The sequence below is a fragment of the Streptomyces sp. NPDC088261 genome (assembly GCF_044740805.1).
In the GTDB taxonomy this organism is placed as follows: Bacteria; Actinomycetota; Actinomycetes; order Streptomycetales; family Streptomycetaceae; genus Streptomyces.
In genome coordinates this window covers 1-115343 of sequence record NZ_JBIURL010000015.1, presented here as the reverse complement: position 1 = coordinate 115343, position 115343 = coordinate 1, and the positions used below count along the sequence as shown (strand labels likewise).

Here is a 115343-nt window from a genome sequence, read left to right as displayed (position 1 = left end):
CGCTCCCTACGCCGAACAGGGAGTTTACCCAGCGTTAACCGGATCCGCCTGTTGGCCACCGCGCCGACCGCCCAGCCGGGCGCGGCGCGGGCCCCCGCCGGGCACGGCCGGGGCACGCCCGCGATGATCGTCATCACCCCAGGTGGGAGCGGCCCGGCGCGCAGACCCGCGCGGCACGACACGCCGGGGCGCCCCGCCCGCCCGGCGGATCCGTGCCTGTGGCTGGACTCACAGCCGGGGAAGCCGTCCGGGCGGCCGGGGAGCTGTCGGGGGCCCGATGTCAGTGGCGGCTGGAATGCTTGCCGGCATGGACGAACTGATACGGCGCAGGGTGTACGGCGCCGACCACGACGACCCGGACCCGGGCCCGCGGCCCGGCCACGTCTACCGCGAGCTGGTCGCGGGCCCGCTCGACGGGCTCCTCCTGGACGTCACCGGCTGGCCGGCCGACCGGCTGCGCGACGGCGCGTCGCTGACGACGGAGATCGGCTCGTACGGAGCGGGCGGCCACGCGCTCTACGGCCCCCGCCCCGCCGACCCGGACCGCTGGGACTGGCAGGGCGACACGCCGTAGCGCGCGCGGCCATCGGCTCCGTGCGAGTGTCGCGCCGGCCCGAGGAATCGCCGTGTCGATCATTGTGTTGACCACACGGAGTGCTGACCACACGGACAGGCCCACCTCCCGCCCCGACACCCTGGGGAGCCGATGACCACCCTGGAAGAAGCGACCGCCCTGGCACGGGAGGAGAACGGCCTGGCGGTGATCTCGACGCTGCGCGCGGACCTCACGATCCAGTCCTCGCTCGTCAACGCCGGTGCGCTGGACCACCCTTCGACCGGGGGGCGCGTCCTCGCCTTCGTCACGTACGGCAAGGTGAAGCTCGGCAACCTCCGGGCCAGGCCGCAGGTGACGGCGACCTTCCGCAAGGGCGGCCAGTGGGCGACGGTGGAGGGCGAGGCCCTGCTCGCCGGCCCCCAGGACCCCCAGCCCTGGCTGGACGCCGAGAGGCTGAGGCTCCTGCTGCGCGAGGTGTTCGTGGCGGCCGGCGGCGAGCACGACGACTGGGAGGCGTACGACCGCGTGATGGCCGAGCAGGGACGTACCGCGGTCCTCATCACTCCGCGCCGGGTGTACAGCAACTGACGCGGGGTGCGTGGCGCGGGGCCGCCGGATCGTGCCGGCCCCGCGGCCGTCAGATGGTGACGCAGACCTCTTCGATCTGACGGCCGTTGCGCACCAGCGCCCCGCACACGAGCGGCGCGCTCTTCTCCGTTCCCACCGGCCACCGGTGGCTCGCGGCGTTGATCCGGGAGCTGCGGAAATCGCCCCAGTAGGAACGCAGTTGCCCGCTCAGGCCGTCCCTGGTCTGCACCGTGATGTCCTGCACGAACTTGTTGTGGTGCGCCGTGTACGTGCAGATGTACGTGCCGCACCTGCCGTCGACCTGCGAGGGCAGCGCGCTCGCGGGGGCCGTCACGGCCATCCCCACCAGCACCGCGCCCGCCACCGTAGTGGCCACCCGCCGTACCGCGTGCCGGGCGACACCATTTCCCGGTTCCCGCAGATTCCGCATATTTCCTCCATGTCGGAGAGAGGACGATTGCGGAACGAGAATGTCATCGAAGCAGGTCGGGACAGAGCGGTCACCGCGAAAAGCACTCGTTCGAGTGCGAGTCCGCGTCCGCGTCCGCGTCCGGGATCGGACTGTCACACTGCCGCGCCGGTACGGCTCTTGGGACGGGACAGCACACCCGACCCGTCCCAGGAAGCAGCCCCCATGACCCTCGCCTTTGTGGTGCTCGCGCTCGTCACCGTCTCCGCCAACGTGTTCTCCGCCGTCTGCGACTTCGTCCGTTACGAGAAGGTCGCCGTCGGCATGGACGCGGCGGGCGTGCCCCGTTCGTGGATGCCGGCGCTCGGTGTCCCCAAGGCGGCGGCCGCGCTCGGACTCCTCGCCGCCTTCTGGATCCCGCCGCTCGGCACGGCGGCGGCGGCCGGACTGGTCGTGTTCTACCTGTGTGCCATCGCGACCCATCTGCGGGTACGGGACTACTCGTTCGGGTTCCAGTACCCGTTCCTGGTCCTGGCCGCCGCGACCCTGGTGCTCAGCCTGAACCGCTGACCGGCGCCAAGGGCGCACCACCCCTCAGCGGCGCGGCGAAGGCGGCGTGAGCCAGTCGAGCAGGATCCGGTTGACCTCGTCGGCCCGTTCGCGCTGGATCCAGTGCCCGCACCCCGGGAGGATGTGCGACGCCGTCAGCCCCGGCAGCGTCGCCGGGAACGCGTCGATGGCCCCGCTCATCCACGTCGTGGACGCGTCCCGTTCCGCCCCGATGAACAGCGACCGCTGCGTGAGCGGCGCGCCGTCCCAGGCGGCGAGATCCTCCCAGTCCCGGTCGGCGTTGCGATAGCGGTTGAGCGCGCCGGTGAGTCCCGTACGTTCGAACTCACCGGCGTACGTGTCGAGTTCGGCGTCCGTGAGCCACGCGGGCAGGACGTCGCGCACAAAGCGGTCGGACATCCGCCGCCCGGCGGGGACGAAGAACGGGCTCTCGCCGCCCGCGTCCGCCATCGTGTCGGCGGACAGACTGGCGTAGAAGCCCGCCAGCCAGCCGCGGACGTCCGGCTCGATCTCCGCCTCGGCCCGCCCCGGCTCCTGGAAGTAGCCGACGTAGAACTCCTCGTCCCCGCCGATCGCCGCGAAGGCGTCCGTCGGCCGGGGACCCCCGGGCGGGGCGTAGGGGACGCTGAGCAGCCCCACGGCCGTGAACACGTCGGGCCGCAGCAGCGCGGTGGCGGCGGCGATGGTGGAGCCCCAGTCGTGGCCGATGACGGTCGCGGTCTCCTCGCCGAGCGCCCGGACGACCCCGGCGTTGTCGGCGACATGGCACAGCATCCGGTACGACGCCACGTCGGCGGGCTTCGAGGAACGCCCGTACCCCCGCAGGTCGACGGCGACGGCCCGGAAGCCCGCGGCGGCCAGGACCGGGAGCTGCCGGCTCCAGGAGTGCCACGTCTCGGGGAAACCGTGCAGCAGGAGCACCAGCGGGCCCGTGCCCTGTTCCACCAGGTGGATGCGGCCGCCGGGGACCTCGACCAGGCGGTGCCGGGCGGCGGGTGCCGTCGCGTGCGGGGTGTCGGCGGCGGTCGGGGGCGGTACGGGGGTGGGCTGCGCCATGGTGCTCTCCTCGTCGGTGGCGGCGATGTCCGCTGTGATCACGAGCATCTGTCACGGGGGCGCGGGCGGGACAGAAAACTTGCCGGTCCGGCAAATGACGTGGTGGGGCGCACAACAGCGACGCCGGACGTTCCTGTCGCAAACCTGCCAGCCCCGGCCGGTGCCGGCTGGTCCAATGGTCGTCATGACCACACAGCACGACGGCACCCAGCACGACCGCACACAGCACGACCGCGCCCGCGCCTTCCGTACCCTGCACCGCCCCTCGTCCCCCCTCGCCCTCGCGAACGCCTGGGACGTGGCGAGCGCCCGCCTGATCGAGGCGGCCGGATCTGCGGCGGTCGCCACCACCAGCGCCGGGGTCGCCTGGAGCCTCGGCGCGGCCGACGGCAACGAGATCGACCGCGAACGGGCCGTCGACCTGGTCGCCCGGATCGCCGCCGCCGTGGACGTGCCGGTGAGCGCCGACATCGAGTCCGGGTTCGGCGCCACCGCCGCCGAGGTCGGTGAGACCGTCGCCCAGGTGATCGCCGCGGGCGCGGTCGGCGTCAACATCGAGGACGCCCACACGGACCCGGCGGTCCCGCTCCGCCCGGCCGCCGAACAGGCCGCCCGCATCGCCGCCGCACGGGCGGCCGCCGAGGCCACCGGCGTACCCCTGTTCATCAACGCCCGTACGGACACCTACCTGTCGGGCGCGCTGGACGAATCCGTACGCCTCCGCGAAACACTGGACCGGGCGCGTACGTACCTGGCGGCCGGAGCCGACGGCATCTTCGTCCCCGGCGTCACCGACCTGGCCGAGGTCGCCGCCCTGACCGACGGAATCGACGCCCCCGTCAACATCCTCGTCGGGTCCGGCGCGCCCTCCGTCGCCGACCTCGCGCGGTGCGGCGTCGCCCGGATCAGCCTGGGGTCGTCGGTCGTCCTGTCCGCGTACGCCGTCGTCCGCCGCGCCATCGAGGAACTGCTGGGCACCGGCACCTACGGCGGCCTCGCCAACGGCCTGGAGTACGGGGAGCTCAACGCCCTGATGCGGCGGGCCGACTGAGGGGCCGGCCCGCCGCGTCGCACCCAGGGTCAGAGTCAGACCATGGCCGTCGTGTGGAACGCCAGCCGCTCCCCCTCGACGGTCACCCGCACCTGTGCCCCGGGGGCGAGCGCGCCGTCCAGCAGCAGCCGGGACAGGGCGTTGTCGACCTCACGCTGGATGGTGCGGCGCAGCGGACGCGCCCCGTACTCGGGCTGATGGCCGCGCCGCGTGATCCAGTCGACGGCCTCCGGGTCGAACTCGATGGTGATGTCCTGCGCGCGCAGCCGCCGGCGGGTGGCCTCCAGGAGCAGTCCCGTCACCTCCCTGAGCTGCTCGTCGGTGAGGCGGCGGAAGATGATGACCTCGTCCAGGCGGTTGAGGAACTCCGGCCGGAAGTGCTCCCGCAGCGCACTGAGCGCTCGTTCCTCCGCCGCCGACCGGGTCCGCGAACCGCCCGCGCCCTCCGGCTGCCCCGTGTCGGAGGCGTCCGGGGAGGCGAAGCCCAGCGCCCCGCGGCTTCCGCTGAGGGCGTCGGAGCCCAGGTTGCTCGTCATGACGACGACCGTGTTCTTGAAGTCGACCCGGCGGCCCTGGGAATCCGTCAGATGCCCTTCGTCGAAGACCTGGAGCAGCAGGTTGAACACATCGGGGTGCGCCTTCTCCACCTCGTCGAGCAGCAGCAGCGAGTACGGATGCCGCCGCACGGCCTCCGTCAGCTGGCCCGCGTCCTCGTGGCCCACGTATCCGGGCGGGGCACCGACCAGCCGGCTGACCGTGTGCCGTTCCTGGTACTCGCTCATGTCGACGCGCACCATCCGCTCCTCGCTGCCGAACAGCGCCTCCGCCAGCGCCCGCGCCAGCTCGGTCTTGCCCACCCCGGTCGGCCCGAGGAAGAGGAAGCTGCCGATCGGGCGGTTGGGGTCGGCCAGGCCCGCCCGGGAGCGCAGGATGGCGTCCGACACCGCCGTGACCGCCGCGTCCTGCCCCACCACGCGGGTGTGCAGGTGGTCCTCGATGCCGAGGAGCCGGGTCTTCTCCTCCTCGGTCAGACTGCTCACCGGGATACCGGTCTGCCGGGACACGATCTCCGCGATGTCCTCCGCGGACACCTCCACGATGTGGCCGTCGCCCTCGCTGCGGCCGTCCTCCGCCCCGATCCGGTCGATCAGTTCGTTGATACGGTCCCGCAGTTCGGTGGCCCGTTCGTACTGCTCCGAGGCGACCGCCTGGTCCTTGTCCCTGGTCAGCTGCTCCGCCTCCCGTTCCAGGTCCCGTACGTCCGTGGCCTTGGTGCGCGAACGCAGCCGCACCCGGGCCCCGGCCTGGTCGATCAGGTCGATCGCCTTGTCCGGCAGGAAACGCTCGGTGAGGTAGCGGTCGGAGAGCTCCACGGCCGCGAGCAGCGCCTCGTTCGTGTAGCGGACCTGGTGGTGCGCCTCGTACCGGTCCTGGAGACCGCGCAGGATCTCCACCGTGTCCTCCGCGGACGGCTCCGGCACCAGGATCGCCTGGAAGCGCCGGGCGAGCGCGGCGTCCTTCTCGATGTAACGGCGGTACTCCTCCAGGGTGGTGGCGCCGATGACGTGCAGCTCACCCCGCGCGAGGGCGGGCTTGAGCATCTGGCTCGCGTCGCTGCCGGACCCCTCGGAGCCGCCGCCGCCCGCGCCGACGACCGTGTGCAGCTCGTCGATGAAGACGATCAGCTCGTCGGAATGGGAGCGGATCTCGTCGATGATGGCGTTGAGCCGCTCCTCGAAATCACCCCGGAAACGGGTCCCGGCGACCACCCCCGACAGGTCGAGCGCGACGACCCGCCGGTCGTGCAGCGTGCCGGGCACCTCCCCGTCGCCGATGCGCTGCGCGAGGCCCTCCACGATGGCCGTCTTGCCGACCCCGGCGTCACCGATGAGGACGGGATTGTTCTTGCCGCGCCGGGAGAGCACCTCGACGGTCTGCTCGATCTGCTCCTCACGGCCGATGACCGGGTCGATCCGGCCCGACCGGGCGAGATCGGTGAGATCGCGGCTGTACTTGTCGAGGGTCGGCGTGCCGTGCTGCGGCACCGCGCCCTGCTCCATGCCGGGCTGCGGCCCGACACCGCCGTACGGGGCGGCGGGCGGCGTGAAGCGGACCACGTTCAGGATGCGTCCCGCCGCCGAGTCGGGATTGGCCGCGAGCGCCCCGAGGACATGCTCGGGACCGATGTACGAGGAGCCGGTCGCCCGCGCCAGCTCGTGCGCGCCCAGCAGCGCCCGCTTGACCGCCGGGGTGACGGAGACGGACTTCTGCTGCGGTCCCGAGCCCACGCTCCGGTCGATCTCGGCGACCAGGGCGTCGGGATTCGCGCCTGCCTGCTCCAGCAGGGCGCGCGTCGGCTCGGCCGTGAGCGCCGCGTGCAGCAGGTGTTCCGTGCCCAGTTCCGGGCTGCCGTGCTCCGCCGCGTAACTCGCCGCCGACGCGACCAGCTCCCGGGCCGGTTCACTCATCAGCCGGGCGATGTCCGCCTGCCTTGGCGGGGGCCGCCCCGGGCCGCCGGCGTTGGCGCCGGTACCGAGGATGCGGGAGAGGAAGTCACTGAACGGGTCGGGGCCGTAGCCCTCCGGACCCATGAATCCACTGCTCATGTGTGTCCGATCCGCTGTCACGGCTCCACCGCGACCAGCTGCGCCGTGGGGGCCGCCTGTATGCCCCTGTACCTGTACGTATCCGTACCTGCGCGCGCGTTTACCCCATGTGCGACTTTCATCCTAGTCGCACATGGCGGGAAGCACCGCTGCGGGCGGCGGCCGTGAGGATCGAGCAGGTGGGGGCGGGGGAGTGCGGTCAGTCCGGGTGGGGCCAGACTCCTCCGCCGTACGAGAGCTCGCTCGCGAGCAGCGCCGCGCCGACGACCCCGGCCCGCGGCCCCAGCTCCGACATCACGATCGGCAGGTTGCCGGTGGCGAGCGGGAGCGAGCGTTTGTACACCACGCTGCGGATCTCCGACAGCAGGACGTAACCGAGCCCCGACAGCCCGCCGCCGATCACGATCATGGACGGGTTCATGAAGCTGACCAGGGTGGCGAGGACCTGCCCCACCCGGTGGCCGCCGTCCCGGATGAGGTTCACACACGTACTGTCACCGCCCGCGGCGCACTCGCCGACGTCGACGGCGGTCAGCGTGCCCCGCTCCGCGAGCCGGTCGGCGAGGGCAGGCGACCGGCCGTCCTTGGCGGCCGCCAGGGCGTCCCTGGCGAGGGCGGTCCCGCCGAAGTACGCCTCCAGGCAGCCGGAGTTGCCGCACGAACAGACGGGGCCGTCCGCCTCGACCTGGATGTGGCCGATGTCCCCGGCCGCCCCCGCCGCCCCCCGGTAGATGTGGCCGTGGTGCTGCACCCCGGAGCCGATCCCGCTGCCGATCTTCACGAAGAGCAGGTGCTCGACGGTCCTGGCCACCCCGCTGTGCTGCTCGCCGAGCGCCATCACGTTCACGTCGTTGTCCACGACCACCGGGCAGTCGTGCGCCCGGGCGAGGGTGTCCCGTACGGGATGGCGGTTCCACCCCGCCATGATCGGCGGCGAGACGGGGACGCCCTCCCGGAAGCTCACAGGACCCGGCAGACCGATGCCGATCGCGTCGAGCCGGGTGTAGTGGCCCCGCTCGCGCATCCCGACGAGGAGTTCGCTGACCCGGTCCAGCACCGCGACCGGGCCCGAGCGGATGTCCGCCTCCTCGGAGCAGGACGCCACCGGTTCAAGACCGCCGTCGGTGATCTCGATGTCGATGGAGCTGGCTCCCAGGTCGACGGCGGCGAACCGCAGGCCGGGCGCCAGCTGGACGAGCGTGGAGCGGCGGCCGCCGCGCGAGGCGGCGGGGCCGGCCTCCAGGACCCGGCCGGCGGTGACCATGCGGTCGAGTTCCGCGAGGAGCCGGGGGCGCGGTACCTCCACCCGGTCCGCCAGTTGGGCACGGGACAGCGGCCCGTTGTCGCGCAGCAGGCTCATGACGCGGTACGGAATGTTCACGGGCTCCCTTCCTCGGAACACCTTAGGTCGGAACACCTCACGGATGGAGCCGGACGGAACACCTCACGGAGGGGGCCGGACGGAACAGCCGGCGGGACACGACGGCCGGGGAGCGCCGTGAAGGGCAGGGGCCGGTACGGACCGGCCCCTGCCCTTCACGCGAACCGCCCCGCCCCACCGGGGGACGGAGCGGTGTCCGGCGCGTCAGTCGCCCAGGCCCCCCTTCACCGCGGCCGCGTCCCGGGCCAGCGCGGCGCGGGCCGCCGCGTCGGACACCAGGGACGTGTCACGGGCGGACGCGGCGAAGGCGTCCAGGACCGCCGCGGCCTGGGTGGTCCGCCCGGCCTGCGCGTGGGCGCGGGCCTGGTCGAGCCGGACCGTGAGCCGCTGCTCGCCCTGCGCGGTGACGAGCCCCTCGGCCCGCAGCCGCGGGATGAGCGTGCCCAGGTCACCGAAGGACGTGCGGGTCGTGAAGCGCACCGTCTTCACCGTGGTGTTGCCCGCGGCGTCCCGGGCCGTGACCGTCAGGTCGTGGCCGCCGAGCGGCAGCCGCCAGAGGGTCAGCGGCTGTCCCGAGGTGACCGCGGAGCCGTCGAGCGTGGTGGTGGCGGTGGCCCCGCCGGACACCGGGTCGGTCGCGGCGATCACCGGGGCCGGGCGGGTGGAGTCGCCGTACGTGCCGTCCGCGTCGAGCCCGGTGACGGTCACCGCGGGCCCGGTGCGGTCGATCCGTACGGTGAGGCTGCCGACCTCCGAGACGTTCCCGCCGCTGTCGGTCGCCCGGTAGCGGACCGAGGTGACGCCCTCGGTGGACAGCGTGACGGCCGCGTTGGCGGTCAGCCAGGTCGTCCCGCCGTTGACCGAGTACTGGCGGCTGCTGACCGTCCCGTTGTCGGTGGCGGCGACGTTCAGGGTCACGTTGCCGGTGTACCACCCGTTGCTCCCGGTGGGCTGCGCCGGATTGAGCGTGGCGGTCACCTTCGGCGGGGTCCTGTCGGCGACACCGGCGCCCTGGAAGGTCAGGGAGTCCAGCTCCACACCGCCGGAGGAGGTGACGTACAGCCGCCCGCTGCCCGACGGGGCGCCGGCGAGCGGGGTGGTCACGGTCCGCCACCCCTCACCGGCCGGTACGGACACGGTGGCGAACGGCTCCGCGTCGGCCGCGTTCCACCGCAGGGCCAGCGTTCCCGCGCCGGACGCGCGGGTCTGCACGCCGGTGATGCCGGCGAACGAGACCGGGTCGTACGCAATCCAGTCCCCCTCGTCGAAGGAGGTCACCTTGCGCTGTCCCGACGCGGTGGTGTCGTCGGTGACCGTGATCCCCTGCGAGGTGTCGTAGTGCTCGCCCTGCATCAGCGCCGGGTTGAGGACGACCTGGGCGTCGCCGGCGGCCGGCGGGACGCCGCCCGCGCCCTTGTCGGTGTATACGATCCCGAGGACGCCGAAGACGTTCTCGGTGTCCCCGTGCCCGGCGTCCGCCGGGGAGACGACCGCGCCGGTGCAGCCCGTTCCGCTGTTGACGGGGTGACCGTGCTGGTTGTGCCCGAGACCGAAGGTCCAGGCGACCTTCGCGCAGTCGATCGCCGTGCCGTCCTCCGGGTCGTTGATGTCGACGCCGTACGGAATGGCGTCGCCCCAGGTGAAGAAGCCGCCGTCCGGGGGTGAGGTGATCCGTACGGTCGGCGCCGTGTTGCCCACCGATATCTGACGGCTCGTCAGTCCGATTTTGCCCTGCGGGTCGGTGACCTTCAGGCGGGCCTGGAACTGTCCGTTCTCCGCGTACGTGCGGGTCGCCCGGGGACCGCTGGCGTCGAAGGTGCCGTCACCGTTCAGGTCCCACTGGTAGGTGAGCGCGCCGCCCTCGGGATCGGTCGAGGCGCCCGCGTCGAAGGAGACGGTCAGCGGGGCCTGACCCGACGAGGGAGTCGCCTTGACCACCGCGGTCGGGGCCTTGTTGCCCTCGGCGTAGTCGATCCGGTAGAGACCCGCGTCGGGGTTCTGCCGGAAGAATCCGTCGCCGTAGTCGAGCACGTACAGCGCGCCGTCGGGACCGAACTCCATGTCCATCGGGTTGTCCCACGGCGGGATGCCGTTCTCCGAACGCTCGCTGTTCGGGAGGACGTTCTCCAGCTCGCTCACCGGCCCGTCGGGGCCCTCGAGCGTCAGGGCGGCCACGTAGTCCTGCGAGAACTCGCCGAAGAACGCCTTGCCGTCCCAGTACTCGGGGAACTTCCCCGGTGCCGGGTTGTCCGCGTCGTAGTGGTAGACGGGCCCGGCCATCGGGGCCTGGCCGCCGGGGCCGCCGGGGCCCCGGAAAGCGGTCAGTTCCGGCCACGGCTGGTCGGTGTCCCGGTCGCCGTACCAGAGGGTGGCGGGGGCGGCGGGCGGCAGCTGGGTCAGCCCGGTGTTCCACCGGGAGTCGTTCACCGGCGCCGCGCAGTCGAAGGCCGGCCCCGGGGTCAGCGTGGCGAAGTCGAAGTCCCGGTACGGGCGGGTGTTGTCACCCGTGCAGAACGGCCAACCGCTGTTCATGGCCTTGGTGGTGGTCTGCCACTCGACGTAACCCATCGGCCCGCGGTCGGGATTGGCGGTCCCGGCGTCGGGTCCGTAGTCGCCCCACATCACGGCGCCCGTCGCCTTGTCGACCGTCATCCGGTACGGGTTGCGCAGCCCCATCACGAAGATCTCGGGCCGGGTCTTCGCGGTCCCCACGGGGAACAGGTTCCCGTCCGGGATCGTGTAACTCCCGTCCTCCTGGACGGAGATGCGGAGGATCTTGCCCCGGAGGTCGTTGGTGTTGCCGGAGCCGCGCCGCTCGTCGAGGCCGGGGTTGTACGTGGCCGCGTCGTTGATCGGCGTGTATCCGCTGACGTTCGGCCCGGACGCCGGGGTGTTGCCCCCGGTGGCCAGGTAGAGGTTGCCGTCGGCGTCGAAGTCCACGTCTCCCGCGACGTGGCAGCACTGGCCGCGGTTGTGGCCGACCCGGATGATCTCCTGCGCGGAGGCCGGATCCAGCTTGTCACCGGTCCACTTGTAGCGGACGAGGCTGTCGTACCCCTTCCACCGGTCCCAGTACGAGTCGTCCTGGCCGGCCGGGAGCCGTTCGGGCGCCGAACCCGTCGGTGTGTCGAGCGGCGGCGAATAGTAGAGGTAGACCCACTTGTTGGTGGCGAAGCCGGGGTCCAGGGTCACCGTCTGGAGACCCATCTCCGAGTTCTGGTACACGTCGATGTGATTGACGACCTTGGTCACACCGCTGCCGGGGTCGGTCAGCCGCAGGTCTCCGTTGCGGGCGGTGTGCAGGACCCTGCTGTCGGGCAGAACGGCGAGGTCGATCGGCTCGCCGGTGTCCTTGGTGAGGGTCACCTTCTCGTAGTTCGCCCAGTCCAGGGCGTGTTCGTGGTCGGGGTGTGCCTGCGCCGCGGGGGCCAGCCCCACCGCGCCCAGTGCGGGCAGCGCGGTGAGGAGGACCCCTGCGATCAGGCGTCTCAGGGTGCGGTGCACGGCGATCGCGTCTCCTAAGGTCGCTGGGCGGGTACGTGGTCGGGGTGTGCGGGGACGCGCCCTAGCGGTTGAGGAGTGTCTTGATCGCGGTGAAGCTGCGCTCGGCCGCGCCGAGTGAACCGGGGGGATTGGGCAGGGTGTTGGGGGCCGTGTCCTGCTCCCAGATCCCGACGTGGCTGGCCCGCGGGCCGATGTCCCGGATGAACTTCTCGTACGGCAGGTCTCCCGCGCCGAACTCGACGATGTCGTAGCCGTCCGCCTTCGACGGGTTGGCGTCGCCGTCCTTCAGGTGGAACAGCGGGTAGCGGTACGGCTGGTCGCGCACGTACGCCGCCGGGTTGAAGCCCGGCCAGCGGTGCTGCCCGACGTACGCCCAGAAGATGTCCATCTCCAGGTACACGTGACGCGGGTCGGTGTTCCTGAGGAAGACGTCGTACAGCCGGACCGACGGCTGGTCGGTGGCGAAGGCGAACTCGCCCGCGTGGTTGTGCTGGTAGAGCTTGAGGCCGCGCGCGGTGGCCGCCGCGCCCCAGGTGTTGAACTCCTCGGCCGCCGCGAGGTAGCCCGCGACGGTGTTGTTCCCCGAGGGGGCGTTGGCGGTGCCGATGTGCGGCATGCCGAGGATCTGCGCCGAGTCCAGCTCGCCCTGGAGGTTGGTGCGCAGGTTGCCGATGCCGACGTGACTGCCCACCGCCCGCAGCCCGTTGTCGTCCAGCAGGCGGCGGATCTCCTGGAGGGTGATCTGCCGGCCCAGGATGGAGGTGTTCTGGGTGTACCCGGCGAACTCGATCTCGCGGTAGCCGATACGGGCCAACTCGGCCAGCACGACGGCGAAGCCGAGCGAGGTGACCTTGTCACGGATGCTGTAGAGCTGGATGGCGATGCGGTCCTTGGGGATGGACAGGCCGCTCGCCGCGGCGGCGGAAGTCGCCCCCACGCCGGTGACGGACGTGGCGGCGAGCGCCACGGTGGTGCCTGCGGTGGCCCGCAGGAAGGCTCTGCGGTCGAAGGACTTGCGTATGTGGCCCACGGTCACTCCTGAGGTATGCGGCCGAGAAGATCTGGGGGTGCGCCGGTGTGACGGCGCCGGACTGCTCCGGTGGCGCGGGGAGGCGCTGGTACGGGGTGTGCGCCGCGGACTACAGGTCGGAGTCGCCCGCCGCACTGGCGTCCGCCCGGGCGTCGGCGGCCCGCTGCTCGACCTTCTTCGCGAGGGCGTCCCCGCGGTCCTGCGGCGCCGCCTTGCGGGCCGCGAGGGAGGGCGCCGCGGTGGCGGCCGCGGTCTCACCGGTGATCGCGCCCCGGACCCTGGCCAGCGGGCCGAGTCCCAGCACCGGGCTGTTGCCGGTCGCGGTGAGCCCGCCCCGGACGATTGTGTTGTCCAGCACGGTCGCCGCCGTGTTGTCGGTGACGGTCAGGTTCCCGCCGAGGTAGGTGGCGCCGGCGCAGGAGCCGAGCGTCCCCTCGCCGCCGAGCTGGAGTGTGTCGGCGTTGTTCCGGTACGTGGTGTTGCCCTCGACCTCGCTGGCGCACAGGACCCCGCCGAGCGTGTTCCCGCCGACGGTGAGGGCGCCCTTGACCGTGCTGTCGTAGACGTCGGTGTACAGGTTCCCCTCCCCGGTCAGCGCGCCGGAGAGGGTGCTCCCGGAGACGTACAGTTCGCCCGCCGAGGATCTGACCGTGCCGCCGAGCGTCGCGTCGACGGCGTACACGAACCCCTTGTCGGCGGTGATCCCCGTCTTGACGCTGCTGTCCTGGACGTGCGTGCCGAAGGCCGACTGCGCGGTCACGGAGCCCTTGACCGTGGTGTCGGTGAGGTCCAGGTAACCGTTCTGACGGACCGTCACGTTCTGGTTGAACGTCGCGCCGGACGCGACGAGGTCGGCTCCCGCCTCCACCGTCACGGAGCCCTTGACCTTGGTGCCGGTCAGCGTGCACGACTGCCCGGCCGGTACGACCAGGTCCCCGCCGACCGTCACGGCGCCGCCGTCACCGACGCAGGTGGTGTAGAGCGCTGCCTGGGCGGATCCGGCGAGTCCCACGAGCCCGGCGGAGGCGGCCAGCGAGGCGGTGGCCACAAAAATGCGGATCTTCATGTCGCTTCCCTTTTCTGCTGCGGTCACGGCCACGACGGTCGCGCGGCCGGGTGCCCCGCCCGGGACGTCCGGGGGCGCCGGGCGGTCCGGTGACGGGGGTGCTGGGGGTGCGTGTGTGCGGGTGGCGCAGAGCCTCGGTGCGGGGGAGTGGTCCGACCGTGGGAGGGAGGCGTGGTGAGAGAGGTGCTGTCCGGTACGTGAAGGAGCGTGGGGGACGCGTCGTTGTTACGGGGACGAAACACTTGCCTGGTGGGCCGAGACACTAAGGCGCACCCAAGAGGCTGTCCAGAGGTTCGGAACGAATCGCTGAAACTTTCTCATGATCCGTCAAAAGCCTGTCCGGAAAGTGTCCTGGGCGCGGCGGTCGGCCACGGGCCGCGCAAGGAATTTCCGCTTCCGACGTTTGGAGACGGCGCGCAGGGTCACACGGCAGGCCGTAAGCAACGGACGAGCCCGGCTCGTTCACGGACCAAAGGGAAGGTTGCGCGTCATGGGCATCATCGCCTGGATCATCATCGGACTGCTCGCTGGCCTCATCGCCAAGGCCCTCGTGCCCGGCAAGGACCCGGGCGGCCTGATCGTCACCATGCTGGTCGGTGTGGTCGGCGGTCTGCTCGGCGGCTGGCTCGGCAAGGTGATATTCGGCGTCGACTCCATCGACGGGTTCTTCGACCTGTCGACGTGGATCGCCGCGATCGTCGGCTCCATCATCGTGCTGCTGATCTACCGCGCTGTCACGGGCCGCAGCCGCGCCCACGCCTGACCGCCCACCCGGCACCGCGCACGACCGTCCGCCACGGACGGCCGGGCCGCAGCCGGAGCGCGGAGCCGATGACGCCGCGGTCGCTCGTCCCTCCCGGGACGAGCGGGCCGCGGCGCGGCTGTGCCGCCACGCGACACGCCGGGGATCCCGCCTCCTCCACCCCGCGACACGCCGTGGCTCCCGGCACCCCCACCCCGTGACACGCCCGGCGGAGTCAGGCCGGAGGCTCGTCCTCCCCCTGGGGAGCGATCACCGTCATACCCGCCCCGGACCCCTCGCCCAGAGCGGCGAGCGCCGCCGGGGCCGCGTCGAGCCCGATGACCTCGCCGACCAGCAGATCCGGGCGCAGCCGGCCGGACCTCACCTGAGCCATCATCAGCGGATACGCGTGCGCGGCCATGCCATGGCTGCCCAGAAGGTCCAGCTCGAACGCGATGACACGGTTCATCGACACGCCGAGGCCGCCCGCCGGAGCCAGTCCGACCTGCACATGCCGCCCCCGGCGCCGCAGGCACTCCACGGACGCGCGGCAGGTCGCCTCCGCGCCGAGGGCGTCGAGCGACACCTGCGCCCCGCCGCCCGTCACCTCCCGGACCGCCGCCGCCGTGGCCTCGACACCCCCCGAGGCGTCCACACAGGCCTCCGCGCCGAAACGCCCGGCCAGCCGCAGCGCGTCCGGCGACACGTCGACCGCCACGACCCGCGCACCGGCCGCCACCGCGATCATCACCGCCGACAGCCCCACCCCGCCGCAGCCGTGCACGGCCACCCACGCCCCGGGACCCGCGCGCCCGCGCGTGACGACGGCCCGGTAGGCGGTGGCGAAACGGCAGCCCAGGCTCGCCGCCGTGACGTACGACATCTCCTCGGGCAGGGCGACCAGATTGACGTCGGCCTCGTGCACGGGAACGTACTCGGCGAACGATCCCCAGTGCGTGAACCCGGGCTGCTCCTGGCGCTCGCAGATCTGCTGGTCCCCGGCCGCGCACGCGGCACACCGCCCGCAGGCGCAGACGAAGGGCACCGTGACCCGGTCGCCGACCTTCCAGATCCCGACCGCCGCGTCCAACGCCACGATCCGGCCTGCCAGTTCGTGCCCCGGCACATGCGGCAGGGAGATCCCGTCGTCGTGCCCCCGCCACCCGTGCCAGTCGCTCCGGCACAGCCCGGTCGCCCCCACCCGGACCACCGCCCCGGAGGGCGGCGGAACCGGGTCGGGAACGTCCCGTACGACCGGCAACCGCCCGAACTCCTCGAACACCACAGCGCGCACGCCACACCCTCCCCTTGGGCCCGTCAGGAAACGATCCCCACGGACCGGACCGTACGGAAAGGGTGCCGTACGGAAAAGGTGCCGTCCGGAAAAGGTCCTCAGCCGTCCATGACGTCGACGTAGTGCTCGACGACCAGGGGCTCCGCCTCCGACACGTGCTCCATGAGGAGGCCCCGGTACTTCGCGTACCGCTCCGTGTCCCCCCGGAAGTTCTCCAGGTGTGCCTCCTTGGACTCCCACTCGTTCACCCCGATGAACCGCGACGGCGACTCGACGCCCCACAGCATCTTCGCGCTCAGGCAGCCGGGCGTCGTGATGAGCAGTTCACGCGCCTGCCGGTACCCGGCGGCGAAGGCCTCGCTGTGGCCGTCCTTGACCTGGATGATGACGATTTCAGTGATCATGTCCGCACATTACCCGGCCCCGGGGACAGTGCCCGGGGGAGCCGGTCGGGTCAGTCCCGAAGTCGCTCCGCCCGGCGGATCGCCTCCGCCAGCCGGTCGACCGACGGGTCCTCCGTCGACTCCGCCAGCGCGCCGGCCCGCTCGGCCAGCGTGTCCAGCCCGGGCGCGCCCGGGACCGTACCGCCGCGCAGCTCCTCCGCGAAGTAGGCCGCGACCGCGGAGACCTGGAGGCGCGGCTTCGCCTCGCTCCACAGCGCCGAGCCGACCGCGCCGGTCCGCACGGAACCCGACCGTTCGCGCGGCGCGCGCGTCGCGGGGTCGAGCCAGCGCACGGTCGCCTTCGCGATCTCCCCCTCGGCGCCGGGACGCAGCTGTACGGCGTAGAGCGCCGTGACCGTGTGGCCGGGACCGATCTCCCCGCCGTCCACCCGGTCGTTCCGGAAGTCCTCGTCCGCGACCGCGCGGTTCTCGTACCCGATCAGCCGGAACCGCTCGACCGTCCGCCGGTCGAAGGCCACCTGCGCCTTCGCGTCCCTGGCCCGCAACTCGACCTGGGCGGGCAGCTGGTCGACGAAGACCTTCCTGGCCTCCTCCTTGTCCGAGATGTACGTGGTGGAGCCGTCGCCCCTGTCGGCCAGCCGCTCCATCAGCGCGTCGCCGTACTCGCTGCCGACCCCCACGCCGAACAGGGTGATGCCGTGGCGCTTCCGCGCCGTCGCGATGCGTTCGAGGATGGCGTCCGCCTGCGTCTCGCCGGTGTTGGCCAGCGCGTCGGAGAGCAGGACGACCCGGTTGGTGGCGCCCTTCCTGCGGCCCTCGACGGCCTTCTCGTACCCGGTCCTGACGCCCGCCTCCAGGTTGGTGGAGTCGGAGGGCTCCAGGTCCGCGACCGCCCGCCGGATCCGCTCACGGCTGTCCCCGACCCGCGTCATGGTCAGCCGGGTCTCCGCCTCGCCGCTGAAGGTCACCAAGGCGATCGAGTCGTCGTCGCGCAGCTCGTCGGTGAGCAGGGCGAGCGAGTCCTTGACCAGGTCGAGCCGGCCGGGCTCGGCCATCGACCCGGAGACGTCGACCACGAACGTCAGGGCGGCGGGCGGGCGTTCCCCGCTGTCGTCGGCGAGCCGGGTGGCCAGCCCGACCCGGACGAGGGACCACCGTCCGTCCCCGTCCTGACCGTCGTCCCCGCCCACCCGGGCCCCGTCCAGCGTGACCGAGAAGCCGTTGCCCTCGGGGCGGTCGTACTCCTGGCGGAAACTGTTGACGAACTCCTCGGGCCGTACGGTGGACGGCTCGGGACGCCGTCCCTCCTCCAAGGAGCGCACCGCGTAGCCGTACGACGCGGTGTCGACGTCCAGCGCGAACGTCGACAGGTAGTCCGGCGGCGCGAACCTCTGCTCGCCCTCGTCCGTCCCCTCCTCGACACCGGTCGCCGGCCCCGCCGTTCCGCCGCCGCCCGATCCCCCGGCCCATGCCCGCGGGCCGCTGTGCGACGCCTTGTCGGCCCCGCTCTCCGTTCCCCCGGAGCAACCGGTGAGCACCAGGGCCCCCGCGACCGCCCCCGCCACAGCTGATCGACGGATTCCCGTACCTAGTCTCATCTGATCCCCCCTGAATCGTCGGGCACTTGTGAATGTGACGTGCGACGCGGGTCTGACGAGCCGTCGAAAGCGTTTCGGATCCGTCTCGATGCGGCAACGGCGCTGGCCCGTGGTTCCCTCGTGCGGCCCTCTACGGCGCGCACACACCGTCAAAAGCCGGGCGATCCGGAACAATCACGTCGCGAAGCGCCGGAAAGCCGCGCCGTGTCGCGGAACCGGCACAGGAGATCGGCGCACGACCACGGATCGAGGAGAGCGGATTGACGGGCGAACCTTCCCGGGAGGCCGTGCCACAGCCGGTTCTCGGCCCCCTGACCACCGCCGCGACCTTCCTGGTCCTGACGGTCGACCCCGGGGGCGAGGCCGTCACCCGCGACCTGCTGGCCGACCTGTCGGGACTGACCCGGGCGGTCGGCTTCGGTGCTCCCGACGGCGTGCTGACCTGTGTGACCGCCTTCGGCTCCCAGGTGTGGGACCGCCTCTTCGACGGCCCCCGCCCCGCCGAGCTGCACCCCTTCACCGACCTGGCGGGCCCCCGCCACCACGCGGTCTCCACGCCGGGAGACCTCCTCTTCCACATCCGCGCCACGCGAACCGACCTGTGCTTCGGCCTGGCCGCGGAGATCATGGACCGGCTGCGGGGCTCCGTCACCGTCCAGGACGAGGTCCAGGGCTTCAAGTACCTGGACGTACGGGACCTGCTCGGCTTTGTGGACGGTACGGAGAACCCGACCGGACCCGACGCGCGGACCGCCGTCCTCGTCGGCGGCGAGGACCTCGGCTTCGCCGGCGGCAGCTACGTCATCGTGCAGAAGTACCTGCACGACCTCGACGCCTGGAACGCGCTGCCGGTCGAGCAGCAGGAGAAGATCATGGGGCGCAAGAAGCTGACCAACGTCGAGCTGGACGAGGAAGCGTCGCACGTCGCGCTGACCACGGTCACCGACGCGGACGGCGAGGAGCAGGAGATCCTCCGCGACAACATGCCGTTCGGCAGCCCGGGGCGCGGCGAGTTCGGCACGTACTTCATCGGCTACTCCCGCACGCCCGGCGTCACCGAGGAGATGCTGCGGAACATGTTCCTCGGCCGCCCGCCGGCGACCCACGACCGCATCCTGGACTTCTCGACGGCCGTCACCGGCACGCTCTTCTTCGCGCCGACGGCCGACTTCCTGGACGACCCCCCGCCTCCGCCCGCCCCCGCCGGGATCCGCATCGCCCGGCCGCGCGGCGACGGCACTGCGGGCGGCGGCACGCCGGGCCCCGACACCACCCCGACCCCCGACGGCTCACTCGGCATCGGCGATCTCAAGGCAACGAAGAGGAGCAGCACCCCGTGAACAACCTGCACCGCGAACTCGCACCGATCTCCGCCGTCGCCTGGGCCGACCTGGAGGAGGAGGCGCGACGTACGTTCACACGCCACGTCGCGGGACGCCGGATCGTCGACCTGCCCGAGCCCGGCGGCCTCGAACTGTCCGCCGTCCCCACCGGACACGTGGACCCCATCGACCCGCCCGCGCCCGGCGTCCAGGCCCTGTCCCGCCGCTCGCAGCCCGTCGTGGAACTGCGGGTCCCGTTCACCGTCGCCCGCCGCGAGGTGGACAACGTCGCGCGCGGCGCCAGGGACGCCGACTGGGGGCCCGTCAAGGACGCCGCCCGCCAACTCGCCTTCGCCGAGGACCGCGCCATCTTCGAGGGCTACCCGGCCGCGGGCATCACCGGGGTCCGCGCCGGCTCCTCGAACCCGGCACTCACCCTGCCCGCGGACGTGCGCGCCTATCCGGACACCGTCAGCCAGGCCATCACCGCGCTGCGGCTGGCGGGCATCGACGGCGCCTACCACCTGGCCCTGAGCGCCGAGGCGTACACGGCCGTGAACGAGACCTCCGACCACGGCTACCCGATCCACGAACACCTGGCGCGGCTCCTGGACGGCGACATCATCTGGGCGCCCGCCATCGACGGCGCGTTCCTGCTCTCCAGCCGGGGCGGCGACTTCACCCTCCACCTCGGCCAGGACGTGTCCATCGGCTACCTGTCGCACGACGGCGACGACATCCGGCTGTACTTCCAGGAGACGCTGACCTTCCTGGTCCACACGAGCGAGGCGATCGTCGCCCTGGCGGCGCAGCCGCCCACCGTCACCTGAGCGGGAGGGGGCCGGACTCCGTCACCTCCCCGGAACCTTCAGCGCGTCCCAGGTCTCCTTCCCCGGGGGCCAGGTGAGCGCGGAACCCGTCCACCCCTTCCCGTGATCGGACGAATACTTCCGCTGCCACGCCTCGTACGACGCGACGTCACCAGACCCGAGGGTGTCCTTGCCCGCCGACGAGCGGTACCGGTCGCATCCGACCGCCACCAGACGGTCGTGCATCCGGGCCACGACCGGGCTCCTGCGGCCCGCGGTGAACCACGCGGATCCGGGGAACGGTTCGTACGCCTTCCCCGGCCCGCCCTGCGCGCCGCCCCCGTGGTCCTGGGGGAAGCGCGGCCAACTGCCAGGGTCCTGGTGGGTGTTCTCCGGGACCTGGGCGTGCGCGTACCACCCGGCCTCGGACCGCCAGACCTCTTCGTCCCGGTGCGAGCTGAAATCCGTGGGCCGTCCCAGGGGCCAGACGTCCGGCACACCCCAGGACTTCACCCAGGCGTGCAGGGCCTCCCACCCCTCGCACGGGGTGTCCTGGAGCGATTCGTACGCCTTCCCGCCCACGACACACCAGGGGAAGAAGAGTGCCTCGATCTGGAGGACGACCGAGCCCGCGCGGTTGGTCCGGGTCCCGCCGGGCTCGTCCACGAGCGATTTGGAGCGTGAGGTCGCGGGCACGAACTGGCAGATCTTTCCCTCGAACGGGTCCCACAGCACGTGCGGGGCGACGCCCTTGCCTCCCTCGGTGAAGTAGGTTCTCAGCCGGTCGTACGGCACGAGCGCCTGCGGCTTCGCCTCGGTGGCGTTCTTGTCCCAGGTGATGTGCGCGACGGCCTTCGCCGGCCCACCGTCCGTGGGGGCGTGGTCCCTGATGTCTGATCTCTCGGCGCCGGGCATCCAGAGGTCGGCCATGACGACTCCTCGGGTACGGGATCGGAGGACGGGCCTGCGCTCCCATTGAAGCCGAAGAGGCGCCCGAGTTGGGCTGATTTCACCCGATCGAGTGGGGTCGTCGTACTGGTCGTACAGCCGCCGGAGGAGGGCCTGCGGGGGAGCCCCGGCCCGGGTGGGGACTCCTGGCCGGGGCGGGATCCCTGGCCGATACGGGGGAATGCCGGCCAGGGTGGTCTCACGGCAGGGGGCGGAGGGGGTGGTCACCGGGGGCGCGGGACCACGTCCCCTCCGTACCCACATACCGATGAACGAGTGGCCAAGTCCCCGTGTTCCGCTTGACGTTCCGGACCATCTGTGAGCTGTGCCACCCGGCCCGAGGGGTGCCCCCCTCAGGGGCGCCGGGGCACACGCCTACGACGCCGGCGGCGCTTCCGCGCGGGCGGGGCGGCCGAAACGCACCGGGACCCCCGGTGAGTACAGCACGCTCGCCGGAGCCCCGGCCGGTGCGGGCAGCCCGCCGGCCGCCAGCAGGTCCTCCCGGCACGCGAGCAGCTCGGCGCGGTGCAGCGGCCAGCGCGGGTGGGTGTTCGGCAGGAACAGCGGACGGCCGAGGACGGTGCTGTGCATGCCCCACCGCGCGGTCAGGAAGTGCTCCAGGGCGCTGGGCTCCGCGATCGGTTCCCCGACGCGCAGACCGATCCCGCTGTACGCGCCCCGGGGCCCCGGCCAGCGCCGCCTGCTCGTGTACGTGAGCGTGTCGCCGTCCCGGGCGACGCTCATCCGGGCCCACACGTACGGCAGGTTGAACGCGGCCCGCCCCACCAGCACGGGGAGGAGCCGGGACGCGTCCAGGGAACGGAACACCACCCCGCGCCTGCCCCGCCCGTCCACCGAGTAGAGGCGGACGTTGGTCTCGGGGAAGGTCCCCAGATACGGAAGCCCGGGCAGCCGGAACCACCCGATGCGGTGCATCCGGAAGGCCACCAGCCCCGCGTAGGCCCGGCCCTCGAAGAGGTCGGGCACGGTCCCGGACGGCAACAGCGGCGCCACGTCGGCCGGGTCGACCTCCCAGTGGAGGAAGGCGAGATCGAGCCACGACTGGGTGAGCAGGGGGTGCGGCTCGGCCCGCGGCGGGTCGGGCGTCACCGGCTCCGGAGGTACGGCGGGGGTCGTCACCCGGCCAGCATCGCAGAGGACACGGTCCGCTCACGCGCGGAGGGCGTGGTCCGACCGCGCGAAGACGTCACGGTCCGCTCAGAACACGCTCAGGCCGTAGGCGGCGAGCGGTTCGAGGACCGGCTGGTAGAACGTCACCCCGCCCGACGAGCAGTTGCCGCTGCCGCCCGAGATCAGGCCGATGGCCGTGCTGCCCTGGAAGACCGAGCCGCCGCTGTCGCCGGGCGCGGCGCAGACGTTGGTCTGGCCCAGGCCGGAGACGACCCCGCCGGACCCGTAGTTGACGGTCGCGTTGAGCCCGGTGACCGTACCGCAGTGCACGCCGGAGGTGGCGCCGCTGAAGCAGATGGGCTGTCCGACCACCGCACTGCCGGCGGTGGTGATGTCCTGGTAGGTGCCGTTGTGCAGATAGACCCTGCCGTCCGCGGCGGCCGGGTTGGAGTGCCGGATCAGGCCGTAGTCGTTGCCCGGGAAGCTGGATCCGGCGCGGGTGCCGATGCTCCACGCGGAGACGGAGTTCGTGCAGTGACCGGCGGTCAGCCCGTACTTCACCCCCGTACTGCTCTGCACGTTGAAGCCGAGCGAGCAGCGCACGCCGCCGCCGGTGATGGCCTCGCCGCCCGCGATGAGCGGGGTGAACCGGCCGGGCGTACGGGTGATCTCCAGCGCGCCCGCCGGGACCTCGACGGCCCTCCTGAGCTTCGCGACCCCCGCCGCGCCCACCGTGCTGTCCACCGTGACGACGACCTTCCCGGCCCCGGGGTCGGCGTGCCACGCGGAACCCGCGACGTCGGCCGCCCGCAGGGAGGCGTCGGCCACCGCGAACTCGGAGGCGGTCAGGGTCCCGTGGGCCGCGGGCGTTCCGTCCGCCGCCGCCGGAGCGGCGAGCGCGGTGGCGGCCAGCAGACCGGACGCGACAGCGATCACGCGGATGCGCCGGGCGATTTTGCTGCTCACAACGTCCTCCGATGAAGGGGGGCCGGGGACACGATGGTCCCGGCTGCACATTGTCCCGGCAAGACACGGAATCAGCCGCGTGGGCGGATCACGCCGTCGGCCCGGGCGCCGGCGCGCTGTTCGACGGGCAGGACGCTACCGCATCGGAGGACCGGCCCCGGTGTCCCCACGACGCGTTGGCGCGCCTCGGGGGCCCGGTTCCTCCCGAGCCCGTACCCGGCACCAGGAGGGGCGCCGGGACGGGCGCCGGGAGTGGCGTCAGGCCCGCGGCCGGGTGCCGTTGATGGCGACGCGCCGGCCGAAGCGTGAGTGCGGGAAGTAGTCCCATGTCGCGTGGTGCTGGACACACCGGTTGTCCCAGAACACCAGTGTGTCGGGCTCCCACCGCACCCGGACGTGCAGCATGGGAGTGGTCGCGACGTGCGCGTACAGCATCTCCAGGACCGCCTTGCTCTCGGCGCGCGAGAGCTGCGGGATGTGCGAGGTGTAGGCGCCGTTGACGAACAGCAGCTTGCGTCCGGTCTCGGGATGGCGGGGGATCACCGGGTGCTCCGACTTGGCGACGACGTATCCGGGCGGCGGGGTGTGCCCCTGCCACGCGATCAGCCCGTCGTGCACGGCGGTCAGGTCGTCCAGGAGCGTCCGTATCGCCGGGGACAGGCTCTCGTAGGCCAGGTGCATGTTGGCGAAGAGGGTGTCGCCGCCACTGCCGAGTTCCGGGGTGCGGGTGACGTGGAGCATCGAGCCGAGCGACGGTTCGGCGTCGGCGGTGCCGTCGGCGTGCCAGCCGGCCCCGGCGACGGCCTTCGAGTCCTTGGTCGCCACGACCTCCAGGATGTACGGGTCACCCTCCTCGGGCGGGGGTTCCACGGGGTGCAGTTCGCCGAAGTGCCCGGCGAAGCGCTTGTGGTCCGCACTCGACAGCGTCTGGTCGCGGAACACCAGCACGTGATGGGTGAGGAACGCCCGCTTCACCTCGGCGATCTGATCGTCCGTCAGCTCCTTGGAGAGATCGAGGCCGGACACCTCGGCACCGGTCAGCGGTGTCAGCGGGGAGACGGTGATGGTGTCGTACACCTCCGGCGGCCTGGTGGTGATGCGCGCGATCGCGTCCAGCGCGAACTGGTCCATGACGTCCTCCTGAGGGATGCGTGGGTGAAGGTGCGGTGAGGGCTGCCGGCCGGATACGAAGCGGCGGCCGCGCGATCGGACCGGCGGGGGGGAATCACCGGGCGGGAGGAACCGGGCTCCGGTGGTAGTAGTCGAGTACGGCGTCGTCGCACCGGAACTCCTCCCGCGTGGCGGACCGGACGGGGACGGGTGGGGAGGGGACGAGGGTGGTACGGGGCTCCGGCCGCAGCCCGGCCGGCAGGCCGAGCCCGGCAAGGAAGTGGCGCGTCATCAGGGCCATCCCGCCAGGGGTGACGGAGCGCAGGTCCGGTTCGAAGAACGTCCCGCCGAAGGGAAAGCCGGTGATGATCTCGTACGACGGGAAGTAGTCGACGTGGTCGAGTTCCTGGGCGAGCTGCCCCGCGACGGCGCGCAGCACGGACTTGGAGCAGGTGTTCGCGGCGAGGACGTGACCACCCGTCGCGGTGGCGGTGAGCGGGACCGGCGAGACGGTGAGGAGCACGCGCAGTCCCGGGTTGACGCGCCGGGCGAGCGCGACGGTGGCGGAGAGGTCGCGGTGCACCTCGGTGAGGGTGGCGTTGTGGAACACGTGCCGGCCGGCGTCGAACGTGCCGCGCACGGTGCCGGGACACACCGGGTACGTGAAGCCGGTGGCCCGGTCCCGCCACGCCTCGGTCGTTCCCAGGGTGAGGATCAGGCAGCTCGCCCGGGTGACTCCGTCACGTATCGCCGCCAGGGTCGTGCGGCGCGCGTCCCGTACCGCGTCCGGGGTGGCGTACCCACCGGGCTCGACGGCGGGCCGGAACGGATCGTAGTGGCGGCCGCCCTCGCTCCAGACCTCGGCGGGTTCCGTGTGCTCCTCCGGGGACATCTCGTCGGCGAAGGCCCAGGTCAGCCACTGCCGCAGGACGCCGGCGGTGGAGATGTCGCCCGTACGGAACGAGAACCGGCCGTAGTGCCGGGCGTGGCCTTCCTCCTCCGTGAGACCCGGCGGCGCGGGCTCCGCGTCGTACCAGCGCAGGCCCTCCGCCCGCAGGGCGGGCCCGAGGTGTCCGGAGAAACAGGAGCCGGCGGTGACGATCGTGTCGTCCTGCCCGAGGGAGAACGCCGGCGTCCACAGCCCGGCGACGCGCGTCGGATCGGCCTCGGCGACGGCGGAGCGCCAGAAGGAGCGCGCCGGTAGTGAGTCGTAGGGGTCCACGGGGGTCTCTTCCTCGGGGCGAGGTCAGGGCGGCCAGGGCGGGGTGGGCTGCTGCCGGGCGGGGGTCAGGGATGGTCGGGAACGGCGGGCAGGGACGCCGAGTTGACGGCCTCCGCCACGTGCTTCACGTGGGGCGGTTTGACGAGGTCGTAGTGCGTGCTCTCCACGCACTCCCAGCGCGAGGGGTCCGGCAGGTACACCCGCCACGCGCGGGCCTGGCTCTCCGGGGATTCCGGCGACGGCAGCCCGGGCACCGATTCGCTCGCCAGCCACAGGACGCTCGGCGTGCGGGTCAGCCGGGGCGGTTCGTGGTCCCGCATGGTGGCCAGGTTGGCCCGGCAGCGGTGCGCGAGCCGCTCGGCGTAGGCCGTCGCCTCCCTGCTCGCCGTACTCCGCCCGCGGTCCTCGCCCGTACCGGCGCTGTCCCCGCCGCCGTCCCCGCCCGCCGGGCCCCGGCCGTCGGCCTGGGCCAGTTCGTGGGCGAACACGGCGCGGATCTCCTCCTCGTCGTAGGCGGCGAGGGCCGGTCCCGCTCCTGGAGACGGCGGGTCGAGGAGGTACAGCTCGGCCGCGGGACGGCCCGCGGCCTCCGCCTCGGCCGCCATGGACAGTGCCACCCACGCGCCGAACGACCAGCCCGCCAGCCGCCACCGCCACTCCCCGTGGGGGAAGCGCGCTTCCAGCGCGGCGTGGTAACGGGCGGCCCGTTCGGTGACGGTCCAGGCGGGCAGCTCGGGGTGGAGCAGGGCGGGGTCGGCGATGAGACAGACGGTCAGCCCCGGTTCGAGGGCCGAGACCAGCGCGCGGTACGCCTGGATGTCACCGCCGACCGGGTGGACCAGGCAGAGCAGGTCGCGTCCCGTCCCCGCCTGCCAGACTTCGACGCTCACCGGACCGCCCGGGGAGGGGTCGCCGGGGGAGGGTTCGGTGTCCGGGGAGCGGTCCAGCAGCGCGAGCAGGTCGTCCAGGGTGACCTGGTGGCTGAGGTGGAACAGCTCCAGCTCCACGTCATATAGGCGCTTGATCTCGGAGATCAGGTCCAGCAGGGTGAGGGAGTCCGCGCCCAGGTCGTAGAGGGACACGGTGGGGTCGAGCGAGTCGAGACCCAGCAGGCGGCAGACGACTTCGGTCAGGCGCTCGACGGGGGGTGCGGTGTCCCGCGCGGGGCCGGCCCCGCGCGGGACAGCGGCTTCCGCCGACGCCCCGGACGCGCCCGGCTCGTAGAAGGTGTGGGCCTGGTCGACTGCCGTCGTGGACACCATGAGCTGCGGCAACTGGAGTTCCAGCGCGTGCCCGAAGACCCGCCGGCCCTCCTCCACCGTCAGCCCGACCGCGACGTGCGCCTGGTGGCGGGCGTCCGCGTGCAGGGTGTCCCGGGCCATCCCCACCTCCCGCCACACGTCCCAGCCGATGCCGATACGCAGTGTGGTCTCCGTATCGTCGGCCCGGTACCGGGCGAAGCCGTCCAGCACCCCGTTGGCCGCCGCGTAGTCCAACTGGCCGACGCCACCGAACAGCGTCGCCATCGAGGAGCAGTAGGCCGCGTAGGCGGGCCGGTGGTCGGCGATCAGCCGCTCCATGAGCAGCGCGCCGCGCAGCTTGGCCGCCATGGCGTGCCGCATCGCCCGCGCGTCACGGCGGACGATCAGGCCGCCGGCCGCCGTGCCCGCCGCGTGGACGATCCCCCGCAACCGGGGTAGACGGGGCGCGAGCCGGGCCAGGAGTACGTCGGCCGGCTCCTCGGCCAGGTCTCCCTCGACCAGGTCGACCCGGTCGCCCCAGCGGGCCAGTGTCTCCGGGAGCCGGGGCCGGCGCGCCAGCAGGACCACCCGGCAGTCGGTCCGCTCCAGCAGCCAGGACGCGACACTGGCCCCGATCCCGCCGGTGCCGCCCAGGATCAGTTGGACACCGGGCGCTTCGGCGGCACCGGGTCCGCCCGCCGGCAGACCCAGGGCGGAGTCGTACGCGGCCGGGGTTCCGACGGGCTGTACGGTCTGATGCCACCAGTACCCGTCCCGGAGGGCCAGCCGCCGGGGCAGGACGCCCGGCACGTCGGCCTCCGCCAGGATCATCGGCAGCGCCGCCGCCCACCCCGCCGGATCGGACGCGGGCAGGTCGAGCCAGTGGCCGGTCACGCCGGTCTCCTGGCGCACCACCTCCCCCGCACCCGCCAGCAGCCCCAACTCCGGCCGTCGGACGGGTCCTTCGACCGGCTGGGCACCGTACGAGACCCACCAGACGCGCACGTCCGGGGACGCGGGCGCCCCGGCCAGGGCGCGCAGCAGCGCGGCGGAGGTGTCCAGGCACGCCCAGCGGGCACGGGCGAGCGTGCGCTCGTCCACCGCTCCCTCGACGGCCAGCGGCAGCGTGTGCAACCAGTCGACGCCACCCCGGGCCACCGGTTCCAGCGCGTCGAGCAACTGCCGCAGCGAGTCGGGATCGGCGGGGTCGACCTCGTAACGGTCCTCCGCGAGCCGCGCGAAGCGGTCGGCGGCGCTGACCCGGATCACGCCCGTGTGGCTCGGCTCGAAGGCGCGCCACGTCTCCGGCCCCGACGGCGTGGCGGTCAGGACCACCAGCAGCCGCCCGGACGGGGTACGGGCTCCGGTCCCGGCGCGGCGCAGCCGCACCCAGCCCGGCTGGTGCAGCCAGTCGCTCTCGGGGAGCCGACGGGGCGGGGCGTCGGCGGACGGCGACCCGGTGGCGGTGGACGCCGTGCCGGTGTCGGTAAACCGAGTCCCGGCGTCGGCGGGCGTGGCGCGGGCGAAGGTGTGGTCGGACAGGTCGAAGGCGGGCGGCGGGAAGTCCCACGGCGCCTGGGCCGGCCCATCCGGCCACCGCACCGACCGGCCCGCCGTCCAGGCGGCGGCCAGCGTCTCGGCGGGATGCTCCCCGGCGGCCAGCACCCCGCCCTCGGGGCCGGTATCCGCGACACCCGGCAGGTCCGACGCGGCGGACGGCGTCGTTTCCCCGAGCGCGGACAACTCGTCGTCACCGGCGGCGACTTCACGCAACCACGTCACCGCCGCGCCCGCGTCCGCGCAGGCCGACGCCGCACGCCGACGCAGCGCGGGACGGCCCGCCTGGAGGTGGCGCAGCACCTGCTCGTACGTCTCGGGCCGGGCGGCCAGATGGTCCGCGATCCGGGCGGCGTCGGCGCGCAGGGCGGCCGTACTGCCGCCGGACAGCACCAGACACGGTACGGTCGCCGGCCACCCCCGAGGCTCCGCCGACTGCCGCCGCTCCAGGACCAGATGGGCGTTGGTGCCACCGATGCCGAAGCTGCTCACCGCGGCCACGCGCGGCCGCCCCTCGGGCCAGGCCAGCGCCTTCGTCGGGATGTGGAACGGTGTGAGGTCGTCACCGATCCGCGGATTGATCCGGTGGAAGTCGACGTTGGGCGGGATCACACCGTGATGCACCGCCAACGTGGCCCGTACGAGCCCGACCACCCCGGCGGCCGCGCCCAGGTGCCCGATCTGGCTCTTGACCGAGGCGAGGGCGCAGCGGTCAGGCTCGGCCAGGTCGAACGCCTGGCGCAGCGCGCCGACCTCGACCGGATCGCCGAGCGGGGTGCCGGTGCCGTGTGCCTCCACGTACCCCAGTTCGGCGCTGGTGCGGCCGCTGCGCCGCAGCGCGGTACGGATCACCTCGCGCTGGCCGGCGAGCGACGGCGCGGCGTAACCGAGCTTGCCCGCGCCGTCGTTGTTGAGGGCCGAGCCGGTGATGACCGCGTACACGGTGTCGCCGTCGCGCTCCGCCAGCCGGAGCGGTTTGAGGACCACCACCCCGACCCCGCTCGCGCCGACCGTGCCGCTCGCGTCGTCGCTGAACGGGCGGCAGTGCCCGTCCCGGGAGAAGATGTGCTGCGGCCGATAGCGGTAGCCGCCGCTCAGCTGGGTGTCGACCAGGACCCCGCCGGCCAGCATCACCTCCGCGTCACCCTGGCGCAGCAGTCCCGCCGCGACGTGGACGCCGACCAGCGAACTGGCGCAGGCCGCCTGCACGGTGAAGGCGGGGCCGGTGAGTCCGAGGTGGTAGGCCGCCTTGGTGGCGAGGAAGTCCTTCTCGTGGTGGAGCGCCAGTTGGAAGCCGTCCGGCAGGTGCGCCGGGTCGCCTTCGCGCAGCATCGCCTGGAAGTACGTGTCCTCGCCGCAACTGGCGATCAGCCCGACACGCCGCGCCGCCGGATCGGTGATGCCCGCGTGCGCCAGCGCCTCCACACAGCTCATCAGCAGATGCCGCTGCTGCGGATCCATCAGCCTGGCCTCCTGCCGGCTGATCCCGAAGCGCCCCGGGTCGAAGGCCAGCGGCCCGTTCAGCAGGCTGCGCGCGCCGACCAGTCCGTCCGCCGCGTCGAAGTGCTCGATGCCCCGGCCCCCGCTCTCGACCATGGCCCAGAAGGCCGCGAGATCGTCGGCGCCGGGGAGCCGTACCGCCATCCCCACCACGGCGACCGGCTCGTCGGACGCGACAGCCGCCGCTTCCTGGGCCGCCGCGTCCGCCGGGGACGGGCCGCCGTCCACAAAACGGGCCAGGGCCCGGATCGTGACGTGCTCGAACAGGTCGGGGATGGTGAACCGCAGCCCTTCCCCGGCCGTGCAGCGCAGATGGAAGCGCATCAGGTCGAGGCTGGTGGCACCGGCGTCGAAGAAGCGCTGCCCGGGCGCGACCCGTCTCCCCGTCACCGCCTCGAAGAGTGCGGTCAACCGGGCTTCGCGCGGGGAGAGTTCGGCAACCCCGGAGCGGGGCGCCCGCAGGTCTTCGCCGTCGGTGGTGAGTGCCGCCCGGCGGTCGAGCTTGCCGCTGGGGGTACGGGGAAGGATCCGCACGCGTCGGAAGCGCGCGATCCGTACATAGGCGGGCAGCAGGGACGCCAGATGGCCGGCGAGTTCGTCGGGGGAGGGCGTCGGCGTCGTGTCGCGGCACTGCAAGCACGCGACGAGGTCGTCGCCGTCCCGCACGACCACCGCGTTGACGATCGCCGGGTGCTGGAGCAGGGCGGCCTCGACCTGCCCCAACTCCAGCCGGTGGCCGCTGAGTTTGATCTGCTGGTCGTCCCGGCCCAGATAGTTCAGGACTCCGTCCCGGTCAAAGCGGGCCTGGTCGCCGGTGCGGTAGAAGAGGCCGAGGCCGGGGAGTTCGGTGAAGCGCGTACGGTTGAGCTCTTCGTCGCCCAGGTAGCAGGGCGCGGCCATCGGGCCGCCGATCAGCAGGTCGCCGGGGCAGCCGGGCGGTACGGCCTCACCGGCGTCGTCGACCACCCGCAGCCACGCGTCCGCCACCGGACGGCCGATGGCCGGGCGGGCGGGCCAGCCGGCCGGATCGCCCTCCAGGCAGAACCCGCTGACCACATGGGTCTCGGTCGGGCCGTAGTGGTTGAACAGCCGGGCACCGGGCAGCCCCGCGAACCAGCGGCGGATGGCGTCGGTGCACACCAACTGCTCGCCTGCGGTGATCACCTCACGCAGCCGGGAGGGGAAGCGGCCGAGGTGGGCGCCGTGTTCGGCGAGGAGCTGGAGGGCCACGTACGGCAGGAAGAGGCGCTCGACGCCGCCGGATTCGAGTTCATCCAGCAGCGCCGGGGCGTCGTGCCGCCACTCCGGCCGCACGAGACGCAGGTGTCCGCCGCCGCACAGGGTGGTGAAGATCTCCTGGAACGACACGTCGAAGGACAGCATGGAGAACTGCTGTGTGACCGCGGGTGCCCCCAGGCCGCCGCTGTCGCTCTGCCATTGCAGGAGGTTGCACAGAGTGCGGTCGGGTACCCGCACCCCCTTCGGCGTGCCGGTGGAGCCGGACGTGAACAGGGTGTAGAGCGGCCGTCGCCCGTCGTGGGGTGTCCAGGGCGCGGCGGGCGCGGGCTCGGTGGCCAGGGTGACCGGGTGGCGGGGGAGACCGGCGGGGGCGACGGCATCCAGCTCCGCCTCGCCGCCGGGAGGAAGCAGGACACACAACGGGTCCACCTGGTCGAGGATCTGCCGCAGTAGCGCCGGTGGGTAGGCCGGGTCCAGCGGCACGATGGTGACGTTGAGCCGTGCCAACGCCAGCACAGCCACGACGTGTTCGGCCGAGGGCCCGAGATGCAGCGCGACACAGCACGGCCCCATGTCGTCCGGCGACAGCGCGTACCGGTCCCGTACCTCTGTGGCCAACGCCGAGGCGTGGGCGTCGAGTTCGGCGTAACTCAGCGTGCGGCCACCGGTGGTCACCGCCGGGGCGGTGGGTGTCCGGCGGACCTGGCGGGCGAAGCCCTCGGCCACGGTGGTGAAGGCGAGCGGCGCCGACGGGCCCCGGCCCGCGTCGGCCAGACCGCGCCGGTACGGGGCCACCAGGGTGCCCAGGGTGTCCGTACCTCCTTCGTCGAGCCGGTCGAGTCCGTCACGGAACAGGCGGGCCACGGCGTCGACTTCGGCGGAGTCGAAGTGGTCGTCGGCGTACTCCCACAGGCAGTCGAAGCCCCCCTCGTGCTCGACGACGGACAGCGTGAGCGGGCACTTGGCCTCTATAGGCCGCGGCCATACGGGACGGATCTCGCGCCCCGGCAGAACGAGCGCGCCGAACTCGGTGTTCTCCAGCACGAACATGAAGTCGAACGGCGGGCCCTCGGCGTGGAACGGATGATCGGCCAGGGCGTCGGCGAGCACCACGTCCTGCCGGTCCAGCACCGCCTGCGCGGCGGCGCCCTGTCGGAGCAGTTGGGCCCGCAGCCCGTCGCGCGGCGCCAGGGTGAGCGGGAGCAGCACGGTGTTGGCGAACATGCCGACCCCGGCCTCGAACTCCCGCACCGGCCGGTTGGCCACCGGGCTGGCGATCAATGGGTGGGCGCGGCCGGTCACCCCGTACAGACTCCAGGCGAACACCCCCAGCAGGAGCTGGAATCGCGTCAGGCCCAGCTCCGCGCCCAGCCGGTCGAGCGAGGAGCGGCGGACCAGGTCGAGCGTGGTGTGCAGCAGCCGCCCGGCCGGACGCTCGCCCTCGCGGACCGCCGGCGGCGGCGCCGCCACGTCCGCCACGGTCTCGTAGTGCGCGCGCAGGGCGGCGCGCTGGTCGCGGTAGGGCTGCCGCGTGAACCACTCCGCCTGCCAGGCGGCGAAGTCCAGGGGCGTCGGCACGGCGGCGTGGTCACGCGGTGTGCCGTTCACCTCGGCATCCGCGCCGGCCAGTACGGCGGCGTAGTCGGCCGACACCTCGCGGAAGAGGACGCTCAACGACCAGCCGTCGACCGCGATGTGGTGCAGATGCAGCAGCAGTACGTTGCTGTCCGGCAGCCACCGGACCCGCAGCATGCGCGGCTCGGCCAGATCGAAGGGCTCGGCGAAGAACCGCTGCGCGGGACCGCGCCACCCGTCCGTGTCAGGCTCCGCGCTCGCGTCCGCCCCCACCCAGGGGTCGTACGCCTCCGCCACCTCCTGGTACAGCCCCTCGGGCGTGGCGCGGAAGCCCGTACGCAGCGCCGGATGCCGGGTCACCGACCGTCGTAGCGCCTCGCGCAGCGCCCCCAGGTCGGGTGCGCCGTCGAGCTGGAAGGCCAGCGGAACGCTGTACGCGCGGGACTCCGGGTCGCGCTGCTGGAGCAGCCACAGCCGCTGCTGCTCCGACGTCGCCGGGGCGGAGCGCGCGCCGGCCGGCGGGGGCACCGGCGGATACGGCACCGCGTCGTCCGCCGGGCCCGGCGCGATCGCCGCCGCCAGTTCCGCGAACGTCGACCTCAGCACCACGGACGCCGCCAGCTCCCGGCCCCAGAGGCGCCGGACCTCGAAGCGCAGCCGCAGGGCCTTGAGCGAGTCGCCCCCGTGGGGTATCCACCGGTCGTCCGGGCGCAGGTCCGGTACGCCGAGGATCCCGCCCGCGAGGTCCAGGACCTCCCGCTCCCACGCGGTCGCCGAAGGCCCGGCGGCGGTGACGGCGGGCCGCCACGGTTCGCGGTCGTCCGTCAGCAACGCCCCTTGATCCACCTTGCCGTTGGCGTTCAGCGGCAGCGCGTCGACCCGGAAGATCCGGTGGGGCCGCATGTACGGCGGCAGCCCCGCCGACAGGTGCCGGTCGATTTCCTCGTACGACAGCTCTGCCCCGAGAACCACATACGCCAGCAGCTCGTTCGTCCCCAGTTCCGTGTCGCGCCGGGTGCAGACGTACGCCTGCCGTACCGCCGGATGGGCCACGAGGTGCCGTTCCAGCTCGCCCGGCTCGATCCGGAAGCCCCGCACCTTCACCTGCCGGTCGGCGCGGCCGACGTACACCACCGGCCCCGAGCCGTCCTGCCGTACGAGGTCCCCGGTGCGGTAGTGGCGCACCTGCCCGCCGTCGAGCCAGGGCAGGTGGACGAAGCGGCTTTCCGTCTCGTCCGGCAGGTTGCGGTATCCCGCCGCCAGGCCGTCCCCGGACAGGTACAGCTCCGCCACCTCACCCGGCGCGGCGGCCCGCGACCCCTCGGCCGACCCGTCGGCCACCAGCACCGCGCCGGTGTCCGGCAGGGGCCGCCCGATCGGCACGACGTCCCCGTCGAAGTCGCGCGGGACCGGATGGCAGAAGGCGAACGTAGTGGTCTCGGTGGGCCCGTAGACGTTGTGGAGCCGCGCCGGGGAGGACTCGTTGTGCCGGTACCAGCGCGCGATCAGCCGGGCGTTGAGCTGCTCACCGCCCACCAGCACCTGCCGGGCCCCGGCGAAGCACGCGGGTTCCTCGCCGACCACGGCGTTGAACAGGGCCACCGTCACCCACACGGTGTCGACGCGCTCGCGCAACAGCGCCTCCGCCAGGAGATGAGGCGTCTGTACGGTCTCGTCGTCGAGGATCACGCAGCAGCCGCCGGTCAGCAGCGGCACCCACACCTCGAAACTCAGCGCGTCGAAGGCGGGGTTGGACAGGCAGGAGTAGCGCGCCCCCTCGTCCAGGGCGAGGTAGCCGGGGCGCGCGAGACGCAGGATGCCGGCGTCCCGCACCTCGACGCCCTTGGGCCGGCCGGTCGTTCCCGACGTGTAGAAGAGGAACGAGACCGGCGCGTCGGCCGGGACGGCGGGTTCGTCTCCGGTGGCCGGACCTTCCCGCAGCAGCTCGCTCGCCGCCAACGGCGCGACCCCCGGCGGCAGTTCGGCGGGAGCGCTCCCGCCGTGCACCAGCACGGTGCTCGCCGAGTCCGCCAGGATGTGCCGCCGCCGTCCGGGCGGGCTCTGGACGTCGAGCGGCACGACCACCGCGCCCACCCGCAGGACGCCGAGCATCACGCACACCAGCTGCCAGGAGCGCGGCAGGCACACCGCCACCGCCTGCCGGGGCCGTACACCCCGGTCACGCAGGGCCGCGGCGACGGCCGCGCTCGCCGCGTCGAGGGCCGCGTAGTCGAGCACCTGGTCGCCGTCCACGACGGCGGTCGCCGCCGGGGTACGGCGCGCCCGCGCGAGGACGGACCGGGCGAGGCCCCGGGGCTCGGTGGCGGCCGAAAGCTGTTCGCCGGAGGGGATGTTGTGCTCCATCACGCCTCCCGCGCCGGACGGACCGGGGACGTCTCACCCTGCCGCCCCGCAGGCGGTGGCGGCGCCGGGAACCGCGCCAGCTCATCCTCGATCACGGCCGCCACCCGCAGCACCCCGGCGCTCTCCAGCATCTCCCAGTGGTCACAGTCGACCGGCTCGACACGGAAGCCGCCGAGCCCCCGGCGCTCCCAGAACGCGCGCACGGCGTCCGTGAGCGGCGTGTCGGTCCCGCCCTCGACGGCCTGCACCAGGACGAGCCGGGCCCCGGACGGCGCCGGAACGTGTGAGCGGGCGGTCATCCGGTTGTGGTTGTAGACATGGAAGTACTGCTCGATCTGCTCGTCCTCGATCCCCGGGTACATCCCGTTGAACTTGACGAGCTTGTCGCGGAATTCATCGATCTCCACCGGCCCCAGCGCGGCCCGGTCGGCGGGATCGTCGGTGGCCTGGGTGTCGAGCAGGACGACACTCACGTCCGTCCTGCCCGCGGCGGCCAGGCGGCGCGCCATCTCATGGGCGACCAGACCGCCGTACGACAGTCCGCCGAGCACGAGCGGACCGTCGAGCAGCGGCTCGACCAGCGCCAGATACGCCTCGGCCATGGCCTCGACCGTCGGGAGGAACGTCTCCCCGGGGTTCACCCCGGGCGACTGGATGCCGTAGACGCCGTAGCTGTCCGGCAGGGCCTTGGCGAGCGACAGATAGCAGAAGGCGGTGCCGCCGGCCGGATGGACACACACCACCCGGCGCTGCCCGTCCCCCTCCCGGAACTCGATCAGATTGCCCGGCGTGCCCGGCGTGCCCGGCGGCCGGCCCGGCGCCCCCTGCCGCAGCCGCCCGCCCAGCGCCTCGATGGTCGGGTGGAGCATGATGTCGCGGATCGGCAGCATCTCGCCGAAGGCCTCACGGACGGCGTGCGCCAGCTTGATCGCCGACAGGGAGGTGCCGCCGATGTCGAAGAAGCTGTCCTGGACGCCGATGTCGGCGTGCAGCAGGATGTCCTGCCATATCCGATAGAGCGTCAGCTCGATGTGGTCGCGGGGACTGGCCTGGTTGACCTGTACGGGGGCGTCGGTCCGCGCCACCCGCAGCAGCGCCTCCCGGTCGAGCTTGCCGTTGCGGCTCAGCGGCAGGGAGGGGAGTTCGGCGAAGAGCGCGGGGATCATGTAGTCGGGCAGCCGCTCCGACAGGGCGGCGCGCCACTCGTGCGGCTGCCGGGGCGCGGCGTCCCCCCGGCCGATGCCCGCCACCAGCCGCGGCTCGCCACCGGCGTCCCGGTCGGCGAGCACCGCGGCCTCCCGGACCCCGGGCAGCGCCAGCAACGCCGCCTCGATCTCGCCCGGTTCGATCCGGAAGCCCCGCAGCTTGAGCTGGTCGTCGCCGCGCCCCACGTATTCCGCGTTGCCGTCGGGCAGCCTGCGGGCGAGGTCGCCGGTACGGTACATGCGCGCGCCGGGCACGAACGGATCGGCCACGAACCGCTCCGCCGTCAGGTCGGGACGGTTCAGATACCCCCGCGCCAGACTCGCGCCGCCCAGGTACACCTCGCCGGTCACCCCGGCGGGCACCGGCCCGAGCCGCTCGTCCAGCAGGTAGAGGCGGGTGTTGCCCACCGGCCGGCCGATCGGGCACTGCCGCCCCGACGGCCCCGGGTCGAGGTACGCGGTGCTGTACAGGGTCGTCTCGGTCGGCCCGTACCCGTAACAGATCCGCAGCCCGGGCAGCGCCTCCCGCATGCGGTGCAGCGCCACCTCGGGAAGGGACTCCACGCCCGTGAGCAACTGCCGCAGGCGCAGGCCCTCCAGGCGGGTGCCGGGGGACTCGTCGATCCATTTCACGTACGACGGCGGGAGGAACCCCTGGACGATGCGGTGCTCCCGCAGCCAGCCCATCAGCGCCTCCGGGTCGCCCCGCAGGTCGTCGGGGACCACGTGCAGGACGGCCCCGGTGGTGAGCGGCAGCAGGATCTCGTGCACGGACGCGTCAAATCCGGTGCTGGACCAGGCCGATGTCGCCTCGCCCGGGGTATCGCCCATGCGGGCCCGCCAGTTGTCGAAGAGGTTGATCACACTCGCGTGGGTCACCGCCACGCCCTTCGGGCGGCCCGTCGACCCCGACGTATGGATGACATAGGCCAGTTGGGAGGGTGAGACCTCGATTCCCGGCGCGTCGTCCCGCCGCCCCTCGGCCTCGACCGACGCCAGCTTGTGCCAGCCGTCTGGCGGAGTGGCCGCATCACTCAGTACGAGGGCGGGTGCGGCGTCCTCCACCATCGCGGCCAGCCGCCCGGCGGGCTGGCCGGGGTCGAGCGGCAGATGGGCGGCGCCCGCCTTGAGGATGCCGAGGATGCCCACCACCAGCCCCACCGACCGTCCCGCGTGCAGGCCGACCACCTGGTCCCGGCGGACACCCCGGGCGGTCAGCGCGTGCGCCAGCCGGTTCGCACGCCGCTCCAGCGTGGCGTAGTCGAGCCGTTCCCCGGCGCAGACCAGCGCCGTCGCGGCGGGACGGATCCGTACCTGCTCCTCGAACCGCTCGACCAATCCGCCGCGCGAGGACGGCGGCAGCGCCTCCGGCTCCTCGGTCGCGTCCCAGTCCGCCAGGAGCCGGCGGCGCTCGTCCGCGTCGACCAGCGCGAGGTCCGCGACCTCGCGGCCGGGGTGTGCGGCCATCTCGGTGAGCACCTGCCGCAGATGGCCCGCGTACCGCTCCGCCGTCGCCCGGTCGAACAGGGCCGAGGCGTAGTCGAGATACCCGATCACCCCGCCGTCCGTCTCGGCCAGCGACAGCGAGAGGTCGAACTTGGCCGCCGCGTGCGGGATGCCGACCGGATCGACCTCGATGTCCGGCAGCTCCAACAGGCCCTTCCGCGACGGCTGCCAGGCGAACATGGTCTGGAAGAGCGGGGTGTGGGCGACGCTGCGCGGCGGATTGACCAGCTCCACCACCCGGTCGAACGACACCTCCTGGTGATCCAGGGCTCCCCGTACGACCCCGCGTACCCGCCGCAGCATGTCCTCGGCCGTCGGCGAACCGGACAGATCGACGCGCAGGGGAAGGGAGTTGACGAAGAAGCCGATGACGCCCGCGGCGTCGCCGCGCCGGCGGTTGGCCGTCGGGGTGCCCACCACCAGATCGGTCTGCCCGGTCAGGCGGGACAGCACGACCGACCAGCCCGTCAGCACGGCGACGAACAGAGTGCCGCCGTTGCGCCGCGCGAGCCCCCGGAGCGCGGTGGTCAACTCCTCGTCCAGCACGACCCGTACCCGGCCGCCCCGGTAGTCCTGCTCGGCGGGGCGGGGCCGGTCGGTGGGGAGGGTCAGCAGGGGCGGGGCCCCCGCCAGGTGCTCCTTCCAGTACGCGGCGTGCGCGTCCGGTGCGTCACCCGACGCGGCCGCCTCCGCCCGCTGGCGGCGCGCGTAGTCGGCGTACTGCGCGCCCGGGGGAGGGGACGGATCGTCCGCCCCACGGACGAAGGCCGCGTACAGCGGCCCGAGTTCGCGGAGCATGATGTCCATCGACTGTCCGTCGAAGACCGTGTGATGCATCGTCAGCAGCAGGACGTGCTCCCGCGCCCCCAGCACGACCAGCCGGCCCCGCACCAGCGGCCCCCGGCTCAGGTCGAACGGGGTCGCGGCCTCCTCCCCCTGGAGGGCGGCCAGCCGCTCCTCCGCGTCGGCGCACCCCGTCAGGTCGTCCACCACCAGCGTGTAGCCGGTGTCCGGCGGGTCGATCCGCTGGAACACCTCCCCTTCCACGGCCACCAGCCGGGTGCGCAGCGCCTCGTGCCGGGAGACCAGCGCGTCGAGCGCCCGGCCGAGCACCGCACGGTCCAGGGGGCCCCGCAGCCGGTACGCCATCGCCTCGTTGTACGCCTGGCTCGCGCCCCGCAGCTGGGAGAGGAACCACAACCGCTGCTGGGCGAGGGACGTCACCGAGGTCGTGGCCGCCGTCGGGGCGGGGCCGTTCGCCGGCTCCGACCGCGGGGAGAGGGAGACATGGGGGGATTCTGTCGCCGACAAGGCTGGCTCTTTCCCGTCTGGGGGGAGGGGGGTACGTACGAGAGAGTCAGAGGTACGAGAGAGTCAGAGGAACGCGCGCGTCACGACGACCGGCCCGGCCGCGGAGCGGGCGACGACATCGTTGCCCTCACGTAAAGGATCACGTGCGATCTCCATGGGACGACCTGCTTCCCGCTTCCTGAAGCGTCGTACGAAAGACGGACGCGAGGCGGACGCGGACCGTGGGGAGACCGCGTTCACCCCTCCGGTGTCCCCGGGGGCACCGTGATGATTGATCAGCTGTTGAGGACCTGTCAATGGCCCCAGGGGCAGCCCGGTTCGGCGGCAAAGAATGAGCAATGCATGGCCTTCCGACCGTCCACGCGCCACCGCCTGATGGCATGCTGTCCCCACTCGACCAGGCGCTTTCCCCAGCTGTGACCGGCCGGTGCCACACCCGCGAGGGGTTCGGCCGGGGGAGCTTGCCGGCGTTGTCGTCGTCCCGCCAGAAGCCACAAACGCCGCCGGACGCGGTCGCCCCCCCGCCGGCAGAACGTTGCCGTCCACGAGTCCGCACGGGACGCGAGGGGAGACGGTGGGGGACGTGCTGGTCGCCTCATGGGCGCCAGGCCCCCCGATCCGACGCTACAGAGCGTGTGTAAGGTAAGCCTCGCCTTATCAGTGAGCGAGGAGAGCAGCGTGCGTACGTTCCGGTGGAAAGCGGTCGTGACCGTGTCCCTCGTCGGGGGACTGCTGGCCGGGTGTTCGGCCGGGGACGACGGCGGAGACGGCGGCGGCAGCGGATCCGGGGACGGGAAGGCCGCCGGCGGCTCCCGGAACCTGGTGGCCGGCGCCTCGGCGGGACCATCCACCGCGCCCAGCGCCATGGCCGCAGGCATGGGGGCGAAGGCCGCGGACGGCGTCTTCCCCCGGACCGTCGGGCACTACAAGGGCACCACGACGATCAAGGAAGCACCCGAGCGGATCGCCGTGCTGAGCACCGGCCAGCTCGACGACCTCCTCTCCCTCGGCATCGTGCCCACGGCCACCACGCGCGCCGACAACGCCGGGCTCGTACCGGACTACCTCAAGGACGCTTTCCCGCGGTACGGTCAGAAGCTCGGGAAGATGACCGACGTCGGGACCCGGGCCGCGCCCAACCTGGAGACGCTGGCAGCCGCCGAGCCCGATCTGATCCTGGCCAACGACTCCCTCGGCGACCTGTACCCGAAGCTGTCGAAGATCGCCCCCACCGTGGTGACCAAGGGCCAGGGCATCAACTGGAAGCGGGACCTCCTGCTGGTCGGTGACGCGGTCGGCAAGGGCGAGCAGGCCCAGAAGCTGCTGGACGACCTCACCTCGGACGCCGCCGCCCAGGGCAAGAAGCTCGGCGGTGCGCAGACCGCCGTGTCCATGGTGCGCTTCACCCCCGACCGCACCCGGATGTTCGGCGTCTCCTCCTTCACCGGCTCGATCGCCGTCGACATGGGCCTCGGCCGCCCCGAGCCGCAGCGGTTCACCGCCATTTCGGAGGACATCAGCGCCGAGCGCATCGACCTCGCGGACGGCGACTGGATCTTCTACTCGGTGCAGGGCGACCCCGGCAAGACGGACTCCGGGTCCGTACTCGCCGGACCCCTGTGGAAGTCGATGAAGGCCGTCAAGGCCGGTCACGCCGTCAAGGTCGACGACGACCCCTGGTACCTCAACGCCGGGCCGGCCGCCGCCCGCATCGTCGTGAAGCAGCTCGCCGACACGATCGGCTCGTGACCGCGGTCCGCCCGGCCGACCGGGGAACCCGTACCCGTGCACCGGGTTCCCCGACCCGTCGTACCGCATCCCGCACCGCGTCCCGGACCGCGTGGCTGGCCGCCGCCCTCGTCCTCACCGCCGCCGTCTGCGCGCTCAGCCTCGCCGTCGGCACCCGTCCCGTGGCCCTGCCTTCCGTCGTGGACGCCGTGTTCCACGGCGGTACGACTCCGGACGCGCTGGTCGTACGGTCGCTGCGCCTGCCCCGTACCGCCGTCGGCCTCACCGCGGGTGCCGCCCTCGGCCTCGCGGGGGCCGCGCTCCAGGCGGTCACCCGCAACCCGCTCGCGGACCCCGGCATCCTCGGACTGAGCCAAGGCGCCGCCGCCGGCGTCGTGTTCGCCGTCTCCCTGGGCCTGGCGAGCGGATTCGGCGGCTACGTCTGGTACGCCTTCGCCGGGGCCGTGGCCGCCGCCTGCGTCGTGTACGCCCTCGCGACCCGCGGCCGGGGCGGTGCCTCGCCCGTCAAACTGGCGCTGGCCGGGACGGCACTGTCCGCGATGGTCGCGGGCGGCACCACCGTGGTCCTCACGTCGAGTTCGGCCACGCTCGACCAGTTCCGCTTCTGGCAGGTCGGCGCGCTCAGCGGCCGCGACGCCGGGACCGTCGGGCAGATGCTTCCCTTCCTGGTCGCCGGCGCGCTGCTGGTCCTCGGCTCCGCCCGCGGTCTCGACGCCCTGGCACTCGGCGACGAGACGGCCCGCGCGCTCGGCCACCACGTCCCGCTCGTACGGGTCTGCGCGGCGCTCGGCGCGACCGTCCTCACGGCGGCGGCCGTCGCCGCGTCGGGGCCGATCGCGTTCATCGGCCTCGCCGTGCCGCACCTGGCCCGCCGGCTCGTCTCCGGCGACCACCGCTGGATGCTCCCGCTGTCCGCGCTGCTCGGCGCCTCCCTGCTGCTCGCGGCCGACGTCGCCGGACGCGTCGTCCGCGCGCCGGCGGAGGTTCCGGCCGGGGTGATGACGGCGCTCGTGGGCGTGCCGGTGCTGATCGTGCTCGTACGCCGCAAGGGAGCGGGCGCGTGAGGGCCGGCCTGGCGAAGCGGCCCCCGGCGCCTCCGCCCGGCCGGGACACCCTGGTCACCCGTCACCCCCACGCGGCCGGGCTGCGCGTGCTGCGCCGCCGCCGCTTCTCCCTTCTCCTGCACCGCCGTTCGGCCGCGGTCGCCTGCGTGCTGCTCGTCCTGCTGGTGGCCGTCGCCGCCGTGTCGGCCAGTGTCGGGCAGACCTACGTGCCGCCGGACGGGGTCTGGCGTGTGCTGCGCGGCGAGCCCAGCCCGTACGCCCTGGTCGTGGGCGAACTACGCGTGCCGCGCATCGCGCTCGGGGCCCTGGTCGGCGCCGCGCTCGGGCTCTCCGGCGCGCTGGTGCAGACGGTCACCCGCAACCCCCTCGCCAGCCCCGACGTCATCGGGGTCGGGCACGGCGCCGCGGCCGCCACCGTGCTGGCGCTCGCCACCGGAACCGCCGCCTCGCCCGGCGCGCTGCCCGCCGTGTCGGTGGCCGGCGGTCTCGGCGCGGCGGCGCTCGTTTATGCCGTCGCGTGGCGGCGGGGCATGCGGACGAGCAGCTTCGTGCTGACCGGCGTGGGCATCGGGGTCGCGCTCTCGGCCGTGGTGCAGCTCTACCTCACCGAGAGCGAACTGGGCGCCGCCGAGCAGGTCAAACTGTGGCTCACCGGCAGCCTCAGCGGACGTGGCCGGGACCAGGCGGTCCCCCTCGCCTTGGTGCTGGTCCTCTGCCTGCCCGGCCTGGTGTGGGCGAACCGTGCCATGCGCCCGCTCGCCCTCGACGACGACACCGCCGCCGGGCTCGGCGTGCGGGTGCGGCGGACCCAACTCGGCCTGACCGCCCTGGGCGTGGTCCTCGCGGCCACCGCCACGGGCGCCGCGGGACCGATCGGCTTTGTCGCGCTCACCGCCCCGCAGCTGGCCCGGCGCCTCACCCGTACCCCCCAACTCCCCCTCGTCGGCTCGGCGCTGACGGGCGCGGTCGTCGTGGTCGCGGCGGACCTCGCGGCCCGTACGGTCATGCCACCGCTGGAGATCCCCGTGGGGGCGCTCACCGCGCTGGTCGGAGGCCCGTACCTGCTCTGGCTCCTGGGCCGTCCGGGACGGTCGTAGAGCCGCCCACGCCGGCCCGCGACCGCCCCCGCGTGCGACGGAAAATGCCAACGCGGGTGTGGCGAACGGTGGTTAGAGTGGCGGCATTACAACACGCACGCACCTCCCGGTGCGCGGGTGTCGGTTGCTTCTCCGGTGCTTCTCCGGTCGAAGCGCCCCCGGGCGCGCGGACTCGACCCCCGCGGAACCGACGCCGCTTCGATCTCGGGAGGCACAGCACCGGGGTGCCCGGTGCGCAGGCCGGGGATACTTCCACTGCACATGGGGTGGTCGCGGGTTCGACTCCCGTCAGGCGCTTTGGCGCCTGTAGCTCAGTTGGTAGAGCACCTTGGCTCCCCGGCCGACCTTGATCTCGGGCACCCCACCGCTGCGCCTCCCCTCCGTCCGAGGGGGGTTTCCCTTGTCCCGTTTCAACCAGCGCGGCGCACGTCCGTCCGCCACCTCGCCCGTGCGGACGACCGGCGAGCACACCACCACCCACGAGGGCGGCACGGGACACCTCCGCGACGCCAGGAGCGAGCTGTTCCTCCTCGCGGTGAGCAACTTCGTCGGCGTCGACACCTTCTACGAGAAGGGCGGTCGGCGCGACGAGCGGTACACCCACCTCGTCCAGCGGCTGGCCGTCGAGGACCCGGCCTGGGTGGCCGGACTCCTCACGTGGCTCCGCGGCGAGGCCCACATGCGTACGGCGGCGCTGGTCGGGGCCGCCGAGTTCACCGCCGCCCGCCTCCGCTACCAGGCCCCCGGCCACTCCCGGCAGGTCATCGACTCCGTGCTCCAGCGCGCCGACGAGCCGGGGGAGTTCCTCGCCCACTGGACCGCCCACCACGGCCGCGCGCTCCCCAAGCCCGTCAAGCGCGGCCTCGCCGACGCCGTCCGGCGGCTGTACACGGAACGGGCGCTCCTCAGGTACGACACCGACTCCAAGGGCTACCGTTTCGGCGACGTCCTCAACCTCGTCCACCCCGCGCCCGCGCCGGACAAACCGTGGCAGGGCGCCCTGTTCAAGCACTCCATCGACCGCCGGATGAACCGCGGCGACGACATACCCGAGCAGCTCACGACCCTGCGCGCCCGCGCCCGTCTGATGGCCGTCCCGGTCGCCGACCGGCGCGCGCTGCTCAGAGGCGCCGACGCCCCGGCCGTCCTCAGGGCCGCGGGGATGACGTGGGAGGCGCTGGCCGGCTGGCTCCAGGGTCCCCTGGACGCGGCGGCCTGGGAGGCGGTCATCCCGTCGATGGGCCTGATGGCCCTGTGCCGGAACCTCAGGAACTTCGACCGGGCCGGGGTCGGCGACGAGGTCGCCGAGACGGTCGTACGGAAGATCGCCGACCCCGAACAGGTCGCCCGCTCCCGCATGTTCCCGTTCCGGTTCTGGGCCGCCCACCGGCACGCCCTGTCGCTCCGCTGGGGACACGCGCTCGACCGGGCGCTCAACGCGTCGCTCGCCCACGTGCCCGCCCTCGACGGGCGGACCCTGATCCTCGTGGACCGGTCGCCGTCCATGTTCCCGGGGCTGCCGTACTCCACGCCCCACACGTCGGACATCCCCCTCGCCGAGCAGGCGGCCGTGTTCGGGGCCGCCCTGGCCACCCGGGCCGCGGCGCCCACGCTGATCGAGTTCGGCATGCGCTCCCGGACCGTCGACGTACCGAAGGGCGGCAGTGTCCTCAGGCTCATCGACGCGTTCGGCAGGATCGACGGCACGGACGTCCCGTCCGCCGTGCGGCGGCACTACGCCGGACACAGCCGGGTCGTCATCGTCACCGACGAACAGACCCGCCCCGGCTGGCTCCCCTCCAACTGCGGGAGCCACGGCGGCATGGCGGAGACGGAGATCGACGACCTCGTCCCGAAGAACGTTCCCGTCTACATGTGGAACATGGCGGGCTACAAGGAAGGCGCCATGCCGTCGGGCACCTGCGGCCGGCACACGTTCGGAGGCCTCACCGACCAGGCGTTCGGGACGATCCCGCTCTTCGAATCGGGCCGGGACGCGACCTGGCCCTGGGAGACGGGGACCTGACAGGAGCCGACCCGCCCGGGTACCGACCCGGGCGGGCCGGCCTCGTCATCAGCCGACGGTCCACGCGTGGAGCTGCCGGGCGATCTGCGCGACCCCCACCGTCCCCGCGACCGTGTCGCGGACCAGAGCGGGCGCCGCCTTCGGCTCGTAGTCGAGGCGGTGGCCGTACAGGGAGAGGAACGCCTCCGCGGCGTGCCAGGCGAACGCCTCGTTGGAGTGTTCCAGGCAGGGCAGCCTGACGAGCGTCTGGAGCAGGGCCGCGGCCTTGAGGTGGTGCGAGCCGTAGATGTCGCGGTCCATGGCCCGCGCGTGGACGCGGGCGACGGCGGCGTGGAGCGGGCCGTAGTCGTCGACCTGCGGATCACGGGGAAGCAGCTCCGCCGCGTGCAGCAGGTACGAGACGTCGATCTGTGGTTCCTGCTCACTCACGCGGCGTGACCCTGCTCCCGCCGGGCCAGCTCCTGGCGGGCCTGCTGGTCCGCGGCGCGCTGCTCCGGCGTGGGGTCGACGCTGCTGGGCTCGGCGTCGAACGCCGCGCCGCTCCGGGCCATCGACGTCTTGAAGCCGTCGAGGAAGGTGTTCTCGACGGCGGTGGCGCGCTCGTAGGCGGCGGACAGGATGTACTCCTGCATGCTGATCCCCGCCGCCTTGGCCGCCGCCGCGATGGCGGAGCGCTGTCGTGGATCGGGGAAACGCAGGCTCATGGCTCCTTTGGACTCACTCATGGTATCGAAGCTACCACTGATACCAGGCAGGAGGGGAGGGGGAGGAGATCCGGCGGTCTGCGAGCATGGTGACCACCCGATCTCCGAGAAGGAGCTGACCATGACAGCGGTGCGGACCGTACGGTTCCCCTCCGGGGCGGAGGTCCCGGCCCTGGGACAGGGCACCTGGCGCATGGGCGAGGACCCCGCACGGCGCCCCGAGGAGATCGCCGCTCTGCGGAGGGGTCTGGACCTGGGGCTGACCGTCATCGACACGGCGGAGATGTACGGAAGCGGCGCCGCCGAGGAGCTGGTCGGCGAAGCGATCCGCGGCCGGCGGGACGACACGTTCCTCGTGAGCAAGGTGCTGCCGTACAACGCCGACCGAAGGGGTACGGCCGAGGCCTGTCACGCGGGCCTGCGCCGCCTGGGGACCGACCGGATCGATCTCTACCTGCTGCACTGGCGGGGGAGTGTTCCGCTGGACGAGACCGTCGGGGCCATGGAAGCGCTGGTGTCGGAGGGCAGCGTCGGTGCCTGGGGGGTGAGCAATCTGGACGTCGCCGACCTCGCGGAGCTGCCCGCGGGCGCGCGCCCGGAGACCGATCAGGTGCTCTACAACCTGACCAGGCGGGGCCCGGAGTTCGACCTCTTTCCCCGTTGCCGGGAACTGGGCGTCCCGGTCATGGCGTACTCACCGGTGGAACAGGGCCGCCTGCTCGGTCACAAGACGCTTAAAGCGGTGGCCGCCGCACGCGGCGCCTCGCCCGCCCAGGTGGCCCTGGCCTGGGTGCTGCGCCGCGACGACGTCGTGGCGATCCCCAAGGCGTCGACCGTCGCGCACGTCGAGGAGAACCACGCGGCCCTGGACCTCCACCTGACGGACGACGATCTCCGTACCCTCGACCGGGCCTTTCCGGCCCCGGTCCGCAAGCGGTCCCTTGACGTGCTGTGACGCCGGTGCTGTGACGCCGGTGGTGTGACGCGTACGACACGGTCGCCGGGGGCGGTGCCGTACGACTCCGGCCGCCGGCCCCGTGAGGCGGTCCGGCCGTGCCGGAACCCCCGCCCAAGAGGGCGTGCGGCGGGGAGACATGGGCCCGAGCGCGCGTCGGGCGTGACGCGCCTCCGGCGTACCGACATCCCGGGTGAATGCGCCCAAAAACATCGAACTGACCCTCGATTACCATCGAACGCGTGCATGAGGACATGCCTGGCCGGCGCCCTTCCCGCTCGCGTTCCCGCTCCCGCAGGGAACAGCGGCGCCGCCGAAGGGCCAGGAGACGGCGGGTGGTGTGGACGGCGGCCGGCGCCGTGCTGATCGCGGTCGCCGTCGCCACGTACGGCGCCGCGAGCAGCCAGGGCGAGGGCGGCGGCGAGAGCGCCGAGGCCAAGAACGAGGTGTCCTCCGGCGTCGCGCCGACCCCGTCCCCGACCCCCGCCCCGGCGGACCTGGCACCGGCGCTGGCCGACATCACCGCGGGCCTGGCCGGGCGGGGGCTGTCCGTGGCGCTGCTGGACACGACGAGCGGCAAGTGGGCCACGTACGGCGAAGGCGCCTTCGACACGGCCAGCATCGTCAAGGTCGACATCCTCGCCACGCTCCTGCTCCAGGCGCAGGACGCCGGGCGGGAGCTGACCGCGAAGGAGCAGGCGTACGCCACCGACATGATCGAGAACAGCGACAACGACGCGACCAGCGCGCTGTGGACCGTCATCGGAAGCGCGACCGGGCTCGACGCGGCCAACCGGCGGCTCGGCCTCCTCGACACCCGGGGCGGAGGCGGCACGGTCTGGGGCGTGAGCCAGACCACGGCCGCGGATCAAGTACGGCTGCTCCAGAGCGTGTTCGACGCCAAGTCGCCGCTCACGCCACCATCGCGGGCGTACATCCAGAAGCTCATGCACCACATAGCCCCGGGACAGGACTGGGGCGTCTCCGCCGCGGCGGACGACCCGGCGGCGACCGCCCTCAAGAACGGCTGGCTGGAACGGTCCCTGACCAAGAAGTGGGACGTCAACAGCATCGGCCGGATCGAGATCGGCCCCCGGTCCTACTTCCTGGCGGTCCTGACGAACGGCCACACCACCCAGGAGGCCGGTATCCGGCTGGTGGAGGAGGCGTCACGGGCGGCGGTCACGGAGGCGGCCGCCCTGCGCTGACCGCGGTCACGACGTGCGGGCCGGCGCGTCCGGGACAGAATGGGGCAAGAAAAAGCCGCGAAACGCTCCAGGAGGAACAGATGGCCACGAATCTCCCCGGCGGAGCTCTCACTCCGGCCGACGGTCTCACCCTCAGCCGTGCCGGTTACGGTGCCATGCAGCTGGCCGGCCCCGGCGTCTTCGGGCCGCCCGAGAACCGCGACGAGGCGGTCGCGGTGCTGCGCGCGGCGGTCGACCTCGGGATCACGCACATCGACACCAGCGACTACTACGGTCCCGTCGTCGTGAACGAGATCATCAAGGAGGCGCTGTTCCCGTACCCGGCCGGCCTGCACATCGTCACCAAGGTGGGCGCCCGCCGGACCGGCGACGGGGGCTGGGTTCCGTCACTGGAGCCCGCGAAACTCAAGGCCCAGGTCCGGGACAACCTGGAACACCTCGGCCTGGAGGCCATGGACGTGGTCAATCTGCGGCTCGCGTCGGTCGAGGGCACGTCCGACGACTCCATCGCGGAGGAGTTCGGCGCGCTCGCGGAGCTGCGGCAGGAGGGCCTGATCCGTCACCTGGGCCTCAGCGGAGCCTCCGACGCCCAGCTGACCGAGGCGCAGGGGATCGCGCCGGTCGTCACCGTGCAGAACCTCTACAACCTCGCGAACCGCCAGGACGACGCGCTGGTGGACCGCTGCGCGGCCGAGAACATCGCCTTCGCCTCGTTCTTCCCCCTCGGCGGCTACACCCCGCTCCAGTCCCGGACGCTCACCGACGTCGCCGCCCGCCTGGACGCCTCGCCCCAGCAGGTCGCCCTCGCCTGGCTCCTCCAGCGGTCCGCCACCACCGTCCTGATCCCCGGCACCTCCTCGGTCGCCCACCTGCGCGAGAACGTCGCCGCGGCGGAGCTGGAGCTGCCGGCCGACGCGGTCGCCGAGCTGGACGCCATCGGCACGTGACCACCCCCGTCGCCCCCGTCACTCCTGTCACTCCCGTCACCACCGGAAGGCCGGAATGGTCGATCGGTGTGTTTTGTTGGTATGTGCCATGGAAAGTCGTACGAACAGTGCCGGGGGCTCACCGACCCAGCGGAGGGCGGCCACGGAAGCGATCGACGAGGCCCGGGCGGGCAGCGCGCGGCTGATCGAGTCGCTGACCCGCCTGTGGGACGACGTCGTGCAGGCCTCTGCGCTGGTGGCCACCGACGACGAGCACGATCCGGAGGGCGCCACGGTCGCGTTCGAGCGGGCGCAGCTGCGGGACGTCCTGAAGCAGGCCCACGCCGATCTCGACGACCTGGAACGGGCCGCCGAGCGCATCCGTACCGGCGAGTACTGGGTCTGTGAGCGCTGCGGAGGCCCGATCTCCGCGGAGAGGCTCACCGCCCGCCCCACGGCGCGCACGTGCATCGGTTGCGCGAGCCGCAAGACGCCCCACCGGGCGGCGGGGTGACGAGCCGCGGCCATGAATTGACAGATCGTTCCGCCGTGGGACGCTGGAAGGGCTGAGGGGGTACGGAGCGCCGGGCGCCGGTCTCCGTTCCCCGGGCCGGACGACGGCGACGCTGACCACGGGAGGCGGGGCGATATGACCACCATCGAGACGGTTTCCCTGGACGACGCCCGGCGGGTGATCGAGGCCGGGGAGAAGAAGGCCCGGGACCTCGGCCGGCCGAGCAACATCGCCGTGGTGGACCACGGCGGAAATCTCGTGGCCCACATCCGGATGGACGACGCCTGGATCGGCAGCGTCGACATCTCCATCAACAAGGCCTTCACCGCCCGCGCCTTCGACATCACCACCAAGGATCTCGCGGACAACGCGGGCCCGGGCGCGCAGTTCTTCGGTATCAGCGGATCCAACCAGGGCCGGGTCATGATCTTCGCCGGTGGCATTCCGCTCTACCGCGACGGCAAGGTGATCGGCGGAGTCGGCGTCAGCGGAGGCTCGGGCGACGAGGACCAGGCGGTGGCGGAGGCCGCGGCGGCGGGCTTCTGACGGACGCGGGTATCAGGTCGTCGCGAAGCCGGCGACGTACTCGTCGAAGGGCTCGATGCCCACCTCCGCACGGAGTTCGTCCATACGCTCCGGCTCCTCGCAGGGCCAGGGAACCGGTGCTCCGTCCTTCACGCCGGCGATCTGCGTGCCGTAGATCTGTTCGCGGCCCTCGTTGACGAGCGTCCGGTCGCGCAGAAAGGCCAGCTCGCGGCGGGCCGCCGAGCCGGCCGGCACCGCCTGCTCCATCAGTTCCAGGGCGCGCCGCTGGACGTCGAGCTGCCGGTCGGCGTGCTGGGCGATCAGCCACGCCGCGCGTGCGGCCTCTTCGCCGACCCGCTCCGCCGCCGGCCAGCCGTACACGTCCATGATCTCGGCGAGCCGGTCACCGTGCCGTGCGGTCAGCCGGCGCCACGCCAACCGCTCCGACGGATCGTCGCTGTTCGCGCCCATGGAGGCCCGCTGATCGGCCGCGGCCATGTCCGTGAGTTCCGCCGCCAGCGCGGCAAGGTCGTGCGCCATTTCCAACTCCCAGGTCCGGTCGGTGCGTTGTGCCTGCTGCCGGAAACTCTAAAGGCGCATATCGGGTGGAAAGATCATTCCGGAGAACGGTGACAGGGGCCTCCGGGCACCGGGACAATGGATCTGTGCCCGGAAGCCGCGGCCCGCGCGCCGGTGAACGTGCCGTACGGCAACGAACTGGTCACGACTGCGCGTGCACGTGCAACTTCGCGGCGGGCCCGGGGGTCTTAGGGGTGACCAGCACCTTGGTCGTACCCATGAGGAGATCACCATTTCTGTTATACGCAAGACCATGACCGCCACCGTCGTCGTCACGGCGGTCCTGGCGGGCTCCGCCGCCTGCGGCACGGTGGAGAACCTCTCCGCCGGGCAGAAGCTCGACCGTGCCTTCGACAAGCTCGGCGCCGAACGCTCGCTCTCCTTCGAGCTGGACCTGGACGCCGACGCCAAGACGTTGCGGGCGCTGGACGCGGACGCGGCGCCGGGCGAGGAAATGCCGGAGAAGGTGGCCGAGTTGTTCAGCGGTGCCACGATCTCCCTCTCCGTCCAGTCGAAGAAGCCGCTCGCCGAGTCCGGCGAGAAGGACTTCACCGGCGTGGCCATGAAGGTCAGCAGCCCCGAGGGCGACCTGCTGGAGTACCGGGTCGTCGGCGACTACACGTACCTCCGCGCCGACGTGGCCACCCTTTCCGGTGCGATGGGCACCCCCGCGCCGCCCGCGGACGAACTGCCCGAGGAGGCAGGCGCGCTCAAGAAGATCCTTGAGGGCGAATGGGTCAAGGTCGCGACGAAGGACCTCCAGCAGAGCGCCGTGAAACCGGGTGAGCCCTCGGCGGCGCCCACGCTCGACGCCACGACGCAGAACAAGATGGTGAAGGCCCTGCGCGGCGTCATCGCCCGTGAGGTCGAGTTCAAGACCGCGGGCGAGGCGGACGGTACGGAGCACGTCACCGCCACCGCTCCCTTCCGTACGCTGATCACCGGCCTCTTCGACGGGATCCGCCCGCTCGCGAAGGAACTCCCCGCGGGCATCGAGTTCCCGGCGGACAAGGACTTCAAGGACGCGCCGAACGTCAAGGTCGCGGCGGACTTCGCCCTCAAGAACGGCGCGCTCACCGAGGTGTCCGTGGACGTCGCGAAGCTGGCCGAGAACCCGAAGGTGAAGAAGCTCGCGCTGGTGCTGCGGATGAGCAAGGGCGAGAAGGCCACGGCGCCCGCCGGGGCCACCGAGGTGAAGTTGGACGAACTGCTGGAGAGCGTCGTCGGGTCGGCCGCCGGTGGCGCCGCCCTGTGAGGGACGGTTCCGCCGCGGTCCACGCGGTGATGACGCCCGGCGGCCACTGAGCTGTCGACGTCGCTTGCCTCGCGCGGACAGCAGGGCCCCGACCCGGACCAGTACCGGGTCGGGGCCCAGCGTTGTTCCGTACGGCGGATCTCCTCCGCCATCACCGCGGCGCGTGGCGCGCGACGATCGCGGCGGCCGTCCCGGGCATTCCCGTGGGGCGTTCACCCCGGGCGTACGCGCGCACCCGCGCCTCGCGCTCGTCCCTCCCGTACCCGTACACGTCCGTCACCAGCCAGTTCACCAGGTACGAGACGCTGTAACAGCGGTCGTAGGTCCGGTGGCGGGCGAAGAAGTCGGCCTCGTCCCGCGCCAGTTCGAACCGGGAGGAGACCGCGAGGCCGTAGTCCGCGAAGTAGAGGCGCCGGCCGTCGGTGAGGATGTTCTCGAAGTGGACGTCGAAGTGGAGCAGTCCGCGCGCGTTCATGAACGAGATCCCGGCCTCCAGGCCCCGCTCCACCATGGCGCAGGCCCGGTCCGCGGCCTCGTCGTCGGCGTCCATCCGCTCGCCGAGCCACCCGTGGAGCGTGCGCGGGACGTACTCCAGGAACAGGGCGACGCTCGCCGACGACCGCCGGAGGCCCTCCACGCGAGCCCGAACGGCCGCCGCCCCGTGGGCGGTGAGGCGCGCGCCCCGCGTCATGTCTGGCCCGGACACCGGGCCTCCCTCTGCCTGTCGACCGTCGGGCTGTCCCGCCGTCGGACGCTCAACGGTCACTCGACCCCCGTACGTTCCCCTTGCGTACGGTCCCCTTGTCGGTCCACCGGCGCCGGCGCCCCCAGCCAGCTCCCGAAGAAGTCGGCCAGCTCGGCCACCGCCGGGGTGACGTACGTGTCTTTGTCGTACAGGTCGACATGACTGGCGCCGTCGATCCGGCGGAGCCGTTTGGGCTCCCGCGCGTCCGCGAACGCCTCGGTGGTCATGTGCGAGGTCACCGCCTCCGTTCCGACGATCATGAGCAGCGGGCGCGGGGCGATCAGCGAGATGAAGCGGAACGGCTCGAAGGGCACGATGCGGTCGACGCTGTTCCAGGTGAACGACGTCGCCGAACGCGGGTGCCGCGCGCGGTCGGTACGGTAGTACTCCCAGCCCTCGAAGGCGTGTTGCCCCAGCGCCCTGGCCTCTTCCTCCGTGGCCGGAAAGATCGGGAACTCGCCGGCACCCCCGCCCCGGGCCTCGGCGGTCCGGGCCGCGGCGGCCGCGTCGAGCATCCCCTGGACGACCGCGGGGTCCTGCGTACCGTCGGCGCCCTCACGGAACTGGCGGCCGACATCGGCGGCGCTGACGGTGGCGACGGCCCTGATCCGGTGGTCGGTGGCGGCGGCCGGGACGACATAGCCGCCGGAGGCGCAGATCCCGAGAGCGCCGATCCGGTCCGGGTCCACCTCGGCGCGCGTACTGAGGAACGAGACGGCGGCCTTGATGTCCTCGACACGGTGGGCGGGGTCCTCCAGACCGCGCGGGGTGCCTTCGCTCTCGCCCTGGTGGGCGGCGTCGAAGGCGAGGGCGACAAACCCCTCGCGGGCCAGGCGCGCGGCGTACAGGCCCGCCGCCTGCTCCTTGACGCCGCTCGCGGGGTGACCGACGACGATCGCCGGCAAGGGGTTACGGATCCCGTCCCCCGAGGCGGAGGCGGTGACAGGGCCGTCCGGGGTGTGGAGGTGGCCGGCGAGCATCAGCCCGCCGCTGGGGAAGGTGACGTCTGTCCTCATAATGATCTTCTCCGAGCTTGTCCGGACCGGGAGACCGGCGGCGCGTGCCCCGGCGGGCGGAGCAGCCGTCCACCGGCCTCCCTCCACTGTCACGCCGTGGCGGGCGGGGTGCCAGGGAGGGTGTTGCCTATGCGGACCAGTACAAGGCACGGCCCGGCACCGGAAAGCCGGAGAGAGCCGGCGGACCCGCACCGGACCGGGGCGGACCGCGGCCCGGTCAGCGCACGGGCGTGCCCCCCGTACGACCAGTTCTGCCCGAGCACGCCCTCCCGCTCGCCACTCACGCGAATCGCGTCCCTCCCGCGGGCGGACACCCGCGTCGAGCACGGGCGCCCCTGCCCCTCACTCCTGACGCGTCCAGATGACCACGGTCCGCGACTCGCGGATCCGCCAGCCGGCCGGCGTCCGGACCACGGTGCAGACCACGCGCAGGCCGCTGGACAGGTGGGGTGCCCCGCCGTCGCGGGAGAAGTGGACGAGGGAGTTCGCGGAGGCCGCCGCCCGGTCGCCGTCCACGTCCACCAGCAGGTCGGTGGTGAGGTGCTGGGTGCGCTCGCCGTCGGCCCCGGCCCGGCGCATGAAACCGACGAGCGTGTCGAGGCCGTGGACCTCGCCCGAGCGCGGCGAGTGGGCCGTCACGTCGTCCGTGAAGACGGTGTCCGCGTCGTCCCACCGCTTCTCGTCGAGCAGGAGCGCGAAGCGGGCGAACAGGTCGGCTATCTCGATACGGTCGGCGATCACGGTGGTGGTGGACAAGGGGTACCCTTTCGTTGGCGGGTCCAATGTTGGCAGGTCCAACATTGGCGCGGCCAACCCTACAGACATTCATTGGCGCTGCCAACGATGTAGGCTGGCTGCCGTGGAAGAGACCCCCGCGCACCTGACCGCGAAGCCGAGTTGGCTGCTCACCCAAGTGGCGGTGTACGCGCACCGGTTGGCCTCCGACGGCTTCGGCACGGTGGGCGCGCGCGGATACCACTACCGGATCCTGGCCGCGCTGGACGAGTTCGGGGTGGCCAGTCAGGCCGAACTGGGCCGCCGGTGCAGCATGGACCGCAGCGACGTCGTGGCGGCGATCAACGAGCTGGCGGAGCAGGACTGCGTCGAGCGGACGCCCGACCCGGACGACCGGAGGCGTAACCAGGTGACGCTCACCCCTGCGGGACGCCGGCAACTGGGACGGCTGGACCGAGCGCTCGACGGGGTGCAGGACGACCTCTTGGCCCCGCTTTCGGCCGAGGACAGGCAGACCTTGACCCACCTGCTCAGTCGACTGCTCGCGCATCACCAACGCGCCTAGGGGATGTTTTGCCGATCGGGCCGGGCTCGTCGGCAGGACGCCCCCTGGATCCGCTGTCGGTCCAGTGGAGGAGGAAGTGGAGCGCTTCCTCGGCGGGGCTGCCGGGTGGCGCGGTGTACGTGATCAGACGCTGGTCGGGCTCGGCGTCGACGGAGAGCTGCTGTACGTCGAGGGTGAGGGTGCCCACCACCGGGTGGCGGTAGGTCTTGGTCAGCTCTCGTGGCCCCCGTACCCGATGGCTTGCCCACCAGGTCCTGAAGTCCGGGTCACGGACGCTGAGTTCACCCACCAGCGCGGCCAGGACGGGATCGTCGGGGTTGCGGCCCGCCTCCATCCGCAGGACCGCGACGCACTCACGCGCGACGCGGGGCCAGTCCGCGTACAGGGAACGGAACGCCTCGTCGAGGAAGGTCAACCGGAACAGGTTGCGCTCCCGTGGCGGCAGTGCGCCGAAGTCGGTCAGCAGGGCCGCCGCGGCGGAATTCCAGGCCAGGACGTCCTGCCGCCGCCCGAGGACCAGGGCCGGGATGCCGGGCATGCCGTCGAGCAGCCGCAGCAGCCGCGGATCGACGCGCTGCTCGGCCGGCTGCCGCGCGAGGGCGGCCTGGGTGACGTCGGCCACCGCGAAGAGGTACGACCGTTCGTCCGGCGCCAGCCGGAGCGCGTCCGCGAGCGCGTCGAGGACCGGGCGGGACACCCGGCGGGTCCTGCCCTGCTCCAGCCGGACGATGTAGTCGGGACTCACATGGGCGAGTTGCGCCAGCTCCTCCCTGCGCAGACCCGGCACCCGGCGCGGGCGGCCGTCGTCCGGCACACCCGTCCGGCGGGGGTCGAGCGCGGCGCGGCGCGCGCGCAGGAAGTCCCCCAGTTCGTTCCGGCCAGGTGCGTCGCCGTGATGCTTCATGGTTCCAGTCTGCGCCGGGTCGGTGCCGTGTGCCTGGTACTGGTTCGCATACGCACCACCCCCGGCGCCCCACGCCGGCGCTGTGGAATCATCGCGGTGGCGGGGGTGGCACGTCGGTGCCCGGAAAGGCGCACGGGTACGGAAGGGGCGCGGGCGGCATGCCTGAGGGCTGGGAGTGGGACGAGACGCTGTTCCTGGGGTCGGCCCCGTACTACTGGCGGGGGAGGCTCCCGTACGCGCCCGGACTCCCCGGCGTACTGGCCGAGACCCTGGGCCTCGATGGCCGGGGACGCCTTCTCGACGTGGGATGCGGACCGGGCACCGTCGCCCTGAGCCTGGCGCACCTGTTCGGTGAGGTGGTCGGTGTGGACCCGGACCACGGCATGGTCGCGGAGGCCGAGCGGCGGGCGGGCGAGGCGGGCGTCTCCACCAGGATCCGGTGGGTCCGGGCCAGGGCCGAGGAACTGCCGGCGGGCCTGGGGACCTTCACCGTCGCGACCTTCGGCCAGTCCTTCCACTGGATGGACCGCGATCCGGTGGCGTCGGCCGTCAAGGACATGCTCGTACCCGGCGGGGCCCTCCTGCACATCGCGGACCTGAAGACGGAGACCCGGACCGCCGACGGCCTGCCCCACCCCGCGGTCCCGTACGCCGCCGTCACCAGCCTGACCGGGCGCTACCTCGGGCCGGTCCGGCGGGCGGGCCGGGGAGTGCGCCCGCACGGAACACCCGGCGAGGAGGCCGCCGTACTGGCCCGCGCCGGATTCGCCGGTCCCCGGCGGCTCGTGGTGCCGGGCGGCCAGGCGCTGGTCCGCACCCGCGAGGACGTCGTCGCGTGGGTCTTCTCCCACTCGTTCTCCGCACCCCACCTGTTCGGCGGGCGCCGCGACGCCTTCGAAGCGGACCTCGAACGGCTGCTCCGGGAGGCCTCGCCGTCCGGTCGGTTCTCCGAACGGGGACCGAGCACCGAAGTCTTCGTCTGGCGCAAGCCGGGGCCGTGACACCGTCGATCCGCGGCCGCGCGAAGCGGTGTCCGGAATGGGCCGGGACGGCGTCCACGAAAGCGTGAAGCATCGCGCGTTCGTTCGACGAAACTTCGGTAGGTTGACCGGTCATGTGGGCAATGAGCGCTGTCGGATGCCGTCGGCTGGGTGCGGTCGGCTCCGCCGCGATCGCCGCGGGCGGCTGGGTCGCCGGAGCACTGCCGGCCCGGGACCCGTGGGGGCTGTGGGTACGGCACGGCTCCGCCGTCGGCGTCACGGGCGCCGTCCTCGCGTACCTGGGGCTGACCCTGCTCGTCGTGGCCTGGTGGCGGTACGGCAGGACCGCGGCCGGCGTACGGGACACGCTGGTCACCCTCGCCTGGTGGGTGACCCCGCTGCTGCTCGCGCCGCCCCTCTACAGCGCCGACGTATACAGCTACATCGCCCAGGGCGCGATGGTCCTCGAAGGGCACGACGTCTACACGGCCGGGCCGTCGGTCGTCGACCCCGGCGGCCTCGGCGGCGACGCGGCCGCGAGCGTCGGGGGCAACTGGACCGACACCCCCGCTCCGTACGGCCCGTTCTTCCTGATCCTCGCCCGAGGCGTGACCTGGGCGGCGGGCGGGGCGATCGTCCCCGCGGTGCTGGGGATGCGCCTGCTCGCCCTCGGCGCGCTCGTCCTGATCGTGTGGGGGCTGCGCCACCTCGCCCGGGAGCACGGGCGGAGCGAGAGCGCCGCTCTCCGGTACGGGGCGCTCAACCCGCTGCTGCTCATCCACGTGGTCGGCGGCACGCACAACGACGGCCTGATGATCGGTCTCCTGCTGGCCGGCGTGGTGTTCGCCCTGCGCGGGAGGTGGATCGCGGGCAGCGCGCTGGTCGGGCTCGCCATGATGGTCAAGTCCCCTGCCGCGCTCGCCCTGTTGTTCATCGGCGTACTCGTCGGCAGGGCGGCGACGGGCCCCCTCGTACGCCGGACGGCGAAGGGCCTGCTGGCGCCCGGCCTGGTCGCCGGATCGGTCGCCGCCGCGGTGACACTGATCGCCGGCACCGGCTTCGGCTGGCTCAGGACCCAGAGCGTCGCGGGCGGCATACACACCCCGCTGTCGGCCACCAGCGACCTGGGTCTGGGGCTCGGGAAGGTGCTGCACCTGCTCGCCGGCACCGATCCTGACGTGATCAAGGGGGCCGTCCAGACCCTGGGCCTGGCGGCGGCCCTCGCGCTGATCGCGCACCTCGCGTGGCGGGCGGCGCGTGACCGCCCGGACCCGGTCCACGCGCTCGGGCTCGCGCTGCTGGCCCTGGTCGCGCTCTCCCCGATGGTGCAGCCCTGGTACCTGCTGTGGGGCACGACGGCGATCGCCGCCACCACCTGGCACGGCCGGACCGGCGGCGTACTGACGGTGCTGTCGGCGGCGCTCGTGTATGAGACCCATCCCTCGGGGAGCACTCCGCCGTTCGGCTTTGTCCTGGCGGGTGTCGTGTGCGTGATCGGTACGCGACTGGTGCTCCGCGAACCGGCCGCGTCGCACGACGCGCACGTACCGGGCCCGCGCCGCGCGGCGGACGACGTGGTCGAGGCGGCCGGGAGTACGTAGACGACGGGGATCCCGTACGGAGAGGGCGTACGAGACGCGGACACCGCGCACCCACGGCTCCCGTACGGCGGACAGCGCGGGACGGGCCTTCATCCTTCAGGCGCACCCCGCACACCCGTCAGCGGGAGTCGCCCCGGTCGAACGGGCCTGTCTCGGGCACCCCGAATCCCTCGACGACGGTCCTGGTGCCGTCCGCCGTGCCCTCCAGCGCGAGCCCGCTGCCCATGAACCGCAGGTCCAGGAAGAACCGCGTGGTCGCGCCGGACCGCTTGAGGCCGTGGATGCGGGTGTCGATGTATCCGAGATCGTTCAGGGCTCTCCTGACCCGGGCAGGAGTGGGATCCGCCAGGTCCGAGAGCGCCCGGCGGACGCGCTCCTCGTGGAGGTGCCTCTCGCACGCGTCCGTACCGCTCAACTCCGTTCCCCGCTCGGGCATCGGGACGGACGGAAGACCGGACGGGGCCGCGCCGACCGGCAGCGTGCCCGGCGGGCCGCTCCGGGGTCTGTCTCCACCGGGGATCGCGTCGTCCCCGGCCGGGCCGTCGGACGCGCACGGCTTTGCGACCGCGGTGAGCATCCTCAGGAAGGCCACCTCCGGATCCGGCCCGGACGAGGCGGCCTCCGGCCCGGGCGACGCGGCGTCGGGCCGCACCCCGGCCGTGTCGGCGGACGCACCCCGTGGGCCCGCGGCGCCCGGCTTCGCGGTGCCGCACGCGGCCAGTGCCAGCGCGGCGAGAGCGGTGACCGCCAGGGCAGGCCCCGCGACGGCGAGCCGCGAGCGGCGCGGGAAGGGGGCAATCGTTGTGGCCGGTACGGGAGTTCGCGTCATGCGCCCAGTCTTCGGCCGGGCGGCCGCCCGCACATGAGCACGCGTACTCACGTCCCTGAAGGCAGTCGGGTGACAACCGCCCGACGGCTGCCCGACCCGGAATACGTGGCGTCCGGTCACGGGTTGCAGTCGCCATGACCGACACACTCTTCGACCCGTACGAGCTGCTCGCGCACAGCAGGCTCGGCGTCCTCGCGACGATCAAGTCCGACGGCCGCCCCCAGCTTTCGCCCGTCATGCCGTCATACGATCCGGACGCCGGCGTCATCCGCGTGTCGACGACCGAGAAGACCGCCAAGATCGCGAATCTGCGCCGGGACCCGCGAGCCACCCTGGAGGTGACCAGCCAGGACGGCCGGTCGTGGGCCACCGTCGAGGGCACGGCCACCCTCGTCGGGCCGGGGACCGACCCGCACGGTCCCGAGGTCGAGACCCTTGTGGACTACTACCGCGCGGCGGCGGGCGAACACCCGGACTGGGACGAGTACCGGGCGGTGATGGTGTCCGACCGGAGAATCCTGATCACGATCTCCGTGGACAAGGTGTACGGCACCCGAATCGGCTGACCGGGACGGGCCGGCCGGGAAGAGACCCCCGACCGGCCCTCCCCCGGCGTGGACGACGCGGAACTCAGGCTATGACGAGGTCGACTTCCACGTTGCCGCGGGTCGCGTTGGAGTACGGGCACACGTGGTGCGCCGCGTCCACCAGCTGACGCCGCTGCTCGGGGTCGAGGCCCGGGAGGTGGATCTCCAGGCGGACCGCGATGCCGAAGGCGTTGTTCTCGATCGGGCCGAAGGAGACGGAGGCGTCGATCGACACGTCCTGCGGCACCCTGATCTTCAGCTTGCCGCCGACGGCCTTCAACGCGCCGATGAAACAGGCGGAGTAGCCGGCGGCGAACAGCTGCTCGGGGTTGGTGCCGGGGCCGCCGGAACCGCCCATCACGGCGGGTGTGGACAGGCTGACCTCCAGGGCGCCGTCGTCGGTCCGGCTGACGCCGCCCTCACGCCCGCCGGTGGTGTGGGCGTGCGCCGTGTAGACGACCTTCTCGAGCTTGTTGACCATGGTTCTGCCACTTCTCTCAGAGGATCCCGCAACGCGCGGGGGCGGCGATCCGCTCCGCGTACGCAGAAAGATAGTACGCAACTGAGTAGTGCACAACCAAAATGGCCGCACCGTCCTCGCTCGCGTCCCGCGACGCCGTCCGGAAGGGCGGGGCGGGCCGCCCGCCTGCGTAGACTGGCCGCATGGGTGGAGAAACGTCACCAGGCACCAGGGCCGAAGCCGCAGACACCGGCGACGGCCTCGTCCTCGATCTCCAGCTCTGCTTCGACCTGCTCAAGGCGTCCAGGGCGTTCAGCGGTGTGTACCGGAACCTGCTCGGCGCCACGGGCCTGACCTACCCTCAGTACCTGACGATGATGACGCTCTGGGAACACCGCGAGATGCAGGTCAAGCAGCTCGGCGAGGTGCTGCGGCTCGACTCCGGGACCCTGTCCCCGCTGCTGAAGCGGCTGGAGGCGGCGGGCCTGGTGACGCGGGAGCGCAACGCCGCCGACGAGCGCTCGGTGACCGTCCGCCCCACCGCCGACGGCAATGCCCTGCGTGAGCGGGTACGGCAGGTGCCGGCCCAGATCATGGCGGCCACCGGCCTGAGCCCGGCCCAGGCGGCGGACCTCCGGAACACCCTCCGTACCCTCACCGCGTCACTGGACACCGCGGCGCACCCGCACGGCACACCGGACTGACACCCGCGCCCCGGCGGCCGGGTCGGACGTCAGCGGTTGTCGTGCAACTCCTCGTGCATCTGCGGCTGGTTGTCCTGGTCATGCGTCAGCGCGAACTTCTGCACGCCGTTGTACCCCCGGGACGCGATGCCGAGAACCTCCTTGTACGGGTTGACCCCCACGGCCTTCTTGGCGCCGCCGCCCAGCAGCCCGCCGCCGACCGAGCTGACCAGACCGTGACCGGTCGCCAGCGGCTCGGCGGCCACGCCGAGAACGCTCCTGGGCAGCCCGGCCATGTCGGCGTACGTGTCGGTGAGGGCATGGCGGACCATCGCGAAGAACGCGTCGTGCACACCCGGCGGGTAGAACTTCTTGTAGAACTCGACGGCCTGCGCCGTCATGAAGACGCCGTCGTCGGTCTTCTTCCACTCCTTGTCGCGTTCCTGGTTCCACAACGCCGCGACCTGCTCCGCGTCCTTCGGCAGCAACCACTTCTCCTCCGTGCCGAGATAGTGGTTGACGTAGTGCCAGGCGCACATGAACCCGTTCGCGTCGTCCTTCGCCACGTCGACGCCCAGCCGCTCCATCGCTTGCAGGATCTGCGTGGAGAACACGCAGGCCGCGCCGGTGGTGTACTTCTGCGAGACGGGCTCCCCCCACGTGGCGTAGTCCCACTCGCCGCTCCTCTTGTGCAACTGCCGTACGGAGGCGTGCACCAGGCGCACCTTGGTGACGTTCGCCGCCAGCGTTCCGTCCCGCATCGCGTTCCTGTCGCCCATGTCGAGGAACAGCCGGGAGGACTGCGACAGCCGCCGCCCGGGCCCCTCGACGCCGCCGAGGCGGCCGGTGGAGCGCAGGGTGAACGCGCCGGCGGGGGAGAGGTACGTACCGATCAGGCCCACTGTCCCCTGGAGCATGGTGACTTCGCCGTGGTGGTGGGCGAAGAAGCTCTCCGCCGCCTTGACGTCCGCCTCGGACCAGTCCGGCGGCGGGGCCGACGCCTCCTTGAGGAACTCGGCCAGCCTCGGCGGGAGTGCGGAGAGATCCTGCCCGGGCTTGAGCGTTCCGACGGTACGGAACAGGGCGTTGACCCCGTCGATCTCCTTGTTGTCGATCAGCTCGGACACCAGCGTGTCGGCTTTCGGATCACCGACCTTGTTCGCCGCTTCCAGTTCCGCGGCGATCGTCGCCGTTGTCAGTGCCACAGCAGGGCTCACATTCGGGGTACGGGGCTCGCGCCGCACCGGTCACCCGGGTCGACCCGGATCGGCGGGCGGCGGCCCGGCACGGAGCGCCGGGCACCAGCATGCTCGCGCCCGCCCCGAGAGCCCCATAACCCCCTCCGGCGAGGGAATCGTTTCCCCCTCACCCGAACGGCCGGTGCCGCCGGCGAGGGCGAGCCGGGCCGTCTCAGGAGCCGGCCGCCCCCCGGATCCAGGACTCGGTGGCGTCCTGGACGGTCGGGTAGGAGGGGAGGACCGGTTCGAGACCGACGAGGCGCAGGATGCGCGCGACGTGGTCGGGGACGGCCGCCAGGGCGAGCGTGGCCCGGGCCGCGAGGGCGTGGTTGCGGGCGGCGATGAGGACCGTGATGCCGCTGGAGTCGCAGAAGGTCAGGCCGCCGAGGTCGATCAGCAACTGCTGGCCCGGCTCCAGGACCAGGGTGGGGAGGAGGTCGCGGACCCGCGGGGCCGAGTCGTACGCCAGGTCACCGGCGAGTTCGAGGACCGGGCCGGCCGTGGAGCCGCGGGTGCGGACGCCGAGCGGGTTCACCGGGCGTCCTCGGTGCGGGGGAGGGGCACGCTGATGGCCAGGAGGGCGGTGTCGTCGTCCAGACCCTCGCCGAAACCGTCGAGAACACCCGTCAGGTGCGCGAGGGCGGAGGGCGCGGTCGTGGGCGCCAGCTCCCGGCCGAGGTCGAGCAGCGCGTCGTCGCCGAAGCGTTCGCCGTCCGGGGGAGTGCGGGCCTCGGTCAGGCCGTCGGTGTACAGGAGGAGGGTGTCCCCCGCTCCCAGACGGACGGTGGTGGCGGCGAAGTGGGCGTCGGGGATGACGCCGATGAGCTGCCCTCCGGGAGTGGGCAGGTAGTCCGCGGACCCGTCCGCGCGCATCAGCAGGGCGGGCGGATGACCGCCGCCGGCGAGCGTGACGTGGAAGCCGCCGCTGTCGCCGTCCGGTGTGAGGACCCCGAAGATGGCGGTGCAGAACCGGGGGTCGTGGCCCTGGTACTCATGGTTCAGGACGGTGTTGAGGTTGGCGAGCACGGTCGTGGGGGCCGGGTCGTAGACGGCCGCGGCGCGCAGGGTGTAGCGGGCCAGGGAGGTGACGGCGGCCGCCGCGGCGCCCTTGCCGCACACGTCGCCCAGGAACAGGCCCCACGTTCCAGGAGTCAGGCCGAACAGGTCGTAGAAGTCGCCGCCGACCAGGTCGGCGGAGGCGATGCGGTAGTGCGCGGCGACCTCCAGCCCGGGCACCGGGGGCAGGGCCGGCGGCAGAAGCGTCTGCTGGAGTGTGGCGTTCAGGCGTTGGAGCCGTTCGCGTTCCAGGTCGGACTCACGGCGGGCCCGCAGCAGTTCGGTCTCGTACGCACGGCGGTCGCGCGCGTCGAAGACCGTGGTGCGGATGAGCAGCGGCTGCCCGTCCTCGCTGTTCTTCACCGTGGAGGTGACCAGGACCGGGAGGCGGCTGCCGTCGGCGGCCTTGAGTTCCAGCGCGATTCCGCTGATCTCGCCCTGCATGCGCAGCAGCGGGGCGAAGTGGGTCTCGTGGTAGAGCCGGCCGCCGACGGTCAGGAGGTCGGCGAAGCGCCTGCGTTCCACGACCTCCTCGCGGCGGTAGCCGAGCCATCCCAGCAGGGTGCCGTTGATCTTGGCGATCTGCCCGTCCAGCAGGGTGGAGAGATAACCGCACGGAGCGTTCTCGTACAGGTCCTCCGCACTGTCCTCCAGCAGGGACGCGAACAGGGCCCGCTCGCTCCCGCCGCGCTGCCGGTCCCCGTACCCCTCCCCGTTCTCGTCGTCGTCGCCGGCTCCGGACCCGGACCTGCCGGGCGCGGGATCCCCCGTCTCGCACATCATCGGACGTCCCGCACGAACGCGGTGATGGCGGCGGCGGTGGCCTCCGGGGCGCTCAACTGGGGGCAGTGGCCGGTCGCCTCCAGTGTGACCAGCCGGCTCCCCTTGATCCGCGCCTGCACGAAGGCGCCCACCCCGGTCGGGGCGATCGCGTCGTCGGAGCATTCCGCCACCAGAGTGGGGACACTCACCCCCGGCAGGTCGGCCCGGTTGTCGGAGCGGAACGTGGTGTGGGCGAACGCGCGCGCGATGGCGGGATCCGTACGGCAGAAGCTGTTCGTCAGCTCCTCGCCCAGCTCGGGACGCTCCGGATTGCCCATGATCACCGGCGCCATCGCCCCGGACCAGCCCAGGTAGTTGCTGTCGAGGGATTCCAGCAGCTCGTCGATGTCCTCGGCGCTGAACCCGCCCCGGTACTCACCGTCGTCGAGGTAGCAGGGTGAGGGGGTGAGCAGGACCAGCTTCTCGAAAAGTTCCGGCTCCCGGTTCGCGGCGAGCACGCCGATCATGGAACTGACCGAATGCCCGACGAACGTGACAGGTCCCAGACCGAGTTCGCGGCAGATTTCCAGAACATCCGTCGCATAACCGTCCAAAGACGCATACCGCTCGGGGTTCCAGGCGGTCAGATCCGATCGCCCGGCACCGACGTGGTCGAAGAGGACCAGACGGAAATGCTCCGCGAGAGCCGGCACCACCAGACGCCACATGTTCTGGTCGCACCCGAAGCCGTGCGCCAGCATCACCACAGGACCGTCCTCGCGGCCGGTGACCACTACGCGGTTCCTGCTTCGTATATCCATTCGCCACCCTCGTACGTACCGGAATACCGGCGGCGAACGTCGCGCCGCTTCGTCTTCCACGGCGGGGCGTAATTGAATGCCCCGCCATTCCTGTGCCGAGCCCGGCGGTTCTGTCCAGCCGGCCCGGGAATTCCAGGCTCACGCACCACATGGGTGGGGCCCCGGCGTCGTTGACGGGGCCCCACCCATGTGGTGCGAGAAACGCTGTCTACCAGCGGTACCAGCGACCTCGCTTGCCGCCACCGCCCGCGGGCCGGACGACAAATCCGAGCACCCAGACCACCAGCACGATGATGGCGATCCACCACAGGATCTTGAGTGCGAAGCCCGCGCCGAAAAGAATCAGGGCGAGCAGAAGAACGAGAAGCAGGGGAACCATAGTTATCAACCTCCAGGACAGCGTGTGCCCCCGGGCGATCACTCCACACCTCCCGATCCCACGTTATTTCTCCGGCACGCGGAGTTGTCGCCAGGGCGTGCCCGTAAGGGAAAGGAATCACGGATCGGACTCATTCATGTCACGTCCGCGGTTGCGATTCCGAAACGAAATCATCACGGCGGGGCGGTCGACCGTACGAACCGTCTCCTCGCGCGCGGCCGGGTGCCCCGGGCGGGCCCGTGAAGCAGGCGTGACGGAAGCGAAAGGGGAGGCCCGACGGCGCGTCGGGCATACTCGGGCCCTGCGGGCCACGTCGGCGCCCGCGAGCAGCGGGAGGTGCGCGATGGTGTCACCGTCGAAGTCGGAAACCCGGAGGGTGACCATCCATGATGTCGCCCGCTCGGCCGGAGTGTCCCGCCAGACCGTGTCACGGGCGCTGAACGACAAGGCGGAGATCGACGGCTCCACGAAGCAGCGTGTGCTGGACGCGGCACGTGAACTGGGCTACCGGCCGAGCCGGTTCGCGCGGGGGCTCGTACGGCAGGACACCACCACCATCGGCCTGGTGATCCCGGACCTGCTCAACCCGTTCTTCACCGAGGTCGCCGCCGCGGCCCTGGAGGCGGCCCGGGCCCGGGGATGGCACGTGGTCGTGTACGACACCGCGGACCGGGCCGAGGAGGAACTCGGCACGCTCCAGGTGATCGGCTCGCAGGTGGACGCGGTGGTCGGCTACTTCAGCTGCTCCGAGAGCGACCTCGACCGGTTCACCCGGGGCATGCCGATGGTCCTCATCGGCCGCGAGCCCCGCATGGGACGGTTCAGCTCGATACGGATCGACGGCGAGGGCGGCGTCCACGCCGCGATCGCGCACCTCGTCGCCCGGGGCCACACCCGGATCGGCATGCTCGACCACGACAACCGCGCCGAGCCCAGCGTCCGGCGGGTCTGGTTCACCGCGGCCGCCGCCGCCCACGGCGTCGACCCCGGCCTGGTGGCCGGCGCCGCCCAGTCCGCCGACGGCGGGGGAGCCGGCCTCAACGCCCTTCTCACCGCCCACCCCGAGGTCACCGCGGTCTTCACCTTCAACGACATCGTCGCCATCGGCGCCCTGCGGGAAGCGCGCCGGATGGGCAGGAGCGTCCCCCGGGACCTCGCGGTGATCGGCTTCGACGGCCTCCAGCTCGGCGCGCTCGTCGAACCTCCGCTCACCAGCGTCGCGCTCGACACCCGCCAGCTCGGCGCCCTCGCGATCGACCAGGTCGGGCGCCTGCTGACCGGCGTCGACTCCCTGGACGCCGACGAGCTGGTCGTCCGGGCCGAGCTGAGACCGGGCGGTTCCGCGTAACCCCCCGGACGTGTGCTTGACCCGAATGTCTTGACATACATCCAGACCGGAGCGCAAACTTCCGGAAAATTCACGGACTTCCGTGAACGTTCACGTGAGCGCTCACGCGAACCGGATGTGCCACTCCCGCCACGTCGTTCGACGCTCGGTCCGACGCCGTCGCGCCGGGGACCACACCCGCGCATTCCAACCAGAAGGCATCCCGTGCCTTGAGGTGTCAACGTCGACGCGTCCAGCGCTGGAGCTGGACACTCTGGAAGGAAATCATGAGAAACACCGCCTCGCGCGTCCGCCTGGCCGCCGTCGCAGCGGCAGCGGGCATCGCCGTGCTCGCCGGCTGTTCGTCCTCGGACCAGCAGGACAACTCCTCCGCCGCCGCCTCCTGCGAGCCCGCGAAGGGCAAGGTCACCCTCCAGTACTGGAACACCGTTCCCGGCATGGACCAGGTCGTCGCTCTGTGGAACAAGCAGAACCCCGACATCCAGGTTCAGACGAAGAACATCTCCAACGACCAGTACGGCACGATCAGCAACGCCCTCAAGGCGGGCAAGGCGCCGGACCTCGCGCAGGTCGGCTACGACGAGCTTCCCAACCTGCGCACCCAGAACGCCTTCGTGGACGCGTCGGCCTGCTCCGAGGCCACCGCCGCCAAGTCCAAGTTCGTCCCCTGGACGTGGTCGCAGACCAGCTTCGCGGGCACCGGCGTCTTCGCCCTCCCGCAGGACACCGGCCCGATGGCCCTCTACGTGCGCAGCGACATCTTCAAGCAGCACGGCCTCGCGATACCGAAGACCTGGGACGAGTACGCGGCGGAGGCGAAGAAGCTGCACGTCGCCGACCCCAAGCTCACCATGACGTTCTTCGACCCGAACAACGCCGAGTGGTTCAACGGCCTGCTCTGGCAGAACAGCGCGGAGATGTACTCCTACTCCGGTGACAAGTGGCACGTCACCGTCGAGTCCCCGCAGAGCAAGCAGGTCGCCGACTACTGGCAGAAGATGATCGACGACAAGCTCGTCCGCACCGACCTCGCCAACGGCTCGACCCAGATGTACGCGGCGTACCAGCAGAACCAGATCGCCAGCTACGTCGGCGCCGCCTGGGGTTACAGCATGTTCCGCGACAACCTGCCCAAGCAGGCCGGCAAGTGGACGATCGTCCCGATGCCGACCTGGGGCACCAACGCCGCGTCGGGCGACTGGGGCGGCTCCACCGTCGCGTTCATGAAGGGCGGCAAGCACCTCTACGAGTCGGTCAAGTTCAACACCTGGCTGAACACGAACCCGGAAGCCCTCGCGCTGGAGAACAAGCTCGGCGGCCTCTACTCGGCGTCCCCCGTCGGCACCGGACTGCCCCAGCTCTCCGAGGGCGTGCCGTACTACAACAATCAGAAGATCTTTGACGTCTTCGCCGAGTCGTCCAAGAACATCGACACCAGCTTCACCTGGGGCCCCACCCAGAAGACGGTCAACCTGAGCCTCCAGGACGCGATGGCCAAGGCCGCCGCCGGCCAGGGCACCCTCGCCGACGCGCTCAAGACCGCCCAGGCGACCGCGCTGAAATCGATGAAGGACCTGGCCATCCCCGCCCAGGCAGGCAAGTGACCGCAGCATGACCGACACCGAAACCCGCGTGATACGCGTGGTGGCGGCGCCCCGAGGCGCCCGCCGCCGTCCAGGCGGCGGGCCCCGGGCGGGCGTCATCACCGCGTTCCTGACCCCGTTCTTCCTCCCGTTCGTGCTGTTCTACCTGGTGCCGGTCGGGTACGCGATCTGGCAGAGCTTCCGGGTCGTCCGCCGCACCGGAGGCCAGTACGGCACGTCGTACACGACCTTCGGCGGCTTCCAGCAGTACGCGCACGTCTTCGAGAACACCGAGTTCTGGTCCAGCGTCGGGCGCATCGGGCTCTTCGGCATCGTGCAGGTGCCGGTCATGCTGTTCGTCGCCCTGATCATGGCGCTGCTCCTCGACACCCCGCTGCTGAGGCTCAAGTCGTTCTTCCGCATCGCGGTGTTCATGCCGTACGCGGTGCCCGGCGTCATCGCCGCGATCATGTGGTCGTACCTCTACTCGCCGCAGCTCAGCCCCGTGGTCGACCTGCTGAACGGCATCGGGCTCCACCCGGACTTCCTCGGTCCCGGCGCCGTGCTGTGGTCGGCGGCGAACATCTCCACCTGGCTGTGGACCGGCTACAACATGCTGATCATGTACTCGGCCCTGCAAGCGATCCCGCAGGAGCTGTACGAGGCCGCCAAGCTCGACGGCGCGAGCAACTGGGCCATCGCCTGGCAGATCAAGGTCCCCATGATCGCCCCGTCGATCGTCCTCACCACGGTGTTCTCGATCATCGGCACCCTCCAGCTCTACGCCGAGCCGGCCGTGCTGCGCCAGATCTCCTCGAACATCTCCAGCACCTACACCCCGAACATGCTCGCGTACGCGGTGGCCTCGGGGAACAACTACCAGCAGGCGGCGGCGATCTCCGTGGTCATCGCCCTCATCACCTTCGTCTTGAGCTTCGGGTTCATGCGGCTGACGTCGAAGAGGGCCGGACTGTGAACAACCTGATCGTGAGCGACAAGCCCACCGTCCGCGAGAGCAGGGCGAGCCGCACCGCGGTGATGGCCGTGATGGTCCTCCTGACCATCTACTTCCTCCTGCCGGTCTACTTCCTGATCGTCGCGGCGACCAAACCGCAGGGAGACCTCGCCTCCACCAACGGCCTGGCCTTCTCCCACTTCAACCTGTTCAGCAACCTGCACACCCTGTTCACCCGCAGCGACGGCATCTTCCTCCAGTGGGCCCTGAACAGTGTGATCTACGCGGTGCTGGGCGCGGCCGTCGGCACCCTGGTCTCCGCGCTGTGCGGCTACGCGCTCGCCAAGTTCCAGTTCCGCGGCCGGGAGTTCCTCTTCTCCGTCATCCTCGGCGGCGTCCTGGTCCCCACCACCGCCCTCGCGCTCCCGCTGTTCCTGCTGTTCTCGGCGACCGGGATCGTCAACACCTACTGGGCCGTGTTCCTGCCGAGCATCGTCAGCCCGTTCGGCGTCTACCTGGCGCGCATCTTCGCCTCCGCCGCCGTACCCCAGGAACTCCTGGAGTCGGCGCGCCTCGACGGCGCGGGAGAGTTCCGTACGTTCTTCTCCGTGGCCTCCCGGCTGATGGCACCGTCCCTGGTGACGATCTTCCTCTTCCAGTTCGTCGCCATCTGGAACAACTTCTTCCTGCCGATGGTGATGCTCCAGAAGGAGTCGCTCTTCCCCGTCACCCTCGGCCTCTACACCTGGAACGGCCAGACGGCCAGGGCCCCGCTCCTCCAGCAGTCCGTGATCACCGGCTCACTGGTCTCGATCGTGCCCGTGATCATCGTCTTCATCCTCCTCCAGAGGTTCTGGCGCACCGGGCTCGCCACCGGCTCACTGAAGTGACGGCGTAGCCCGAGCACCCGCCACGCCCCGACGCACCCCTCTCTCCGCACCCGCCGACAGAAGGTCCCTGACCCATGCAGAATTCCGCCGTCTTCGTGCCCCATTTCCACTGGGACCGGGAATGGTACGAGCCTTTCCAGGTCTTCCGGCACCGGCTCGTGGCCGCTCTCGACACCGTGCTGGAGACGGCCGAGGCCGACCCGGACTTCCGGTTCACCGTCGACGGGCAGATGGCCGCGATCGAGGACTACCTGGAGATGCGGCCCGAGAACCGCGACCGGCTCGCCGCCCTGGTCTCCGGTGGCCAACTCGCCATCGGTCCGTGGCTGATCCTCCTCGACGAGTTCCTCTGCTCCGGCGAGACCGTCGTACGCAACCTCCGCATGGGATGGGCGGCCGCGGCGGAACTCGGCGGCTCGATGCCCCTCGGCTATCTGCCGGACATGTTCGGCCACATCGCGCAGATGCCGCAGATCCTGGCCCGCGCCGGAATCGAGCACGCCGCGCTGTGGCGCGGAGTTCCCGGCTCCGTCCAGGGCCACGCCTTCCGCTGGCGCGCCCCCGACGGCTCCGAGGTGCGCACGGAATTCCTCTTCGACGGGTACGACAACGGGCTCGACGTCCTGCTGGTGCCCGACGAGATCGGCCGGGCCCTGGGCCAGTACGCGGAGGCGACCGCGGGCCGCTGGGGCGCCGACCCGCTGCTCGCGATGGCCGGCACCGACCACAACGCGCCCGACCCGCGGCTCGCGGCCTGGCTCCGCCGCGCGTCGAGCGACGAGCGCGCCATCACCCTCGCGACGCTCGACGAGTACATCCGCGAGCACGCGCGCGACGAGGTCTCCACCGTCGTCACCGGCGAACTCCGCAGCCACGTACGGGGCAACATTCTCCCGGGTGTGCTGTCCGTACGGCTCGGGCTCAAGCAGCGCATGGCCGTGGCCGAGCGCACCGTCGACCACGCCGAGCGGATGAACGCCCTGTGGTCCCGCCGCGACGACACGCCGTTCCTCACGCTCGCCTGGCACAAGATCATCGAGTCGGCGGCCCACGACTCGGTCGTCGGCTCCGGCACCGACGAGACCTGCGACCAGGTGGACGCGCGGCTCGCCGAGGCGGCGCAGACCGCGCGGGCCGTACGGGACGCCGCCCTCGCCGAGGCGGCCGCACTGGTGCCGAGCGACGGCCATCTGGTCGCCAACCCGCTGCCGTTCGCGCGGACGGCGGCCGTCGAGGTGGACGTCGTCGCCCCGCCCGAGGGGCAGGTGCTGGCGGCGACCGCCGCCGACGGCTCCGTACGCCCCGTGCAGCTCATCTCCCAGGCCCCGACCGTGCTCAGCGACGAGCGCATGGACGCCTCCCAGCTCGAACGGGTGCTCCGGCGCATCCACCGCCGCGAACTGTTCGGCCGGCTGATCGACACGTACGAACTCACCCCCGGATCCCTGGTCTTCCACCTCGCCGAGGTGCCGTCCAGCGGCCCCTTCGACCTGATGATCCTGCGCGGGAAGGTCGCGGAGGCGGCCGCCGCGCACCCGGGGGAGTGGCGGGTCCTGACCCTGGAGGAGCCCCGCGCGACCGCGCTCGCCCTGGTGGACGTCCCCGCCTCCGGCCTCGCGGGCTTCCGGGTCGCACCCACCGACCGGGCTCCCGTCCTGCCGGCGGAGTTCGTCCCCGCGACCGCGACGGACCGCACCCTGGCGAACGGCCTGGTCGAGGTCGCCGTCGCCGCCGACGGCACCCTGGACGTGACCGGCGCCGACGGCACCGTGCTGCGCGGTGTCGGCCGCCTGGTCGACGGCGGGGACCGCGGCGACAGCTACAACTACGGCCCGCCCGCCCAGGACGTCCTCGTGTCGGAGCCCACCGAGGTCGCCGTCGAGGTCCTGGAGAACGGCCCGCTGCGGTCCAGGACCCGGATCACCCGGGTCTACGCGTGGCCCGCCGCGCTCTCCTCCGACCGTGATGTGCGCAGCGCCGAGACCGTACCGACCCCGGTCCACACCCTCGTGGAGGTACGGGCGGGAGAGCCGTTCGTACGGGTCTCCACCTCGTTCCTGAACCGCTCCGCCGACCACCGGCTGCGCTTCCACGTACCCCTGCCCGAGCCGGTGACCGGGTCCGCCTCCGCCGGCCAGTTCGCCGTCACCCGGCGCGGACTCACCGCCGAGGGGGGCTGGGGCGAATACCCGATCCCGACCTTCCCCGCCGAGTCGTTCGTCTCGGCCGGCGCCGCCCACGTCCTGCTCGACCACGCCTCCGAGTACGAAGTGGTCGGTGAGGGCTCCGAACTCGCCGTCACCCTCCTGCGCGCGATCGGCTCGATCAGCGTCAACATCCATCCGTTCCGCGACGAACCCGCCGCGACCGAGATCGCCGCACCGGGCGCGCAGGACCTCGGCCTGCGCGTCGAGAACCGCTTCGCCGTCCTGCCCCCGGCGGCCGGCTGGCAGCAGGCGAACGCGGTCGCCCTCGCCGACCTCTTCCGCAACGACGTACTCGTCACCCGAGGCACCGCGCCCGCCGGGGACCGGCTGCCCCCCGACGCCACCGGCCTCCGGGTCGACGGCACGGACGTCTCCGTCTCGGCCGTCCGCCGCGTCACCACCGAGGACGGCGGCACCGGCACCGAGGTACGGCTCATCGCGATGAGCGACACCGGAGCCGGCGCCCGGGTGACAGGCGCCTTCACCGAGGCCACCACCGTCGACCTGCTCGGCCGGCCGCTCTCCACCACACCGGCCGCGGACGGACTCGACCTCGCCCTCGGCCCCTGGGAGATCCGCACGGTCGTCGTCCGCTAGACACCCGTAACCGTACGAAAAGAGGCGCACCGCCGGTCCGGTGCCCAGGGTCCGCCGGACCCCGGGCGCCCCGACCGGTGGACGCCGCCACCCGTCCCTCCGCCATCGAGAAAGTTGTGACCTCGTGCCCTCCCCCCCTTCCGGGTATGTGTCGGACACCGCGCCAGGGCGTGGCGCGCTGCGTGCGGCGCGCTCGTGGCTCCACTCCGACGTCCCCTCCCTCTCCCTGAACGGACCGTGGCGGTTCCGCCTGTCGCCGACGGCGTCCGCGGCGGAGGACTTCGCGGCCGAAGGCTTCGACGACCACGGCTGGGACGACCTCCCGGTGCCCTCGCACTGGGTGCTCCACGGCGACGGGGCGTACGGCCGGCCGATCTACACGAACGTGCAGTACCCGTTCCCCATCGACCCGCCCCACGTCCCGGACGAGAACCCCACCGGCGACTACCGCCGCCACGTCGAGGTCCCCGCCGCCTGGACGGAGGCCGACCGGGTGGTGCTCCGGTTCGACGGCGTCGAGTCGCTCTTCCGGGTCTGGGTCAACGGCGAGGAGATCGGCGCCGCCAGTGGCAGCCGGCTCGCCCACGAGTTCGACGTGACCTCGTCCGTACGCCCCGGCGACAACGTCGTCGCGGTGCGCGTGCACCAGTGGTCGGCGGCCAGCTACGTCGAGGACCAGGACCAGTGGTGGCTGCCGGGCATCTTCCGGGACGTCACCCTGCTGGCCCGCCCGGCCGGCGGCGTCGAGGACGTCTGGCTGCGGACCGGGTTCGCCGATGGGCACGGCAGGATCGATCCGGAGGTCACCGCCGGCGCGGCGGCCTTCCCCGTCACCCTCCGCGTCCCGGAACTGGGCGTCGAGCGGGTCTGGGCGACGCCGGCCGACGTGACCCCGCTCGACCTCGGAGCCGTGGAGCCCTGGTCGGCCGAGCGGCCGCGCCTGTACGACGTCACCGTGTCGAGCGCCGCCGAGAGCGTCGCCCTGCGGATCGGGTTCCGTACGGTCGAGATCCGCGGCGACCGGTTCCTCGTCAACGGCCGCCGTGTCGTCTTCCACGGGATGAACCGCCACGAGACCCACCCCGAGCGCGGCCGCGTCTTCGACGAGGAACACGCCCGCGAGGACCTGGCCCGGATGAAGCGCTTCAACGTGAACGCGATCCGCACCAGCCACTACCCGCCGCACCCCCGGCTGCTCGACCTCGCCGACGAACTCGGCTTCTGGGTCGTCCTCGAATGCGACCTGGAGACGCACGGCTTCGACCAGACCGGCTGGACCGGCAACCCGAGCGACGACCCGGCGTGGCGCGACGCGTACCTCGACCGCATCCGGCGCACGGTCGAACGGGACAAGAACCACCCCAGCGTGGTGATCTGGTCGCTCGGCAACGAAGCAGGGACCGGCGGCAACCTCGCCGCGATGTCCGCCTGGGTCCACGCCCGCGACGCCGGACGGCCCGTCCACTACGAGGGCGACCACACCGGCGAGTACACCGACCTCTACTCACGCATGTACTCCTCGGTGCTGGAGACCGAGCAGATCGGCACCGACGGCTCCCGCGCGCCGCTGCTCGACTGCACCCCCGCCCAGGGCGCCCGCCAGCGCACCAAGCCGTTCCTGCTCTGCGAGTACGCGCACGCGATGGGCAACGGACCGGGAGCGCTCGACCAGTACGAGGCGCTGACGCACCACCACCCGCGCCTGCACGGCGGCTTCGTCTGGGAATGGCGCGACCACGGCATCGCGACGACCACGCCGGACGGCACTCCGTACTTCGCGTACGGCGGTGACTTCGGCGAGGTCGTCCACGACGGCAACTTCGTGATGGACGGCATGCTGCTCAGCGACGACGTCCCCACCCCGAGCCTGTACGAGTTCAAGGCCGTCGTCCAGCCGATCCGCTTCACCTTCGGCGCCGGCGGTACGGACGACGAGGGGGCCGGCCATGTGGAGATCACCAACCTGCGCCACTCCGCCGACACCTCCGACCTGCGCTTCTCCTGGCGCGTCGAACACGACGGAACGCCCGCCGCCTCCGGACACCTGGAGGTCCCCGTGGTCCCGGCCGGCGGATCGGCCCGCGTACCCCTCCCGCCGGTCCCGTTGGCGCGGGACGCGGAAACGTGGCTCACCCTCGACGCGGCCCTGGCGGCCGGGACCGCCTGGGCGAGCGAGGGGCACGTGCTCGCGACCGCGCAACTGGACCGTACGGCGCCCCGCCCCGTCCCCGCGGTCCGCCTCCGGACCGATTGGCGGCCGGGCGACGGGACGCTGGCCCTCGGCATCGCCGAGTTCACCGGCGGCTCCCTGACGCGCCTGGCCGGGCGCCCGGTGACGGGCCCGCGGCTCGAACTGTTCCGCGCCCCGACCGACAACGACGAAGGCACGTCAGGAGAGATCGAGGAGAGCGACGCGAGTGTCGCCGGAATCTCCCACGCGGCGCTCTGGCGCCGCCACGGGCTCGACCGCCTCACCACCCGGCGCGTCGAGGTGGCACGTACCCCGGACGCCCTGCGCACCCTCGACAAGGTCTCGGCGGCCAACTCCGCCCTGTCGGTGATGGTCGAATCTGTCTGGTCCCTGGCGGACGGCGCACTCGAACTGCGCGTGGAGACCAGCCCGTCGGCCGGCTGGCCCACGGTCTGGCCGCGCGTCGGCGTACGGTTCGACCTGCCCGACGGTACGGTTCCGGTCGACGGGGCCGACTGGTTCGGCCTCGGCCCGCGCGAGTCCTACCCCGACAGTCTGCGCGCGGCCCTGACCGGCCGCTTCTCCTCCCCCCTGCGCGACCTCTCCGTCGAGTACGCGCGCCCGCAGGAGACCGGACACCGGTCCGCACTGCGCCGGTTGACCCTGACGAGCGCCGGCACCGGCGTCCTGAACGTCACCACCCTTCCCGACACCCGGGGCCGCCGCCCCGGCTTCACCCTCAGCCGCCACACCCCGCAAGAGATCACGCGGGCGGCGCACCCCCACGAGCTCCCGGACTCGTCGACGACGTACCTGATCATCGACGCGGCCCAGCACGGCCTGGGCTCCCGCGCCTGTGGTCCGGACGTGTGGCCGGAATTCTCCCTGCGCCCCGAGGCCCGCACGATCAGACTCCGCTTCGAGGCGATCTGACGGGTCCTCACTCCCGCCCACCGCCGGGCCCTGTCGTGAGCGACGGGGCCCGGCGTGTGTCGATTCGGTTGCGGCACGCGGTGACGCCGACGCCGGCCGGCGGGTGCGTCGTTGGACCGGGCATGGAGATGTCCGCGCTGCCTGGCGGGGGAGAGGGTTCGGGCGCCGCGCTGCTGGGCGCGTACGGGAGGGAGCCCTCCACGGATCACCGTGGCCGTTCGGCCTGCCGTTTCTGCGGCAAACACACCTGCCCCCGGAGTACCGCCGCACCGCCCGCCTCCCGTCGCTCACGAAGGGCCGGACGAAGCCTCGCGGGAGCGGCGGCGGTGGCGCGGACCGTGATGCTCGGAGGCGCTGTCCTCACCATCGCCGCCGCGATGATCATGGTGATCCTGGACTGATCCGGATCTAGGACACGACCCGGCCTACTTCCCCTCTAGCGTCACGCCGAGTCAGCCACTCCCACCGTGAGCGCAGGAGCACCCGATGAGTCAGGTCACCCGGAACCAGCCGCTGGGCACCCCCACCTGGATCGACCTCGCGGTCGTGGATCTGGAGGGCGCGAAAGCCTTCTACGGGGCGGTGTTCGGCTGGGACTTCACCGCCGGCGACACCGGCGACGGTGGTGCGGAGTGCCTGCTGCGCGGTCTGCCGGTCGCGGGCCTGCGCCGGGTCACCGACCGGGCGGACACGCACGGCAGCTGGACCGTCCACCTCGCCACCGACGACTGCGACAGCACCGCCCGCCGTGTCGCGGCCGCCGGGGGCGGAGTGCTCGCAGCCCCCCACGACGTCGGTGCCCTGGGCCGGGCGGCCCTCGCCGTCGATCCCACCGGCGCGCGGTTCGGGCTCTGGCAGGGGCGCACCCACCCGGGCTGCCGCCTGGTCAACGAGCCCGGCGCCCTGGTGCGCAACGACCTCGTGACCGCCGACCCGGGCTCCGCCCGTACCTTCTACACCACCGTCTTCGACTTCACGCTCGACGGCAACGAGGACCTTCCCGGTTCCGACTTCACCTTCCTGCGCCGTCCCGACGGCCACGAGATCGGCGGGATCCTCGGCCTGGACACCACTCCCGCCCCGGTCTGGGCGACGACCTTCGAGGTGGCGGACACCGACGCGACCGTGGCGCGGGCCAGGTCCGCCGGCGGCACCTCCACCGCGCCGGAGGACACCCCGTACGGCCGGTTCGCCACCTTGACCGACCCGTACGGAACGGACTTCTCCGTGATCGCCCGGTAAGGGGCGGCGCACGCCCTGGGCCGCTGCGTCAGGCGGCGGCCACGTAAGGGAAGAACGGCGTGGGAAGAGCGTCGACCGAGTCCTTGGTCAGACCGATGCTCAGGGCGCTGTTGGTGGCGAGCGAGAACATCACCTCGCCCGCGTTGTCAGTCAGCGCCCGGCCGTTGAAGGCCGCGAAACCGAAGACCGCGGGCGTGCCGATCGTGTACGGGAGGATGTCCGGGAGGATACGGTCCGCGACCTCCATGCCGTAACCGTGCGCGTCCGAGGTGGTGCCGCGCGTGCCCACCACGGCGGCGACCCGGTCGGTGATCTCCGTGCCGAACGTGTGGATGTCGTCGGCGGGCGGGGTCTGGTTCAGCCTCTCGGCCAGGTCGCCGTCGAACTGCGCGAAGATCGGCGAGACCATCGGGATGCCGCACCGGTTGACGCGGTGCCACCCGCCGTTGTCGGTGGCCAGCGCGGTGACGCCCCAGACGCCGATGTCCCTGTTGCGGGTGAAGGGGAGCAGGTCGTCGTCGGGCAGTTCGAGCACGATGGACCGTACCTTCATCCCGGAGAACAGGCTGGTCACCTCTTCGGTCGCCTCTCCCGGATCCGGCGTGGGCAGTTCGACGTCGGTGCCGTGCTGGAAGGCCTGACCGACCGCTTCCACCACGTCCGGGTTCATCCAGAACGGGTCGCCGGCCCGACCGGTCCACAACCGCATGCCCCCCTGGGTGCGGAGGGTCCGCCCCGTCGCGCCGCTGAGGAGTACGGTGCCCTCCGCCGTGTCGTCGGCCGCCTCCGCTCCCACGAGACGGCACAGCTCCACGGCCTGCGAACCGTCCGCGTCCATCGGGCCGAACCGGAGGCGGAAACACACGTCCTCGACGGCGTCACCCGTACTGTCGATCTTGAATTCGTACCGGGCCTCCGGGTGCAAGCCCTTGGGCGCCTCCGGGCCCGCGGAATCGGAGCACACGTTCATCGCGAGAACGGTGCCCCGGTCGCCCCGGAACACGTAGAGGTCCGAGATGTTCAGCCGGGCATCGGCCCTGGCGGCCGGGGAATCGAGGTGGTGGGACATCACACTCACTCCAGACAGTGCGCGCCAGTGGCACGCGAAAAGCACAGTGCGCGCCGTGGCACGCAGAGAGTACGTGGACCGCCACGCCACCGCCCGGGGGCGTGGCGCCCAAGAGCGACCAATCCCCCCACATCAGGCTACCGCGCCTTCGCCTGCCCAGCCGCGTGGAGACGGATCCCCCGCAGGCTCGTCACCACGTGCACCGTCTCAGTGCTGGATCAGCCCACCGACCGGGACCGCGGCGACATGGCCGGTCGCGGGAAGGGTCCGCGCCAGGGCGAGACCGATGTCGGCCAGCGACGACCGGCGCAGGCGTACGACCTCGGAGACCGGAGTCCAGACCGACCCGGTGGTCCCGCCGTTCGGTCGCCGCCGGCCGGGAACTCATCCCCGCACGCTACCGAACGTCCGCGACCCGCACCCGTGTTTGCGTCTTTCGGCCACGGGTAACCGGACGCGGCACCCCGGGAGCGACCGGGGTCGCCGTCAGGCAGGAGGCTGAACATGACCCCATCCGGAGGCGCGGTCACCGGGACCGTCACCACGAGGGTTCCCGCGCGGCTCGACCGGCTCCCGTGGTCGCGCTGGCACTGGATGATCGTGATCGGCCTGGGAACCGTATGGATCCTGGACGGTCTGGAAGTGACCGTCGTCGGCAACATCGCGAGCCGCCTCTCGGAGGACGGCAGCGGCCTGCCCATCTCCGACGCGCAGGTCACCGGCCTGGCCGCCGCGTTGTACGTCGCCGGCTCGTGCGCCGGCGCCCTCTTCTTCGGCTGGCTCACCGACCGGTACGGACGCAAGAAGCTCTTCCTCATCACCCTCGCGGTGTATCTGGCGGCGACCGCCGCCACCGCCGTGTCATTCTCGGTCTGGTGGTTCTTCCTCTTCCGCTTCCTCACCGGCTTCGGCATCGGCGGCGAGTATGCGGCGATCAACTCCGCCATCGACGAACTGATCCCCAGCAAGTACCGGGGCCGCGTCGACCTCATCATCAACGGCAGCTACTGGCTGGGCGCGATGGGCGGCGCGCTGCTCTCCGTGGTCGCGCTCAACACCGACATCTTCCCGAAGGACCTGGGATGGCGGCTCACCTTCGCCCTCGGCGTGGTTCTGGGCCTGGTCATCCTCCTCGTACGGCGCCATGTACCGGAGAGCCCCCGCTGGATGTTCATCCACGGAAAGTCCGACGAGGCGAACGACCTGGTCGACGGCGTGGAGAAGGAGATCGAGTCGGAGACCGGGCGGGCGCTGCCCGAGCCGGCGGGCGCGCTCACCATCGAGCAGCGGCGGTCGGTCGGCTTCGTCGAGATCGGCAGGACGCTCTTCCGCGAATACCCCAAGCGCGCCGTCCTGGGCTTCTCGCTCTTCATCGGCCAGGCGTTCCTGTACAACGCGATCACCTTCGGCTTCGGCTCGATCCTGGTGAAGTTCTTCGACGTCTCCAGCGGCTCGACCGGCTACTTCTTCGCCGCCATCGCCTTCGGCAACTTCCTCGGCCCGCTGCTCCTCGGCCGGCTGTTCGACACGGTGGGCCGCAAGCCGATGATCGCGGGTACGTACGTCGTGTCCGGGCTCCTGCTCTTCGTCACCGCCTGGATGTTCGCCAACGGCTGGCTCAACGCCACCACCATGACGGTCTGTTGGGGCGTGGTCCTCTTCTTCGCCTCGGCCGGTGCCAGTTCCGCGTACCTCACCGTCAGCGAGATCTTCCCGATGGAGACCCGCGCCATGGCGATCGCCTTCTTCTACGCGATCGGTACGGCCGCCGGCGGCATTTCCGGCCCGCTGCTGTTCGCCGAACTCACCGACAGCGGAGTGGTGAGCGACGCGGTGACCGCGTTCTGCGTCGGCGCGACCCTGATGGTGCTCGCGGGAATCGTGGCCTGGTTCTTCGCCGTCGAGGCCGAGGGCAAGTCGCTGGAGGACATCGCGGCACCGCTCTCCGCGCGGCAGGAGAGCCCGGGCCCGCAGACGCGGGACGCGACGGACACCGACAACTCCCCGAAGACACCGGCCCACTGACACCGGACGCCGTGACACCCGGCGACACCACCCGGTGTCACGGCCGCCCCCTTTCCCGCCACCCCCTTCCCCGCTGCCCCCGGACCCGATCCCTCCCTGCGGCAGCGGCGCGCCGGAACCCCGCTCGCCCGAGGTCGACAGGCGGAACGCGGCATGACCGCCGCCCAACCGCCCGTCCACCACGCCGGAGCACCGGCCGAACTCGTAGCGTTACGTCCGCCAGGCCCCCGCCTTCGCGTGTACGGCGGCCATGCGTCCCCTCGACGCGGGTGAACTGGTTCGTACTTCGCACGGCGTTCTCCTGAGGTCCTCGCCGGTGACGTACGCGGCACCGCCGACGTGGACGGTGTCGCGGCGCAGCGCGACGGAGGTGGGGTTCTGAAGGCCGTCGGCGGCGGTCAGGACGATGGGGTGGGTGCCGTCCGGCCGGACGAGCGCGACCTCGCTGGAGCCGTCGAAGGCCGCCAGAATCCGGTCGCCGCGACTGGTGAACGCGAAGTCGTCGATACCGGCCAGGCCGGTGGCCCGGATCCGGACCGCGCCGGCCCGCCCGTCCCGCCGGACGGGGATACGGAGGACCGTGCCCCGGTCGAGGTTGGTGACCCACACCGCCCCGTCGTGGATCTTCGGTCCGTTGGCCCCGAGGACGCCGGTGGAGGCCAGCTCGGGAGCCGTGGACTACGCGGTGGGAGCCCCACCGGCGACCGGCACGCTCCAGACGGTGCCGAGGACGGAGTCGATGGCGTAGAGGGTCCCGGTCCTCCGGTCCAGGTCCAGGCCGTCGGGCAGGCCGGCGGCGGGCCGGAGATGCGCCGCAGGGTGCCGCCCGGGCGCAGGCGTCACACACCGGTCAGGTTGGCGGTGCCGGTGGCGTACACGAAGTACAGGGTGCCGTCGTGCACCCGGACGACACCAGTGGTCAACGGGAGGCCCAACACAGGGGTGTTGACCCGCCGTCGGCCGGCACGGGCAGGGTGGCCAGGACGCGGACGCCGCCCCTGGGGGAGACGCGGGCGAGCTGGCGGACCCGGCGAAGGTGACGTACGCACTGCCGTCAGGGGCGAGGGCGATGCTCTCCGGCATTTGCCCCTGGGGCAGTGTGCGCGGCGATACGAGGGTCGCTCAGCGGCGCGTGGACGGCCGACGCCGGTACCGCACCGGTCGCCGCGATCACGGCCGCGAACAGGATCGCGGCGGTGATGGCGGTCGTGGACAGCTTCTTGAACATGATGCCTTCACCGTTTCGGGCATGCGGCAGCGGTACGCCGACGCACAGGGGGAGGGCCTGGGCCCGGGGCGACCACCAGGAAGTCGTTCCGGGCATCGGCCGTGACGGGCCGTGCCCGGACGGGGCGGCGGCCGCCTGCGCCGACCGGCGCCCGGTGGTGGCGTGGAGGGTCAGCCCGCCTCGGTCCGTGCACACGGTCGTAGGGCATCGCCCTGGCTGACGGGCTGGGCGAGCAGGGCCAGCGCGGTGCGCGAAGGCGATCCGGCCTCCGTGGTGGCGACCACGACGTTCCGGTCCGGCCCCTGGCTCAAGCTCTGCTGAGTGACGGTCAGCGGTCCGACCAGCGGATGACGCATCTCGTACGTGTCGACGGCGCAGGGCTTGACGCGATGGTCGGCCCACATCGACGCGAAGTCCGCACTCTTCGCGCTCAGTTCGACCACCGGCTGTGGCAGGGCGGCGTCGTCCGGAAAGCAGCCCGCCACCAGGCGCAGATTCCCCACCTCGGCCCGGGCCTTGCCCGGCCAGCGCGCATACAGGTCATGGGTGCGCGCGTCGAGGAACACCAGCCGGGCCATGTTGGGACGCTCCGTCGGCCGGCCCGGGGCTGCCCGGCGAACAGCACGCGGCCCAGCCGGTTCCACGCCAGGACGTCGCTGCGCCGCCCGATCACGATCGCCGGGACGTCCGTCGGCCCTCCAACAACTGACCCGTCGCCCCCGTCACCCGCTCCGCCGCCGGCCGCCGCCCCGCCCGGATCCGTGGGCCGGGCGGGCCAGGTTGTGCAGGTGCAGGCGCGGGTGAAAGCGCCCCGCCTCCTCCAGCCGCAGAGCCCGCGCGATCGCGTCCAGCACCTGCGGCGAGGCGTTCATCGACTGCACCTGTTCCAGACGGGTGTAGTACGAGACGCTCACACCCGCCAGCAGCGGCCCCGCCCGCCGCGTCCGTGCGATCATGGCGGTCGGTGGGCCTGAGCCGCTTCACCGGACACACTGCAGTGCCGTCATCGGGGGGAAACGGGCATGGAGTACAGGGGAGTTCCGGAAGCGGGCCGGGAGCGCACGCGCGCCCAGCGAACAACGGACAGGCTGATCGTCATTGTGGCATCGGTCCTCTCGTTCGTCCTGCTGGTCGGCCCGGCCCTCCTCTTCGGGACGCTCGCCTGGCAGTCGGCCACCAGGACGGGCACCAGCGCGTTCAACGGGTACGTGGCCCCGGTGATCTGTGTCGCCCTCGTGGCGTTCCCGCTCGTCCTGGCCCGCGTGGTCTTCCTCTCGGGCCGGCGCAAGGGCAAAGAACGCCTGACCGCGGCTGCCCCGGCGACCCTGACGCTGCTCGGCCTGTCCGTCGTACCGTTCAGCGCCCTGTGCCTCATCTTCGTGTACGGAGACTGACTCCACCCACAGAACGGCTCCTCCCGGTCATCGCGCCCGCGCGGTGCGAATCGCCGGTGAGGGTCCTTGGGAAGGATCGTTTCCGCGTGATCGTCTGGTCCGCGTGAACACTCGTACCAAGCTCGCTCTCGCCGGCGCCGTCGCGCTCGCCCTGACCGGGCCCCTCGCCGCCAGTACGGCCTCCGCCTCCGCTCCGGCCCGGGAACCCGCGCCGCTGGTGCGGGCGGCGAACCCGGTTCCGGGCAAGTACATCGTCACCCTCGACAAGCTCGTCGACCCCGCCAGGGCCGCCGCCGAACTGGGTCTGAAGCCGACCTTCGTCTACAGCAAGGTCCTCAACGGCTTCGCCGTCCCTCTCACGTCCCGGCAGTTGACGCTTGTCCGTGCCGGCGTCGGGGTGAAGGCGGTGGAGGAGGACGCGAAGGTCTCCGTGTCCGACTCCACGACCACGACCACGGCTACGACCACGCCCGCCGCCCCCGCCCGCCGGGGCCCGGCCTCAACCTGGGGCCTGGACCGGATCGACCAGCGGAGACTACCGCTCGACGCTAAGTTCACCACGGCGAGCGACGGCGCCGGGGTGAGCGCCTACGTTCTCGACACCGGAATCGACTACGGCCACGCCGAGTTCGGCGGCCGCGCCACGTTCGGCTTCGACACAGTCGGAGACGGCAGGAACGGCGCGGACTGCCACGGCCACGGCACCCACGTCGCCGGCACGGTCGGCGGCCAGACCTACGGTGTCGCCCCCAAGGCGAGCCTGGTCAGCGTCCGCGTACTGAACTGCCAGGGCAACGGCGAGGACTCCGCGGTGATCGCGGCCCTGGACTGGGTCGCCAAGAACGCCGTGCGGCCCGCCGTCCTCAACGCCTCCCTCGGCAGCGACAAGTCCGTGGCGCTCAACGCCGCCGCGACCGCACTGTCCGACGCGGGCGTGCTGCCGGTCCTCTCGGCGGGCAACGACGCGAAGGACGCCTGCGGTGCGTCCCCCGGCTCCGCGGACCGGGTGGTCACGGTGGCGGCGAGCAACATGTCCGACGAGCAGAGCGCCTTCTCCAACTGGGGTACGTGCGTCGATCTCTACGCCCCTGGTGAGGACATCCTTTCCGCCAAGCTCGGCGGCGGTTCCGTCTCGCTGAACGGCACCTCGATGGCCGCACCGCACGCCACCGGAGCCGCCGCCCTCTACCTGCGGGCCCACCCCAAGGCGGATCCTGCCGAACTCGCCGGCTTCCTGAACTCGGAGTCCACCAAGGGCGCCCTGACCAAGCTCAGCAAGAATTCCCCCAACGCGATCCTCTTCACCGACGGACTGTAGCCACGGCTCCGTGGCACCACGAAGGCCCGGGTGCCCTCCCGGCCGGTCCACCCGGGCTGCCGCACCGCCTTCCGCCCCCAGGACGGTGGTGCCGCGGCGGCCGGTCCGAGGGTCACCAGAGGACGTGGAGTCGTTCGGGGACTCGCTTGATGTTGCCGGTGCGCCACACGAGTTGGTCGGCGGGCAGGGCCAGCCGCAGCGCGGGCAGGCGGTCCAGGAGGGCGGTGAGCGCTTCTGCGGCGTGGACGCGGGAGATGAGCGAGGCGGGACAGAAGTGGGGGCCGGCCCCGAAGGACAGGTGGGGGTTGGGGGAGCGGTCGATGTCGAAGCGCTCGGGGTCGTCGAACTGCGCGGGATCGAAGTTGGCCCCCTCGACGCAGACGAGGACCAGCTCCCCGGCCCGGACGAGGACGTCACCGACCCGCACGTCGGCGAGGGCGATCCGGGGCAGCCCGTCACCGATGGAGAGCGTGCTGCGCATCAGCTCCTCCACGGCCTGCGGCATCAGCTCGGGCCGCTCACGGAGGCGCCGCATCGCCTCGGGGTGCTGGACGAGGGTGAGGACGGCGTGGAGCAGGAACACGTACGTGCTCATGGCCCCGGCCCCGAACAGGGAGGTCACCACCGCCGCGAGCATTTCGTCGGTGAGGGCGCCGCCGTCGCGGGTGGGGTCGTCCCTCAGCTCGCACAGCCGGAGGATGAGCCCGCGCTGGGTCTCCCGGTCCGCGCGCACCTGGCGCAGGACGTAGGCGTAGTCCTTGTCCCAGTTGGCGGTGCATCCGTCGAACACGGCCGGGCTGGTGACGAAGCCGAGGTCCAGACCCGCCATGAGGCGCCGTCCGTCCTCGTGCGGCAGGCCGAGCACCTCACAGACCATTCCCGCGGAGTACGGCTCGGCGAACCGCGTCCGCAGATCGACCGGCGGTCCTTCCTCGGCCAGGCTGTCGATCAGTTCGTGTGCCAGCGCCCGCATCCACTCGGCACTCGCCGGACCCGACCGGGGGCCGAAGGCCCGGAGCACCTCCTGGTGGAGTCCCGCGCTGTTGACGTTGCCCATGGTGTTGACGACTTCCGGCGGGATCGTCAGGGCGTACTGCCGCGGCACGTTGTCGGCGGCCGTCGCACGCAGGCTGAAGTGTTCGCCGTCGTCGAGGACTTGTTTGGCGAGCGCGTAGCTGGTGACCAGCCACGCGTCGTCACCGGTGAGCGTGCGGACCCGGGCGATCGGGCTCTGCTCACGCAGCAGCGCGCACTCGGCCGGGACGACGTCGCCGCGCCGCGACAACGGCCATTCCACCGGTGCGTACGGAACGACGGGGCAGGCTTCGGGTGAGGGGACAGTGGGTGACGACATGGAGCTGCTCTCTTCCGGGGATGTCTTCTTCTCGGGAGGGTCCGGCGGTTGACCGGACGCACAGTCAGTCCTTGCAGGCGACCACGGCGTAGCCCTGGTTGTCGGCGGGTCTCAGACCCGCCTCGCGGTCACTGAACAGAAGGCGTCCCAGGGCCAGCACGGAGTGGTAGCAGTGGACGGACGACGGGACACCCAGAATGCGGGGGCTGTCCACGAAGAACGGCAGCTCGGCTTCGACGTAGTCCTGCGCCACCCGCACCTGCACGGCGGTGGGGAACACGCCGGGGCCCAGCTTTCTGGAGAGGAAGTGGTACGCCATCTCGTCCCGGACCGTTCTCAGTTCGACGTCGGTGCGCAGCGCGGCCCGCGCCCGCGCGTGCACCTCCTGATACGCGGAGTCCTCCAAGAAGTCGGACAACGGCCTGGCCCGTACCTTCTTCGCCGCCGAACCGACGTCCTCCACCGCGCCCTCGATCCGGCGCCGGACGCCCCGTAACTGCTTGGTCGCGCTCCTGCGCGCATCCGCCCCCTCGTAGCCGAACGCCTCGCACATCCGGTCCAGATAGAGATCGGCGTGGATCACGTCGACCACGTCGAAGCGGCCGGTCGCCCAGGAGATCGCACCCGCCAGGCGCCGGCGGCTGAAGTAGCTGTTGCCCGTGCTGACGCCGAACAGGGCGTGATGCCCCCGGCGGAGGATGGCGTCGCTTCCCGCGCCGAACGCCACCGCCTCGACGGTGTGTTCTGTCAGGGATGGCTGTTCGTCCGCAGACACGAGACACCTCACTCAAAGCAAGGGAACGTTACAATGAGTGATATTCCGAGATTCGGGCCAAGTATGCGGAGCCTCCTCCGAACGAGTGAACCGCCCGGACCGCACCGCCTCGACCGAGGGGCGGTCGTGCTGCGGGTTCCGGGGGGCCGATCCGCGCCCGATGGTGCGCGAAGACCCGGTTGACATGGGTGGCTTATGCCATTAGCTTTTAGCTATCACCATTAGCCAAATGCGAAGGAAGAAAGCCATGACCGAGTTTGTGACAGTGGATGACGGCACGATCGCGTACGAGGTGACCGGTGAGGGCCCGCTGGTCGTCCTGGCGCACGGCATGGGTGACAGCCGGGAGGCGTACCGGTTCGTCGCGCCGCGCCTGGCGTCCGCCGGGTACCGGGTGGCCGTGGTAGACCTCCGGGGGTGCGGCGAGTCGAGCGCGGTGTGGCCCTCGTACAGCCGTACCGATATCGCCGGCGACCTGCTCGCGGTGATCCGCGTCCTCGGCGGCGGTCCGGCCGTACTGGCCGGGCACTCGATCTCCGGCGGCGCCGCCACCATCGCGGCCGCCCAGGCACCCGACTTGATCACCGGCCTCGTCGAACTGGGACCGTTCACCCGCAAGCAGTCGGTCAAGCTCGGCGACCTGCGCTTCGGCCGCTACCGCCGGGCGGCGCTCCAGATGGCCGGCGCCGGCATGCTGGGCAGTGTGGCGCGCTGGCGCGCCTATCTCGACACCGCCCACCCGGGGAAGAAGCCCGCCGACTGGACCGAACGGCTGGACCGGACCGACGCGATGCTGCGCGAACCCGGCCGTATGAAGGCGTTCCAGAAGATGTTCCAGTCGGCGCCGGCCGACGCGGGGGCGCAGCTGGCGAACGTACGGTGCCCGGCCCTGGTCGTGCAGGGGTCGCTCGACCCGGACTGGGCCGACCCCCGGGCCGAGGGCGAAGCGATCGTGGCCGCGCTGCCGGCCGGGCTGGGGCAGCTTGAGATGATCGAAGGCGCGGGCCACTACCCGCACGTCCAGTATCCCGACGAAGTGGTGTCCCTGATGCTCGCCTTCCTCCAGGCGCACGCCCGTGCCTAGGGCAGGACTCAACCCGGCCGCCGTCGTCACGGCCGGCGCGGATCTCGCCGACGAGGTCGGCTTCACGGAGCTGTCCATGGGTCTGCTGGCCGAGCGGCTCGGCGTACGGCCGCCGTCCCTCTACAAGCACACCGCCTCGCTGGACGCTCTGCGCCACGGCATCTCCGTACTGGCGAAACGCGAACTGGGACACACGCTCGCCCGGGCGACCGCCGGCCGGTCCGGCCGGGACGCCATCCACGCGATCGCCGACGCGTACCGCCGCTGGGCCACCGACCACCCCGGACGCTACGCCGCCACCATCCGCGCACCCGCCGCCGGTGACGAGGAAGACCAACAGGCCAGCAACGACGTCCTCCAGATCTTCCTGGACGTCCTCGCCGGCTTCGGACTGCGTGACGCCCGCGCCATCGACGCCATCCGCGCCCTGCGCTCGGCGCTGCACGGCTTCGTCACCCTGGAGAGCGCCGGTGGCTTCGGACTGCCCCAGGACGTCGACCGCAGCTACGGCTACCTCGTCGACACCCTGCTCGCCGGCCTCCGGGCAGACCCGTCCTGATCAAGCACGTTCAGGTGGATGTCAGCCCCAGCCCCAGGAGGGGACTCACCGCCACGGCTACGGCTGGCAGCGCGCGGCGTCCGCTCCCCGGCCCGACCGTGCACCCGGCGACGGTCGCCGACGGGCTTTCCACTCCTACGGATATCTCTCGGCGTTCACCGGCCGTTCAGCCCGCTGGGTGGCTGTGCTGAGTGGCTGAAACTACGGTTGACCGTCCACCACGGACGTACGGCACAGGGCGCCGCTGCCCCTGGACCGGAGGCCGCGGTGCGAGGCGGGGACGGCGGGGGTGGGGTGAACCTCCGCGTGGGGAGGGGGGCTTGGTGATCAGATATGTCCACCATCAGCTGATGGGCGTCGCGATGGCGTGGTGCGCGTGCGTCGTCAGTGCGCCGGTGGCGTTCGGCGTGCACGGGTTATCCGCTGCGGGCGGCGAAGTGGCGTTGATCGTCGGTATGGGCTCGGTGATCGGGAGCGTGTTCTTCGGGATGCTCGCGGCTTCCCGGCTCAAGTGGGTCGGCGAGATTCGCGTCTTCGAGGAAGCGGTAGCGCTGAACGACCCCGAAGCCCTGCGACCTGCTGAATACTCTCTGCGCCATCACCTCCCCAACAAGGGCCTATTCTTCGTACTGCTGGTGCCATCACTGGCCACGGGCCTCGCCCTGACCCCCTGGCTGTCGCTGATTCCCCTGTGGCTGTCCCTGGACTGGCTGATCCGGGCCGGCGTCGCGGCGCGCTGGGAGAAGAAGAACGCGGTACTGCTGTGGCGAGGACACGTCCCGAACAGCCCCTGGGCGAGGACGGAAGCGTGCATCTCTGGGACGCCGCCACCGGCCGGCCTCGCGCCACACTCACCGGTCACACCGAAACCGTGGTGTCGGCGGCGTTCAGTCCCGACGGCAAGACGCTTGCCACCGGCAGCTACGACGGCACCGTTCGGTTGTGGGACGTGGCCACCGAGGAGGTACGGGCCACCCTGACCGGCCACACCAGCCCGGTGACGGCGGTGGCCTTCAGCCCCGACGGCAGGTCTCTCGCCGCGGGCAGCGACGACACCATGGCCACCGGGAGCGACAACATCAGCATCCGGATCTGGGACGTGACCGCCAGCAGGCCCCTCGCCACCCTCACCGAGCCCGGACGCGGCGTGCGGGCCCTGGCGTTCAGCCCTGACGGGCGATCCCTCGCCACCGGCAGCCACAGACCCCCTGCCGGACCTCGGGACCGAAACCGGACACGGGTGCGGTTGTGGAATGTGGCCACGCGCGGCCTGAAGGCCACTCTCGCGGCTGACGACCGCGGTTTTGGCAGCGGCTCGGCCCTGGCGTTCAGTCCGGACGGGAAGACCCTCGCCGATGCCGGACCCCTCTCGACACGGCTGTGGGACGTCGCCGCCGAGCGGGTCAGGACCACACTCGCCGATGACGACATCACCCTCGACGCCGTGGTGTTCAGCCCTGACGGACAAAGCCTCGCCACCGCGCAGCACGAGAGCAGAGCCCGACTCTGGGATCTCAGAACCGGGCGCGCCCGGTTCACCACCCCCGCCCGGCCGAGCAGCAGCAGTGAGTCCGCACTCGCCTTCAGCCCCGACGGTGCCCTCCTCGCCGTAGGCGGACACAGCCTGGGGAGAGTGTTCCTTCAGGACGCCGTTACCGGCGAGACCCTGGCCACGCTCACCGAGCGCGCCGACCCTGGGCAGGCAACGAAAGGATCGAGTAACTCGGCGAAGCCGTACAACCCGGTGGGATCACTGGCGTTCAGCCCCGACGGAACAACGCTCGCCGCAGCCGGCACCGACGGCAAAGTGTGCCTGTGGGACGTCGGCGCCAGGAAGGTGCGGGCCGTTTTGACCGCCGCCGCCACGGAAGGCGGCATGTCGGTGGCGTTTAGTCCCGACGGCCGCACCCTGGCGACGGGCAGTCCCGAGGGAACCGTACGTTTGTGGGACCCGGTCACCGGCTACCCACGAGCCGCCCTCACCGGCCACACCAGAATTGTGACGGCGGTGGCGTTCAGTCCTGACGGCCGCACCCTCGCTTCGGGCAGCAACGACGGCACCGTACGACTGTGGGACGCGACCCTGCCCGATCCGGCGGAGATAGTCGACACCCTGTGCCGCGCGATCCGCCGCGACTTCACCCATCCAGAACGACTGCTGTACCTGACAGACCAACAGGCGGCGACCGGATGCGCAACTTGAAACACGGAAGTGTTCGATCTTGGACAGGTTGAGTACTTCATGACGGCGACGAAGCAGGTGCCGGCTCCGACATAGGACCGCGGCCGATGTGAGGCGCGGGTGCAGGTCCGCCGGCCATCCTGCCTTCCCGGGGGCTGGCTGTCGGGAGATCCGCAGCAAGCGAGACGGCCTGACCACCTGGGACGGCTCGACTCGAGGGCCCCACTTACGGCGCACAACTGCGCCGACACCTGCACCAGTACCTGTACGAGGCAACCCGCCGCCAAAGGCCACTTCCGACCGGACCGGGCACGCGCCGGAATCGTCGAACAGCCGCAACCGAAAGTCCCGACGGCCACCGCGATAGCGACGCAGATCGCCGACGGGCATGGGGGGCGGTGCGCCGAAATGGTTTGTCATGAGGTCAGATGTCGATGACGATCACCTCATGACGACCAGAAAGGGCTATGCCGTCTAGGCGCCCCACCGCGCTCTCCACCGCTCGCGCGCCGCCGACCGCCGCTCACCACAGCGCCCGAACGCCGTGACGCCCACCCAGGAGAGCCCACCCGTGCAGAAGACCGCCCTTGTTCCCTACGCCCGCCTCCCCCGAGCGCACCACGATGGCCACGTCCTCACCAGTACGGTCGACGTCTTCGGCGCCGCCCACTGGCTGCTTGCCGACCACGCTCCGCAGCCCGGCGACGACCTCCCGCCCTTCGACGCGCTGGTCGTCTCGGTCGATCCGTACGGCAACGTCGAACTCACCGAGCTGAGCGCCGTGCGAGCCCGCTGGCCGCACCTGGACCGCCTGCCCGACGGCGGATTCGTCGTCGCCGCGTCTCGCGTCCGCCGGTACGAGGACGCGAACCAGGTCCAGATCTTCGACGCGCTCGGCCGCGAGACCTCGTCCTTCTCCGTCGGGGATGCCATCGAGCACCTGCTCGTGGACGAGTCCGGCCACATCTGGGTCGGGCACTTCGACGAGAACCCGATAGGAATCCGCCGCTGGAGCGCCACGGGCCGGCTCGCCTGGACGTCGGACGACGCCGCCATCCCGGGTCTCTTCGACTGCTACGCCCTGAACGTGTCGGGCACCACGGCCTGGGCGTGCACGTACACGGACTTCCCGCTCGTCGAGATACGCCCCGACCGCCTCGACCGCCCCGTGAGGGTGTGGGCGAACCACGTACGAGGCGCCAACGCGGTGGCCGTCCACGGCGAGCGGGTCGCCTTCTACGGCGGCTACGGCGAGGAGCGCGACCGACTCGCCCACGGAGAACTCACCGAAGCACCCGTCGAGCCAACGGACGTCGGCCTGCTCACCGGCCCCGACGGCCTTGCCCCCGGCCGCCGGCGGGCAGTCGCCCGAGGCAGCAGGATCTACGTCCAGCCCGAGCCGTTCACCGCATGGTGCGTGTTCGACCTCAACAACTAACACCCAGCCCCGACAAGCCCCTCCCACCCGACCGCCACCCACCACCCAACGACCAGCCCCACAAGAAGCTTCCCGCGCCGCGCATATCGTCCGGTTGCGCCAGGAGGCCTGTACTTCCGTGCGGCGGCGGAGTGCATGACGGTGCCCCCTCGCCGGAGCCCCCTTTGATCCGGGAGATCGGCCGGGCGGTCGGCCCGCCCAGCACCAGCTCCGTCACCTACCAGCCCGGTCAGCTGGAGGAGCGCGGCCTGATCCGCCGGACCGCCAGCCAAGGCGCAGAACCTCCCGAGACTGTTCCGCCCTCCAAGTGGCATACACCGTCCCAAGGGTCGCTACCGTCCTCTATGCGGGATCCGGCCCCAGTAGCTACGCCGCAGACCGGGGGGCGTGGGTGTGTTCGGCTCCGTAGAGGTCACTGAACGCGACATCGAGCGACACCTCGCCTGCCGCAGCACTGTCCGGCGGATACAGAGGCGGCACCCGCGCCTGCGGCCCGTACGGCGATCGTCAGAAGCACTCACGGCGTCGATGCCCCCAGTACGACAGTAATGTGCATGCGGGGTGTCGCCTATAAATCCCCGGGGACGAGAGTCGCTCGAAAGCCCTCGCCTCCGTACAGGGACTCGTAGCGGATTTCGAGATTGAGCCGGTCGCTGATCAACTTGGTGAACTCGACGTGGTCTCTGGTGTAGTCGGGGAGTTTCAGTAGGTACTCGTCATACCCGGAGGCGAGGTACTGCGGTTCGCGGAAGGTCATGACGGTCGGCCACTGACCGAGGGAGGTCCGGATCCGGTCTGCGGTGGCTTTGCTCCAGGGGCCGATCCTTTCCCCATCGACAATCACCACGGTGCTGGTTATCACCGCGGGGCCCAGTCCGGAGTTGGCGAGTCTGAGCCCTGCCACTCGGCCGGGCACCAGGGTGCGTTGCAGCACCAGCAGCGGACGTACGGAGTTACGGTTGTGCTGGCGCGCGGCGCGTCCCTGGCGTACCGAGACGACCAGTGAAGCGACGGCGATCACCACGGCTGACACCGCGATAACGGTCTCGCTGTCCATCGCGATCGCCTCCGGAGCTTTAGAACTGGTCGGAAAGGCCAACTAAGAGCATATAAAGGCGCATTGGGTGACGACATTCAGTAACCGGCCTTCTCGGGGCGCGCGGCTGCGCGGGCGAGAGCGGGGCCACGGGGCGGTGGCTTCTGGCGACCGTAGCCTCCCTCCAGGCCTGCGTGTATGTCGGAGTCACGTTGCCGGGTACCGATAATTCGGTTTGTGCTGTCCGCCGTGCTCGTTAGGGTGCTCCGATGGACAGAGTGGCGCGGCCTCCGACAGCAGCGGACCTGGAACTGGTCGCAATCGCCCGGCAGGTAGTGGAGGCTCATGGCGACGGTGAGCGGCATACGGTAGGAGCCGCGGTGCGGGACGCGCGGGGGAGGATATTCCGGGGTATCAACCTCTACCACTTCACTGGTGGCCCCTGTGCGGAACTGGTGGCACTCGGCAACGCGCGCGCCGAGGGTGCGGACGAGTTGACCACGATCGTGGCGGTGGGTGACGCCGGCCGCGGGGTGCTGGCGCCGTGCGGCCGGGACCGCCAGATTCTCCTCGACCATTACCAGTGTATCCGTGTACTGGTGGGCACGGACGAGGGGGTACGAAATGTTGCTGTCGCCGACCTCCTTCCGTGGGCCTACACCCTGCCCGGCCCGGTCGGTCAGGGCTTGCACTTCCATCGTGAGTACCTTGCCGCAGTGCGCTCGGGCAAAAAGACGACCACCGTGCGGTTCCAGGATCCGGTGGAGTGCGGGCCCGTCAGTCTGGTGTTCGAACTCGATGAAGCGGTGACTCTGCCGGGCACGGTGACACAAGTAGTGGCGAAGCGGGTCGCCGAGCTGACCGAAACGGATGCACGGGCCGACGGTTTCGACAGCCTCGCAGAGCTCAAGGCCCGGCTCCGGTTCCACTACCCCGAGATCGCGCCAACTGACCCGATCACTGTCGTGCACTTCCAGCTTGCAGGACAAGATTGACAAGAAGCCTGTTTGCAGGTTCCCGACTGGATCAAGAAACGGATCAACCGCGTCTCTACCGCAGGCGCCCCCGCTATCACCTCTCCGGTCCCCGGCGACGTGATGTCGCCGGGGACCGGAGAGGTGATAGCGGGGGTGGGATGCCGAGCTACGGAGCTACGGATCTACCGGTCCAAATTTCAGCAGGCGTTGGACCACTTGTGGCTGGCGATGTTGTCGTTCATCGTTTGGCCCTGGCCCGGCTTACCGTCCCACCGGAAGTAGATCCCGGCCAGGTTGTTGAGGTAGTAGCCGTTCGGCAGGCAGTTGCTCGATCCCTGCTGGCTCGGTGAGTAGAAGAGGTCGACATCCTCGTAGGACCCGGTGAACCCGCGGTTGTCGAGGGAACTCGCCTTGTTGCGCATGTCGAACGAGGCCTTGGATCCGGAGCAGGTGTTCCAGTTGTCGTCGTTGTTGAGCCACCGGCACCAGTCGCCGCCCCTGTTGATGTTCACCCAGGCATAGAGATAGCCGTCGGGTTCGGCGGCGACGGAGGGGCGGGCGGGTTCTTGCGGGGCCGCAGCCTGGGCGGTTCCGGTGCTGAGGAGGAGCGGCAGGGCGGTGAGCCCCGCGGCGGCGATGAGCCGGCCGAGTTTCTTCATGTGTCTTCTCCCGGATTCGGATGGAGCGGTGATTTCGGAGCGGTGCGTCTCAGCCGGATTCCACAAGGGCACGGGCCCGGGTGAGGGCGTCCTTTTCCAGTTGAGACTTCTTGTTGAACACCGACCGGTGGGCGTCGCGTGTCCTGTCGCCGTATCTCTCGTCGAGAAGGCGCGTGGTGGCTGCCAGTCCCGTGAGGTCGGCACATCGCACCTCGGCGGCCGCGGTGCGGATCTCTTTCCTCCCCGGCGCCGTACGCGTCCCGCCGTCATTCATGAAGGCGGCACGTGCTTGACCAGGGGAGTCGTAGGTGAACCCCCTTTCTTTCATACAGTGCGACCAGGTGCCGACGGCCTTGGTGAACGCTCTGTCGTTGATGACTTGCCGGCGGCGTTGTTCGTCGAGCGTGCGCGCGACGGTGCTGACGGTGAACCAGGCGCGGAGGTCGCCGTAGAGCTGTCGCTGGGCCTCAGCGGTGCACCCGTCGTCGAAGCGGCCCACGGTCATGCCGGTCGGGGTGACGACTTCCAGGCGTTCGGCCCTCGTCCGGCCGTGCAGTGCGTCGACCGCGCGCTGCCGGTCGCCGGCCGACAGCGTTGTGAAGTAGCGCCGGTTGGGGTCGGACTTGCGCAGCTTCTCGCGCTGGGCGATGAATGCGGACCCGTAGCCGTGCACGGATGCCCAGCGCGCGTCGTGGAGTCCGTACGGGAGGTCGCGGTCCTGGAGGATCGGCCGGCGCGGAGTGATCCACATCTGGAATCCCCGCTCGCGCATACAGGACTGTGTCAGCCTCTGCTCGGCCTCGTGGAGCAGGTCCTTCTCCCGCTCGGTCAAGACCCCGGGCGAGGGTGACGGGCGTCCCGGTCTCCGGGCGCGGAGAGCCGGTGGCGCTCTGACAGGCGGTCAGGGCCCCTGCGGCCAGCAGTGCTGCCGCAACGGCGGCAACACAGCGGCCACCGGTCCCGAACTCACGAGCCTCCGTGTTTCCTCCCCCTGTGTGACGGCCCCGCAGGACACCTGGGACATCCACCAGTCCCCTGCCCCCCGGTTGGCGGGGTGCGTTGGAACGACAGTGGCACGACCTACCTGTGGAGAACCTGAAGACGAATGACGCTAAATCAGGTACCGGCCGGTACACCCGGCGGCCATGCTGGACCGATGCGGATTCTGGTGGTCGAAGACGATCTGCGGATGGCAGACCTGCTGCGCCGGGGACTGGTCGACGAGGGCTACGCCGTCGACACGGCCCACGACGGTCTGCGCGGCGTCGAACTGGCCCTGGAGAACCCCTACGACGCCATCGTGCTCGATGTGCTGCTGCCCGGACTCGACGGCTACCGGGTATGCGCGCGACTGCGCGACGAGGGTGTGTGGGCGCCGGTCCTGATGCTCACCGCCAAGGACGGCGAGTACGACCAGGCCGAGGGCCTCGACACCGGCGCCGACGACTATGTCATCAAGCCCTTCTCCTTCGTCGCGCTCGCCGCGCGACTGCGCGCCCTGATCCGCCGGGGACGGCCCGAGCGACCCGCCGTCCTGCGGATAGGCGACCTGGAGATCGACCCGGCCGCCCGCCGCTGCCGACGAGGCGACACCCATGTTCCTCTCACGGCAACCGAGTTCGCCGTCCTCGAACTCCTTGCCCGCCGGGGCGGCGAGACCGTCTCCAAGACCGATGTGCTCAACCACGTCTGGGACGACCGCTACGACGGCGATGTGAACCTCGTGGAGGTCTACATCAGCTCCCTGCGCCGCAAACTGGACACCCCGTTCCGGCGACGTACCATCCACACCGTCCGAGGATCCGGCTACCGCCTGGAAGCCACCGAGGGGTCACCGCGGTGAGACCGGCCTGCCTGGGGCACCTTGTCCGGCGGCTGCGCCCCGCGTCCATCAGGACACGGCTCACCCTGCTGGCCGCGCTGACCTCTCTGACGCTTCTGACCGCGAGCGGGGTGGGCATCGCCATCGCTATACGCGCGTCCGTCCTGCAGGACGCCCCGGGAAAGCAGCGCCGACAAAGGACCATGGCACAGTGTGTACATCGACGAGGAAAAGCGAGTCTCCCACCGCGGCAAGCCGGTACCGGACTGCGAATCGACCTCCCCGATGCCCACGAGAAGCCGCCAGACCAGATTCTGTGCCGTCCGGTACGACCTCAGCCTGGTCAAAGCCTCACTGCCCGGACGCCCCTCCATGTTCGACTCCCTCACCAGCCAGGGAACGCTCTACCTGAACCCCTTCACCGACCCGCTCCACGGCACTGCCCCCATCCGGCACGCCGACGCCTACGTCGAATTCCCCGGCTACGTCGTCATGGTCTACTCGATGGAGAAGAGCCAGGCCCTCGTCAACACCGCCATATGGTCACTGACCGGGGGCATCCTCGGCCTCTCCGCCCTGATCGCCAGCAGCGTCTGGCACGCCATCGGCAGAGCGCTACACCCCGTCGAAGCCATCCGAGTCGAATTCGCCGAACTCACCGCCCATCACCTCGACCGGCGCATCACACCACCCCCCAAAGGCAACGAAGTCGGACGCCTGGCCGCGACCATGAATTTCACCCTCGACACCCTGCAAACCGCCATCGACCGCCACCGCCAGTTCGTCGCCGACGCCTCCCACGAACTCCGCACCCCCCTCGCAACCCTCCGCTTCACACTCGAACTGGCCCTCACCAAGCCCCACCTGACCGACCTCGACCGCACTGTCCGCGACGCCCACAACGACACGGTCCGCCTCGAGAACCTGACCGACGACCTGCTGCTCCTCGCCCGTCTCGACATCGAGGACGCCGGCCGGCCCGTACACAAAACCGCCGATCTCGCCGACCTCGTCCGAGACGAAGCCGCCCGGCGCCGCCCCCCGCCTCACCTTGCCGTGGAAGTCCGCATCAGCTCCGGCTTGTTCACCGTAAGCGGCCGTCCCGCACTGCTCGGCCGTCTCCTGGGTAACCTCCTCGACAACGCCGAACGGCACGCCAACAGCACCATCACCATCGCCCTGACCCGCGACACCCGGCGCCATGAAGCCGTCGTCGACGTCGTGAACGACGGACCAGTCATCCCCGCCGAGGACCACGAGCGGATCTTTGACCGCTTCACCCGGCTCGACCACTCACGCGCACGCGACACCGGCGACAGGGAGGGCTCCGGTCTCGGACTCGCGATCGCCAGACGCGTCGCCTCCGCGCACCACGGCACGATCACCGTCAACCCTTCACCGGCCGGAGCCCACTTTGTTCTCCGCATCCCCCTCCACGACCACTGACCCGAACTGCGCGCGCTGTCGGTCCCGCACCCACTCGGACGCATTCCAGGACACGGCCGCCCGGTCCGGCAACTCTCACACTGCGGCGAGAACTTCGCCGTACACGCCGACGGCGGGCCCCTCCACCACAGGCCAGCCCCCCTCCTGAACGACTACGTCGACGTGCCCGGCGATCTCCCGTGACTGCGGGCCAAGAGGTGAAAGGCCGGGCTGACCGAGTGCCAGGATGGTCTAGCACTACCCCGTCCCCTCGGTCGGCCGGGGACTTGCCGGGGTGGGCCTGGCGGCCGGGGGCGTGGTGAGCGCGCGGCAGGCCGAACTCCTCCTAGGGGAAGGCCGGCACCCGGACGCCGACCGAATCGAGCGTGAGCTCCTGGCTCACCGATGACGCGATCCATCTCGTCCTGGAGTCGTGCCAGGACGTCGCCCAGGACAAGACGCTGGCGTGGCTGGAGGAGTCGGTCGCCCAGATCCGCTGGGAGAGCGGCGGCAAACACCGCGAGCCGGTCCGGGGCGGGCTGATGGTCGCGGTGTTCCGGCACTCCGAGTCCCGCGCTGCCCAGTCGAAGCCGCACCTCCACGACCACGCGGCCGTCTCGATCCGCGCCCGGCGGCCGGACGGGACGCGGGGCAACCTGTCGGCGGACTTGATGCTGGAGCACATCGTCGCCGCGGGCACCTTGTACTCCCTGTACTTCATGGAGGAGGCGTCCTCCCGACCAGCGGCTGATCGGCTGACAGTCGACCCGCCGCCAGCAGATTGCCGACGTGCAGTCCGTCCTGGTGGCCGACTACATAGGAACAGCAAGGACACCCGCCGGGGGAGCGGGCCGACTACGCGCTGGACCGGCAGGCCGCCGACCGGACCCGCCCGCCCAAGCGCACGGTGCTGCGTTCGTTGACGCTGCGCGACGGCTGGAGCGAATTGGCGATCCGGGCCTACGGCATCGACGCTGTCTCCCGGCTCGCGGTACGGGCGAGGGCGGCGGCCGCAGCGGTGTGGGCGCGGCTGCGGCCGGTGGTCGACCTCGCCCTTGCCGCCGTGGACACCGTCGCAGTGGTCCTACGTGATGCGCGGCGCCTTCGCACGCCACCACCTGCTCGCCGAAGCCCGCCGTCACCTCGCCTACGCCCTGCGCTGCCGCCCTCACCAACCAGGCCTGGACGAACGAATCGTGATAGCGAGTCTCGACGATCTACCCGCCCCGTCAGGCGCGGACGGAGGGTGACCGCCTATCCGCCTGCCCTGTACCCGTACGACACCGAGGACTAGGCCGTGCTGCGCCCACTACCCCGCAACCGCACGGCGGCTCCGTACGAGCAGGTCCGATGCCCTGGCCGCCCGGGTCAACGCGGCGCGGACGCGCGAAGTCGTCCACCGATTGCATGCGCCCCCCGCCCCGGCGATGGTCCCGCCGCCGCACGCTCAGCAGCCTGGCATCCACCCCACGCCGGGAAGGAGTTCAGGAGGAGTCGCATGAGCACCCCGGAAAACAGCCCGCCACGAAGAGATCCTTGCCCGCGCCCGCGCGGCCCGCGCAGAGATGGCCGCCGCGCTCGACAAGGATCAGGAGCCCGACTTCGACGAGCCCCTGGGATGGCAGCCGGTCTGGAAGCGGCCCCGGAGTCGAAGGCGGAGAAGAAGAAGGAGCTGCGCGAGGAGCGGCGGCGGCTCCAGGACGCCGCCAAGCGCCGGCTCACTGCGGGGCAGTCGCCCCGGCCCGCGCCCGGCAGAACCGGATCGGCAACGCCGCCCTACGCCGCATGCCCGCGCCCTGTTCCGGGTTGCGGCACTCCAACGACTAGCTGTGGTGACGATGCCGAGCATCGTCCACCGGTTGGACTCCATGCGATGGGCTGCCCCGAGTGGGCTCCACTCAGACTTCACCGTGGTGCGCACCGCGATGCCCGCCACCGCACCCGGTGCGCACCATCAGACGATCTCCGGCACGGACGCGCGCACCTGGCGCGCCGCGCCCGACGGCCCGCATCGCACCGGTGCGCGCACCGCCGCCCCGCCCCCTGGATCAGGTTTCGGCGGGCGTGCGTTGGTCCTGGATCAGGTTCGGTACCAGCGTGTTTTCCCTTGTCAGCGTCGCGCCAGGCTGGCGATCAGGTGGCCGCCAAGGGGGTGTGTGATAACGGAGTCCGCCCATCCGTAGTGCGCGCGCCCGGTGGGTGGGGTGGCAATGGTGCGCCCGGTCCGGCGCAATGCCGGACGGTTCGCGGGCGGCAGCTCTGCATGACGTGGATGCGCGAGCACGGTGCCACCGCCGAGATCCCCCGGCCTCCAGCGCGGCGCGAACGCTGGGAGTGTGGAGGTCCCGCTGCCCGGTGTAGCTCCATATCGACGAGGTTCAGCACATCTGGTGGTAGGGGATGCCCTGGATGTGTGTCCGCCATTCCGCTGGGGACGGGCGTGCTATGACGCGGCGACATACCTGTACGGCTGTGTGTTCTGGGGAGAGTTCATATTTTTGCAGTTGAACGTGCTCCCCAGCTGTGTACAGCTCTTTGCCGTCGGAGCTGAAGGCGAGAGAGAGCAGGGCATCGCCAGCTGCGGGGAGGGGAGTTCCGATCGATCGCCCAGCTTGAGTGTCCCACAGCCGGAGTGTGCCGTCCTTGCCCGCCGCTGCCAGGATGCGTGCGTCCGGTGTAAATGCCAGAGCCGAAACGCCTCTGGAGTCCGTTCCGTGGTCCGGGCTTGGGGGAAGGACACCGAGGGGCTGGCGGGCATCGCTGTCCCATACGGTGACCTGGCCAGATTCGTCACCTGCCGCGAGGAATCTGCCGTCAGGGCTGAATGCCATCGCCGTTGTCATGCCTGGTGTGAGTGTTCGCTGGGTCAAGCTGCCGGAACGCAGGTCGAGGAACTGGCCGAGGCTGGTTGCCATGACCTGTCCGCCAGGCTTTACCGTCAGCGTCCGACCACCGATGCCGAGAATCTCGCGGGTCATGGCCAGGCGACGTACATCCCAGAATTCGAGCCGGACGTCGTCCGGTATGCGGGAAGTCAGCAAGGATCCGTCCGGGTGGAAGACTATTCCGTCGATGGCGTTCCCTGGCATGCCGGGGTCCTCCGGATAATCCCGTGTTACCCGTAGTGATCAAGTCATCTCGTACTGTCACACCGGGGGTACGTGCCGGATGGGCACGGACGCCGCAGCGGTGACCGATGAGCAGCTGCGCGTGAGGGGGATCGAGGGCCTGCGGGTGGTGGACGCCTCCATCATGCCGGCGCTGCCCGAGGCCAACACCAACGCGACGGTCCTCGCGATCGCGGAGAGGGCCGCGGACCTGATGACCGGAACCGCACCCGCCGCGTGACGCCACTGCTCGGGCGGCGCCCCTCGCGAGGCGGTCACCTCGCGCGTACGGCCGGGGGAGCGGGACGTGCCGGACGCGGCTTTCCGTATCGACGCACCGTCAGACGAGGGTGATCCGGATGCCGACACTCCCATCACTCCCGCGCCGCAGTCGGCTGCCGAGCACGGTGAGCCGCCCGACCAGGCCGTACTTGCGTCCCACGAGGCCGCGATAGCGCTTGGTCTGCGGGGCGTCGAGGAAGACGGCCCGGGCGGGGACCTGCTCGCCCGTGGGGTTGCCGCGTATGTCGCACGGGCCGACGACGACGTCGGACCGGTTACGGATCCGCTTGGCCTTCCCGGAGTCGGTGACGGTCCAGATGCCGAGGGCGTCGCCGTCGGGGATGACCCACACGGGGGTCGGTACTTCCCGGCCGTCCCGGCGGAAGGTGGTGACCAGCAGGTACTTGCCCGATGCGAGCCGTTCGAGGGCCGCTGGATCGGTGGTCAAGACGTCACGCCCCCGAGTGGAAGGGCTATGCGGGGGACGGTCTTCGGAGTGGGTCCGGAAGTCGTGGTGTTCACCGTGGTCCAAGGGATGTCGGGGAAGCCGGACGCGGGTGGCGTACCGGTCGCCATCAACATACCAGTCGTTCAGTAGGCATCGCCAGGGGATGCCTCAGGAATCACCACCCGTGTCGAGGGTGGCCATCGCGGCTTCCAGCAGGTCCAGCCGGGTCTGATCGGTGAGCTCGCCGTTGCCTGCCACGAGTGCGGCCATGGCGCCCTCCTTGACGGCGGCGACGGCCATGCGGGCGCGGATGAGGCGGATGGGTGAGGGGTGCGGCCCGGCGATGGCCATGATGATCAGTTCGGTCTTCCCGGCGAAGTCGTGACGCTGGGAGTGCTCTTGCAGTACGGAGACGTCCCCGGACTGTAGTGCCATGTACGCGGCCGGGTGCTGGGCCTGGAGGTCGATCAGCGCGCCGAGCAACTCTCGCGCCGGCCGCCCGGCAGCGTCCTTCGCGATGACCGCGATCTCGGCGGCCGGCTCGGCGACCAGGGCGGAGAGGATCGCCTCCTTGGACTTGAAGTGGTAGTAGAGCGCCCCCTTGGTGACACCGAGGGCTTCGGCCAGGTCGGCGATCGAGGTGACGGTGTAGCCCTTGGTGCCGAACAGTTTCCGTGCTTCGTCGAGGATGTCCGCCCGCATGTCGCGGCGCTGGTGAGGAGTCATGACGTCAGCATACTAAGCGTTCAGTACGAACAGCCTCATACAGTCCCATACGCAATGAGGACACGCCCACTGCTACCGGCGACGTCCGGAGACCCAGCCCCCTCCCGCGTCCACCACCCACCTGAAACCTCAAACCGACGGCCTGAATCACGGCACCCCCGCTGTCAGACGGCGCCGAGTCGCCAGCCAACCGACTCTCCGGCCCATACGGCGATGTTGTGCCGCTCGCACGTGTTAAGCAGCGCCATGGCCGGGCCCGCCTCCCGCGCTTCCGAAGTGCCTCGCGGAAGGGGCCGACAGCGGGAGGGAAGGGCCAGACTGATTGCGGGCGTCCCTGCCCCCTGCGAGCCCCTGCCACGACCCCGGCGTTGCGGAGATCGCCGAACTGACGAGCCGCACGCCCTTCCACGCCCGCCGCCCGTTACGAACCGCCCAGCGGACGAACTGCCCAGCGGCTCCCTGCCGCCGCAATGCCAGCACTCCGCGGGCTGAGCCCAGCGCAAGCGATCCTCCTGTTTGCGCGAGGGGCCAGGGCGCATGGCGACGGCGCCCCGAGTCGTCCGCGTTACTGGGTCAGTGACGGCCGGTCAGGGTGCCGACGAGGCGTCCCGCGGTTTCAGCGCCTTCTTGAGCGGTGTGGTCGATGATGTTGCCGTTGGCGCAGTTGTTGGTGTCGGTCACCCAGGGGCCGGCCACGGGTACGACCGCGAGTTCCTGGTAGCAGACCGCGGCGGCGGTGAAGTTCCAGTTGTTCGCGGCGTTCACGCCGGGGCCGAAGTTGCTGTCGTTGTCGGCGAACGCCGCTGGGGCACCGCCGGCCAGGGTGGCCGCTGTGAGCAGCCCGCTCGTGATGATCTTCTTCATACCGGTCCCAACGACCGCCGTACAGAACACGACACGCCCCTTCACCCGCCCGCACCGCATCGGCCGGCCTGTGTGCTGCTACGGGCCGTTCCCGGACGGTCGTCTTTCCGCCCCGAGCACCTCGGCGACGCGGTTTCCCCATGCCGCGCCCGGTGTATCGGGCTCGATCAGGCCGGCCGAAGTCGTAGTCGAGGCTGTACTCCGCGACCCCTACGACCTGTCGGCGGTCCTCGGCCACGAGGACGCCGATGCCTTCGGCCTCGTAGGAGCTGGCGTCGGGAGCAAGATCTTCCAACGCCGGCAAATCCGCGATTACGGGACGGCCGGACACAGACATGTTGCGGATCAGCGACATGGCTTGAGCATCCCGCCCCTTCCCGAGGAGCGATGTCCTGATACAAAAGTCGCAGAGCCCGCCCGCCGACGAACCCCGGCGCGCGCCTCGACCTGGACCGGCCGTCGTCCCTCCTCAAGCCCACGAAAGCGGATGGAGCGGCCCCTGCTCGGCTCCCTTGCCGCCGGCAGGAGCCGAAGCGTTCGGCGTACGGCCTAATCAATGTTCCAGGAATGCGAGCCGCGGCACCAAGGTCCGGCCGAGAAGCCCAGTCCACTCGCAAGGGCCGGTGCCGGGGCCGGGCGGGCGGTGTGGCAGTGCGTCAGTTGGCCAGGCCGAAGTCGCCGCCGATCGCGGCTGCGATCTTGTCGATTCCCGTCAGCGCGGTAAGTGTCGTGACCGGGACGCAGCTGTCGGTGGTGGTCCCGTCGCCGAGCTGGCCCGAGCCGTTGCCGCCCCAGGAGCGGACCGTGTTGTCACCGAGCAGGACGACGGTGTGCTCGCGGCCGCCGGCGACCAGCTGAACGCCGGTCAGGCCGGCGACCGGTACAGGCGTGTCGCGCTGGTCGGTGGTGCCGTCGCCGAGCTGGCCCGAAGTGTTCTGGCCCCAGGCGTGGAGGGTGTTGTCGGTGCCCGTGACGGCCAGGCTGTGGTTGCAGCCGGCCGCGATCCGCGAGACCTCACCGGACCAGGTGTCCCTGGTCTTGACGGGGGTGAAGCGGTGGGTGGTGCTGTCGTCGCCGAGCTGGCCCGCCGAGTTGTGCCCCCAGGCCATCACCACGCCGTCGCTGCCCGGCCCTCCGACCAGGGCGAGGTTGTGGTTGCCCCCGGCGGCGATCAGGGTGACCCCGGTCAGGTCGCTCACGCGGGAGGCCATGTTCCTGCTGGCGGAGGTGCCGTCGCCGAGCTGCCCGTTGATGTTGTGGCCCCAGGCCCAGACACTGCCGTCCTCGCGCAGGGCCAGGCTGTGGTGGAGTCCGGCGGCGATCGCGGTCACCTTGTTCAGGCCCTCGACCCGGACCGGGACGCTGCTGTCCATGGTGCTGCCGTTGCCGAGCTGGCCGTAGTTGTTGTGCCCCCAGGCGACGACGGTCCGGTCGGCGAGCAGGGCCAGGCTGTGCTTCCCGCCCGCGGCGATGTCGGTCGCGTTTGACAGGTTGACGACCTGGCCGGGTGCGTTGTGGCTGAACACGGAGCCGTCGCTGAGCTGGCCCGAGCCGTTCGCGCCCCACGACTGCACCGTACGGTCGGTCAACAGGGCCAGCCCGTGACCGTTGTGGCCCCCGGCCCCGCCGGCCGCGATCTTCACCACCTCGGCGTTCGTCAGCCCGAGCACGGTGGTTGCGGTGGTACGGAAGTCGGTCCAGGTCCCGTCCCCGAGCTGCCCGGCACGGTTGTTGCCCCAGGACTTCAGTCTCTTCTCGGACATGGTGTCGTCATCCTTCGACATCGATGGCGTGAGGAGGGCGTTGGGAGTTGCCGCAGCCGCTGTAGCGCCGAGCACACCTCCGCCAGAAACTCACTTAGTGCGATCAGTCGATCACTATGGGTAGTTGTCTGGAGGATGGCAAATCCGGTCAGCGGCGCAGTAGCCATCCACCCTGAGCGACCAAGACCTGCCGCACGGTGGCATCGACCACGGACAAGCCGCACCCGGTACGGGGCTAATCGAGGAAGTTTCGAACGCCCACGGTGGTGGTCGTCAGGCTGCGGTCGAGCAGTGATCTCGAACGGCGGCCCCGGCCCATACGTCTCACGCGTACGAGCGGACGCGTCACCGAACCGGCCGCGTACCGCCGGGGAATCCCGAGAATTCGATGCCCACCGCACCGGATCCGCCCACCCCGCCGCCCCCAGCAGCACGGCCGCGACAGTGAGGCCGCACACCGAGCCCGTAGCTTCGGCCCGCCCCCTGACGGTTGTTGCTGACCGGACGCCGGATACACCGGTCCCGGCGGGTTGCAACTCCTCTTCTCCGGCTACTGATGTACGGGAAGAGGCGTGTCCCAGCCCCGGAAGGCCGCCTCGGTCGCCAAGGCCGGTGCGGACCGCCTCCGCAAGGCCCTCCCCGCCCTCGCCCAGCTGCACCCCGCCGGCTCAAGGCGCTGCTGCCCCACCAGCAGCACACCGACTCCCCGCCGCGCGCTGCGCAACCTCCTCGGCGAAGCCCCGGCTCTGGTCCGGCCGGGCCCGCCGCGCACAGCAAGAGCCACTGTTACGTACGGTCCTGGCCGCCCCGGGCCTCCCTCGCCGCTACGGCCCCCGGCGGGGCTACTGGTACTGCACCCCGGCAGGCCTCGCGGAAGTCGCGGCGTCCGGGGAGTTCGCGCCGACGTCAGGCCGGTCCACCGGCAAGCGAATCGCCTCAGCCGGAAGGGGCCCCCGCGGCGAACACGCCCTGAACGTGCCTGACACCGCCCTCGCCTTCCACCACTCGGAGGTGACCGACCAAGCCCCGAGGGCAGGCGGAAGTCGCCCCCCATCCCGGCCGGTAACCTGGTCCTCGACCCCGTGTTCCTCCTGGCAGACGGCTCCGGCGCATTCGCGGAAGATCGACCACACCACGTCCAGCGCCCGCCTGCTCACCAAGCTGGAGCGCTACGACGCCTACCGCAAGGCACCCGCAACCAGCCGCAGGCACTCCGCCCGTGCCCGCGCTCGCACTGGCAGAAGACGTACGCCGACCCGTACCCGGATCAGCCGTTCCCGCCGCTGCTCCTTGTTTTCGCCCCGCCCTGCCCGGCCACCAGGTAGTCCGCTCACGGGCCCGCCAGCGCCCCCGTGCGGGTGACCGGGCATATCGGATCGGATCGCTGGAGCATGTACAACCAGGGGGTGAGCGCCCCCAGCCCTACGGAGTCGGGGGCAGCCAAGAATCGGGAAGGGCGACGGTTGCAGGCACAGGAGTGCCGAGGGAACCGAGAAGCCCGTAGGGAACCGGGCCGAGCGCGTCCTGGAAGGTCACCGTGCCGGTGGAGAAGTGCGCTCCGCCGAAGTGCACGGTGGTGCCGGTGAAGGTCGCGCGGGTGAACGTCACCGTACCGCCGGCGAACAGCGCGCCGAGGAAGGACATCGGCCGTCCCAGGGACATCGGGTTGCTAGGGAATGTCGCGAAGTCGAATGCCACCCTGCTGCCGACGAACATCGCCTCGTGAAAGGACACCCCTCCGTCGGAGAACCTCGCGTGACCGAAGTGCACGGTGCCGCCGGCTAACGTCGCGCGGGCGAAGGAGACATCGCTGGCGGAGAACGTCGCGCCGGTGAAGGACACGGTGCCACCGCAGAACGTCGCGCCGCTGAAGTCCACCCTGGTGCGGGAGAACGCCGTGTTGGCGAAGGTCACGGTGCCGCTGGGGAATGTCGCTCCGCTGAAGTCGATGGGGCCGTCGATGGTGAGGCCGGTGAGGTCGAGGTCGCAGCCCTGCCAGGAGCGATGGGTTCCCTGGGGGCGCCGGTAGTGGTCGCCGATGAGGCGCAGGATGGTGTGCCGGACTTTGCGGAGTGCGAGGTAGCGGTGGTGTTCTTCCTGGCGGCCGGGGTCGTCGCCGGGGTCGGCGGTGTAGGGGAGTTGGAGGTAGGCGCACAGGACGTCGATGCAGGTCTGGCGCAGGCTGTCGTCGGGGGCGTCGTCGGCGAGGCCGGCGAGGGCGTGGACGCCGCCGAGCTGTACGGCGGGGGAGTCCGAGCCGAGTTGTTCGACGGCTTGGGAGAAGCGCTCGGTGTGGAGGCGGGTGGCCTCGCGGTGGGCGCCGGCTTCATCGACGCGCTGGCGGCGGTAGGCGACGACCAGGGCGACGAGCGCACCGGCCCCGGCGACCACCCCGAAAGAGAGCTTCACCAGGTCGAAGAGGGTCTTCGCATCAAGCTTCGCGGTGCTGTCGACCTCCCGGAAGTCCAACACCACAACCAGACCGTAGAAGACCCCGCCCGCGACCAGGACCGCGGCGGCGAAGGTGACGGTCAGGGCCCGGCCGACCCGCCACAAACGTAACTCCCGCGCATTGGGGGCCGGCCGTGCGTTCGGGTTCGATCGCGACCGTCGTATGGCTCTCATGACGAAGGAGACAAACCTTGCGGACCGGCGGTTGCACCCGTGCGTGCTGCGACGGGCCACAGAGTATTGCCACCCTCCACCCCCTCCGGCGGGATCGGATGACAGCCCCGTGCTCGGTGTGGGGCATCCGATCCGACCATCGGCAACGATCCCCCTCGACGGCAGCGTCAGCTACTACGCGCACAAAACCGCACACTCCCGAACCCGACAGCGGACGACGTGGTGCCGGGGTTGCGGGCCCATCCGGGTGGGAGTCGGCGTTTCGCCCGTACGAACACGACGCCACCGTGCTCGGCCTGTGCCATGAAGGTGTCGCAACCGGGAAATGCCCGGGCGCTCACCGAAAACTTGGGGAAATCATCATGAGGTTACCGGAGACCGGGCACCGGTTCGTCTCCGTGCTCGCCGGGGTTTGGTTGGTTGGGGTGGTGTTGGTTGCTCCCGCCGTGGCCGATACCGATCCGGCAGGCCCGGCGTTCTCCACCGTGCAGACCGGTCAGGCCGAGGCGGCTGTCGTCTACCGGGGCCGGTCATTCCCGGGATCGGGGTCAGCGTTCGCAGGACCCCGAACAAGAACTACCCCCCGATCGGCGCGATCCCCCACGGCGCGGTCATCGAGATCAAGTGCAGGGTCGATGGCGAGGTCGTGGACGGCAATCCACGCTGGTAGCTGCTGAAGGGCGGCGGCGGGGTCGCCACCCGCTGGATCGAGAACGTGAACGGTATCCCCCCGTGGTGCTGAACGCGGCGCACTGAAACACACACCCCCCGGCGCAGGTCCGGCCACCGCCGCGCGCAAGGTGCCCCGCCCGGCCCCGAACCGGGGCACCAGCGCGCCAGGACCGGCGAGTTCGTGATCCACCCCCGCCCCCAACCGGGACCTTTGTGAGCTCAGGGCAGCGCAAACCCTGCGCGTCTACGCCAGCAGCACGATGAGGTCCAGTCATACCCAGTCACACCTGGAGCACTGTCGCGCCGGCTTCACGCCCGTCCTGACGGGCTTCGGTTTCGTTTACTGGTTGGGTGACGCGGGTCTGCGGGTGTGTGATCGCCGTGACGGGAACGGCGCCTTGGTAGGATACGTGGTCGCGTTGCCCGGTGACCGCGCCGACGCGGCAGGCGCCCGGTGTGGTCCTCCGGCCGGATCCTGGCCTACGGCCTGTCCCTGCCCCACGTGCGTGAGCGCTTCGAACCCGCTGTCAGCCGGCAGGACCTCACCCACACGCAGGACGGCCGGGATCTCCCGGCACCTACCCGGACGCGCGCATCGTCACGGCGGGCCGTCTCGTCACCGACCTGTCCGACGCGGTGATCGGCACGGTGCCCTTCGGCCTGCTGCGCCCGGGTCTTCAACAGTGACCTCAGACTGTCGATTCATGATCACTTCATTCTCAAATCGTCGGCTCTGATCCGCTCCGGCGGGATCACCGCGCTGATCACGTCCCGTTTCACGCCGGACGCCAAGGACTCTTCCGCCTGTGAGCGGATGTACGCCCTGGGCGACTGGTCGGGGCGGTCAGCCTGCCAGCCGGCGCGCATCAGAAGACGCTGGGAACCGGGTTGTCACCGACGTGCTGTTCCTGCGGCGCCGAATCGAGGGAGAGCCGCGAGGGGACTCCCGGTGGCTGACGGTCTCGGAGGAGATTCTTCCCGGCCACCGAGCAGGCCTCCCGCACCCCCGGCGCCCGTACCGCCCGCTTGTTGGAGGGCGCGGCCCGTACGGGGTTCAGAGCCGGTTTCCGCGCTTTGGAGCGTGCGCCCCGTACGGGCGCGCGGCGGCGGCGCCCCGGCCGTCCTGACCCTGCTGACCGTGCTCGTCGAGGCCGTCGAGGCCGCTGCCGCGTGGCACCGCGCGCAGGAGTACCGCGCCCAGACCAAGGCAGCCTCCCAGGCCGCCGCCCCGCCACGCGAGGCCGCGCTGGCCGGCGCCCCCGCCCGTACGAGGGGTCGTACGACGTCCTGCACGACGTCCCGTACGGCGACGCGGACCGTACGGGTGACACCGACTCCTGGCCGTGGCCCCGCACCGTCCCCGCCCGTTGCCGGTATACCGCCCTGACCGCCCTGACCGCCCGGGGATCCCGGGCCCGGGCCCGGGCCCGGCCCGGGCGTGGCGTACTCGCGTTGACCCTGGGCCCGGACCAGGATCGCGGCCCCGTTGCGTTCGCGCTGCCCCGGGCGCTGGGGCGGTGCGTTCGCGCTGACCGTACGAAGGAGCAGCCCGCCATGGCTACGCCCGCCCCCGTGCCGTTGCCGGGTGAGCCGTTCTCCGAGGCCTTGTCCGAGGCGGCCCAGGCGGCGGCGATGTCGGTACGGCTTCTCCTGACGATCACGGACGCGGTGCGCCGCGCTGCCCAAAGACACCACCACGGCCACGAGACCGACCTCGACCAGGAGACGGAGAACCTCGCACCCGCCCGGGCCGCCGAGCAGCTGCGCACGGTGCTGCCCGGGAATGTTCTGGCGGACCTGGTGGCGGGGGAGGACTGGCCGGTGATGGCCCGCCGGCTCGCCGGCCTCCAGCACGCCGGCGTCGACCTGGCCGTGTTCCTCCCCCAACTCGGGCACATGACCCAAGGTGTCCACCAGGCGGTCGCCGCGAACACGGCCCGTACAGGGGCGCAGGGCACGGACCGCTGGGCCGGCCTGCTCAGGGCGACCATGCCCGAGGGCCTGGTCCGTGACGCGATCCTCGCCTCCCCCACCTGGCCGCGCATCGCCTCCGCCATGGCCCGCCTCGACGACCAGGGCGTCGAGGTCGCCCGCGTCCTGGCCGACGCGCACACGGCGGGGACCGGCGTCGACCGGGCCGTCGCCGCCCTCACCACCCAGGCCGCCCGTACCATCCCCGCCCCCGACGTCGACCACGGCCGCCGTACGACGACAGCCGGCCCCGGCGGCCCCGACCGCGACCACGGCCGCCATACGGACCCCGGCCCCAGCCGTCGCGCCGTCCCCGACGGCGCCCGCCTCCGCCGTCCGGCGTTCGGACCCCGGCCGTCGCCCCGTCCCTGACGGCGCCCGCCCTGCCGTCCGGCGTTCCCGGCCAAGGGCCCGTACGAACCGCCCCCGGGCAGCGGGCAGAAACCGGACCCGTGGACCGCGCCCGCGGTGAGTACGTACGCGCGGCGGGTCTGGGGCCCGCTGACCGAGGGCCTGGACGTCCCCCGGGACCTGGACCTCGGCAACCGCGCCAGGGCCCTGCGCCAACTCGGTATCAAGGAAACCACCCACACCCGCCTGGTCGCCGCGCTCCCCGAGCACCTGCCCCACCGGGAGGCCGTGCTCCTGGTGAGTACCCGTCAGTGGCCGCTCCTCGCCGCCCGGATGCACCACATGAACCAGAGCGGCATCCCCGTCGACGCCCGCCAGGGCCCGCCTTACCCCCGACGGCGAGCCCTGGCGCCGCGGCCCCGCCTCCGACACCCCGGGGACGCCTGCTATTCGCCGCCCCCAAGGCGCTCACCACCCCGCTCGACGCCGAACTGCCCACCCCCCCCACGTCTCGACGGCCGCGGCCCGCTCCCGCTCGACCACCACCCCACCCCACCCGCCGCCGGCCCGGTTCCCGCCGCCGCTTCGGCCGGGCGGGCGGTGCCCGCACACCGCCCGCAGGCCGCCGCTTCCGCACCGCGGTAAGGGCGCGGACGGTAGAAGCGCTCCCGGGCGTTCCAGGAAACTGGAACGCCCGGACCTCGGTGGCCTCTGCCGGGGGAAGCTGCTCGGCCGTCAGATCGCCGACCCCCTCGTACGGGCGCCGGTACGGTACTGCCCGGCGTGGACCACCACCGCAACCGGATCACCCTGCACGTCGGCGGCGCGTTTGCCCATCCTCTTCGTCGACGAGCCGGGGTTCCCGTTGTCCCGGGGCGGATTCCGGGATGCCGCCAGGTGGCCGTTGCCTAGTCAGCGTGCTGAGGGGGAGCTACGGGCAGCACTCCGCCAGCGGTGTTCTCATCCGTTTCGCCGGTGGGTTGCGCGGCTTGCCCCCTATCCGTGTACGGGCGGGCGTTCAAGGGCTCTGAGCGGTGAACTCACTGCTCAGAGCCCTTGAATGGAACTTTCGCCGCTGCGCAATCTGGTGCCCGGCGGAAGTCACACGTCACAACACGCTGCTATCCCTCTATAACCCCTCTACGGGCGTTCGGCTCGCTCGAAGACCTCGCGACCGCCGGAAGCCGCCCGTCACATTTGCCGCCCCACCCTACAACCAAGGCACAGGCGAACAGGGGTTGCGCCGCTAACTCCCGTCCGTCCCATGGTTCGTGTTGTTCAGCTCCACCCCGCGACACAAAGGGGCGGAGGTCTCCACGCTCCGCCCCGCCGCCTACCGCTCCCGGTGCGCCCCGGCGAAGGAATCCGTGATGTCGACGCCCAAACCGGCCCCGCTCGCTCCCACCGCCCTCCCGGCCACGACCGATCCGGCCAACCCCCCCGGCCGGTGGCTCGTACGACCCGCCCGTCCCGGCCCCGCCCGCCGGACCGCAGCAGCCGGCCCCGGCCCCGCCCTTGCTGGGGACGTCGCCGGTCGTGGTGGCCGTCCTGGTGTTCCTCGTGGCCTGGTGGTGCCGCTCGCGTGCGCGGCCGCGGGCTACCTGGTCTACGCCCACCCGGCGGCCCGTGAGCCGCTGACCATCGCCGCCACCGTCCGGGGAGCTCTCGCGGGGCGTGGCGGCGGCCGTGTTCGCCGCGCTCGCGCTGCTCCGGCCACGGTGAGGGCCCGGAGCGCTCGCGGCGGAGGCGAGCGCCCCGGCCGTGCGGCGCCCCGGCCGCACGGCGCCCGGCAACCGATCCGCAGCCGTTCGAGATCCCACCCGGCACCCGCCACGATGCAACCCGGCCTGGCGGTACGTCAGAAAACTGCCGCTCGTCGTCGTCCGGCGCGCTGCCGATCCAGGCGAGCGGACCGTCCGGTCTGGTGCCCCAGTGCGGCGCCCGGGTTTCGTGCCCGGCACTCAGGACGCAGATCCGCCCCCACCGCCCGCGCCACCCCGGACAGACCCCGGCGAGCACAACCATCTCACCGGTACGGCGTGTTCGTACCGGTCCTGGAACACCTGGAGCTCGTCACGGAGCTCACGCCCCAACCGGGTCTCCTCCCGCTCCATCAGCCCCCGCAGCCGCTGAACCCCGGTGATCGGCCAGCACAGCACCGATCACCGTCTCCCCCCTCCTCACACACGCGGCGCCGGATGTGCCCGGCGACCGCCGTACGCACCCGCACCCCGGCACCCCCTCACCTCACCAGGCCGCGCTACCACCTCCTCGCCGCTCACGTCGCCCTCACCCATTCGACGCCGAGCGCGGCCAGCTGCCCGCGCTGCTCCGCGCTGAGCCCCGCCTGCCGGGTACGGGTGTTGCTGACCCACACCCCGAGGCGGACGGGTCCCTCGGGCAGGTCCTCGACGTGGGCCCGGGGGACGACGGTTTTCCCTTCACGTGCGGCGTACTGGGCGAGCGCGGCGACCCCGCGCTCGAACGCCCCGCCCGCCGCCCCGCGCCGCGCCCGCACCTTCACCGCAGCGCCGGCCGGGGCAGCCGGCTTCTCCGGAGGCCGGACACCGAGCTGGACCAGGCGCTCGCGCTGCTCCTGCGACAACCCGCCCCAGCCTTCTTGTTGGGCGGCGAGCCACCGGCCGATGTCCAGGCCGTTGACCATCGCCCCGGGCTCCACGTACCCGAGCACGCTCCCCGGGGCCACAAGGCCCCTCAGAGCCGCGTAGTAGCGCTGCCAGTCAACCGGCCACACGGGGTTCCAGTCCGGGTCGATCGCGGCGAGCCGCGCCGCACGCTCCTTCGCCCGCGCCGCGTTCTTCCCCAGCCCGTGCTTCTTCCGCGCGTTGGCCAGCCACTGCCCGACGGGCCGGTCCATCATCATCGCCGTCACCGGCGCCGCGAGCGTCCTGTACGCGTCGAAGTACGCCTTCGCCGCACCGAGGTTCTCCTCCCACGCCGCGTCGGCCGGGTCCCAGACGACGTCGAGCGCCTCCAGATCGGCCGCCCGCTCGGAGAGCATGCTCCCGGCCCGCATCGCCCGACGCTGGTCGGACAGCCACCGCCCCAGCGGAAACCCGCCCTCACCGCCGCGCTCTCCACCCTCTCCGCCGCCTTCGACGTGGTGGTACGGGACAGCGAGATCACCCTCCCGCTCCCGGTACGCGACGGCCGCCCGGTGCCCCGCCTTCCAGTTCGCGTGCTCGGGCTCGATCAAGTTGTACCGCACCAACCGCGCCACCAACTCCGGATCCCGGTGCTCTCCGAACCGAAGGAGCAACCGCTCCTCCTCATCGCCGTCGCCCTCCGGCGCCTTGCCGAGCCACGGCGACGTCGGCCTGGCCCGCTTCATGTCCTCCTGTGGAATGGCCAGCATTTCCACCGCGCGCTCATCATGCGCCCGCAACCCGGAAAGGACTTTCAGCAACGGCCTATACGAAGCCGAATACGGCATGTCTTCCGGGACTTCATCCGGGCCGAGAAAAACAGGCACAATCAGCGTCGCCAATTTGTCCTGACCCGGTTTTTGGCGCAGCGCCCGGCCGATGGCCTGGACGATATCCACAGCCGACCCCTTCGGGTCGATGAGGGCCACGGAATCCACACTCGGGCAGTCGACCCCTTCGCCGAGGACCCGGCAGTTCGACATGACGGCGCGCCCGGCGTGCCGCCCGAACCGGTACAGCTCGTCCGCCCGTACCTGCGGCTCGTGCTCACCCGACAGCCACCCCGACCACACCCGTACCGGGTGACGGCCAGGGTCGGCGGCGTGCAGCCGGGCCGCGACTCTGCCCAGCCCGGCGGAGAAGGCGTTCGCCTCGATGGTGCGGTGGTGGAAGGTGATGCACCGCTCCAGCCCGTGTTCCGCCATGGTCTCCAGCAGGGCGGCCTGGAGCACCGCCAGACGCTCGCCCCGCACGTCCTCCTCGTTACGCTCCACGCCGTACAGCCGCTCCAGCGTCAACGATTCGTCCCGCAACTCGGCGACCACGATCTGATACCGGGCCAACAACCCCCGAGCGATCGCGTCCGAGAGATCCATCGCCCACAGAACCGGCCCGAAAATCGTCTCATCCGCCATGGAACAGGCCATCTCCACCGGCAACCGGTCCAGCCTCGCCCGCCCCTCGACCTCGCTCTCCCGCCCCCGGATCCGAGGGGGTCGATCCATCCAGATCCTCGGCGTCGCCGTCAGATACAACCGCCGCACCGCCGGCACCAACTCCTGACGGTGCACAGCCGCCCACGCCTTCCCCAACGACCCCGACGTACGGTGCGCCTCGTCCACGACCACCAGGTCCCACACGTCCATCGGGAGCCCGTAGGAACCCTCATGAGCCTCGATCAGGACCGGCAGCGACGCGTAGGTCGCGAACATCGTCACCGGCCCGCTGCCGTAGTGCAGGGCCAGCTGCGGGGCGCTGGTCGTCGAAGGCACCCGCAAGTCGTACAGACGCGGATCGTCCTCCATCGAACACACCGCCACCATCGGCCCCGTACGCCCGAAAGCCCGCCACTCCCGCACCGTCTGCGCAAGCAATTCCAGAGTCGGAAGAAGAACCAGCACACGCCCGTACGGAGAAATACGCTGCGCCGCACCAGCGGCAATAAAGGTCTTTCCCGTACCGCAGGCCGCGTGCACCTGACCGCGCATCCCATTGTTCGAAATGTGCTGCCCGGGGCGGATCTCCAGCCCGGCCACGATGGCGTCCACCGCCTCCGCCTGATGCGGACGGAGCGTAATTTCACCGGTCATCGAAAGATCGTCTCCAGATCCAGACGCGAGGGTACCTCTTCGTTCGTGATCCTACCCGTGCATCATTTGATGCACGGGCCGATGCATCATGATGCATCACATCGGCTGACGATTGTCCTGTCCCGGTCCCATCATGTCCGGTTGATGTGCTACGCTCCCCGAGCGTCACAGAATCATGTGCAGGTGGATCGCCCGCCAATCAGCGGGCGCAGACGTGTTCAGGTGGTTGTTCCCTCACCGTCCCGGATCTATCCGGGCTTGTCCTCGCGACGACGGGGGAGTACGGGGCCGGCGCCCGGCCGGTGGTGACGATCCATTAGGGATCCTACCCAGCAAGCGGTTTGATGCACCGTCACCGGCTCCACGACCCCGGCCACCTGACCCGTAGCCAGCCATTCCGGCGCAGCCGGAATAGGGATTGAAGCGAAGCGGAAATCCCCAATTCCCGCGCGGGAATTGTCCTTTTCCTTTCCTGGAGCGAAGCGAAAAGGAAGGATATTCACGCGCAGCGTGAACAGGAAAGGTGCGAAGCGTCTTTCCTGTCGGTTAGAGAATTCGCGAAGCGGATTCTCTCGCTTGCAAGCTGCGCAGCAGCTTGGTACCCGCTCCGCGGGGGCCTTAGGCCGGGAGGAGAGCCGAGCGGAGAGCCCGGAGGGAAAGCGG

At 71.5% G+C, this 115343-nt stretch carries 92 protein-coding genes and 2 pseudogenes; 44 read left to right on the top strand and 50 right to left on the bottom strand.

Annotated features, from left to right (window positions below; translation table 11 throughout):
• Positions 1-307: 307 nt before the first annotated feature.
• Positions 308-574 (top strand): hypothetical protein, encoded by a 267-nt coding sequence (locus ACIODU_RS25960; protein WP_401770152.1) that lies wholly within the window; start codon positions 308-310, stop codon positions 572-574.
• A gap of 132 nt (positions 575-706) precedes the next feature.
• Positions 707-1144, top strand: a complete 438-nt coding sequence (locus ACIODU_RS25955) for a TIGR03618 family F420-dependent PPOX class oxidoreductase (protein ID WP_401770150.1) — start codon at positions 707-709, stop codon at positions 1142-1144.
• A gap of 49 nt (positions 1145-1193) precedes the next feature.
• Here the strand turns inward: ACIODU_RS25955 and ACIODU_RS25950 are convergent, their stop codons facing one another.
• Complete coding sequence (locus ACIODU_RS25950; protein ID WP_356421503.1) at positions 1194-1574, bottom strand: hypothetical protein; 381 nt, start codon at positions 1572-1574, stop codon at positions 1194-1196.
• Between the two features lie 204 nt (positions 1575-1778).
• Here ACIODU_RS25950 and ACIODU_RS25945 point away from each other — a divergent pair, with 204 nt between their 5' ends.
• Positions 1779-2123, top strand: coding sequence for a DoxX family protein (locus ACIODU_RS25945; RefSeq protein ID WP_356421505.1), 345 nt, complete (start codon positions 1779-1781; stop codon positions 2121-2123).
• Between the two features lie 24 nt (positions 2124-2147).
• Here ACIODU_RS25945 and ACIODU_RS25940 read toward each other — a convergent pair whose 3' ends face one another.
• The gene (locus ACIODU_RS25940) at positions 2148-3179 is read right to left on the bottom strand and encodes an alpha/beta fold hydrolase (protein WP_401770269.1); all 1032 of its coding nucleotides are present in this window, start codon (positions 3177-3179) and stop codon (positions 2148-2150) included.
• A gap of 184 nt (positions 3180-3363) precedes the next feature.
• Here ACIODU_RS25940 and ACIODU_RS25935 point away from each other — a divergent pair, with 184 nt between their 5' ends.
• Positions 3364-4230, top strand: coding sequence for an isocitrate lyase/phosphoenolpyruvate mutase family protein (locus ACIODU_RS25935; RefSeq protein ID WP_401770147.1), 867 nt, complete (start codon positions 3364-3366; stop codon positions 4228-4230).
• Between the two features lie 35 nt (positions 4231-4265).
• On the opposite strand, the gene ACIODU_RS25930 is transcribed toward ACIODU_RS25935, so the two are convergent.
• The 5 genes from ACIODU_RS25930 to ACIODU_RS25910 all read right to left on the bottom strand — a co-directional run bounded on the left by ACIODU_RS25930 (position 4266) and on the right by ACIODU_RS25910 (position 13844).
• The gene (locus ACIODU_RS25930) at positions 4266-6836 is read right to left on the bottom strand and encodes an ATP-dependent Clp protease ATP-binding subunit (RefSeq protein ID WP_401770145.1); all 2571 of its coding nucleotides are present in this window, start codon (positions 6834-6836) and stop codon (positions 4266-4268) included.
• A gap of 199 nt (positions 6837-7035) precedes the next feature.
• A complete protein-coding gene (locus ACIODU_RS25925) occupies positions 7036-8196 on the bottom strand; it encodes an ROK family protein (RefSeq protein ID WP_356421716.1) in 1161 nt (386 codons plus the stop codon).
• Positions 8197-8421: 225 nt separating this feature from the next.
• Positions 8422-11721, bottom strand: a complete 3300-nt coding sequence (locus ACIODU_RS25920; RefSeq protein ID WP_401770143.1) for a PQQ-dependent sugar dehydrogenase — start codon at positions 11719-11721, stop codon at positions 8422-8424.
• A 61-nt stretch (positions 11722-11782) separates the two neighbouring features.
• A complete protein-coding gene (locus ACIODU_RS25915) occupies positions 11783-12751 on the bottom strand; it encodes a sugar phosphate isomerase/epimerase (protein WP_356421516.1) in 969 nt (322 codons plus the stop codon).
• Positions 12752-12860: 109 nt separating this feature from the next.
• Positions 12861-13844 carry a hypothetical protein gene (locus ACIODU_RS25910; protein ID WP_401770141.1) on the bottom strand — a complete coding sequence of 328 codons (984 nt, stop codon included), beginning with the start codon at positions 13842-13844 and terminating at the stop codon, positions 12861-12863.
• A gap of 463 nt (positions 13845-14307) precedes the next feature.
• On the opposite strand from ACIODU_RS25910, the gene ACIODU_RS25905 reads away from it, so the two are divergent.
• Complete coding sequence (locus tag ACIODU_RS25905; protein ID WP_356421521.1) at positions 14308-14580, top strand: GlsB/YeaQ/YmgE family stress response membrane protein; 273 nt, start codon at positions 14308-14310, stop codon at positions 14578-14580.
• A gap of 214 nt (positions 14581-14794) precedes the next feature.
• Here ACIODU_RS25905 and ACIODU_RS25900 read toward each other — a convergent pair whose 3' ends face one another.
• From ACIODU_RS25900 to ACIODU_RS25890, 3 genes are all read right to left on the bottom strand, one after another.
• Complete coding sequence (locus tag ACIODU_RS25900; protein WP_401770139.1) at positions 14795-15853, bottom strand: zinc-binding dehydrogenase; 1059 nt, start codon at positions 15851-15853, stop codon at positions 14795-14797.
• A gap of 98 nt (positions 15854-15951) precedes the next feature.
• Positions 15952-16257 carry an antibiotic biosynthesis monooxygenase family protein gene (locus tag ACIODU_RS25895; protein WP_401770138.1) on the bottom strand — a complete coding sequence of 102 codons (306 nt, stop codon included), beginning with the start codon at positions 16255-16257 and terminating at the stop codon, positions 15952-15954.
• Positions 16258-16307: 50 nt separating this feature from the next.
• Positions 16308-17855, bottom strand: coding sequence for a von Willebrand factor type A domain-containing protein (locus ACIODU_RS25890; RefSeq protein ID WP_401770136.1), 1548 nt, complete (start codon positions 17853-17855; stop codon positions 16308-16310).
• A 260-nt stretch (positions 17856-18115) separates the two neighbouring features.
• On the opposite strand from ACIODU_RS25890, the gene ACIODU_RS25885 reads away from it, so the two are divergent.
• Both ACIODU_RS25885 and ACIODU_RS25880 read left to right on the top strand, forming a co-directional pair.
• A complete protein-coding gene (locus ACIODU_RS25885) occupies positions 18116-19195 on the top strand; it encodes a Dyp-type peroxidase (protein WP_401770135.1) in 1080 nt (359 codons plus the stop codon).
• Positions 19192-20007 (top strand): family 1 encapsulin nanocompartment shell protein, encoded by an 816-nt coding sequence (locus ACIODU_RS25880; RefSeq protein WP_401770133.1) that lies wholly within the window; start codon positions 19192-19194, stop codon positions 20005-20007. Before ACIODU_RS25885 ends, ACIODU_RS25880 begins: the two co-directional genes overlap by 4 nt.
• A gap of 21 nt (positions 20008-20028) precedes the next feature.
• On the opposite strand, the gene ACIODU_RS25875 is transcribed toward ACIODU_RS25880, so the two are convergent.
• The 7 genes from ACIODU_RS25875 to ACIODU_RS25845 form a co-directional block, all read right to left on the bottom strand.
• The gene (locus tag ACIODU_RS25875) at positions 20029-20916 is read right to left on the bottom strand and encodes a peptidoglycan-binding protein (RefSeq protein WP_401770132.1); all 888 of its coding nucleotides are present in this window, start codon (positions 20914-20916) and stop codon (positions 20029-20031) included.
• Between the two features lie 393 nt (positions 20917-21309).
• Positions 21310-22074 (bottom strand): DUF2071 domain-containing protein, encoded by a 765-nt coding sequence (locus ACIODU_RS25870; RefSeq protein WP_356421542.1) that lies wholly within the window; start codon positions 22072-22074, stop codon positions 21310-21312.
• A gap of 78 nt (positions 22075-22152) precedes the next feature.
• The gene (locus ACIODU_RS25865; RefSeq protein ID WP_401770130.1) at positions 22153-23031 is read right to left on the bottom strand and encodes a S1 family peptidase; all 879 of its coding nucleotides are present in this window, start codon (positions 23029-23031) and stop codon (positions 22153-22155) included.
• Between the two features lie 258 nt (positions 23032-23289).
• The gene (locus ACIODU_RS25860) at positions 23290-24162 is read right to left on the bottom strand and encodes a TauD/TfdA dioxygenase family protein (protein ID WP_401770128.1); all 873 of its coding nucleotides are present in this window, start codon (positions 24160-24162) and stop codon (positions 23290-23292) included.
• A 94-nt stretch (positions 24163-24256) separates the two neighbouring features.
• Positions 24257-25363, bottom strand: coding sequence for a GSCFA domain-containing protein (locus ACIODU_RS25855; protein ID WP_401770126.1), 1107 nt, complete (start codon positions 25361-25363; stop codon positions 24257-24259).
• 65 nt (positions 25364-25428) lie between these two features.
• Positions 25429-34839, bottom strand: coding sequence for an amino acid adenylation domain-containing protein (locus ACIODU_RS25850; protein ID WP_401770124.1), 9411 nt, complete (start codon positions 34837-34839; stop codon positions 25429-25431).
• Positions 34839-38861: an amino acid adenylation domain-containing protein gene (locus ACIODU_RS25845; protein ID WP_401770122.1), complete on the bottom strand. Its 4023-nt coding sequence runs from the start codon at positions 38859-38861 to the stop codon at positions 34839-34841. Before ACIODU_RS25845 ends, ACIODU_RS25850 begins: the two co-directional genes overlap by 1 nt.
• 678 nt (positions 38862-39539) lie before the next feature.
• On the opposite strand from ACIODU_RS25845, the gene ACIODU_RS25840 reads away from it, so the two are divergent.
• The 4 genes from ACIODU_RS25840 to ACIODU_RS25825 all read left to right on the top strand — a co-directional run bounded on the left by ACIODU_RS25840 (position 39540) and on the right by ACIODU_RS25825 (position 44797).
• Positions 39540-40610: an ABC transporter substrate-binding protein gene (locus ACIODU_RS25840; protein WP_401770121.1), complete on the top strand. Its 1071-nt coding sequence runs from the start codon at positions 39540-39542 to the stop codon at positions 40608-40610.
• Positions 40611-40705: 95 nt separating this feature from the next.
• Positions 40706-41674 carry a FecCD family ABC transporter permease gene (locus tag ACIODU_RS25835; protein ID WP_401770266.1) on the top strand — a complete coding sequence of 323 codons (969 nt, stop codon included), beginning with the start codon at positions 40706-40708 and terminating at the stop codon, positions 41672-41674.
• 50 nt (positions 41675-41724) lie between these two features.
• Positions 41725-42771, top strand: coding sequence for an iron ABC transporter permease (locus ACIODU_RS25830; RefSeq protein WP_356421725.1), 1047 nt, complete (start codon positions 41725-41727; stop codon positions 42769-42771).
• Positions 42772-43171: 400 nt separating this feature from the next.
• Complete coding sequence (locus ACIODU_RS25825) at positions 43172-44797, top strand: TROVE domain-containing protein (RefSeq protein WP_401770119.1); 1626 nt, start codon at positions 43172-43174, stop codon at positions 44795-44797.
• A gap of 48 nt (positions 44798-44845) precedes the next feature.
• On the opposite strand, the gene ACIODU_RS25820 is transcribed toward ACIODU_RS25825, so the two are convergent.
• Together ACIODU_RS25820 and ACIODU_RS25815 are read right to left on the bottom strand one after the other, a co-directional pair.
• Entirely contained in the window at positions 44846-45226 is a 381-nt protein-coding gene (locus ACIODU_RS25820; RefSeq protein WP_401770117.1) for a fic family toxin-antitoxin system, toxin component, read from the bottom strand.
• The gene (locus tag ACIODU_RS25815) at positions 45223-45522 is read right to left on the bottom strand and encodes a DUF1778 domain-containing protein (RefSeq protein WP_401770115.1); all 300 of its coding nucleotides are present in this window, start codon (positions 45520-45522) and stop codon (positions 45223-45225) included. Before ACIODU_RS25815 ends, ACIODU_RS25820 begins: the two co-directional genes overlap by 4 nt.
• Positions 45523-45622: 100 nt before the next feature.
• On the opposite strand from ACIODU_RS25815, the gene ACIODU_RS25810 reads away from it, so the two are divergent.
• From ACIODU_RS25810 to ACIODU_RS25790, 5 genes are all read left to right on the top strand, one after another.
• Positions 45623-46456, top strand: coding sequence for an aldo/keto reductase (locus ACIODU_RS25810; protein WP_401770113.1), 834 nt, complete (start codon positions 45623-45625; stop codon positions 46454-46456).
• A 335-nt stretch (positions 46457-46791) separates the two neighbouring features.
• Positions 46792-47664: a serine hydrolase gene (locus tag ACIODU_RS25805; RefSeq protein ID WP_401770111.1), complete on the top strand. Its 873-nt coding sequence runs from the start codon at positions 46792-46794 to the stop codon at positions 47662-47664.
• 80 nt (positions 47665-47744) lie between these two features.
• Positions 47745-48611 (top strand): oxidoreductase, encoded by an 867-nt coding sequence (locus ACIODU_RS25800; protein WP_401770110.1) that lies wholly within the window; start codon positions 47745-47747, stop codon positions 48609-48611.
• A gap of 88 nt (positions 48612-48699) precedes the next feature.
• Entirely contained in the window at positions 48700-49104 is a 405-nt protein-coding gene (locus ACIODU_RS25795) for a TraR/DksA C4-type zinc finger protein (protein WP_356421575.1), read from the top strand.
• 135 nt (positions 49105-49239) lie between these two features.
• Positions 49240-49650 carry a heme-binding protein gene (locus tag ACIODU_RS25790; RefSeq protein WP_356421578.1) on the top strand — a complete coding sequence of 137 codons (411 nt, stop codon included), beginning with the start codon at positions 49240-49242 and terminating at the stop codon, positions 49648-49650.
• A gap of 12 nt (positions 49651-49662) precedes the next feature.
• Here the strand turns inward: ACIODU_RS25790 and ACIODU_RS25785 are convergent, their stop codons facing one another.
• Entirely contained in the window at positions 49663-50169 is a 507-nt protein-coding gene (locus ACIODU_RS25785; protein ID WP_401770108.1) for a DUF6624 domain-containing protein, read from the bottom strand.
• Between the two features lie 292 nt (positions 50170-50461).
• Between ACIODU_RS25785 and ACIODU_RS25780 the strand changes: the two genes are divergently transcribed.
• Positions 50462-51463 carry a hypothetical protein gene (locus ACIODU_RS25780; RefSeq protein ID WP_401770106.1) on the top strand — a complete coding sequence of 334 codons (1002 nt, stop codon included), beginning with the start codon at positions 50462-50464 and terminating at the stop codon, positions 51461-51463.
• A 157-nt stretch (positions 51464-51620) separates the two neighbouring features.
• Here the strand turns inward: ACIODU_RS25780 and ACIODU_RS25775 are convergent.
• The 3 genes and pseudogenes from ACIODU_RS25775 to ACIODU_RS25765 form a co-directional block, all read right to left on the bottom strand.
• Positions 51621-52124 (bottom strand): annotated as a pseudogene (locus ACIODU_RS25775) (protein kinase family protein); the annotation flags it as partial.
• 101 nt (positions 52125-52225) lie between these two features.
• Positions 52226-53224: an alpha/beta hydrolase gene (locus ACIODU_RS25770; protein ID WP_401770104.1), complete on the bottom strand. Its 999-nt coding sequence runs from the start codon at positions 53222-53224 to the stop codon at positions 52226-52228.
• Between the two features lie 342 nt (positions 53225-53566).
• A complete protein-coding gene (locus tag ACIODU_RS25765) occupies positions 53567-53980 on the bottom strand; it encodes a nuclear transport factor 2 family protein (RefSeq protein WP_401770102.1) in 414 nt (137 codons plus the stop codon).
• Between the two features lie 103 nt (positions 53981-54083).
• On the opposite strand from ACIODU_RS25765, the gene ACIODU_RS25760 reads away from it, so the two are divergent.
• Positions 54084-54524, top strand: a complete 441-nt coding sequence (locus ACIODU_RS25760; protein ID WP_401770100.1) for a MarR family winged helix-turn-helix transcriptional regulator — start codon at positions 54084-54086, stop codon at positions 54522-54524.
• Here ACIODU_RS25760 and ACIODU_RS25755 read toward each other — a convergent pair.
• On the bottom strand, positions 54490-55428 hold the full coding sequence (locus ACIODU_RS25755; RefSeq protein WP_401770098.1) for a helix-turn-helix transcriptional regulator: 939 nt from the start codon (positions 55426-55428) through the stop codon (positions 54490-54492). The two genes, ACIODU_RS25760 and ACIODU_RS25755, sit on opposite strands and share 35 nt — an antisense overlap.
• Positions 55429-55586: 158 nt before the next feature.
• Between ACIODU_RS25755 and ACIODU_RS25750 the strand changes: the two genes are divergently transcribed.
• Both ACIODU_RS25750 and mptB read left to right on the top strand, forming a co-directional pair.
• Positions 55587-56429, top strand: a complete 843-nt coding sequence (locus tag ACIODU_RS25750) for a class I SAM-dependent methyltransferase (protein WP_401770096.1) — start codon at positions 55587-55589, stop codon at positions 56427-56429.
• Positions 56430-56542: 113 nt separating this feature from the next.
• Entirely contained in the window at positions 56543-58009 is a 1467-nt protein-coding gene (gene mptB, locus ACIODU_RS25745; protein ID WP_401770095.1) for a polyprenol phosphomannose-dependent alpha 1,6 mannosyltransferase MptB, read from the top strand.
• Between the two features lie 118 nt (positions 58010-58127).
• On the opposite strand, the gene ACIODU_RS25740 is transcribed toward mptB, so the two are convergent.
• Positions 58128-58838 (bottom strand): hypothetical protein, encoded by a 711-nt coding sequence (locus ACIODU_RS25740; RefSeq protein ID WP_401770093.1) that lies wholly within the window; start codon positions 58836-58838, stop codon positions 58128-58130.
• Positions 58839-58972: 134 nt separating this feature from the next.
• Here ACIODU_RS25740 and ACIODU_RS25735 point away from each other — a divergent pair, with 134 nt between their 5' ends.
• Positions 58973-59404 (top strand): PPOX class F420-dependent oxidoreductase, encoded by a 432-nt coding sequence (locus ACIODU_RS25735; RefSeq protein ID WP_356421600.1) that lies wholly within the window; start codon positions 58973-58975, stop codon positions 59402-59404.
• A 64-nt stretch (positions 59405-59468) separates the two neighbouring features.
• Here ACIODU_RS25735 and ACIODU_RS25730 read toward each other — a convergent pair whose 3' ends face one another.
• Positions 59469-59906: an organic hydroperoxide resistance protein gene (locus ACIODU_RS25730; protein ID WP_401770091.1), complete on the bottom strand. Its 438-nt coding sequence runs from the start codon at positions 59904-59906 to the stop codon at positions 59469-59471.
• A 182-nt stretch (positions 59907-60088) separates the two neighbouring features.
• On the opposite strand from ACIODU_RS25730, the gene ACIODU_RS25725 reads away from it, so the two are divergent.
• Positions 60089-60589, top strand: coding sequence for a MarR family winged helix-turn-helix transcriptional regulator (locus ACIODU_RS25725; RefSeq protein ID WP_401770089.1), 501 nt, complete (start codon positions 60089-60091; stop codon positions 60587-60589).
• Between the two features lie 29 nt (positions 60590-60618).
• Here ACIODU_RS25725 and ACIODU_RS25720 read toward each other — a convergent pair whose 3' ends face one another.
• From ACIODU_RS25720 to ACIODU_RS25700, 5 genes are all read right to left on the bottom strand, one after another.
• A complete protein-coding gene (locus tag ACIODU_RS25720) occupies positions 60619-61773 on the bottom strand; it encodes an oxygenase MpaB family protein (RefSeq protein ID WP_401770088.1) in 1155 nt (384 codons plus the stop codon).
• Between the two features lie 205 nt (positions 61774-61978).
• Positions 61979-62341, bottom strand: coding sequence for an STAS domain-containing protein (locus tag ACIODU_RS25715; RefSeq protein ID WP_401770086.1), 363 nt, complete (start codon positions 62339-62341; stop codon positions 61979-61981).
• On the bottom strand, positions 62338-63642 hold the full coding sequence (locus ACIODU_RS25710; RefSeq protein ID WP_401770263.1) for a PP2C family protein-serine/threonine phosphatase: 1305 nt from the start codon (positions 63640-63642) through the stop codon (positions 62338-62340). Before ACIODU_RS25710 ends, ACIODU_RS25715 begins: the two co-directional genes overlap by 4 nt.
• Complete coding sequence (locus ACIODU_RS25705) at positions 63642-64445, bottom strand: alpha/beta fold hydrolase (RefSeq protein WP_401770084.1); 804 nt, start codon at positions 64443-64445, stop codon at positions 63642-63644. Before ACIODU_RS25705 ends, ACIODU_RS25710 begins: the two co-directional genes overlap by 1 nt.
• Before the next feature lie 208 nt (positions 64446-64653).
• Complete coding sequence (locus tag ACIODU_RS25700) at positions 64654-64824, bottom strand: hydrophobic protein (protein WP_356421619.1); 171 nt, start codon at positions 64822-64824, stop codon at positions 64654-64656.
• 343 nt (positions 64825-65167) lie between these two features.
• Between ACIODU_RS25700 and ACIODU_RS25695 the strand changes: the two genes are divergently transcribed.
• The 7 genes from ACIODU_RS25695 to ACIODU_RS25665 all read left to right on the top strand — a co-directional run bounded on the left by ACIODU_RS25695 (position 65168) and on the right by ACIODU_RS25665 (position 76770).
• Positions 65168-66172 (top strand): LacI family DNA-binding transcriptional regulator, encoded by a 1005-nt coding sequence (locus ACIODU_RS25695; protein ID WP_401770082.1) that lies wholly within the window; start codon positions 65168-65170, stop codon positions 66170-66172.
• A 266-nt stretch (positions 66173-66438) separates the two neighbouring features.
• Positions 66439-67776 (top strand): ABC transporter substrate-binding protein, encoded by a 1338-nt coding sequence (locus ACIODU_RS25690; RefSeq protein WP_401770080.1) that lies wholly within the window; start codon positions 66439-66441, stop codon positions 67774-67776.
• A 7-nt stretch (positions 67777-67783) separates the two neighbouring features.
• A complete protein-coding gene (locus tag ACIODU_RS25685; protein ID WP_356421628.1) occupies positions 67784-68731 on the top strand; it encodes a sugar ABC transporter permease in 948 nt (315 codons plus the stop codon).
• Positions 68732-68793: 62 nt separating this feature from the next.
• Positions 68794-69600 (top strand): carbohydrate ABC transporter permease, encoded by an 807-nt coding sequence (locus tag ACIODU_RS25680; RefSeq protein ID WP_327238385.1) that lies wholly within the window; start codon positions 68794-68796, stop codon positions 69598-69600.
• A 74-nt stretch (positions 69601-69674) separates the two neighbouring features.
• Positions 69675-72404, top strand: a complete 2730-nt coding sequence (locus ACIODU_RS25675; protein WP_401770078.1) for an alpha-mannosidase — start codon at positions 69675-69677, stop codon at positions 72402-72404.
• Positions 72405-72528: 124 nt separating this feature from the next.
• Entirely contained in the window at positions 72529-75528 is a 3000-nt protein-coding gene (locus ACIODU_RS25670; RefSeq protein ID WP_401770077.1) for a glycoside hydrolase family 2 TIM barrel-domain containing protein, read from the top strand.
• Positions 75529-76014: 486 nt separating this feature from the next.
• Positions 76015-76770: a VOC family protein gene (locus ACIODU_RS25665; protein WP_401770076.1), complete on the top strand. Its 756-nt coding sequence runs from the start codon at positions 76015-76017 to the stop codon at positions 76768-76770.
• 28 nt (positions 76771-76798) lie between these two features.
• Here ACIODU_RS25665 and ACIODU_RS25660 read toward each other — a convergent pair whose 3' ends face one another.
• A complete protein-coding gene (locus ACIODU_RS25660; protein ID WP_401770075.1) occupies positions 76799-77839 on the bottom strand; it encodes a DUF4331 family protein in 1041 nt (346 codons plus the stop codon).
• 207 nt (positions 77840-78046) lie between these two features.
• A pseudogene (locus ACIODU_RS25655) lies at positions 78047-78214 on the bottom strand (NUDIX hydrolase); the annotation flags it as partial.
• A gap of 129 nt (positions 78215-78343) precedes the next feature.
• Between ACIODU_RS25655 and ACIODU_RS25650 the strand changes: the two are divergent.
• Positions 78344-79864, top strand: a complete 1521-nt coding sequence (locus ACIODU_RS25650) for an MFS transporter (protein ID WP_401770074.1) — start codon at positions 78344-78346, stop codon at positions 79862-79864.
• 210 nt (positions 79865-80074) lie between these two features.
• Here ACIODU_RS25650 and ACIODU_RS25645 read toward each other — a convergent pair whose 3' ends face one another.
• The 5 genes from ACIODU_RS25645 to ACIODU_RS25625 form a co-directional block, all read right to left on the bottom strand.
• Entirely contained in the window at positions 80075-80473 is a 399-nt protein-coding gene (locus ACIODU_RS25645) for a hypothetical protein (protein ID WP_401770073.1), read from the bottom strand.
• A 69-nt stretch (positions 80474-80542) separates the two neighbouring features.
• Positions 80543-80707: a hypothetical protein gene (locus tag ACIODU_RS25640; protein ID WP_401770072.1), complete on the bottom strand. Its 165-nt coding sequence runs from the start codon at positions 80705-80707 to the stop codon at positions 80543-80545.
• 211 nt (positions 80708-80918) lie between these two features.
• On the bottom strand, positions 80919-81092 hold the full coding sequence (locus ACIODU_RS25635; protein ID WP_401770071.1) for a hypothetical protein: 174 nt from the start codon (positions 81090-81092) through the stop codon (positions 80919-80921).
• A gap of 170 nt (positions 81093-81262) precedes the next feature.
• A complete protein-coding gene (locus ACIODU_RS25630; RefSeq protein WP_401770070.1) occupies positions 81263-81736 on the bottom strand; it encodes a hypothetical protein in 474 nt (157 codons plus the stop codon).
• A gap of 78 nt (positions 81737-81814) precedes the next feature.
• Positions 81815-82048, bottom strand: coding sequence for a hypothetical protein (locus tag ACIODU_RS25625; RefSeq protein ID WP_401770069.1), 234 nt, complete (start codon positions 82046-82048; stop codon positions 81815-81817).
• Between the two features lie 66 nt (positions 82049-82114).
• On the opposite strand from ACIODU_RS25625, the gene ACIODU_RS25620 reads away from it, so the two are divergent.
• Together ACIODU_RS25620 and ACIODU_RS25615 are read left to right on the top strand one after the other, a co-directional pair.
• Entirely contained in the window at positions 82115-82486 is a 372-nt protein-coding gene (locus ACIODU_RS25620; protein ID WP_401770068.1) for a hypothetical protein, read from the top strand.
• A gap of 103 nt (positions 82487-82589) precedes the next feature.
• The gene (locus tag ACIODU_RS25615) at positions 82590-83804 is read left to right on the top strand and encodes a S8 family serine peptidase (RefSeq protein ID WP_401770067.1); all 1215 of its coding nucleotides are present in this window, start codon (positions 82590-82592) and stop codon (positions 83802-83804) included.
• Positions 83805-83916: 112 nt separating this feature from the next.
• Here the strand turns inward: ACIODU_RS25615 and ACIODU_RS25610 are convergent, their stop codons facing one another.
• Both ACIODU_RS25610 and ACIODU_RS25605 read right to left on the bottom strand, forming a co-directional pair.
• Entirely contained in the window at positions 83917-85158 is a 1242-nt protein-coding gene (locus tag ACIODU_RS25610; RefSeq protein ID WP_401770066.1) for a cytochrome P450, read from the bottom strand.
• Between the two features lie 64 nt (positions 85159-85222).
• Positions 85223-85933 carry a tRNA-dependent cyclodipeptide synthase gene (locus ACIODU_RS25605; RefSeq protein WP_356421667.1) on the bottom strand — a complete coding sequence of 237 codons (711 nt, stop codon included), beginning with the start codon at positions 85931-85933 and terminating at the stop codon, positions 85223-85225.
• A 247-nt stretch (positions 85934-86180) separates the two neighbouring features.
• On the opposite strand from ACIODU_RS25605, the gene ACIODU_RS25600 reads away from it, so the two are divergent.
• From ACIODU_RS25600 to ACIODU_RS25585, 4 genes are all read left to right on the top strand, one after another.
• Positions 86181-87017, top strand: a complete 837-nt coding sequence (locus ACIODU_RS25600; RefSeq protein WP_401770065.1) for an alpha/beta fold hydrolase — start codon at positions 86181-86183, stop codon at positions 87015-87017.
• Positions 87010-87576, top strand: coding sequence for a TetR/AcrR family transcriptional regulator (locus ACIODU_RS25595; protein ID WP_401770064.1), 567 nt, complete (start codon positions 87010-87012; stop codon positions 87574-87576). The genes ACIODU_RS25600 and ACIODU_RS25595 overlap by 8 nt, the downstream gene beginning before the upstream one ends.
• Before the next feature lie 808 nt (positions 87577-88384).
• A complete protein-coding gene (locus ACIODU_RS25590; RefSeq protein WP_401770063.1) occupies positions 88385-89779 on the top strand; it encodes a WD40 repeat domain-containing protein in 1395 nt (464 codons plus the stop codon).
• 550 nt (positions 89780-90329) lie between these two features.
• Positions 90330-91196, top strand: coding sequence for a hypothetical protein (locus ACIODU_RS25585; RefSeq protein ID WP_401770062.1), 867 nt, complete (start codon positions 90330-90332; stop codon positions 91194-91196).
• Between the two features lie 568 nt (positions 91197-91764).
• Here ACIODU_RS25585 and ACIODU_RS25580 read toward each other — a convergent pair.
• Complete coding sequence (locus tag ACIODU_RS25580) at positions 91765-92253, bottom strand: hypothetical protein (RefSeq protein WP_401770061.1); 489 nt, start codon at positions 92251-92253, stop codon at positions 91765-91767.
• Positions 92254-92501: 248 nt separating this feature from the next.
• Between ACIODU_RS25580 and ACIODU_RS25575 the strand changes: the two genes are divergently transcribed.
• The gene (locus ACIODU_RS25575) at positions 92502-93227 is read left to right on the top strand and encodes an ASCH domain-containing protein (RefSeq protein ID WP_401770060.1); all 726 of its coding nucleotides are present in this window, start codon (positions 92502-92504) and stop codon (positions 93225-93227) included.
• A gap of 179 nt (positions 93228-93406) precedes the next feature.
• Here ACIODU_RS25575 and ACIODU_RS25570 read toward each other — a convergent pair whose 3' ends face one another.
• Together ACIODU_RS25570 and ACIODU_RS25565 are read right to left on the bottom strand one after the other, a co-directional pair.
• Positions 93407-93868, bottom strand: coding sequence for a hypothetical protein (locus ACIODU_RS25570; protein WP_401770059.1), 462 nt, complete (start codon positions 93866-93868; stop codon positions 93407-93409).
• A 49-nt stretch (positions 93869-93917) separates the two neighbouring features.
• Positions 93918-94700 carry a hypothetical protein gene (locus tag ACIODU_RS25565; protein WP_401770058.1) on the bottom strand — a complete coding sequence of 261 codons (783 nt, stop codon included), beginning with the start codon at positions 94698-94700 and terminating at the stop codon, positions 93918-93920.
• Between the two features lie 324 nt (positions 94701-95024).
• Here ACIODU_RS25565 and ACIODU_RS25560 point away from each other — a divergent pair, with 324 nt between their 5' ends.
• The 3 genes from ACIODU_RS25560 (at position 95025) to ACIODU_RS25550 (ending at position 98038) form a co-directional block, all read left to right on the top strand.
• Positions 95025-95711, top strand: a complete 687-nt coding sequence (locus tag ACIODU_RS25560) for a response regulator transcription factor (protein WP_401770057.1) — start codon at positions 95025-95027, stop codon at positions 95709-95711.
• Positions 95712-95975: 264 nt separating this feature from the next.
• Positions 95976-97136, top strand: a complete 1161-nt coding sequence (locus ACIODU_RS25555; protein WP_401770056.1) for a sensor histidine kinase — start codon at positions 95976-95978, stop codon at positions 97134-97136.
• Positions 97137-97501: 365 nt separating this feature from the next.
• Positions 97502-98038: a relaxase domain-containing protein gene (locus tag ACIODU_RS25550; RefSeq protein ID WP_401770055.1), complete on the top strand. Its 537-nt coding sequence runs from the start codon at positions 97502-97504 to the stop codon at positions 98036-98038.
• A 1455-nt stretch (positions 98039-99493) separates the two neighbouring features.
• On the opposite strand, the gene ACIODU_RS25545 is transcribed toward ACIODU_RS25550, so the two are convergent.
• Positions 99494-100204: a WD40 repeat domain-containing protein gene (locus ACIODU_RS25545; RefSeq protein WP_401770054.1), complete on the bottom strand. Its 711-nt coding sequence runs from the start codon at positions 100202-100204 to the stop codon at positions 99494-99496.
• A 46-nt stretch (positions 100205-100250) separates the two neighbouring features.
• Here ACIODU_RS25545 and ACIODU_RS25540 point away from each other — a divergent pair, with 46 nt between their 5' ends.
• Positions 100251-100463 (top strand): GMC oxidoreductase, encoded by a 213-nt coding sequence (locus ACIODU_RS25540; RefSeq protein ID WP_401770261.1) that lies wholly within the window; start codon positions 100251-100253, stop codon positions 100461-100463.
• A gap of 99 nt (positions 100464-100562) precedes the next feature.
• On the opposite strand, the gene ACIODU_RS25535 is transcribed toward ACIODU_RS25540, so the two are convergent.
• The 5 genes from ACIODU_RS25535 to ACIODU_RS25515 form a co-directional block, all read right to left on the bottom strand.
• Complete coding sequence (locus ACIODU_RS25535) at positions 100563-100952, bottom strand: PPOX class F420-dependent oxidoreductase (RefSeq protein ID WP_401770053.1); 390 nt, start codon at positions 100950-100952, stop codon at positions 100563-100565.
• Between the two features lie 168 nt (positions 100953-101120).
• On the bottom strand, positions 101121-101678 hold the full coding sequence (locus ACIODU_RS25530) for a TetR/AcrR family transcriptional regulator (protein WP_401770052.1): 558 nt from the start codon (positions 101676-101678) through the stop codon (positions 101121-101123).
• 573 nt (positions 101679-102251) lie between these two features.
• Entirely contained in the window at positions 102252-102542 is a 291-nt protein-coding gene (locus ACIODU_RS25525) for a hypothetical protein (protein ID WP_401770051.1), read from the bottom strand.
• A 656-nt stretch (positions 102543-103198) separates the two neighbouring features.
• The gene (locus ACIODU_RS25520) at positions 103199-104305 is read right to left on the bottom strand and encodes an RCC1 domain-containing protein (protein ID WP_401770050.1); all 1107 of its coding nucleotides are present in this window, start codon (positions 104303-104305) and stop codon (positions 103199-103201) included.
• A 1422-nt stretch (positions 104306-105727) separates the two neighbouring features.
• Complete coding sequence (locus ACIODU_RS25515) at positions 105728-106861, bottom strand: pentapeptide repeat-containing protein (protein WP_401770049.1); 1134 nt, start codon at positions 106859-106861, stop codon at positions 105728-105730.
• Positions 106862-108683: 1822 nt separating this feature from the next.
• Between ACIODU_RS25515 and ACIODU_RS25510 the strand changes: the two genes are divergently transcribed.
• The 3 genes from ACIODU_RS25510 (at position 108684) to ACIODU_RS25500 (ending at position 110569) form a co-directional block, all read left to right on the top strand.
• Complete coding sequence (locus ACIODU_RS25510; RefSeq protein WP_401770048.1) at positions 108684-108989, top strand: hypothetical protein; 306 nt, start codon at positions 108684-108686, stop codon at positions 108987-108989.
• 167 nt (positions 108990-109156) lie between these two features.
• Complete coding sequence (locus tag ACIODU_RS25505) at positions 109157-109945, top strand: hypothetical protein (protein WP_401770047.1); 789 nt, start codon at positions 109157-109159, stop codon at positions 109943-109945.
• 96 nt (positions 109946-110041) lie between these two features.
• Positions 110042-110569: a hypothetical protein gene (locus ACIODU_RS25500; protein WP_401770046.1), complete on the top strand. Its 528-nt coding sequence runs from the start codon at positions 110042-110044 to the stop codon at positions 110567-110569.
• Between the two features lie 1633 nt (positions 110570-112202).
• Here the strand turns inward: ACIODU_RS25500 and ACIODU_RS25495 are convergent.
• Positions 112203-114680 carry a Helicase associated domain protein gene (locus tag ACIODU_RS25495; RefSeq protein ID WP_401770045.1) on the bottom strand — a complete coding sequence of 826 codons (2478 nt, stop codon included), beginning with the start codon at positions 114678-114680 and terminating at the stop codon, positions 112203-112205.
• Positions 114681-115343 lie beyond the last annotated feature (663 nt).

Excerpts from the sequence above, each read along its gene's own strand:
- ACIODU_RS25960 (WP_401770152.1), top strand. The coding sequence starts at position 308 with ATGGACGAACTGATACGGCGCAGGGTGTACGGCGCCGACCACGACGAC.
- ACIODU_RS25955 (WP_401770150.1), top strand. The coding sequence starts at position 707 with ATGACCACCCTGGAAGAAGCGACCGCCCTGGCACGGGAGGAGAACGGC.
- ACIODU_RS25950 (WP_356421503.1), bottom strand. The coding sequence starts at position 1,574 with ATGCGGAATCTGCGGGAACCGGGAAATGGTGTCGCCCGGCACGCGGTA.
- ACIODU_RS25945 (WP_356421505.1), top strand. The coding sequence starts at position 1,779 with ATGACCCTCGCCTTTGTGGTGCTCGCGCTCGTCACCGTCTCCGCCAAC.
- ACIODU_RS25940 (WP_401770269.1), bottom strand. The coding sequence starts at position 3,179 with ATGGCGCAGCCCACCCCCGTACCGCCCCCGACCGCCGCCGACACCCCG.
- ACIODU_RS25935 (WP_401770147.1), top strand. The coding sequence starts at position 3,364 with ATGACCACACAGCACGACGGCACCCAGCACGACCGCACACAGCACGAC.
- ACIODU_RS25930 (WP_401770145.1), bottom strand. The coding sequence starts at position 6,836 with ATGAGCAGTGGATTCATGGGTCCGGAGGGCTACGGCCCCGACCCGTTC.
- ACIODU_RS25925 (WP_356421716.1), bottom strand. The coding sequence starts at position 8,196 with ATGAGCCTGCTGCGCGACAACGGGCCGCTGTCCCGTGCCCAACTGGCG.
- ACIODU_RS25905 (WP_356421521.1), top strand. The coding sequence starts at position 14,308 with ATGGGCATCATCGCCTGGATCATCATCGGACTGCTCGCTGGCCTCATC.
- ACIODU_RS25895 (WP_401770138.1), bottom strand. The coding sequence starts at position 16,257 with ATGATCACTGAAATCGTCATCATCCAGGTCAAGGACGGCCACAGCGAG.
- ACIODU_RS25890 (WP_401770136.1), bottom strand. The coding sequence starts at position 17,855 with ATGAGACTAGGTACGGGAATCCGTCGATCAGCTGTGGCGGGGGCGGTC.
- ACIODU_RS25875 (WP_401770132.1), bottom strand. The coding sequence starts at position 20,916 with ATGGCCGACCTCTGGATGCCCGGCGCCGAGAGATCAGACATCAGGGAC.
- ACIODU_RS25860 (WP_401770128.1), bottom strand. The coding sequence starts at position 24,162 with ATGGACCAGTTCGCGCTGGACGCGATCGCGCGCATCACCACCAGGCCG.
- ACIODU_RS25850 (WP_401770124.1), bottom strand. The coding sequence starts at position 34,839 with ATGGAGCACAACATCCCCTCCGGCGAACAGCTTTCGGCCGCCACCGAG.
- ACIODU_RS25815 (WP_401770115.1), bottom strand. The coding sequence starts at position 45,522 with ATGAGTGAGTCCAAAGGAGCCATGAGCCTGCGTTTCCCCGATCCACGA.
- ACIODU_RS25810 (WP_401770113.1), top strand. The coding sequence starts at position 45,623 with ATGACAGCGGTGCGGACCGTACGGTTCCCCTCCGGGGCGGAGGTCCCG.
- ACIODU_RS25800 (WP_401770110.1), top strand. The coding sequence starts at position 47,745 with ATGGCCACGAATCTCCCCGGCGGAGCTCTCACTCCGGCCGACGGTCTC.
- ACIODU_RS25795 (WP_356421575.1), top strand. The coding sequence starts at position 48,700 with ATGGAAAGTCGTACGAACAGTGCCGGGGGCTCACCGACCCAGCGGAGG.
- ACIODU_RS25790 (WP_356421578.1), top strand. The coding sequence starts at position 49,240 with ATGACCACCATCGAGACGGTTTCCCTGGACGACGCCCGGCGGGTGATC.
- ACIODU_RS25785 (WP_401770108.1), bottom strand. The coding sequence starts at position 50,169 with ATGGCGCACGACCTTGCCGCGCTGGCGGCGGAACTCACGGACATGGCC.
- ACIODU_RS25780 (WP_401770106.1), top strand. The coding sequence starts at position 50,462 with ATGACCGCCACCGTCGTCGTCACGGCGGTCCTGGCGGGCTCCGCCGCC.
- ACIODU_RS25770 (WP_401770104.1), bottom strand. The coding sequence starts at position 53,224 with ATGAGGACAGACGTCACCTTCCCCAGCGGCGGGCTGATGCTCGCCGGC.
- ACIODU_RS25755 (WP_401770098.1), bottom strand. The coding sequence starts at position 55,428 with ATGAAGCATCACGGCGACGCACCTGGCCGGAACGAACTGGGGGACTTC.
- ACIODU_RS25750 (WP_401770096.1), top strand. The coding sequence starts at position 55,587 with ATGCCTGAGGGCTGGGAGTGGGACGAGACGCTGTTCCTGGGGTCGGCC.
- mptB (WP_401770095.1), top strand. The coding sequence starts at position 56,543 with ATGTGGGCAATGAGCGCTGTCGGATGCCGTCGGCTGGGTGCGGTCGGC.
- ACIODU_RS25740 (WP_401770093.1), bottom strand. The coding sequence starts at position 58,838 with ATGACGCGAACTCCCGTACCGGCCACAACGATTGCCCCCTTCCCGCGC.
- ACIODU_RS25735 (WP_356421600.1), top strand. The coding sequence starts at position 58,973 with ATGACCGACACACTCTTCGACCCGTACGAGCTGCTCGCGCACAGCAGG.
- ACIODU_RS25730 (WP_401770091.1), bottom strand. The coding sequence starts at position 59,906 with ATGGTCAACAAGCTCGAGAAGGTCGTCTACACGGCGCACGCCCACACC.
- ACIODU_RS25725 (WP_401770089.1), top strand. The coding sequence starts at position 60,089 with ATGGGTGGAGAAACGTCACCAGGCACCAGGGCCGAAGCCGCAGACACC.
- ACIODU_RS25710 (WP_401770263.1), bottom strand. The coding sequence starts at position 63,642 with ATGTGCGAGACGGGGGATCCCGCGCCCGGCAGGTCCGGGTCCGGAGCC.
- ACIODU_RS25705 (WP_401770084.1), bottom strand. The coding sequence starts at position 64,445 with ATGGATATACGAAGCAGGAACCGCGTAGTGGTCACCGGCCGCGAGGAC.
- ACIODU_RS25700 (WP_356421619.1), bottom strand. The coding sequence starts at position 64,824 with ATGGTTCCCCTGCTTCTCGTTCTTCTGCTCGCCCTGATTCTTTTCGGC.
- ACIODU_RS25695 (WP_401770082.1), top strand. The coding sequence starts at position 65,168 with ATGGTGTCACCGTCGAAGTCGGAAACCCGGAGGGTGACCATCCATGAT.
- ACIODU_RS25690 (WP_401770080.1), top strand. The coding sequence starts at position 66,439 with ATGAGAAACACCGCCTCGCGCGTCCGCCTGGCCGCCGTCGCAGCGGCA.
- ACIODU_RS25685 (WP_356421628.1), top strand. The coding sequence starts at position 67,784 with ATGACCGACACCGAAACCCGCGTGATACGCGTGGTGGCGGCGCCCCGA.
- ACIODU_RS25680 (WP_327238385.1), top strand. The coding sequence starts at position 68,794 with ATGGCCGTGATGGTCCTCCTGACCATCTACTTCCTCCTGCCGGTCTAC.
- ACIODU_RS25675 (WP_401770078.1), top strand. The coding sequence starts at position 69,675 with ATGCAGAATTCCGCCGTCTTCGTGCCCCATTTCCACTGGGACCGGGAA.
- ACIODU_RS25665 (WP_401770076.1), top strand. The coding sequence starts at position 76,015 with ATGAGTCAGGTCACCCGGAACCAGCCGCTGGGCACCCCCACCTGGATC.
- ACIODU_RS25660 (WP_401770075.1), bottom strand. The coding sequence starts at position 77,839 with ATGTCCCACCACCTCGATTCCCCGGCCGCCAGGGCCGATGCCCGGCTG.
- ACIODU_RS25650 (WP_401770074.1), top strand. The coding sequence starts at position 78,344 with ATGACCCCATCCGGAGGCGCGGTCACCGGGACCGTCACCACGAGGGTT.
- ACIODU_RS25635 (WP_401770071.1), bottom strand. The coding sequence starts at position 81,092 with ATGTTCAAGAAGCTGTCCACGACCGCCATCACCGCCGCGATCCTGTTC.
- ACIODU_RS25625 (WP_401770069.1), bottom strand. The coding sequence starts at position 82,048 with ATGATCGCACGGACGCGGCGGGCGGGGCCGCTGCTGGCGGGTGTGAGC.
- ACIODU_RS25620 (WP_401770068.1), top strand. The coding sequence starts at position 82,115 with ATGGAGTACAGGGGAGTTCCGGAAGCGGGCCGGGAGCGCACGCGCGCC.
- ACIODU_RS25610 (WP_401770066.1), bottom strand. The coding sequence starts at position 85,158 with ATGTCGTCACCCACTGTCCCCTCACCCGAAGCCTGCCCCGTCGTTCCG.
- ACIODU_RS25600 (WP_401770065.1), top strand. The coding sequence starts at position 86,181 with ATGACCGAGTTTGTGACAGTGGATGACGGCACGATCGCGTACGAGGTG.
- ACIODU_RS25580 (WP_401770061.1), bottom strand. The coding sequence starts at position 92,253 with ATGGACAGCGAGACCGTTATCGCGGTGTCAGCCGTGGTGATCGCCGTC.
- ACIODU_RS25575 (WP_401770060.1), top strand. The coding sequence starts at position 92,502 with ATGGACAGAGTGGCGCGGCCTCCGACAGCAGCGGACCTGGAACTGGTC.
- ACIODU_RS25570 (WP_401770059.1), bottom strand. The coding sequence starts at position 93,868 with ATGAAGAAACTCGGCCGGCTCATCGCCGCCGCGGGGCTCACCGCCCTG.
- ACIODU_RS25560 (WP_401770057.1), top strand. The coding sequence starts at position 95,025 with ATGCGGATTCTGGTGGTCGAAGACGATCTGCGGATGGCAGACCTGCTG.
- ACIODU_RS25555 (WP_401770056.1), top strand. The coding sequence starts at position 95,976 with ATGCCCACGAGAAGCCGCCAGACCAGATTCTGTGCCGTCCGGTACGAC.
- ACIODU_RS25545 (WP_401770054.1), bottom strand. The coding sequence starts at position 100,204 with ATGCCAGGGAACGCCATCGACGGAATAGTCTTCCACCCGGACGGATCC.
- ACIODU_RS25530 (WP_401770052.1), bottom strand. The coding sequence starts at position 101,678 with ATGACTCCTCACCAGCGCCGCGACATGCGGGCGGACATCCTCGACGAA.
- ACIODU_RS25525 (WP_401770051.1), bottom strand. The coding sequence starts at position 102,542 with ATGAAGAAGATCATCACGAGCGGGCTGCTCACAGCGGCCACCCTGGCC.
- ACIODU_RS25520 (WP_401770050.1), bottom strand. The coding sequence starts at position 104,305 with ATGTCCGAGAAGAGACTGAAGTCCTGGGGCAACAACCGTGCCGGGCAG.
- ACIODU_RS25505 (WP_401770047.1), top strand. The coding sequence starts at position 109,157 with ATGGCTACGCCCGCCCCCGTGCCGTTGCCGGGTGAGCCGTTCTCCGAG.
- ACIODU_RS25495 (WP_401770045.1), bottom strand. The coding sequence starts at position 114,680 with ATGACCGGTGAAATTACGCTCCGTCCGCATCAGGCGGAGGCGGTGGAC.